The organism is Variovorax sp. EBFNA2, from assembly GCF_033802765.1.
Lineage (GTDB): Bacteria > Pseudomonadota > Gammaproteobacteria > Burkholderiales > Burkholderiaceae_C > Variovorax > Variovorax paradoxus_H.
Genome location: NZ_CP138496.1, coordinates 5,351,038 through 5,459,994, shown reverse-complemented (window position 1 = coordinate 5,459,994; position 108,957 = coordinate 5,351,038). Strand labels below are relative to the sequence as shown.

The following is a 108,957-nucleotide window of genomic DNA, read 5'->3' as shown; positions in this document are numbered from 1 at the left end:
TTGCGAGACCACGAGCCGCGCCGAAGCGGTCTTCGAATGGTCCTGCAGGCGGCTCGCGGTGTTGACCACTTCGCCGATGGCGGTGAAGGTGGTGGTCTCGAGGTAGCCGACCTCGCCGACGGCTGCGCGCCCGGCGTGCAGGCCCATGCCGAAGTCCAGCTGCTGGCCGAACTGGGCCTGGAAGTCGACGTTCCACGCCTCCATGCGCTCGCCGATGAGTTGGGTGGCGCGCAGTGCCTGCCGGCAGGCGGTGGGCAGGTCGCTCTCGAGGCCGAAGATGGCCATCACGCTGTCGCCGATGAACTGGTTGGGCACGCCGCCGCTTTCGCGCACGGCGGCACCCACGATGGCGAAGTAGCGGTCGAGCACGTAGGCGAGGTCGAAGGGCCACTGCCGTTCCGACAGGCCCGACCAGCGCCGCAGGTCGACGAACAAAATCGCCACGTCGCGCTCGTGCCCGAAGCGGCCGACCGGCGCGGGCCGGCCTTCGCGTGGCAGCGGTGCGAACAGCGGCGTCACCTCGATGCTGCCGCGCGGGCGCAGCTGGCAGGCCAGCCGCACGTCGTGTGGGGCGCGCACGCGTTCGAGCGTGCGCTGCTCGTCGCGGCCCGGCGTGCCGATGTGTTCGGGCGCGCCGCTCACACGCACGCGGCAGGTGGAGCAGCGCGCGCGCCCGCCGCAGATCGACACGTGCGCAATGCCGTGCGAGCGGCTGGCTTCGAGCACGCTCCAGCCGGGCGGCACATGCACGGTGCGGTCGGGGTAGCGCAGCGCGACGGTGGCACCGTTTGCCCGTCGGGCGAGCCGGCTGCGCGCCGCGTAGGCCGCGAGCAGTGCCAGCAGCGCCAATGCGTAGTAGAGCTTGAGGTTGGTTTCGGCAGTGTTGAGCGCGCGGCCCTGTTCGGGCGTCGGCAAGGTGACGGGCGGTACGCCGGTCCACTGGAACTCGCGACCCATGGAGACGAAGCCCATCGCGGCGGTCACCGGCAACAGCACGGCGATGGCGAGCAGCGGCGCGAACAGGCGCCGGTAGAGCGGGCGCACACGCAGCGCGAAGTGCAGGCCGAGGCAGCCGTGGGCCCAGGCGGCGAGCATCATGCCCAGCTGCGCGCCCGCACCGGCCAGGTCCCACAGGCCCCAGACCACGCGCACGTAGGAGCCCTCGATGCCGTAGGCCAGGTACGCACCGCGCATCGCGGTGAGGTGGGTGGCCAGCAGCAGCGGCAGCGCAAAACCCAGCAGCACGCGCAAGGCTTCGAGCGGCGGCATGCGCAGGGTGCGGCGCTCCCACAGCGCGGCCACGGCGAGAGCAAGGTGGGTGACGGCGGCGCCGTACAGCAGCAGCGTGCCGGGCAGGCTGTGCCAGAACTTCTGCACGCCGCGCAGCACGGTCTCGGCCGCGGTGAAGGAGACGATGCCCAGCGAATGGTTCAGCAGGTGCGCCGTGATGTAGGCCATCAGCACCAGCCCGCTCGCCCAGCGGAGGTTGCGCCGTGTCGGCGTCCTCAGTGAAAAAGCGGGAGGTGGGGAACGTCTGTCCATGAACGGGTTCGAAGCGGCACCCGAGCATAATGCGCGCGCCTCAATGACCACCGGCATGGCCCTCCCCGAACCCACCCCCCGCTCCAGCCTCGCGCTGCGCCGCATCGCGCTGCTCGAAGGCCTCTCAGACGACCGCTTCGACCAGCTGGCGCGCCAGTGCCTGTGGCACAGCGTGGCGGCCGGCAAGCCGCTGATGCTGCGCGCCGACCTGCAGGGCGAGGTGTTCCTGCTGGTGTCGGGCCGCGTGCGGGTGACGACCTACGCGGCCAACGGCCGGCAGGTGACCTTCCGCGATTCAGACGCCGGCGCGCATTTCGGTGACATCGCCGCTTTGGACGGCGGGCCGCGTTCGGCCGACGTGGTCACGCTCGAACCCTGCGTGGTCGCCAGCCTGGACCGCGCCGCCTTCCTGGCGCTGCTGCGCGAAGAGCCGCTGGTGGCCGAGCGCGTGATGCAGCGGCTGGCCGCGCTGGTGCGGCAGTTGTCGGAACGCGTGATCGACCTGAGCACGCTCGGCGTGCAGAACCGCCTGCATGCCGAGCTGTTGCGCCTAGCGCGCGAGGCGGGCATCGACGGCAACGAGGCCCGGCTGGAGCCCGCGCCCAAGCACGCGGCGCTGGCCAGCCAGATCAGCACCAACCGCGAGCAGGTGACCCGCGAACTCAACACGCTGGTGCGCAGCGGCGTGCTGCGCAAGGACGGCAAGGCGCTGGTGGTGGCCGATGCCGATCGCCTCGCGCAGATGGTGTCGCAGGTGCGCGGCGACTAGATCAGTTCCAGCGGCCGTTGGAGCCAGCGACGCTCAGGCGCCCGGCGCCCATCAGTGCCACGCTCAGCGCGCCGAACAGGTACAGGCCCTGAAGTTCCAGCGCCCAGCCGCCTTGCTTGGTCAGCGCGAACAGGTCGGCCATGTGCACAAGGCCGAGGGCCACGATCATGTTGATGACGACCACGGCGGCGGCGGCGCGCGTCCAGACGCCCGCGATCATCAGCAGCGGCGCGACGATTTCGCCCACGAACACGAGGTAGGCCAGCCCGCCTGGCAGGCCGGCCTTGGCCAGCATGCCGCTGATGAAGCCGACGCCGGCCGAGAGCTTGAAGATGCCGTGCAGCAGCATCAGCACGCCGACCGACACGCGCAGCACCAGCTTGCCTGCGTCGTCGCGGGCAGCCGGCGTGGCAAGGAACGAAGAAGACGCCGAAGCGGCGGAGGCGAGGGGAGCTGCCTGGGTGTTCATGGCGAATCCTTGAGTGAAAAGGAAGAAGGCCGCCACGGACTGCGGCGGTTGCCATGCCAGTGTGGCGACCCGGTCGCCGCGCGTCGGTGCGTTTACGCACACTTTTCGGCGGTTGGGTCGCCGTCCGGCCTCAGTCGCCCTTGTAGCCCGAGGCCTTGATCACCGGCAGCCAGCGTGCGGCCAGCGCATCGGTGTAGCGCACCACGTCTTCGCTCGACGCGCCGGGCAGCAGGTCGTAGCCCACGCGGCCGAGCTTTTCGCGCACATCGGGCATCGCCAGCACCTTGCGCACGGCCCGGTTCCACTGCGCCAGCGTGGCGGGCGCCGTGTTCGCGTGGGCGTAGAGCACGTAGCGCGACGAGGCCACCAGCGTCGGGTAGCCCGACTCGGCGAAGGTCGGCACGTCGGGCAGGCCGTCGGCGCGCTTGTCGCCGGCCACGGCCAGCACGCGCAGCTTGCCCGCGCGGTGGTACTCGGTGAGCGTGGTGGTGGCGTCCATGCCCGAGGCCACCTGGCCGCCGATCAGCTCGGTGACCATGGCCGCGCCGCCGCGGTAGGGCACCAGGGTGGCGCCGCTGCGCGACAGGGCCACGAAGTCCATCGCCAGGAAGTGCAGCAGCGAGCCCACGGTGGTGATGCCGATCGAGCCCTGGTCGGGGTTGGCCTTGGCGGCCTGGACGAACTGGGCCAGCGTCTTCACCGGCGAGGCGGCGCTCACGGCCAGGCCGAACTGGATGCCGCTCACGTCGGTCACGGGCTTGAAGTCGGTGGCCGGGTTGAAGCGCATGTTGGCGTAGATGGCGGGGCCGATGAACATCGGGTCGACCGGCGCCAGCAGCATGGTGGTGCCGTCGGCGGGCGCGTTCTTCAGCACCTCGGCGGCCAGGCGCGTGCCGGCGCCGGGACGGTTGTCGACCATGACGGGGCGGCCCAGCTCGTCCTTGAGCTTTTCAGACAGCAGCCGGCCCATGAAGTCGGCCGGGCCGCCGGCCGGGAAGGGCACGATGAGACGGTTGACCGCCGGCTGCGCGTTCGCGCCGTACGGCAGCAGGCCGCCCAGGCCCGTGGCCGCTGCCGCACGGATGAGGCCGCGCCGTGAGAGCGCCGGGCCGGTGGGGAAAGAGAAGGGGTTCATCGAAAGTCTCCGGGTGGTTGGAATCGTTGGAACAGAGAAAGCAAGCTCAGGACTGCGCGACCAGCGGCGTGAAGCGGGCGGCGTCTTCGAGCACCTGGCCGGCCTCCAGCAGCAGGTCTTCGCGGAAGCGCCAGGCGAGCAGCTGCACGCCGATGGGCGCGCCGCCGGCCATGCCGGTGGGCACCGCGAGGCCGGGCATGCCCAGCGCGGCGGTCGCGAGCAGCGGGCTCTGGGCGTCGATGAGGGCGCGGGCGCGTTCGAGGCTGGCGACGTCTTCGTCCTGCGGGCAGGGGCGCTGCCACGACACGGGCATCAGCACCAGCGGATGGGTCTGCATGAACACCGACCAGCTGCGCAGCAGCGCCTGGCGCCGCGCGAGTGCGTCCAGAAAACCGTCGCGGTCGGTCTCGGCCATGCCTTCGAGCATGTAGCGCTGGCTGCGCTGCATGATGTCGTCGCCATGCTGCTCGACGCCCGCAATGATGTTGCGGCGGCTGTCGTCCACGGTCAGCGTGCGCCACAGGGTGGCGGCCTCGTGGAAGAGCGGCAGCTCCGCTTCGTCGACCTCGTAGCCCGCCTGCTGCAACCAGCGCGCGGCGTCGTCCAGGGCCTGCGTGACGGCCGGGTCGACCGGAATGCCCGGCGTGCGCTTGAAGAGCGCCACGCGCAGCGGGCCGGCGGGGCGCAGCAGCTCGTGCGGCATCGGCACCCAGTTCGGGTCGCGCGCGTCGGGGCGCGCCATGGCCTCGTAGCCCAGGCGCAGGTCGGCGATGCTGCGCGCCAGCGGCCCTTGCACCGACATGAGCTGCGGCGTGATGCCGCGCTCGCTCGTCGCGCTCGGGTTGAAGGCCGGTACGCGGCCGGCCGTGGGACGCAGGCCGGCCACGCCGCAGGCGTACGCGGGGTAGCGGATCGAGCCGCCGATGTCGTTGCCGTGCGCCAGCGCGCCCATGCCGGCGGCCACCGCCGCGGCCGCACCGCCGCTGGAGCCGCCGGGCGTGACGGCCGCGTCCCACGGGTTCAGCGTGCGGCCGTGCACGCCGTTGTCGGTGAACCAGCGCGACGAGTAGGTCGCCGTGTTGCTGCGCCCCACGATGACGGCGCCCGCACTGCGCCAGTGCGCCACCACCGGCGCGTCTTCGCGGGCGATGTGGTCCTTCAGCGGGATCACGCCGTTGGTGGTGGCGTGGCCGGCCTGGTCCACGTTGACCTTGATGCTGACCGGCACGCCATGCAACGGGCCCAGCGCCTCGCCGCGCAAGGTGCGCGCGTCGGCGGCGTCGGCGCTGGCCAGGGCCTCGTCGGCCAGCACCTCGGCCAGCGCATTGAGGCGCGGGTTGAGCTCGGCGATGCGCGCGAGCACGCTGGCCGTCACTTCGCGGCAGGACACCTCGCGGCGGCGCACGGCGTCGGCGATGTGGGCGGCGCTGCGCTGCCAGAGGGCGGGGGATGAGGTCATGGGTGGTCTTTGGGAAAGTTCAGGCAAAGGAAACCCCGCACCCCGGCGTAACCGGGGTGAAGGCAAAAGAGAGCAGGGGGAGAAGCGGGCGGCGGCGGATCAGCGCGCGCCGCGCAGGCGTCAGCCGGTCGGTTTCTTCATGAGCAGGCTGCCGCGGTCGACGCGGGATTCGGCCTCCAGGGCCAGGGCTTCGGCGTGTTCCATGTGCACGCGCATGACCTCGCGCGCACGCACGGGGTCGCGGGCGCGCAGTGCGTCGAGCAGGTCGGTGTGGCTGTGCACCATTTCCTCGTCGAACTGGTCGAACTCCGTGAGCGCGTTGCGCACGATGATCACGCGGCGGATCACGTCGTTGAGCAGGCGGCAGACCAGCGCCAGAAAGGGGCTGCTGCAGGCTTCGGTGAGGCGGTCGTGAAAGAGCAGGTCGGCCTCGCGGCGCTCGTTCCAGTCTTCGCTGCCGCCGTGCGCCGGGTGGCTGTGGCCGATCAGCGCTTCCAGCGCGGCCAGGTCGGCCTCGCTCAGGCGCGTGGCCACGTTGGCGGCCAGCTCAGGCTCGACCACGCGCCGCAGCGCGTACAGCATCGTGATGTCGACCGGCTGGAAGTACAGGAAGTTCGACACCGCCTGCAGGCACTGCTCGTACGAGGCCTGCGTGAGCGTGGCGCCGCCGTTGGGGCCGGTGCTGATCGCGACCAGCCCCTGCACCTGCAGCGCGGCCAGCGCCTCGCGCACCGTGCCGCGCGACACGCCGAGCTGCTCGATCAGCTCTTTCTCCTGCGGCAGCTTGTTGCCGACCTGCTGCTGGGTCTGGACGACCCAGCGCTTGATGTTGTCGACCACCTGGTCGGAGCGCTTCACGCGCTTGTCGCGCGTGAGCGAAGGCTTGGGTTGGGAGGGGGGCATCTGCGTTTCGGGCATTTATGATCATAAATGTCATAAATATGGAAAACGCTGTCAAGCGGGTTGTCCCGTGAGGCGTGCGCCGGGCGGGCCGTCGGCAGGAAATGGGGCTTCCTGCTACGCTCCCGCACGGCCCGCCTGCCCCTGGCGGGCTTTTTTCTGCGCTGCATTTCCCCATGGTCTTTCCCGTCATCACCGACCCGTCGTTCTACGCGGTCGCCGTTCCCGCCGTGCTGCTGCTCGGCATCAGCAAGAGTGGCTTCGGCGCCGGATTCGGGTCGCTGGCCGTGCCGATGATGGCGCTGGCCGTCACCGTGCCACAGGCGGCGGCGATCCTGATGCCGCTGTTGCTGCTCATGGACCTGCTCGGCCTGGCCGCGTTCCGGCGCGACTTCGACCGCTCGCTGCTGGAGTTTTTGATTCCGTTCGGGCTGGTCGGCACGGTGATCGGCACGCTGCTGTTTCGCGTGCTCTCGGCCCACACGGTGGCGGGCATCGTGGGTGTGTTCACGCTGCTGTTCCTGGCGCAGCGCCTGGCGTTTCCGCCCAAGCCGAACGACCCATTGCCGTCGCGCGCGGTGGGTGCGGTGCTGACGGCGGTGTCGGGCTTCACCAGCTTCATCGCGCATGCAGGCGGGCCGCCGATCAATGCCTACGTGATCCCGCTGCGGCTCAAGCCGGTGGTGTTCACGGCGACGATGGCCTACTTCTTCTTCGTGGTGAATCTCAGCAAGTGGATTCCCTACGCGTGGCTCGGCCTGCTCGACTTTCGCACGCTGGCCACCTCGCTCGTGCTGATGCCGATCGCACCGCTGGGCGTGTGGATCGGCATCCGCATCGCACGCCGCATCGATGCGACGTGGTTCTATCGCTTCGTCTATCTGGGCATGCTGCTCACGGGCCTGAAGCTCGTCTACGACGGCTTCCTGGCCTGAGAGACTTCAAAGCTCGACGATCGACTTGAAGCCGCCGAAGATCATCCGCTTGCCGTCGAACGGCAGGGTCTTCGGGTCCATCCCGGCGATGCGCGGGTCGGCCATCACCTTGGCGTTGATCGTGTCGCGGTGCTTGCGCGACTTGTAGACGATCCACGAGAAGGCCACGGTCTCGTCGGCCTTGAGCTTCACGCTTTGCGGGAACGAGGTGAGCTTGCCGGGCTTCACGTCGTCGGCGATGCACTCCACGTACTCGAGCGCGCCATACTCCATCCAGACCTTGCCGGCCTTGCGTGCGAGCTTGCGGTAAGCCTCGACGTTCGCGGTGGGAATGGCAACGATGAATCCGTCTACATAGCGAGCCATGAGTGATCTCCTGAACAAGGGGTAGAAACGTTGAAAAAGAAAAAGCGGGGGCTGCATGGCGCCGTCGTCACGACGACGCCGTCTTGCCCGCCGCGCCCGAGGCCGACGCTGCTTCGTTGTTGTTCTGGGTGTGTCCCGGCGTAGCCGGGCGAAGCAGCAAGACCCCCATCAGACCCGCCGCCGCCGCGAACACGGCGCCGACAAGGAATGCCAGGTTGTAGCCACCATTGAGCGCCAGCGGCATCGCCGCGCCCGTGGTGGCCATGGCGGTGGTGCGTGCCGCCGCGGCGCTGGCCAGCACGGCCAGGCCCAGGGCGCCGCCCATCATGAAGGCGGTGTTGACCACGCCCGAGGCCAGGCCCGAATCGGACGGGTCGACCTCGCTCATGGCCGCCAACAGCACCGGGTTGAAGGCCATGCCCGCGCCCAGGCCCAGCAGCACCATGCCGGGCAGCACGTCGAGCACGAAGCTGCCGTTGACCGGCGCGCGTGCGAACAGCGCCAGCCCGATGGCTGCGAGCCACAGGCCCGCTGCCAGCGGCCTGCGGATGCCGAAGCGCATCACGATCTTGGCCGACAGGCCCAGCGAGAACACCGCCATGATCACGTTGGCCGGCAGGAAGGCCAGGCCGATCTGCATCGGCGTGTACTGCAGCACCAGCTGCATGTACAGCGCCGAGATGAAGAACCACGCGAACATGGCTGCGGCCCACAGCACGCCGACCACGTTGGCCACCGACACGCTGCGCAGCTTGAAGAGGCTCAGCGGCATCAGCGGATGCTTCACGCGCGCCTCGATGGCGATGAAGGCCGCCAGCAGCACCACGGCCGCGCCGAGCAGGCCGATCGTTTGCGTGGAGCCCCAGCCTGCCTCGTTGCCGTTGACCACGCCGTACACCGCGAGCATCAGCGACGCGGTGACGGTGATGGCGCCGGCCACGTCGAGCTTTTCGCCGTGCGCATGGCCGCGCGCGTTCGGCAGCAGCGCCACGCACAGCGCATACACCGCGACGCCGATCGGCAGGTTGACCAGGAAGATCCAGTGCCAGCTCAGCGTGCTCGTGAGCAGGCCGCCCAGCAGCACGCCGATGCTGCCGCCGCCCGCGCACACGAAGCCGTACACGCCCATCGCCTTGGCGCGGTCGGCCGGCTCGGTGAAGAGATTCATGATGAGCGAGAGCGACACGGCCGACACCACCGCGCCGCCCAGGCCCTGCACCGCGCGCGCCGCCACCAGCAGGCCCTGCGAGGTCGAGACCCCGCAGGCCAGCGAGGCCAGCGTGAACAGCACCAGGCCTGCAAGGAACACGCGGCGGTGGCCGTACAGGTCGCCCAGCCGACCGCCCAGCAGCAGGAAGCCACCGAAGGTCAGCATGTAGGCGTTCACCACCCAGACCAATGACGTCTCGGAAAAGCCGAGGTCGGTGCGGATCGAAGGCAGCGCCACGTTCACGATCGTGGTGTCGAGCACGATCATCAGCACGCCCAGGCACAGCACCATCAGGGCGAGCCAGCGCTTTCGGTTGTCGAGGGGTTCGGTCATGGAAGGTGATTCCTGCGAAGAAGAAAAAAGGAGGAGGGGCGGCTCCGCTCAGACCAGCGCCTTGCCGCCGTTGATGAGCCACGGCGTGCCGAAGCTGTCGGTCACCATGCCAAAGCCTTCGACCCAGAAGGTCTTCTCGAAGGGCATGCCGATCGAGCCGCCGTCGGCGAAGGCGTCGAAGATGCGCCGCGCCTCGGCCACGGTGTCGAGCGTGAGCGCCACGCCGAAGCCTTTCATGCCTTCGTAGGACTGGCCGGGCATGCTGTCGGAGGCCATGAGCAGGCCGTCGCCGTAGGCCAGCGACGCATGCATGATCCGCTTCCTGGCGTCGGCCGGCATCTGCTCGGTGCCGGGCGCTTCGCCGACGGTCATCATCATCTGCATCGTGCCGCGCAGCGTCTTCTCGTAGAAGCGCATGGCTTCGGCGGCGTTGCCGTCGAACGTGAGGTAAGCGTTGATAGGGGACATGAGAGTTCCTTGGATGTGAGAGGGTGAGTCAACAAAAAGCAGGCGCGCGCGTCACGCGACGGCCGGGTCTGCCACCAGCAGCCAGCCCACGCCGAAGCGGTCGCTGAGCATGCCGAAGCTGGTCGTGAAGAAGGTCGGCGTCAGCGGCTGGATCACCTGGCCGCCGTCGGCCAGTGCGTCAAACCACTTGCGGACGTCGGCGTCGTTGCCGGCGGACAGCGACAGCATGATTCCCTTGAACTCCGCGTGGCCCGAGCAGCTGCCATCGGACAGCATGAGTTCGGTTTGGCCGACGCGCAAGACCGAATGCATCACTTTGTCAGGGCCGGGCATGCCGCCGGCGCAACCGGCTTCCGCATGGCCCTCGGGGCCGCCGCTGGCCGGCGCCTCGCTGTAGCGCATCAGCTGCACGACTTCGGCGCCGAGCGCCTTTTTGTAGAAGGCAATCGCTTCGTCGCAACGACCTTCGAAGGACAGGTAAGACTGGACTTTCATGGCGTTTCCTTTTGGGTGGGTTACGGGCACAACGGGTCTGGGCGAAAACAATGGAATTACTTTGTGTACACCGTCCACAAAGAATAGCAGAGATAATGGACAGTGTCCACATGGAGTCGCGATGAAGCTCAACAACGTTCCCGAAAGCCTGCCGCCCGCGCGCAGCACCTACCGCCACGGCGATCTGCGCCGTGCGCTGCTGGATGCCGGCATCGAACTGGCGCGGGACGGCGGCCCCAGTGCCGTGGTGCTGCGCGAGGCGACGCGCCGCGTGGGCGTGGTGCCGAATGCGGCCTACCGCCACTTCGCGAGCCGGCACGATTTGCTGCTGGCGGTGCGCGCCGCGGCGCTGTCGGAGGCGGCCAAGGCGATGGAAGGCGAGCTCGCCGTGTTGCCCTGCGACCAGCCGCCCGCCGACTTCGCACGCGCCCAGGTGCGCGCCATCGGCACTGCCTACCTGCGCTTTGCGCAGGCCCAGCCGGGGCTGTTTCGCACGGCCTTCGTGGTGTCGGAAGACGCGCAGGGCGACGTCGGTCCCGACGGCGCGGGCGCCAGCGGCATGAACCCGTTCGAGTTGCTGGGCGCGGCCGTCGACCGGCTCGTGGACGCGGGCCTGCTCGCCCCGGAACGGCGTCCGGGCGCCGAATACCTCGCGTGGTCGGCGGTGCACGGGCTGGCGCTGCTGATCATCGACGGGCCGTTGCGCGGGGTCGACGCGGCGGCCACGCATGCGCTCGGGCAGCGCCTCATCGACATGGTGGAACGCGGCCTGTGATGGCCGCGCTCAGTTCTCAGAGATAGATCTTCTGCAGCAGCTTGATCAGCGTCTCGCGCTCGCGCGCGCTGAGGCGGCTGCTGGCTTCGGTCTCGAGCTGCACCACGGCCTGCTCGGCTTCGCGAATGAGCGTCTCGCCGGTCGGCGTGAGGTGCAGGCCGACGGCGCGGCCGTCGTGCGGATGCGGGCGGCGTTCGATGAGGCCGCGGCTGTCCAGCGCGGCCACTAGGCTCACGAGGTTGGGCGGCAGGATGTCCAGCGTGTTGCACAGCTGCCGCGAGGTGGCGCCCGGGTTGTGCGCCAGCAGCGAGAGCACCGAGAAGTCGATCTGCTTGAGGCCGTAGGGCGCCATGCGGTCGGCGAACACGGTGCTCACGATCAGCCAGGCGCGGCGGGCGTTGTAGCCGACCAGCCCTTCGAGCACGCGGGCATCGAGCCGGTCCGACCGGGGAGACGGCGCGGCGGCGGTATCGGTCCTGGCGGACGTTTTTTTCGCGGGGGAAGGAGGCATGCGGCGAGCGTAACCGCGGGTTGCTTTCTCGAACAACTAGCGCGAAGCCTCTTGTGCGGAATGCGCGAGTGCGACACCCTCGCAAGCCCGCTTGACGATGCCCAGCCGCATCTCGAACTCGGGCAGCACCCAGCGCCGGAAGGCCGCCGCGGCGCGAACGCGATCCGCATCAGCAGGCGCGGCCACGTCGATGCGGGCCCAGGCCCACGCCATCAGCGTGAGCATCACCACGCGCAGGAAGTCGTCCGCCACCTCGTACGGCAGCACCGGGTTGGCATGCGCCGCCATCGCCACCGTGGTGCCGAGGTAACGCAGCTGTGCCAGCCGGCGCTGCACGTCGGCATCGGCCTCGCGCGAGGCGTCGAGCGTGTCGCGCAATTCGAGCAGCACGGCCGACAGCGTCGCGCCGCCGTCGGGCAGCACCTTGCGCACCAGCAGGTCGATGGCCTGGATCTCGTTGGTGCCCTCGTAGATCATGGTCACGCGCGCGTCGCGCACCACCTGCTCGACGCCCCATTCGCGCACGTAGCCGTGGCCGCCGAACACCTGCAGGCATTCGCTCGCGCCGTGGAAGGCCTGGTGCGTGCAGGCCGCCTTAAGCACGGGCGTGACGAGCGAACACCAGCGCTGCGCGCGTTCGCGCGCCTTGGGGTCGGTGTCGTGCGTGGCGATGTCGAGCATCAGCGCACTGCGGTAGGCCAGCACGCGCGCGCCGTCGATCCAGGCGCGCTGGGTGTCGAGGATGCGGCGCACGACCGGGTGTGCGGCGATCAGGTCGGCCGCCTCGCTGCCGCGGCTGGCGGGCGCGGCGCCGGGCGCGCGCATCTGGCGGCGCTCGGCGGCATAGGCGTCGGCCTTCTGCCACGCGGCATCGAGCAGGCCGATGCCCTGCAACGCGACGTGCAGGCGCGCCGCATTCATCATCACGAACATCGCAGCCAGCCCGCGACCGGGCTCGCCGACCAGCCAACCGGTGGCGTCGTCGAATCGCATCGTGCAGGTCGGGCTGCCGTGCAGGCCCATCTTTTCCTCGATGCGTTCGCAGTGCACCGCGTTGCGCGCACCGTCGGGCAGCAGCTTCGGCACGAGGGCCAGCGACAGGCCCTTGGGGCCGGCGGGTGCGTCGGGCAAACGGCACAGCACGAGGTGCACGATGTTCGGCGTGAGGTCGTGCGCGCCGCCTGAAATGAAGATCTTGCTGCCGTTCACGCGCACGCTGCCGTCGGCCTGCGCCGTGGCGCGCGTGCGCACCTGGCCGAGGTCGCTGCCGGCGTGGGATTCCGTGAGGCACATGGTCGCGAGCCATTCACCGGTCGCGATCTTCTGCAGATAGCGGCGTTTCAGTTCCTCGCTGCCGTGGTGCTTGAGGCAGGCGTACGCGCCGTGCAGCAACCCCGGCGCCATGGTGAAGCCGTGGTTCGCGGCGCTGAGCCATTCGTAGAGGATGGCTTCGAGCACCGCCGGCAGGCCCTGGCCGCCGTCTTCGGTCGCGGCCGAGAGCGCAGGCCAGCCGCCGTCCACGAAGGCCTGGTAAGCCGCGCGGAAGCCCGGTGGCGTGACGACTTCGCCGTTGTCGAAACGACAGCCGACTTCATCGCCCTCGCGATTGATCGGTGCGACGACCTCGCCGACGAAGCGTGCGGCTTCTTCGAGTACCTGCGACTGCAGCGCCTCGTCGACCTCCGGGAAGGGCGCGAGTGTGCGCAGGCGCGTGGGCGCATCGAGCACCGCGTTCAAGAGAAAGCGGACGTCTTCGGGGCGGGGCTGGTAGTGCATCGGACTCAGGACTCGGCGGTGAAGCCGATCTTCTTGACCAGCGGGCCCCAGCGTTCGTACTCGGACTGCAGCGACTTCTTCATCTCCTCGGGCGAGGAGCCGTGCGCGATGAGGCCGACCGACAGCAGGCCGTCGGCCACGGCCTTGTCCTTCAGCGCGGCCTGGATCGCGGTGCTCGCGACAGCGATGGTCGCGGCCGGCGTCTTGGCGGGCGCGAAGAAACCGAACCACTCGTCGGCCACGATTTCAGGGAAGCCCTGCTCGGTGAAGGTCGGCACGTCGGGCAGGTAGGCCGGGCGCTGCGAACCCGAAGTGGCGAGCACGCGCAGCTTGCCGGCCTTGGCGAACGGCAGGCAGTCGCCGGCGGGTGTGAGGCAGGAGGCGATCTGGCCGCCCACCACGTCGTTGATGCCGGGCAGCGAGCCGCGATACGGCACATGGCGCAGGTCGGCGCCGGTGCTCAGGCCCAGCAGCGCGCCCAGGAAGTGCGGCGTGGAGCCCGCGCCCGGCGAGCCGTAGCTGGCCTGGCCGGGGTTGGCCTTGGCCCAGGCGATGTAGTCCTTCAGCGTCTTCACGCTGGCCGGCACCATCGGGCCGACGGCCAGGCCGTGCGTCATGACGGCGCCGATGGAGATGGTCGCGAAGTCGGAGATGCCGTAGCTGAGCTTGGTGTAGATGTGCGGATAGGTCGACAGCGCCGAGGCCTGCGCGAGACACAGCACCGAGCCGTCGGCCGGCGAGGTCTTCAGCGTGTCGAGCGCGATGCGCCCGCCCGCGCCGGGCTTGTTCTCGACCACCGGGTTGGTGGTGGTGAAGGGCGTGTTGCCCAGCTTGTCGGCCACGCGGCGGGCCACGCTGTCGCCCGCGCTGCCGGCCGGGAAGCCGTAATAGATCTTCACCTGCTGCTGCACCGCCTGGGCGAGTGCGGCAAGGGGATGCAATGCGGCGAGCGCGGCGGTGCCGCCGAGCGCCGTCATGAGTTGGCGTCGAGTGGTCATGGTCTTGTCTCCTGGTTGTCTGCGGGGGGCTGGGATCAGCGCGGCGCCATTCGGAGGGCGCCGTCGAGGCGAATCACTTCGCCGTTGAGATGTCCGTTCGTCACGATGTGGCAGGCCAGCTCGGCAAATTCCGAAGGCTTGCCCAGGCGCGGCGGGAACGGGATCGACGCGGCCAGCGAGTGCTGCACGGCCTCGGGCAGCTCCAGCAGCAGCGGCGTGGCAAAGAGGCCGGGCGCCACGGTGCATACGCGGATGGCGTGCTGCGCGAGGTCGCGCGCCATCGGCAGGGTCATGCCGACGAGGCCGCCCTTCGATGCGCTGTAGGCCTGCTGGCCCACCTGGCCGTCGAAGGCCGCGACGGAGGCGGTGAAGAGCATCACGCCTTTTTCACCGTTGTCGAGCGCGTCGAGCTTTGCGCAGCGCGCGGCGAACAGGCGCGCCATGTTGTAGCCGCCGATCAGGTTGATGTTGACCACGCGCACGAAGTCTTCGAGGGGCGCGGGGTTGCCGTCCTTGCCGACGATGCGCTTGGCGCTGCCGATGCCGGCGACGTTCATCAGGATGCGCGCAGGGCCGTGCGCCGCAGCCGCCTTGTCGAGTGCGGCGTTCACGCTGTCGGTGTCGGTGATGTCGCAGACGCAGGCGACGCCGCCGATTTCTGCCGCCACCTTTTCGGCCAGGGCAGCATTGCGGTCGAGCACGGCGACCTTGGCGCCCAGGCGCGCAAGTTCGCGTGCGGTGGCCTCGCCGAGGCCCGAGGCCCCGCCGGTGACGAGTGCGGCTTGTCCTTCGATCTTCATGGGTGTGTCTCCTGAATGGGGTTAGCGGGGCTTGAGCGTGAAAGGCAGCGTGTCGGCGTGCAGCGCATCGGCCAGCGCGGCGCGGTGCTTGAGCACGGCGCGCTGGTTGATGGAGCCCTTGTCGGTGACTTCGCCCTTGTCGATCGACGGCGGCTCGGCCATCAGATGCAGCCGTGCGATGCGGTTGGCGCTGCCGGTGCCCATGGCGGCCAGGTCGTTGGCCACCTGCTGGAAGTGCGCCTGCACCGGCGCGCTTTCGAGCACCTGCTGCATGGTCGCGTCGACGGACAGGCCGGCGAGCTGGCGCACCTTCTGCGTCGGGAAGATCAGCGCGCCGACTTCCTTCAGGTTGATGCCCGTGAGCACCGCGTCCTGCACATAGGGCGAGCCGGCCGCGATGATCTTCGCGCGCAGCGGGCCCACGCTCACGAAGGTGCCGGTGGCGAGTTTGAAGTCTTCGGCGATGCGGCCGTCGAAGCGCAGGCCGCGGTGGATGTCGTCGTCGGCGATCCACTTCACCGCGTCGCCGGTGGAGAAGAAGCCTTCCTCGTCGAAGGCCTCGGCGGTGGCCTCGGGCGCGCGCCAGTAGCCGGGCGTGATGTTGGGGCCGCGATAGCGCACCTCGGTCTTGCCGTCGACCTCGATCAGCTTGAGCTCGATGCCGGGCGCGGGCAGGCCCACGTCGCCCGACTTCACGTCGGGGCCGGTCACGTACAGCGCGAAGGGGCCCGACTCGGTCATGCCCAGGCCGGTGCCCATGACGATGCGCTCGCCGACTTCGGCCTCCTGCGTGCGGTGCAGGCTGTCCCACACGGGCTGCGCGAGCGCGGCGCCGGAATAGAAGAACATCTTCACGCGCGACAGCAGGTTGCGACGCAGCACCGCGTCGGTTTCCATCGCGTTCGCAATGGCCTCGAAGCCGGTCGGCACGTTGAAGTAGATGGTGGGCGCGATCTCGCGCAGGTTGCGCAGCGTCTCGGCCATGCCGGCGGGCGTGGGCTTGCCGTCGTCGATGTACAGCGTGCCGCCGTTGTCCAGCACGATGCCCACGTTGTGGTTGCCGCCGAAGGTGTGGTTCCAGGGCAGCCAGTCGACCAGCACCGGCGGCTCGTCGCCCAGCGCGGGAATCGACTGGCGCAGCTGCTGCTGGTTGGCGCACCACATGCGGTGCGTGTTGATCACCGCCTTGGGCATTTTGGTCGAGCCCGAGGTGAAGAGAAACTTGGTGATGGTGTCGGGGCCGGTGGCCTGCATCGCCGCATCGATGGCGGGCGTGGCCGGCGTGGAAGCGAGCACGTCGAAGCGCGTGGTGGCGCGGCCCGCGAGCGTGCCTTCGGCGAGCACGACCTCGGTGCCGGCCGGCACGGTGGCCTCGATGGCGCGGGCGAAACGCGCCGCGTCAGCAGCGAACACCAGGCCGGGCGTGAGCGTGTCGAACACGTGGCGCAGCTTGTCGAAGTCCTGGCTCACGATCGAATAGGGCGGCGACACCGGGCAGTAGGGCACGCCGGCGTAGAGGCAGCCCAGCGCCAGCAGCGCGTGCTCGATGCCGTTCTCGCTGAGGATCGCGACGGGGCGCTCGGCGCTCAGGCCGCGGTCGAGCAGGGCTTGTCCGATACCGCGCGCTTCTTCCAGCGCCTGCGCATAGCTCACGCGCAGCCAGTCGCCGGTGCGGCCGTCGGGCAGGCGCTCCCGGCGCGCGATGAAGGTGCGCTCGGGCGCCACCTGCGCCCAGTGCGCGAGCCGGTCGGTCATGCGCTCGCGGTAGGCCTGCAGCGGCGTCTCGGCCGTGAGGTAGCGCGTGCCCGGCGCGCCGTCGCGCAGCAGCGCGCGCGTCACGCCGAAGGCCAGCGGGCGGTATCGAACGGCGGTCATCCCTTGCTCACCTTGGCGCCGCGGCCTTCGAGGAAATCGCGCACGCGTTCCTTGGCCTCGGGCGCGGCCTGGACGATGCCCGACATCAGCGCCTCGGTGAAGAAGCCGTGGTCGGCCGACTGCTCGGCGATGCGCGGCAGCGCGTGCATCAGCGCGTAGTTGGTGAGCGGCGCGTTGGTGGCGATGCGCTTGGCGAGCTCGAAGGCCTTGTCGAAGGCGGTGCCTTCGTCGACCAGGTACTGCGCAAAGTTGGCGCGTTCGCCGTCTTCGGCGTTGTAGACGCGGCCGGTCATCATCATGTCGGTCATGCGCGCCACGCCGATCAGCTTGGGGATGCGCACCGAGCCGCCGCCGCCCACGAAGATGCCGCGCGAGCCTTCGGGCAGTGCGTAGAAGGTGGAGCGGTCGGCCACGCGGATGTGGCAGGCGGTCGCCAGTTCGAGCCCGCCGCCGACCACCGCGCCGTGCAGCGCCGCCACCACCGGCACCGGGCCGTGCTGGATCAGGTCGAGCGCGCTGTGCCACAGGCGCGAGTGCTGCATGCCCTGGCCGGCGTCGCGCTCCTTGAGCTCGCTCAGGTCCAGGCCGGCGCAGAAATGCGGGCCCTCGCCGTCGAGCACGGCCGCGCGCACGGTGGCGGGCAGCGTCTCGAAGGTGTTGCGCAGCGCGAGGATCAGGCCGTCGGACAGCGCGTTGCGCTTGGCGCCGCGCGTGAGGCGAACGATGGCGACGTCGTCGCGGATGTCGAGGTGGAGGTCTGGATGGGTCATGAGGGTGTCCGGGGTTGCGTTGGATTATGGTTATGAGAAATAATCAATTCAAGGCATTGGAGCCTCCCGAATCCTAGGGATTTACCCGAACCGGAGACAACGACATGGACCCACGGAACCTGATTGCGATCGACATCCACACCCACGCCGAAGTGAGTTGCTGGAACCCTTTCGACAACTACGGCGAGGAATACGACCGCGCCGCTGACAAGTACTTCGGCTCGAGCGGGCGCCCCACCATCGCCGAGAGCGTGGCGTACTACCGTGAAAGAAAGATCGGGCTGGTGATGTTCATGGTCGACGCGGAGTCGAACATGGGCCGCCGGCGCATTCCGAACGAAGAGATCGCCGAGGCCGCGGCGCAGAACAGCGACATCATGATTGCCTTCGGCAGCATCGATCCGCACAAGGGAAAGATGGGCGCGCGCGAGGCGCGGCGGCTCATCGAAGAGCACGGCGTGAAGGGCTTCAAGTTCCACCCGACCGTGCAGGGCTTTCACCCCTACGACCGCATGGCCTGGCCGATCTACGAGGTGATCGCCGAATACAAGCTGCCGGCCATCTTCCACACCGGCCACAGCGGCATCGGCTCGGGCATGCGCTGCGGCGGCGGCCTGCGGCTGGAGTACAGCAACCCGATGCACCTGGATGACGTGGCCATCGACTTCCCCGACATGCAGATCGTCATGGCCCACCCCAGCTTCCCCTGGCAGGACGAGGCGTTGAGCGTGGCCACGCACAAGCCCAACGTGTGGATCGACCTGTCGGGCTGGAGCCCCAAGTACTTTCCGAAGCAGCTGGTGCAGTACGCCAACACGCTGCTGAAAGACCGCATCCTGTTCGGCAGCGACTACCCGCTGATCACGCCCGACCGCTGGATGCGCGACTTCGAGGCGGCCGGCTTCAAGCCCGAGGTGATGCCCGGCATCCTGAAGGACAACGCGGTGCGTTTGCTGAAGCTCGAAACCCCCGCGGCCTGACGTTCAGGCGGCGCGGGGCGCCGCGTCGTTCCACTGCGGCTCCCACAGTGGCGCGCCGCGTTCGAACGCGACGGCCAGTTCCTTCTTGCGGCGTTGCGCCACCGCGGTGATCAACGCATTGCAGACCGACAGCGCCGCCGTGTACGAATCGAACGGCGACGCGCTGGAGGTGCGCACCAGCAGCAAATGATCGGCCGAGGCCGCTGCGGGCGCCGTCGGGCTGTCGGTGACCATGACGACCTTCGCGCCCCGTTCGCGAAAGTACGCGGCCGTGCGCGCAATCGCGAGCGAGTGGCGGCGGAAGGTGGGCGTGAGCAGCAGGTCGTGTTCGTCGATGCGCAGCAGCTGGTCTTCGAGCGGCAGCGGGCCCGCGCCGCCCAGCAGCCGCACGTCGGGCAGGCACAGGTTCAGGTGCAGCGCCAGGTGGCTGGCCAGCGGCACGCCATGCCGTTGCCCGAGCACATGCACGCGCACCTTGCGCTGCGTGAGCAGCTTCACCGCCGCCTCGAACGCGTTCACGTCGAGCGCCGCGAAGGTGGCGGCGAGGTTGTGCTGGTCGTGCAGCAGCGCGTTGTCCAGGCAGCTGCGCACGGAGGTGTCGTCGCCGATGACCGCGTCGGCGCGCGTGGCGGGCGAGGCGAGCAGGGCGGTGACTTCGGCGCGTGCTTCCATCTGCGCCTGCGCGTAGCTCGTGTAGCCCAGCTTGGCGAGCAGCCGCACCACCGTCGAGGCGCTGGTGCCCACTTTCCTTGCAAGGCTCGTTGCAGATTCGAGCAGCCCCTGCGGGTGGTGCGCCTGCAACTCCTCGATGAGGCGTTGTTCGCTCTTCGTGAGCTTCTTGCCGTAGCCCGAGATGCGCTGGTTCAGGCTGGGGGCGGCGGAGCTGTCTGCGTGCGGCATCGGAGAAACCTCATGTTTGCAACGAGTATTGCAAAAATAAGTCCATCTTGCAAAAATGAATGCACGATTTCGGCCGGACCCGTCCGCCCGATTGCCCGCTCCTTCTGCAGAAAGAAAGACATTGCCATGCGTTCCATCACCCCCGCTGTGCCCGCCCCCCGCCGGCGCGAGATCCTCGGCGCCGGCCTGACGGCGGCGCTGCTGCCGCTGTCGGCGCGTGCGCAGGCCTTTCCGTCCCGCCCGGTCACGCTGGTGGTGCCGTTCCCGGCCGGCGGCTCGGTCGACCTGATCGCGCGGCTGTACGCCGAGCCGCTGTCGAAGGCGCTGGGCACGCCGGTGGTCATCGACAACCGCGCCGGCGCCGGTGGTTCTATCGCCAGCGCGCAGGTGGCGCGTGCCAAGCCCGACGGCTACACGCTCGTGGTGTCGTCGCAGAGCTCGCACCTGGCCAACCCGCTCACGCAGGCCAACCCGGGCTACGACCCGATCAAGGATTTCCTGTCGATCAGCCAGCTCGCGCGCTCCATCAACGTGCTGCTGGTGAACCCAGCCGTGCCCGCCAAGACCTTCAAGGAGTTCGTGGCGCTGGTGAAGTCGCGCCCCGGTGAGCTCAACTTCTGCAGCGCCGGGCCGGGCAGCATGGGCCAGCTCAACGTCGAGTTGATGAAGTCGCAGCTTCAGCTCAACGCCACGCACGTGCCCTACCGCGGCGGCGGCCCGCTGGTGACCGCGCTGATCTCGAACGAAGTGCAGTTCGGCCTGGACAACCTCGCGCCCTTCCTCCCGCACATCCAGGCCGGCAAGTTGCGCGCACTGGCCGTGGCCTCGCCCACGCGCGTCGCGGCGCTGCCCGACGTGCCGACCTTCACCGAACTGGGCTACCCGGTGCTGAACACCACGTCGTGGATCGGCCTGGCCGCGCCCGCGAAGACGCCGCCCGAAGTCATCGCCGCGTTGCACAAGGCCGTGCGCACGGTGGCCGAGCAGCCGGCGATGGTCGAGGGGTTGGTGGCACGCGGCTCGCTCGCGCCCGAGGCGCAGTCGCCCGCGCAGTTCACGGCCATGATGTCGGAGCGGCTCGCGCTGTACGGCGAGATGGTCAAGCGCGCCGGCATCCGCGGCGAGTGAGCGGGCGGCTGGTTTCATGACGCAGACACTGCCGACCCTCACGCCCGACTTTGCACCAGACACCGCGCCGATCGAGGTGCTGCCGCGCGACCTCTCGGCCTACCGGCAGGGCAACACCGGCATCGACTACGTGCACCGCTTCGCGTCGGGCAAGCCCGGCCCGCATGTGCTCATCAACGCACTCACGCACGGCAACGAGATTTGCGGCATGGTCGCGGCCACGCACCTGCTCGACCGCGGCGTGCGCCCGAAGATCGGCACGCTCACCGTGAGCTTCGCGAACGTCGAGGCCTACGAGGCCTTCGACATCGCGCAGCCCTACGAGAACCGCCAGCTGGTGCACAACCTGAACCGCATCTGGTCGCCCGCGCTGCTCGACGGCACCGAGCACAGCCCCGAGCTGCGCCGCGCGCGCGAACTGCGGCCGGTGCTCGACGCGGCCGACTACGTGCTGGACATCCATTCCACGCGCGCGCCCGTGCAGCCCTTCTGGGTCTACCCGGAGTTCGAGCGCAATGCAGGCCTGGCGCAGGCGGTCGGCGGTCCGCCGGTGCACCTCGTGATGCCTGTCGGCGCCGCGCCGGGCACGGGCGTGACGGCGTACGGCCGCCATGGCGAGCCGGGCATCGACGGCGGTGCGGTGGTGGTCGAATGCGGCCAGCATTTCGCGCAGTCGGCCGCCGACCTGGCCACCGACGTGTCGCTGCGCTTCCTGGCGCACCTCGGGCTCATCGATCCGATGCCGCGCGTGGCGGTGGCCGCGCGCCGCTTCCGGCTGCTCGAGGTCCACATGGTGACCTCGGACGACTTCGCGTTCGTGCGGCCCGTGCTCGGCTTCGAGACCTTCGACCAGGGCGCGCTGATCGCGGTGCAGGCCGGGCGCGAGATCCGCTCGCCCTGCGACGGTTGTACGATCTTCATGCCGACCCGCGCGCCGGTGATCGGTCGCGAGGGCGTGTACCTGACCGTGCCGGTCTGACGCGGCCGGGAGGCTGGCCTCAGGGCGCCTTCGCGTCGCCCGGTTCGTCTTCCCCGAGCCGGTCCCAGTCCTGGCCTGAGCGCAGCTTGCGCTCTTCGCGCTCGCGGGCCATCTGTTCCTCGAACTGCTGGCGGCCGGCCTTGTTGGCGGCGATCAGCTTGGCGCGGTCCTTGTAGTGCGGGTAGATCTCGTCGCTGAGCTTGAGGTTTCGCTGACGGAAACGCATCGACGCCTCGCGCGCCTCGGCCGCCGGCCAGCCCAGCGCCTCCAGCGTCGAACGGCCGCTGCGCAGCGACGACTCGAACACCTCGCGCTCGATGTCCTGCACGCCGCGGTCGCGCAGCTGGAACAGGTGCGTCACGTTGCGCGCACGCGCCACGATGCGTGCCTGCGGGAAGTTCTCGCGCACCAGGTCGACGATGTCGAGCGACTGCTCGATGTCGTCCACCGCCACCACGATGGCGCGCGCCGTGCCCGCGCCCGCGGTGCGCAGCAGGTCGAGCCGCGTGGCGTCGCCGTAGAACACGCGAAAGCCGAACTGGCGCAGGCCCTCGACGGTGTCGGCGTCGTGGTCGAGCACCGTCACCTGCAGGCCTTGCGACATCAGCAGGCGACCGACGATCTGGCCGTAGCGGCCGAAGCCGCAGATCAGCACCTTGGCGTCCTGCTGCTCCGAGATTTCGTCCAGCTGCGGCCCGCCCGTGCGGCTGTAGCGCGGCAGCACGAACTTGTCGAGCAGCACCAGCAGCAGCGGCGACAGCAGCATCGACAGCGCCACCGCGCCGATCAGCAGCGAGGTGGTCTGCGGCGGCAGCACGTCGGGCCCGGCGGCCTGGAACACCACGAAGGCGAACTCGCCGCCCTGCGCCAGCAGCAGCGTGAACACCGGCCGCTCCTGGTAGGCCAGGCCCATGGCCTTGGCCAGCGCGTAGATCACGACCAGCTTGATGGCCAGGAAGCTCACCACCAGCATCGCCATGACCCAGGGGTTGGCCACCAGCACGCCGAAGTTGATCGACATGCCCACCGCGATGAAGAACAGGCCCAGCAGCAGGCCCTTGAAGGGCTCGATGTCGGTCTCGAGTTCCCGCCGGTACTCGCTCTCGGCCAGCAGCACGCCGGCCAGGAAGGCGCCCAGCGCCATCGACAGGCCGACGAACTGCATCAGCGCCGCGATGGCCACCACCAGCAGCAGCGCGGCGGCGGTGAAGATCTCGGGCGTGTCGCTGCGCGCGATCCAGCGCAGGATCGGGCGCAGCAGCAGCCGGCCGCCGAGGATGATGCCGGCGATCACGCCGACGATCTTCAGTGCTTCGAGTGCGCGGTCCAGGCCACTGATGGACTGCTCGGCCGCCGTGGCACTGGCCAGCAGCGGCAGCAGCGCAAGGATCGGGATCGCGGCCACGTCCTGGAACAGCAGGATCGAGAAGCCGGCCTGGCCGCTGGGCGTCTTCAGCAGGTTGCGTTCGCCGAACACCTGCAGCGCGATGGCGGTGGACGACAGCGCCAGCCCGAGCGCGGCCACCAGCGCCACGCGCCACGGCGCGCCCACGGCCCAGCCGACGGCGAACAGCACCGCCGCGCAGCTGAGCACCTGCGCCGAACCCCAGCCGAAGATCGGCCGGCGAAGGCTCCACAGGCGCTTGGGTTCGAGCTCGAGGCCCACGAGGAACAGCATCAGCACCACGCCGAATTCGGCGAAATGCAGCACCTCTTCGACGCTGGACACGAGGCCCAGGCCCCACGGGCCGATGGCGATGCCGGCCACGAGGTAGCCGATGATCGAACCCAGGCCCAGGGCTTTGGACAGCGGCACCACCAGCACGGCGGCGCTCAGATAGATCAGGCTGCTGGTCAGCCAGGCGGGTGCGTGTTCCATGCTCAGGCCGCCTTGTTGTTGGTGGTGCTGCCGTTGGCGACGGCCAGGCCGTGCGTCATCGCGCTGTGGAAGGCGCCGGCGACCACCTTGTTCACGTCGTCCGATTCGGCAGGGCGGTCGGTTTCGGGCACCGGGCAGGCGATGCAGGCATCGAGCTCGTCCATCTCCGGCCAGACCGGGTAGCTCTCCAGGCGCTGCACGAACACCTCGACGTGCGCGGCCACCTCGGCCTCGCTGACGCGGCGTGCGCCGTGCAGCATCAGCGGCGGAAGGAAGCGCATGCCGCACAGCGCGGCGGTCTGCTCGTAGGGCGGCAGGAAGGCGTCGAAGAAATAGCGGTTGTAGCTTTGCGGGTGATAGCTGGGCTCCGGGCCGCCGGTGGTGGCGACCAGCCAGCAGTCCTTGCCCTGCAGGGCGGTGCCGCCGGGGCCGTAGGCCCAGCCGTAGCCGAGCACGTCGTCGACCCAGAGCTTCTGCAGCGGCGGCATCGAGTACCACTGGATCGGGTGCAGCAGCACCACGAGGTCCGCGCGGGCCAGCCGCTCGCGTTCGACCTCGACGTCGATGGCGAAATCGGGGTAGGTGCCGTAGAGGTCGTTCGCGTCGACACCCGGCACGCGTTGTGCCGCGGCGAACAAGCGGCGGTTCACGCGCGAGTCGCGCCAGTGCGGGTGGGCCGCCAGCACGTAGATGCGGCCGGGGTTCTCCGGGGATGTTGTTGTCGTCATGGGGTGAACATAACGCAGACGGCCCGCCGCCGCCGACGCGCAACCCGGGGCGACTACCATCCAGCCCTGTCCCAGTTCTGGAGGAGATCCTCATGCCGGTGGTTCTGGTCGCCAATCCCAAGGGTGGCGTGGGCAAGTCGACGATTGCAACGAACATCGCGGGCTATTTCGCAAGCCGCGGCCATGCCGTGATGCTCGGCGACGTGGACCGCCAGCAGTCTTCCCGGATGTGGCTCGGCCTGCGCCCGCCGCAGGCCCGCGCCATCGCCACCTGGGAAGCCACCGGCGACAGCACCGTGGTGCGCCCGCCGCGCGGCACCACGCATGCGGTGCTCGACACGCCGGCCGGGCTGCACGGCTGGCGCTTCAAGGAGGTGCTGGCGCTGGCCGATCGCGTGATCGTGCCGCTGCAGCCGGGCATCTTCGACATCTACGCCACGCGCGATTTTCTCGACCGCCTGATGGAAAGCCGCCGCGCCGAAAAAACCCGCATCGGCCTCGTCGGCATGCGCGTGAATGCGCGCACGCTGGCGGCCGACCGGCTGCACGAGTTCATTGCCGGCCTGGGCGTGCCCGTGCTGGGCGAGTTGCGCGACACGCAGAACTACGTGCAGCTGGCCGCGCGCGGGCTCACGCTGTTCGACATCGCGCCGGGCCGCGTGCAGCGCGACCTGGAACAGTGGCAGCCGATCTGCGAATGGCTCGACGCCTGACCCCTGGATTTCCCCGATTCCCGGTTGTCGCAAGCCCGACAGCCACCCTTGAGCCCTTGGCACCAGAATGCCCCGCATGACCAAAAAGACATTCCAGACCCTTCAGGATCTCGCCGCCTGCGTCGGCCAGGAAGTCGCCGTGAGCGACTGGATCAGCGTGACGCAGCAGCAGGTGAACCAGTTCGCCGAGGCGACCGGCGACCACCAGTGGATCCACGTCGATGTGGAGCGGGCCAAGTCCGGCCCCTTCGGCGCGCCGATCGCGCACGGTTTTCTCACGCTGTCGCTGCTGCCGAAGTTCTTCGAGACGGCCATCGACGTGGTCGAGTCGCGCATGGGCGTGAACTACGGCCTCAACCGCGTGCGCTTCATGTCGCCGGTGCCGGTGGGCCAGCGCCTGCGCGCGCGCATGAAGCTGCTGAGCGCCGAGCCGATTCCCAACGACGGCCTGCAGATGACCTGGGAAACCACGATCGAACTTGAAGGCGCCGCCAAGCCGGCGTGCGTCGCCGAGTCGGTTGTGCGCCGTTTTCCCTGAGCGGTTTTTTCTTCTCTTCTTCTCTTTACATGCGGCGGTCGGTGACCTCGCCGTAGGTGGCGGCGCCCTGCCGGGTGATGCCGACGGCGCTCGCGCGCACCGCGGCGCGGTCGACATTGCCCGAGGTCGGGCGGGCCACGCCGGTGCCGCCGTTGCTGATCTGCAGCGGCTGCATGGCTTGCGCCTGGACCTCGGCGCGCGTCAGCGACGACTGGAAGGGCGCGGGCGGCAGCGGGTTCTGTTCGCCCTGGAAAGCATGGGCGCCGCCGCCGAAGGCGAGGGCGGCGAGCGTGACGAGGCGCAGGGTGGTGGTGTGCATGGCGGAACTCCTTGGCAGTCAACGTTGAGGGGACGGATGCCAGTGCGAATCACCGGCATGCCTTCTCATACGCTGCCCGGCGCCGATCGGATGTGCCCCTGCCGCGCGAAGGGAGAACGGCGTCAGCCGAACCCGTTCTGCCGCCAGGCCTCGAACACCGTGACCGCCACCGCGTTCGACAGATTCAGGCTGCGTTGGCCGGCGCGCATCGGCAATCGCAGCCGCTGCGGCTCGGCAAAGCCGTCGCGGATCGGCGGCGGCAGGCCGGCAGTTTCCGAGCCGAACACCAGCCAGTCGCCGGGCTGGAAGCGCACGTCATGCACGGCGCGGGTGCCGCGCGTGGTCAGCGCGAACATGCGGTCGGCCGCCGGTTGCTGCGTGGCCAGCAATGCGGCCCAGTCGGCGTGGCGCTTCACTTCGGCGTACTCGTGGTAGTCGAGCCCGGCGCGGCGCAGCAGGCGGTCGTCCATCGAAAAGCCGAGCGGCTCCACCAGGTGCAGCGTGCAGCCGGTGTTGGCCGCGAGCCGGATCACGTTGCCGGTGTTCGGCGGAATTTCGGGGTGGACCAGGACGATATGGAACATGCACCGATTGTCGCGGGCGCCGCCGGTGAGATCAGCGCGGCGGATCGGTCCGCGCCAGCACGACGCCGGTGATGTGGGCCGCGCCCGCGAGGCGCAGGGTGGCGGCCGCGGCGAACAGCGAGGCGCCGCTGGTCATCACGTCGTCCACCAGCACCACGCGCCGCCCCCGCAGGCTGTCGGCGCGCAGCGGCTCCACGGCGAAAGCCCCGCGCAGGTTGCGCAGCCGGTCGGCGCGCGGCAGGCCGCTCTGCGCGGGCGTGTCGCGCGTGCGCAGCAGCAGGGTGGCATCGGTCTTGGCCGGTGCCAGCCGGCGGGCAAGTTCGAGCGCCTGATTGAAGCCGCGCTCGCCCAGCCGGCCGGGCGCCAGCGGCATCGGCAGCACGAGGTCGCACTGCTCCAGCGCCGGCTCCACCCACGGCGCGCTGCGCAGCAGGGTGGCCAGCGGGCCGGCCCAGCCCGCCTCGCCGCGAAACTTGAACTGGGCGATGCAATCGGGCCACGGCCACGCATAGGTGCAGGCCGCCAGGCAGGCGTCGAGCGGCGGCGGGTGCCTGATGCATTCGCCGCAGCGGGCCACGCCCTCGGGCAGCGGCAGGGCGCAGCCGCCGCAGCGCGCGGTCGGCGGCGCAAAACGCGCCACGCAGGCGTCGCACACGCGCTGCGCGGGCCAGGCGCGGCAGACCTCGCACTGGCTGGGCAGCCGGGCAAGCAGCGAGGTGAAAGGCCTCAGGGCCCGGCGGTTGTGCATGCCTCAATATACTCACGGCCCCATGGCCACCGACCCCGCAAGAAGACCGCCGACCATCGATCCCACGGCGGCCGACCGCTGGCACCGGCTCGCGCCCGCCGAGGGCTCGCCCTGGCTGCACGAGGAAATCGGCCGCCGGATGGAAGACCGGCTGCAATGGATCAAGGCCCAGCCCCGCACCTGGGCCGACTGGTCGCCGCTGCGCGGCGGCCTCGAAGCCCACGCGCTGCTGGCCCGCCGCTACCGCGACGCCGAAGCCTTCGTCATCGAACCCGAGCCCGCGCTGGCCGAACGGACCGGCGAAGCGCTGACCGCGCCCTGGTGGAGCGCGCGCCGCTGGCAGGGCGGCAAGGCCCGCTTCGACGCCACGCCCGAAGACGGCGTCGACCTGCTCTGGGCCAACATGTCGCTGCACATGGCCGCCGACCCCGAGGCGCTCATCGCGCAGTGGCACCGGTTGGTCGCGACCAACGGCTTCCTGATGTTCTCCTGCCTGGGCCCGGACACCGTGCGCGAGCTGCGGGCGCTGCATGCCCGGCTCGGCTGGCCCGCCGCCGGCCATGAATACACCGACATGCACGACTGGGGCGACATGCTCGTGCACGCCGGCTTCGCCGAGCCGGTGATGGACATGGAGCGCATCGTGCTCACCTGGGCCACCCCCGAGGCCGCGCTGGCCGAGCTGCGCACCCTGGGGCGCAACCTGCACCCGGCGCGTTTCCCGGCACTGCGCGGCAAGGCCTGGCACCGGGCGCTCAAGCAGGCCCTGCCCGAGCTGGCACCGGCCGCGGAAGGCGAGGGCCGCATCGCGCTGACCTTCGAGGTCATCTACGGCCACGCCTTCAAGCCGACGCCGCGCGTCGCGCTGTCGCCCGAGAGCGCGGTGTCGTTGCGCGAGATGCGATCGATGCTCCAGCGCGGCCGCCCTGGCGCCTGAGCGACGCGCCGGCCCTCATTCGGTGCGCGAGGGGCGCGCTCTACCCGCTACAATCCGCCGTTGCGTGAAACTCGCGGGTATTGTCCCGTGATCGAGGGGTGTCGGATCCTGTTTGTACGAGGGGTTTGGCCACCATCGACGCACCGATTTGCTGAACTCGCCCGTGTCGAATTCCGTGTTTCGTTTTGCCACCGTCTCAGGCCAGAACATCCACTGGTTCCTGAAACGAAATTGCTCGGTGACGCCGAGCCAGCTGGCCTGGCTCTACGCCTCGCTGTGCGTGGTATCTCTGGGAACGGGCATGGTGTTCTGGCTGCACGGTGCGCCGCTGGTATTGCCATTCGCCTGGCTCGAACTGGCCGCGGTGGGCTTTGCGTTCATGATGTACGCGCGGCATGCCACCGATGGCGAACGGATCGCGCTGCAAGGCGGACGCCTCGTCGTGGAGCTCGAGAACGGTGGGCACTACGAGCGCACGGAATTTCTTCCGCACCAGGTGCGGATCGAACCGCAGACCGCCGATCGTTCACTGATCGAGGTCTCGGGGCAGGGTCGATCGGTCAGGGTGGGGCGCTATGTACGCCCGGAGTTGCGAGCCGCATTGGCGCGCGAGATTCGCATGGCGTTGCGTGGCGCCTGAGGGGGCTCGCGCGGTGCTGCACGGTTGGGTTTTCGAAAAATTGAAGAAACGTGAACACGATGAAGAGCATTTGGCGCAATAAGTACAGGCCGGCGAATCTGTTGCTGGCGGCCGGCGCGGCGTTCAGCAACGCGGCGCACGCAGTCAACGATCTGCCCGGCGGCCCTTCGGTGCGCCAGCTGAATCTTCCGGTCGGCGTGACCAAGATCGCGCAGGAGCAGCATCTGCTCCACACGATCATGATGATCATCTGCACGGTCATCTTCATCGCCGTGTTCGCGGTGATGTTCTATTCCATCTGGAAGCACCGCAAGTCGGTCGGCCACAAGGCCGCCAACTTCCATGAATCGGTGGTGGTCGAGGTCATCTGGACCATCGTTCCCTTCCTCATCGTGATCGTGATGGCGCTGCCCGCCACCAAGGTGCTGGTGGCCCAGAAGGACACCACCAACGCCGACCTCACGATCAAGACCACGGGCTACCAGTGGAAGTGGGGATACGACTACCTGAACGGCGAAGGCGAGGGCCTGGCCTTCATCTCGACGCTCGACAGCTCGCAGCGCGCCATGTCCGACGCCGGTGCCAAGGGTGTCATGCCCGACGACTACCTGTTCAAGGTCGACAACCCGATGGTCGTGCCGGTGCAGAAGAAGGTCCGCATCATCACCACCGCGAACGACGTGATCCACGCCTTCGCCGTGCCGCAGCTGGGCCTCAAGCAGGACGCCATTCCCGGGTTCGTGCGCGACACCTGGTTCCGCGCCGAAACCGTGGGCGACTACTACGGCCAATGCCAGGAACTGTGCGGCAAGGAACACGCCTACATGCCGATCCACGTGAAGGTGGTTTCGGCCGCCGACTACACGGCATGGGTCGACACCAAGCGCAAGGAAGCCGCCGCCAAGCTCGACGATCCGACCAAGGTCTGGACGCTGCCCGACATGCTGGCACGCGGCGAGAAGGTCTATGCCGCCAACTGCGCGGCCTGCCACCAGGCCAACGGCAAGGGCGCGGGCCCGATCAAGCCGCTCGACGGCGCAACCAAGGTGACCGATCCTGACCACAAGGTGCAGCTGCTGGTGCTGCTGAACGGCCAGAACAACGGTGCCATGCCTGCCTGGAAGCAGCTGAGCGACACCGACCTCGCGGCCGTGGCCACGTACACCAAGAACAGCTGGTCGAACAAGACGGGCCAGCTGGTGCAGCCGGCTGAAGTGCTGGCCCTGCGCGGCAAGTGATCCGACGGCGCCCCGCGAAGAAGAAATTGCAAGGAACAACGACATGAGCGCAGTCCTCGACCCCCACGGTCACGCCCCCGGCGGCCACGCACACGACGAGCATCACGACCACCACGCGCCCACCGGCTGGCGCCGCTGGGTGTTCGCGACCAACCACAAGGACATCGGCACGCTCTACCTGCTGTTCAGCTTCACGATGCTGATGATCGGCGGCGTGCTGGCCTTGCTGATCCGCGCCGAGCTGTTCCAGCCCGGCCTGCAGATGGTGAACCCCGAGCTGTTCAACCAGTTCACCACCATGCACGGCCTGATCATGGTGTTCGGCGCGATCATGCCGGCCTTCGTGGGCTTCGCGAACTGGATGATCCCGCTGCAGATCGGCGCATCCGACATGGCGTTCGCGCGCATGAACAACTTCAGCTTCTGGCTGCTGATCCCGGCGGCCATCATGCTGGCGGGTTCGTTCTTCATGCCCGGCGGCGCGCCCGCGGCCGGCTGGACGCTGTACGCACCGCTCACACTGCAGATGGGCCCCTCGATGGACGCCGGCATCTTCGCGATGCACATCATGGGCGCCTCGTCGATCATGGGTTCGATCAACATCATCGTGACCATCCTCAACATGCGCGCCCCCGGCATGACGCTGATGAAGATGCCGATGTTCTGCTGGACCTGGCTCATCACCGCGTACCTGCTGATCGCCGTGATGCCCGTGCTCGCCGGCGCCATCACGATGACGCTGACCGACCGCCACTTCGGCACCAGCTTCTTCAACCCCGCCGGCGGCGGCGACCCGGTGATGTACCAGCACATCTTCTGGTTCTTCGGCCACCCCGAGGTCTACATCATGATCTTGCCGGCCTTCGGCATCATCAGCCAGGTGGTACCGGCTTTCGCCCGCAAGCGCCTGTTCGGCTACGCCTCGATGGTGTACGCCACCTCGTCGATCGCCATCCTGTCGTTCATCGTGTGGGCCCACCACATGTTCACGACCGGCATGCCGCTCACGGGCCAGCTGTTCTTCATGTACGCGACGATGCTGATCGCCGTGCCCACGGCCGTGAAGATCTTCAACTGGATCGCCACGATGTGGCAGGGCTCGATGACCTTCGAGACGCCCATGCTGTTCGCGGTCGGCTTCATCTTCGTGTTCACGATGGGCGGCTTCACCGGCCTGATCCTCGCGGTCGCACCGATCGACACGCAGCTGCAGGACACCTATTACGTGGTGGCCCACTTCCACTACGTGCTGGTGGCCGGCTCGCTGTTCGCCATGTTCTCGGGCTTCTACTACTGGGCGCCCAAGTGGACCGGCGTGATGTACAACGAAACGCGCGGCAAGGTCCACTTCTGGTGGTCGCTGATCTCGTTCAACGTCACCTTCTTCCCGATGCACTTCCTGGGGCTGGCCGGCATGCCGCGTCGCTACGCCGACTACCCCATGCAGTTCGCCGACTTCAACGCCATCGCCTCGGTGGGCGCGTTCTTCTTCGGCTTCGCGCAGGTCTACTTCTTCCTGTTCATCGTGCTGCCTTCGATGCGCGGCAAGGGTGAAGCAGCGGCTCAGAAGCCCTGGGAAGCGGCCGAAGGCCTCGAGTGGGAAGTGCCGTCGCCGGCCCCGTTCCACACCTTCGAGAACCCGCCCAAGCTCGACGCGACCGCCACCAAGGTGATCGGCTGATCACCCGCGCAAGCCGGACAAGCACAGCGACTGCACGACGATGACAACGCCTGACCAAAGAAAGAACAACCGACGCATGGGGCTCACGCTGGCCTCCATCGCGGTGATCTTCTTCATCGGCTTCATCGTCCGCATGGTCTGGTTCAGCGGACGCTGACCGCGCCGCATCGCACGCCCTGAACGGAAGTAACAGCATGAGCCTCGGCCAACGCATCCGCCGCGCCAACGTCCGCATGGTCGGCAAGCTGGCCGTGGTGACCTGCGGCATGTTCGCCTTCGGTTATGCGTTGGTGCCGATGTACCGCGCGATCTGCGAAATGACCGGCATCAACATCCTCGCGCTCTCCGAACTGCAGGTGCCGGGCGGCGCGAGCGGCGCCAAGAACGTGCGCGTTCCGGACAACACGCAGGTCGACATGACCCGCACGATCAAGGTGGAGTTCGACTCCAACGTGCGCGGCGGCCTGTGGGACTTCAAGCCGGCCGAGCGCTTCATCGAAGTGCATCCGGGCCAGCTGAACACGGTGATGTACGAGTTCCAGAACACGCAGAACCGCCGCATGGCCGCGCAGGCCATCCCCAGCTATGCGCCACAGCAGGCCGCGGCGCATTTCAACAAGCTCGAGTGCTTCTGCTTCAACCAATACACGCTCGATGCGGGCGAGAAGAAGCAGTGGCCGGTCGCCTTCGTGATCGACCCCAAGATCTCGAAGGACGTCAAGACCATCACGCTGTCGTACACCTTCTTCGAGGTGGGCGGCAAGACGCCTCCGGCCCCGGTGGCCGCCGTTTCGCATGTTGTCGCCGATGAGCCGCGCTCGTGACCTCGCCCTCTCCATCGCCCGCGCCCGATGGCCCGCGCCGCAAGCCCACGCTGTGGGACACGATGAAGGCGGTGGGCTGGTCGTTCTTCGGAGTGCGCCGCAACAGCGCCTACAAGGAAGACCTGGGCAAGCTCAATCCGCTGCACGTCATCGTGGTGGCGTTTGCGGCAGTGATCGTCTTCGTGGTCGGGCTGGTGCTGCTGGTGCGGCATGTGGTCGCGTCCGCTTGAGCGCTGCCTGCTGAGCCGAAGATAAAAACCACGATCTCCAGAATCATTGAATCGAGAGAAGAAAGAAAGCCAGGAGCTGATATGAGTTCAACCACCCACGGCACCACGCCCTACTACTTCGTGCCCGGACCCTCGGCCTACCCGGTCGTGTCCGCGATCGGCTTGTTCTTCGTGATCCTCGGCGCGGGGCAATGGATCAACAGCCACCAGTGGGGCGCCTGGTCGCTGCTGCTGGGCATGGTGATCTGGCTCGGCACGCTCTTCGTGTGGTTCCGTGCCGCCGTCGGCGAGAGCGAGAGCGGCCAGTACGGCCACAAGATCGACCTCTCGTACCGCTGGAGCATGAGCTGGTTCATCTTCTCGGAAGTGATGTTCTTCGGCGCCTTCTTCACGGCGCTGTGGTGGGCCCGCACCCACGCGCTGCCGACGCTCGGCAGCCTGGACAACGCGATCCTCTGGCCCGACTTCAAGGCCGTGTGGCCCAGCGTCGCCGCCGGTGTCACCGGTTCGCCGGCCGGCATCATCGAGCCCTTCCAGACCGTCGGCCCGTTCTGGCTGCCGACCATCAACACCGCGCTGCTGCTGAGCTCGGGCGTGACGCTGACCATCGCCCACCACGCGCTGCGCGCCGACCACCGTGCACAGTGCATCCGCTTCATGTGGCTCACCGTGGTGCTGGGCGTGATCTTCCTGGGCGTGCAGGGCTACGAGTACTACCACCTGTACACCGAACTGAACCTCAAGCTCAGCTCGGGCACCTACGGTTCGACCTTCTTCATGCTGACCGGCTTCCACGGCCTGCACGTGTTCATCGGCATGCTGATGCTGCTGTTCATCACGCTGCGCTTGCAGAAGGGCCACTTCACGGCCGAGCGTCACTTCGGCTTCGAAGGCGCGGCCTGGTACTGGCACTTCGTGGACGTGGTCTGGCTGGGCCTGTACGTGCTGGTCTATTGGCTTTGAGCGACAAACCTCACGGCATTCCAGAAAAAAGGCGCCGTAAGGCGCCTTTTTCATGGTTCTCGTGGAACGAGCACCATCTGTTACTTCCCGAGCGGGAGCCCGGTGGGCTGGATGTAGCCGAGTTTCCAGGCCAGCAGCATGCACAGGAACAAAAAGACCGACAGGCCGATCCGAAAGGTGAGCGCGCGGGCCATGCCGCCGCGCTTGTTTTGCCCGTCGCGACCGTCCTTCAGCATGAAGTAGAGCGCGAAGGCGAGGCTCGCGAAGATGCCCAGAAAGATCAGGGCGACGAAGTATTTCATGACCCGCATTATCGGCCGCACGCCCCGTCCGCTCCAGTGACCCCCGCGCCTTCCGAGCCTCTCGTTTCCTCCTCGGCCACGCCGCGCGGCCGCGCAGGGCGGGGCCGTTTCCTGATCGTCACGCTGGCGGCTGTGCTGGCGCTGGGGGCGACGGTGTCGCTGGGCCGCTGGCAGCTCTCGCGCGCCGCGCAGAAAGAAGCGCTGCAGGCCCGCATCGACGCGCAGAAGCAGAAACCTCCGATGTCGCAGGCGGAGTTCCTCGCGCTGGGCGAAGCGGTCGGCGAGCTGCACCGCCCGGTGCAGCTGCGCGGCCTGTGGCTCACGGCGCAGACGGTCTACCTGGACAACCGCCAGATGCACGGCACGCCGGGCTTCTATGTGCTCACGCCCTTCGCGCTCGAAGGCAGCGAGCAGACCGTGATGGTCCAGCGCGGCTGGGTGCAGCGCAATTTTGTCGACCGCACACAGCTCGGCGTGGTCGAGACGCCGCCCGGCATCGTCGAACTCACGGCGCTGATCGAGCCGCCGCCGAGCCATCTGTTCGAACTCGGCGCCAAGGCCGCACCGGCGCCCGTTGCATCGGCCCCCGCGCCGGCCCCGGCGGCGCAGGCCACGTCCGGCCCCAGCGCTCCGGCACCGGGCATTCAGGGGTCTTCCCCCATCCGGCAAAATCTCGACCTGGAGGCATTCCGTGCCGAGACCCAGCTGCCGCTGCGCACCGACGTGTCGCTGCAGCAGAGCGGGCCGGCGTCCGAGGGCCTGCAGCGCGACTGGCCGGCCCCGGCGTTGGGCCTCGAGAGGCACTACGGTTACGCATTCCAGTGGTTCGGCCTGTCGGCCCTCGTTGTCATCCTCTATGTCTGGTTCCAATTCATCTCCCCCTTCCGGCGCGCGCGGCGCCGCGCACGCGATGGCCGCAGCCTCTGACGAGCCGCTGGGCCTGACGGTGCACTCGATGCCGTCGCCGGGCCAGGCGCTCGACGAAGCCGAGAACCGCCGCACGGTCCACGGGCGCTGGAAGATGATCGCCGTGCTGCTGATGTGCGCGGCACCCGTCATCGCCTCGTACTTCACCTACTACGTGATCCGGCCCGAGGGCCGCAGCGTGTACGGCGAGCTGATCGATCCGCAGCACGAGATGCCCCGCCTCACTGCGACCGACCGCAACGGCGCGCCGGTCGAACTGGCCACGCTCAAGGGCCAGTGGCTGCTGGTGGCTGTGGCCGACGCAGCTTGCGACGCGCTGTGCGAGCAGCAGCTGTACCTGCAGCGCCAGCTGCGCGAGAGCCTGGGCCGCGAAAAAGACCGCCTCGACCGCGTCTGGCTCGTGAGTGACGCCGCACCCGTGCCCGAGCGCCTGACCAACGGCCTGCACGGCGCGACCGTGCTGCGCGTGCCGGCCGACCAACTGGCTCGCTGGCTCGCGCCCGTGAAGGGCCACACGCTGCCCGAGCACCTCTACGTGGTCGATCCGATGGGCAACTGGATGATGCGTTTCCCGGCCCGCATGGACGCCGCCGGCGCGAGCCGCGCCAAGCGCGACATCGACCGCCTGCTGCGTGCCTCGTCCTCGTGGGACGAAGCGGGCCGCTGAGCCCCGCACGAACAATCGCCCGATGGACACGCGCTCCCTCTACGACCTCACGCCGATCGCCTGGATGATGGCCGCCGGCGTGCTGCTCGCGCTCGGCCCGCTGGTCTGGGTGTGGCGCCGCAATGCCGGCTCCGGCCCCGCGCGGCGCCTGCATGCGCTGACCGTGCTCACGCTGTTCCTCACCTTCGACCTCACGCTCTTCGGCGCCTTCACGCGGCTCACCGATTCGGGTCTGGGCTGCCCCGACTGGCCCGGCTGCTACGGCAACGCCAGCCCGGCCGGCGCGCGCCACGAGATCGCCATGGCGCAGGCGGCCCAGCCGACCGGCCCGGTGACGCACAGCAAGGCCTGGATCGAAATGGTCCACCGCTACCTCGCGACCGGCGTCGGGGTGCTGATCCTCACGCTGGCCGGCGCGACCTGGATCGTGCGCCGCCGCCAGCGGCGCCAGCCGGCGCCGCCGGTCGACAGCGCGCACCACCACGTCGTGCTCAGCGCCTGGTGGCCCGCGGCCACGCTGGTCTGGGTCTGCCTGCAGGGTGCCTTCGGTGCCATGACCGTCACCTGGAAGCTGTTCCCCGCCATCGTCACGATGCACCTGATGGGCGCCATCGTGCTGCTCGCGCTGCTGTGCATCCAGGCCGTGCGCTACCGCCAGGTGGCGGCGCAGCGCCTGCCCACGGCCGTGTCGCCGGCCCTGCGCAACGGGCTGATCGCCACGGCGGTGCTGCTGGTGCTGCAGATCGCGCTCGGCGGCTGGGTCAGCACCAACTACGCGGTGCTGGCCTGCACGCAGTTCCCGACCTGCCAGGACAGCTGGTGGCCGCCGATGAACTTCGCACAGGGCTTCGAGATCTGGCGGCACCTCGGCGTGACCGGCGACGGCCAGCCGCTCGACTTTTCCGCGCTCACCGCCATCCACTACGCGCACCGCCTCATGGCGTATGCCGTGTTCGTGGCGCTCGGCCTGCTGGCCTGGCGCCTGCGCCGCCTCGAGGCGCTGCGCGCACAGGCGCACTGGCTGGCCGGCCTGGCGCTGCTGCAGCTGGCCACGGGCCTGGGCAACGTGCTGCTCGGCTGGCCGCTGGCCGCGGCCGTGCTCCACACCGGCGGCGCCGCGGCGTTGGCGGTAGCCCTGACCTGGGCGCTGTGCGAAAGCCGCCGCGAAAGCGTTGTCGCTGGATCGGCTGCACCGATTCCTCGCGCCGTCGACAATGCGCGCGGCACCCCCCAACCGAAGAAAGCCACCGCGTGAGCACCCCGATTCCCGTTCAGCACACCAGCACCGCCAACGTGCTGCGCCAGTTCTACGCGCTCACCAAGCCGCGCGTGGTGCAGCTGATCGTGTTCTGCGCGCTCATCGGCATGGTGCTGGCCGTGCCCGGGCTGCCGTCGTGGGCCGACGTGCAACGCGGCGTGCTGGCTTGCATCGGCATCTGGCTCGTGGCCGGTGCGGCAGCGGCGTTCAACTGCCTGGTCGAGAAGGGCATCGACGCCAAGATGAAGCGCACCGCCTGGCGTCCCACGGCGCGCGGGCAGCTCAGCGACATGCAGGCGCTGGTGTTCTCGGCCCTGCTGTGCGCGGCCGGCTCGGCGCTGCTGTGGTTCACGGTCAACCCGCTGACCATGTGGCTCACCTTCGCCACCTTCGTCGGCTACGCGGTGATCTACACCGTCATCCTGAAGCCGCTGACGCCGCAGAACATCGTGATCGGCGGCGCCTCGGGCGCCATGCCGCCGGTGCTGGGCTGGTCGGCCATGACGGGCGACGTCGGTCCCGAGGCGCTGATCCTGTTCCTGATCATCTTCCTGTGGACCCCGCCGCACTTCTGGGCGCTGGCGCTGTACCGCGTCGAGGACTACCGTAAGGCCGGCCTGCCGATGCTGCCCGTGACGCACGGCAACGAGTTCACGCGGCTGCAGGTGCTGCTGTACACCTTCATCCTGTTCGCGGCCTGCCTGATGCCCTTCATCTACGGCATGAGCGGCTGGCTCTACCTCGCGGTGGCCATCGGCGTGAGCATCGGCTTCACCGGCTATGCCTTCGCGCTGTGGCGCAACTACTCCGACGCGTTGGCGCGCAAGACCTTCCGGTTTTCGCTCATCCACCTGAGCGTGCTGTTCGCGGCGCTGCTCATCGACCATTACCTCCGCTGACCGGACCGTCTGCCCATGAACAAGCGCAATGCCCTGAAATCGATCGCCGCCACCGCCGGCTGGGTGGCCGCCTCGGCCACTTTGGGCTTGGGCCTGTCGGCCTGCGGCGAGCAGCAACCGAAGCAGAGCTTCCAGGCGGTCGACATCACGGGCGCCGACTACGCCAAGGACTTTTCGCTCACCGACGCCGACGGCAAGGTGCGCACGCTGGCCGACTTCAAGGGCAAGGCGGTCGTGCTGTTCTTCGGCTATGTGCAGTGCCCCGACGTCTGCCCGACCACCATGACCGAGATGGCGCAGGTCAAGCAGCAGCTCGGCGCCGACGGCAGCAAGCTGCAGGTGTTGTTCGTCACCGTCGATCCGGCGCGCGACACGCCTGAGGTGCTCAAGGCCTACATGGGCGCGTTCGACCCGAGCTTCGTGGCCCTCATCCCCACGCCCGAGCAGCTCGTCGCCCTCGCGAAAGATTTCAAGGTCTACTACAAGAAGGTCGACGGCAAGACGCCGACCAGCTACGCCATGGACCACTCGGCCGCGAGCTACATCTACGACCCGCAAGGCCGCCTGCGGCTCTACGCGCGCTACGGCGCGGGCGTGCCGGCCATGGTGTCGGACCTGAAGACGCTGCTCGCCTCCTGAGCCGGGCGCCCACGCCATGGCATCGGTCGACCATCTGAAGTCGCGCAAGGGCGCGTTCCGCATCGCGCTCATTCCGCCCGAGGTGCTGGGCGCGCTGAACGGCGGGCTGCTTGAGACCGTCAACCTCAACGAATTTCTCGCACTCGAACTGCCGCTGCTCGCGCGCAGCGTGGCCGGCCATGTCGGCCTCGACGCGGCGCACGAACGGCTGGACGACACGCTCGCCATGCTGGCCGCCTTCAAGCCCATGCAGCGCCACAGCCACATCGCGCGGGCGCTGTACGACATGACGGCCGCACATGCCGAGCGCGATGCCGTGGCGCACCGGCTGGCCACGCACGCGAGCGACGTCGCGCGCTGCTGGGCCGTGCAGTGGATCACGCTGTCGGACCTGCCGCTCGCCGAGCAGTTCGTCGCCGTGCGCCGCTTCGCCGCCGACCCGCACTTCGGCGTCCGCGAGTTCGCATGGATGGCCGTGCGCGACAGCGTCATCGGCTCGCTCGACGAGGCGCTGGCGCTGTTGCAGCCCTGGGTGGCCGATGCCGATCCGAACGTGCGCCGCTTCGCCAGCGAACTCACGCGCCCGCGTGGCGTGTGGTGCGCGCAGATCGAAGCGCTGAAGGCCGAGCCCTGGCTGGCGCTGCCGCTGCTGGAGCCGCTGCGCGCCGACGGCCACCGCTACGTGCAGAACTCGGTGGCCAACTGGCTCAACGACGCGAGCAAGACGCAGCCCGAGTGGGTCGAGACGCTGTGCACGCGCTGGGTGGCCGAGTCGCCGGTTGCCGAGACCCGCTACATCGCGAAGCGGGCGCTGCGCACGTTGACCAAGTCGACGCCCTGAAGAGTTTTCGAACGAAAAAAAGCCCGGCATGACCGGGCTTCTTTTCGAGGGGAGGGCGGTCGCGTCGCTTACGCGTACTCGGCCAGCGCCTTCTTCATCTTCTTCATCGCCGCCACTTCGATCTGGCGAATGCGCTCGGCGCTCACGCCGTACACCGCGGCCAGGTCGTGCAGCGTCATGCCGCCCGAACCGTCGTCGTTCACCTTGAGCCAACGCTCTTCGACGATGCGGCGGCTGCGGTCGTCCAGCGCCTCGAGGGCGGTGGCGATGCCGTCGCTCGACAGGCGGTCGCGCTGCTGCGATTCGAGCAAGGCGGTCGGTTCCTGCGTGGCGTCGGCCAGGTAGGCGATCGGGCCGAAGCCTTCGTCGCCGTCATCGGACGGCCCCGGATCGAGCAGCACGTCGCCGCCCGACAGGCGGGTTTCCATCTCGAGCACTTCCTCGGGCTTCACGTTCAGGCGCGTGGCCATCTGCGAGACCTCGTCGGGGCTCAGCGTTTCCCGGTGCGTGCCGTTGTCGGCCGCGGCCGAGTCGGCCTTGAAACTCTGCTTCATCGAGCGCAGATTGAAGAACAGCTTGCGCTGGGCCTTGGTCGTCGCGACCTTGACCATGCGCCAGTTCTTCAGGATGTACTCGTGGATCTCGGCCTTGATCCAGTGCATGGCGTAGCTCACCAGCCGCACGCCCTGGTCGGGATCGAAACGCTTCACGGCCTTCATGAGACCGACGTTGCCTTCCTGGATCAGGTCGCCGTGCGGCAGCCCGTAGCCCAGGTACTGGCGGGAAATGGAGACGACCAGGCGCAGGTGCGACAGGATCAGCGCACCGGCGGCTTCGAGGTCGTTCTGGTCGCGCAACTTGCGTGCGAAGCCCTGCTCTTCTTCGAGCGTGAGCAGCGGCAGGCGGTTGGCGGCCGAAATGTAGGCATCCAGGTTACCCAGCGGGGGGACCATCGACCATGGGTTGGCGACGGCCAGCTGGTTGGCAGAGACTCCAGACAGCGTTGTCATCAGGGGAAACTCCTTTGTGTTGGCCATATTAGCACTCGGTTAGAGGGAGTGCTAAGCCAAGGGTTCCCTTGCATTTCTATCGTTGCGATAGCTTTTGTCGCGATTTGTTGGATATTTGTATGCTGTTTGGCGTTTTTCAAGTCTTGAACGCCTGCCCCAGCAGCCAATCCTGGAACGCCAGGATGCGCGGGTCACGGGCACTGCCTTCCGGGTAGACCAGGTGGTAGGCGTATCCCGCCGCCATAGGCACGCCGATGTCGAACAGCCGCACCAGCCGGCCCTGGGCGAGGTCGGCGGCGATCATGTCCAGGTCGGCCAGGCCGACCATGCCGCTCTCGGTGACGGCGCGCACCACGTCGCTCGAATCGGCGAAGCCGATGCAGCGGCTGTCGTCGAAGCCCTCGATGCCGGCGGCGGCCATCCACATCGGCCAGTTCGGCCAGACCATGCCGTCGGTCTTCCAGTCGACGTAGCACAGCGTGTGCTGGAACAGGTCGCGCGGCGTTGCGAGCGGGGGCCCGCTGGCGAGCAGTTTCGGGCTGCAGACCGGCACGATCACGGTGTCGAACAGGCGCTGCGAACGCGTGCCCGCGTCGTGCCCCTTGCCGAAACGGATCGCCACGTCGATGTCGTCGGCATCGAAGTCCCGCAGCGCGTCGGAGATGTCGAAACCCAGCTCCAGCCCCGGGTTCGCGGCCCGGAACTGCGGCAGCCGGGGCAGCAGCCAGTTGGTCGCGAAGCGGGCGCTGGTCGACACGCGCAGCGTCGCCGCCTCGCGCGCCATGCGCCGGGCGCGGCCGGCGGCGCGGCGCAGGGTGTCGAGCGCGTCGGCGGTGGCCTCGAACCACACGGCGCCGGCGGGCGTCAGGCGAATGCTGCGGCTGGTGCGCGTGAACAGCACCACGCCCAGCTGGTCTTCGATCTCCTTGATCTGGTGGCTCACGGCCGCTGGCGTCAGCCCGACTTCTTCGGCGGCCCGCGTGAAGTTCAGGTGCCGCCCGGCAGCCTCGAAGGTGCGCAGGGCGCGGGTGCCGGGGATCAGTTGGGGTTGCATCGATCTTCAAATGGTTTTTGATGATTTCTCAAAAACTATTCGTTTCTCAGAGGGAAGTCAACGCGGGATAGTTCAGGAACTTGATGATCCATCCGCAACGGTCCCCTCCAGGAGCAACGAAACCATGTCCGCCAGCGCCCCTTCTTCTCCCACTTTCGTCGTGCAACGCAACGGCCAGCCCGCACCCGCCGAGGCCCTGGCGTCGCTCGCCTTCGCCGGCCACGCCCATTTCACGGCCATGCAGGTGCGCGGCGGCCGGGCGCGGGGGCTCGACCTCCATCTGGCGCGGCTGCGCGTCGCCTCGCAGACCCTGTTCGGCCAGGCGCTGCCCGACGACACGATTCGCGCCCACCTGCGGGCCGCGCTCACGGTCGGCCCGGCGGACCTGTCGCTGGCGGCCACCGTCTACTCCCCGGCCGGCGAGTTCACCGTGGCCGACGCGGTGCCCGAGGTGCTGATCCGCACCGGCCCGCCTTCCAACGGTCCCGCCGGTCCGCTGACCCTGGCCGCGATCGCGCACGAGCGCTTCCTTCCGGCCGTGAAGCACGTCGGCGAAGGCGCCAAGACGCAGCTGCTGCGCCAGGCCGCCGCGCAGGGCTTCGACGACGTGGCCTTTCTCGACCGGCAGGGCCGGCTCGGCGAGGCGTCGATCTGGAACCTGGCTTTCTGGGACGGCAAGGCAGTGGTGTGGCCCGAGGCCGACATCCTCGTCGGCACCACGATGGGCATCGTGCGCCGGCAGCTCGATCGCCTCGGCGTTGCGCAGCGCAGCCAGGTGCTGCGGAGGGCCGACCTGCCCGCGCTGGCCGGCGCCGTGGTCATGAACTCGTGGACGCCGGGCGTGGCGGTGCACCGCATCGGCGACGTGGCGTTGCCGGCCGGGCCGGCTTTCGTGGAACTGCTGCACCGGGCCTATGAGGCCGAGCCGTCCGTGTCGCCTTGACTGGCCCCTTGTGCTCGCACGTTGCGCGCCACATCAGAGAACGTAGGGGCGCCATCCCTCTCAGAGGCCGCCGGCTACCAGCGGATGCCGAGCTTCAGGAACAGCTTCGACAGCACGAACAGCGGACCGACCCAGAGGTACTGGATGTCCTCGAAGAACGACGGCTTCTTGCCTTCGATCTTGTGGCCGACGAACTGGAAGATCCACGCCACCACGAAGATCGCTGCCGACACCGGCAGCACCGCGGCGCCCATCGCATGCACCGCTACCAGCGCCAGCACCGTGAGCGCGAGCATGGTGGCGAGGAAGGCCGGCGAGCGCAGCAGCGCGTAGTACACGAGGCTGGCCGCCACGAAGGCGTAGGCCACCCACGGATGGATCGCGAACAGCAGCCCGACGATGCTCAGCATGATCGCGGGAATGGCCACGTAGTGGATCAGCTCGTTGGTCGGATGGCGATGGCTCTCCTCGTAGTGGGCGAGCAGGCGGTCGATCTTGCGCTCGCTGGTGGCGAGCGGGGCGGCGGCGGTGTGGGTCATGGCGGGTCTCCGGGGCGCCGTGCGTTGCGGCAGGACTTCCATGGTGCCCACGGCGGGGCGCCATGGCAAGAGTGCGGTCCCGGCGCCATGACTAAGGGCACTGTCGCCCGGGACTTGCGCCGCTAAGATCAAATCCGTGGCCTCCTTCGACTCCCCCTCCGCACCCCCGCCGACCCCCACCGACACCGGTGCGCCTGCCGGCGTGTCCGGCGCGATCCTGGTGGTGGACGATCACGACCTGCTGCGCCTGGGCGTGAGCGCGCTGGTGCAGGCCCAGGCCGCCACCTCGGGCGCGCGCATCGCGGTGTTCGAGGCCGGCAACATCGCCGACGCGCTCGCGCTCTACGCGGCCCACGAGGCCGCCATCGGCCTCGTGCTGCTCGACCTCGCCCTGCCCGACACGCACGGGCTCAGCGGCCTGGCCGAGTTCCGCCTGCGCTTTCCGGCGGCGCGCGTCGTGGTGCTCTCGGGCACCGCCAACAGCACGCTCGCGCAGGGCGCGCTCGCGCTCGGTGCCAGCGCCTTCCTGCCGAAGTCCGCCGACCTGAAGGAGATGGTGGGTTTCATCCGCGCCTGCGGCCTGTTCGAGGCCGATGGCACGCCGCCGCAGCCGTTGCCGCCCGCGGCGCTGCCGAAGTCGCTCTCGGGCTATGCGGAGTTCGCGCATGCCAGCGCCTGGCAGGAACTCACGCCGCGCCAGATGCAGGTGCTGCAGTGGGTGCTCGAAGGCAAGGCGAACAAGGAGATCGCGCAACTGGCCAACCTGAGCGAGGGCACGGTGAAGAACCATGTCTCGACCATCCTCCTGCTGTTCGGCATGCGCTCGCGCGCCCAGCTGATCAGCATGCTGCGTTGAGCGGCGCCACGCTGGCGGGCCGCGGCGATGCCGCAGCCGGCCAGCTGCTGAGCCAGCGCGTGCTGCGCGAGCACGTCGGCTCGGTCTACGACACCTACGGCATTTCCACGCTGACCCACCTGGGCTTCGTGATCGTGTTCGGCTGCATCATCTATTCGCAGCTCAGCGATGCGCGCCTGCTGTTCTGGATGGCAGCGCTGGTGGCGGTCGACATCTACATCTTCTTCACGCCGCGCTGGACATCGGCCCGCCCGCCTTCGGAGAGCCCGTACTGGGCGCGCAAGATCTCGCGCATGGTCACGCTGGTCAGCATGATCACGGCGGTGGTGCCCTGGTTCATCGTGCCGCACGAGAACATGCCCATGACCTCGCTGCTGATGGCCGTGATCGTCGGCAGCTGCGCGCGCGCCGCGCAGTCGCTGTGGCCGCTCAAGCCCGCGCTGTTCGGCTACACGCTGCCCATGTCGCTGGGCATGATCATCGCGCTGGCCTGGCAGGGCGACGGCCTGCACCTGTTTCTGGCCGCGGCCGGCTCGGCCTATTTGATGCTCACGCTGCACGCCGGCGTGCGCCAGCACCGGCTGCTGACCGACTCGCTCATGCTGCGCTTCGAGAACGAGGCGCTGGCTGCGCGTCTGGGCGAGCAGATCGCCGCCACCGAACGCGCCAGCGAAGAAAAGACCCGCTTCCTCGGCGCCGCCAGCCACGACCTGCGCCAGCCGCTGCACGCCATCGCGCTGTTCGGCGCCGCGCTCGAGAACGAACTGCGCGGCCGTCCCGAGAGCCGCAACGCCGAGCGCCTGATGCGCGCCGTGAACGCGCTGGGTGCGTCGCTCGACACCATGCTCGATGTGTCCCGGCTCGACGCGGGCGTTATCACGCCGTCGCCGCAGCCGGTCGAGCTCGATGCGCTGTTCCTGCCGCTCAACCACACCTTCTCGGCGCAGGCGGAGCAGAAGGAGCTGCAGCTGCGCGTGCGCGCCAGCGGGCTGTGGGTGCGCAGCGATCCGCAGCTGCTGCACCGCATGCTGTCCAACCTGATGGACAACGCGCTGAAGTACACCGTGCAGGGTGGCGTGACCGTGACGGCGCGGGATCGCGGCGACACCGTGTGGATCGAGGTGCGCGACACCGGCATCGGCATCGCGCCCGAGCAGTCGCACCGCATCTTCGAAGAGTTCTATCAAATCGATAACCCGGGCCGCGACCGTGCGCGCGGCCTGGGCATCGGCCTGTCGATCGTGCGGCGTCTGTCGCGGCTCCTGGGCCATCCGGTGCAGATGCATTCGCGCCCGGGCCGGGGCACGCACTTCCGCGTCGTGCTGCCGACCGTGCCGCCGCAGGTCAGTGCGCTCGTGGGGCCGTTCCCGGCCGGCAGCGTCGAACTGGCCGCACGCCGACGCGCGGCCACGCTGCCCGGTCGCGTGCTGCTGATGGACGACGAACTCGAAATCCGCGAAGCCATGACCGGCCTGCTGCGTTCGCACGCGATCGACGCGTACGCCGTCGCCGACGAGGCCGCCGCGGCCGATGCGCTGCACCAGGCCCGCGCCGAGGGCCGGCCCTTCGGCCTGCTGATGTGCGACTACCGCCTGGCCGACGGCGTCGACGGCCTCGACGCCGGCCTGCGCCTGAGTCGGCACCTGGGCACCGAACTGCCGCTGCTGCTGATCACCGGCGAGACCTCGCCCGACCGCCTGCAGCGCGTGCGCGAATCGGGTGTACCGGTGCTGTTCAAGCCCGTGGCGCCCGACGCGCTGCTGCAGGCCATGGCCGAGCTCGCGCCGGCACCGTAGCGTCTGGCAGACAGCCTGCGGCTGAAAGTGAATACGTTGTAGTTCATTGCGTGCCGATCAAATCGGTTGGGCACACATGCAATGACTTTTGGCACTGCCGGGCCTTCGCCTCCCGTCGTAATTTCGGGTTTCAGGGAAGCGAAATCAGGGGGCGTTGCAGGCGTCGACCACCGGTGCCTACGCACACGAAGAGCGACGCCGCACAGGCCACACGCAGGGGGAATACAAGGGAGAAACAAGAAAGACAGGGAGCTGACGGCCTCCGGCGAAAGCCGGGGGCCGTTTTTTTATCCGAAGCGAAAAGCGAAAGCTTCTTCGCTCAGCCCAGCAGCGCCTGCGCAAACTCGCGGGCGTTGAAGGTCTCGAGGTCTTCGAGCTTTTCGCCCACGCCGATGAAGTACACCGGAATGGGCCGCTCGCGCGCGATGGCGCACAGCACGCCGCCCTTGGCGGTGCCGTCGAGCTTGGTCACGATGAGGCCCGTGAGACCCAGCGTTTCGTCGAAGGCCCTGACCTGCGCGAGCGCGTTCTGGCCGGTGTTGCCGTCGATCACCAGCAGCACCTCGTGCGGCGCGGTGGCGTCGGCCTTGGTGACGACGCGCTTGATCTTCTTCAACTCGTCCATCAGGTGCAGCTGCGTCGGCAGGCGGCCCGCCGTGTCGACCAGCACCACGTCCTTGCCGCGCGCCTTGCCGGCGTTCACGGCATCGAAGCTCACGGCCGACGGATCGCCGCCTTCGTTGCTCACGATCTCGACGGTGTTGCGGTCGGCCCAGACCAGCAGCTGCTCGCGCGCCGCCGCGCGGAAGGTGTCGGCGGCGGCCAGCAGCACGGAGGCGCCTTCGGTGGCCAGGTGCTTGGTGAGCTTGCCGATGGAGGTGGTCTTGCCCGCGCCGTTGACGCCGGCCACCATGATCACGGTGGGCGTGTACTCGCCGATGACCAACGGCTTCTCGAGCGGCTTGAGCAGGTCGGTGACGGCATCGGCCAGCAGCAGCTTGACCTGCGCGGCGTCGGTCGCCATCTGGCGCTTGACGCGCACCTTCAGGTCGTCGAGCAGGTACTCGGTGGCCTTGACGCCGGTGTCGGCCATCAAGAGCGCCGATTCGAGTTCTTCGTACAGCGCGTCGTCGATCTGCGCGTTGACGAACACGGCCTGGATGCCGGTGCCGGTCTTGCGCAGGCCGGTCTTGAGCTTGTCGAACCAGCCCTTGCGCTCGGTGGCGATAGCGGGCGGCTCGGCGACGGCGACAGGCGCGGGAGGCGGTGGGGGCACGGGCGCCGGCGGGGGCGGCGGTGCGATGACGGGAGCGGGTGCAGGTGCAGGAACGGGTGCAGGCGCAGCGATCGGCGCCGGTGCGGCGACTGGAACTGGTGCGGGCGTCGGCGCAGGCAGCGGCGCGGGCGCTGGTGCCACCACGGGCGCCGGAGCAACCACAGGCGTCGGCTCGGGAGCCGGGGCAGGCGCGGGCGGCGGCGCAGGAACGGGCGCAGGCGCTTCCACCGCAGGCTTCGACCCGAACCAGCTCGACGGCGAGAACACCGAGCGTGCCGGTGCGGGTTCCGCGGCCGGGGGCGGCGCGGGTTCGGTGGTCGGCGGCGGGGCCGGTGTCACCAGGGCATCGGCAGGTGGTTTTTTCTTGAAGAAACTGAACATCAGGAGCTTTTTACAATCCGACCCATTCTATGAAACACCTCTCGCCACGCCGCGCTGCGTCTGGTGCGGTGCTGGCCCTGGCGCTTTCTGCGCTGTGGACCGTGCCCGCGCTGGCCCAGTCCACCCCCGCTTCCGCTGCGTCGGCCTCCGCCGCCGCAGCCCCGGGTCCCCAGCAATTCACCCTCGCCAACGGCATGACCGTGATCGTGCAGCCCGACCGGCGCTCGCCGACCGCGGTGCAGATGGTGTGGGTGCGGGTCGGCTCCATGGACGAGGTCGATGGCACCACCGGCGTGGCGCACGTGCTGGAGCACATGCTGTTCAAGGGCACGAAGACTGTGCCGCCCGGCGAGTTCTCGCGCCGCGTGGCGGCGCTGGGCGGGCAGGAAAACGCCTTCACCATGCGCGACGCCACGGGCTACTACCAGCAGATTCCGGTCGGCAGCCTCGAGCAGGTGATGAAGCTCGAATCGGACCGCTTCGCCAACAACCAGTGGCCCGACGACGAGTTCAAGCGCGAGATCGAAGTGGTCAAGGAAGAGCGCCGCCTGCGCACCGAGGACCAGCCGCGCGCGCTGCTCGGCGAGCAGCAGAACGCAGCCGTCTTCACCTCGTCGCCCTACCGCCGCCCGGTGGTGGGCTGGATGAGCGACCTCGAGTCGATGACGCCCGCCGACGCGCGCGCCTTCTTCCAGCGCTGGTACGTGCCGGCCAACGCCGTGCTCGTGGTGGCCGGCGATGTCGACGTGGCGCGCGTGCGTGCGCTGGCCGAGAAGTACTACGGCAGCATCCCCGCGCGCGCCGTGCCGGAGCGCAAGCCGCGCACCGAGCCCGCGCAGCGCGGCATCCGCCGCCTCGAATTCAAGGCCCCGGCCGAGCAGGCGTACGTGTCGCTCGCGTTCCGCGTGCCGCAGCTCACCAACATCGACGACGCCAGCAGCGACGCCTGGGCGCTGGTGGTGCTCTCGGCCGTGCTCGACGGCTACGCCGGTGCACGGCTCGACCGCGCGCTCACGCAAGGCCCCGGCCGCGTGGCCGATTCGGCGGGCGCGTACGCGGGCTTCGTCGGTCGCGGTCCGCAGCTCTTCATGCTCGACGGCGTGCCGGCCGCCGGCAAGACGGCCGAGACGGTCGAGGCCGCACTGCGCGCCCAGGTGGCGCGCGTGGCGAAAGAGGGCGTCGGCGAGGCCGAGCTGGCCCGCGTCAAGACGCAGTGGGTGGCGAGCGAAACCTACAAGCGCGATTCGGTGATGGCGCAGGCGCGCGAACTCGGCAGCAACTGGATCCAGGGCCTGCCGCTGGACGCCAGCGAGCGCATCGTCGCCCGGCTGCAGGCCGTGACGGCGGCGCAGGTGCAGGCCGTGGCCGCCAAGTACTTCGGCGATGACCAGCTCACCGTCGCCACGCTGCGGCCCCTGCCGCCCGAACCCAAGCGCGGCCGCGGCTTCGCCGCCCCCGCTGGCGAGATGCGCTGAAAGGCACCGGATTCCCTCCATGAAGAACCTCCACAAATTTGCAAGCACCGCCCTCCTGGCGGGCATCACCGCGCTGTTCGGCATGGGCAGTGCGCAGGCCGCGCTGCCCATCGAGCACTGGACGCTGGCCAATGGCGCCAAGGTGTACCTGGTGTCGACCAACGCGCTGCCGATCGTCGACGTGCAGATCGACTTCGACGCTGGCAGCCGCCGCGATCCGGCGGCGCAGGCCGGGCTGGCCAGCACCAGTGCTGCGATGGTCGAGAAGGGCGTGCGCGCCGGCCGCAACGGCGAGCCCGCGCTCGACCAGAACGCGCTGGGCGAGGCCTGGGCCGATCTGGGCGCCAGCTTCGACGTGAGCGCCGGCACCGACCGCACCAGCTACACGCTGCGCACGCTGTCCGACCCGGCGCTGCTGACCAAGGCCGTGGCCTTGGCCGCGCGCGAGATCGGCGAGCCCTCGTTCCCCGACGACATCTGGCCGCGCGAGCGCGAGCGCATCAACGCCGCCATCAAGGAAGCCAACACCAAGCCTGCGACCGTGGTCGGCCGCGCCTTCGCGCAGGCCGTGTACGGCACGCATCCCTACGGCCAGGAAGTGACCGAAGAGACGCTGGCGCGCATCGACACCGCCGCCATGCGCCAGCGCTACGAGCAGCTGATCCTGCCGTGCCGCGCCAAGCTCAGCATCGTGGGCGCGGTCACGCGCGCCGAGGCCGAAGCGCTCGCGACCACGCTGCTGTCGCGCCTGCCCAGCCCCGCCGCCTGCGCACCGCTGCCGGCCGTCGCGCCGGTGGTGGCGCTCACGGCGCCGAAGGACGAGCGCATTGCGTTCGACTCGGCCCAGGCCCACGTCTTCATCGGCCAGCCCGGCTACCCGCGCCAGGACCCGGACCATTTCGCGCTCACGCTCGGCAACTACGTGCTCGGCGGCGGCGGCTTTGTCTCGCGGTTGACCGAAGAGGTGCGCGAGAAGCGCGGCCTGGCCTACAGCGTGTACAGCGGCTTTGCGCCGGGGCTCGACGCGGGCGCCTTCCGCATCGGCTTCCAGACCCGGCCCGACCAGGCCGACGCGGCGACCAAGGTCTCGCGCGAAGCGCTCGCGAAGTTCGTGGCCGAAGGCCCAACCGAGAAGGAGCTGAAGGCCGCGAAGGACAACCTGATCGGAGGCTTCCCGCTGCTGCTGGACAGCAACCGCAAGCTGATCGGCAACGTCGCCAACATCGCCTGGTACGGCCTGCCGCTGGACTACCTCGACACCTGGACCGCGCGCATGAACGCGGTCACGGCCGCCGACATCAAGGCCGCGTTCGGCCGCAAGCTGCAGCCGCAGCGCATGGTGACGGTGGTGGTGGGCGGCAAGCAGGCCGCGCCCTAAAAAAGCGATCAGGCCAGCGCGTGCGGCCCGCTGCGCGCGGCGGCGCGCACCGCGGCGCTGAGCTGCTCCAGCAAGCGGGGCGCCGCGCGCGCCTGCTGCCAGTACAGCGGCACCGGCAGCGTCTCGCCGGGCACCAACTCCACCAGCGTGCCGTCGCGCAAGGCGTCGGCCACCATGCTGGTCGGGTGCATGCCCCAGCCCATGCCGCGGCAGGCCGCCTCGACGAAGGCGGCGGGCGAGGGCACCCAGTGGCGCGGCGTTTCCACGTTGCGATGGCAGATGCGGCGCACCCAGCGCGCCTGCAGCCGGTCCTTGCGGTCGAACACCAGGTTCGGCGCGTCGGCCAGCGTGCGCGTTCCCACGCCCTTGGCGAAATACCGTTCCACGAATCCGGGGCTCGCGGCGGCCACGTAATGCACGGTGCCCAGTGCCTCGCTGTTGCAGCCCGTGACCGGCTGGGCCAGCGCGGTCACGGCCGCGAGCACGGCGCCGCTGCGCAGCCGCTCGGCCGTGTGGTCCTGGTCGTCGGCCGTGAGGTCGAGCAAGGCGTCGGGTGCCTGCACGGCAAAGGTCGCGGCCCCCGCCATGAACCAGGTCGCGAGGCTGTCGGCATTGACCGCCACGCGTACCGTGACCCGCTCGTGCGCCTCGCCGCTGCCCATGCCGAGCGCGGGCAGCGCCTCGCGCAGTTCGTGCTCCAGCATGCCCACGCGTTCGACGTGCCGGCACAGCTGCAGGCCGGCCTCGGTCGCCACGCAGGGCTGGCCGCGCACCAGCAGCGCGCCGCCGGTGCGCTCTTCGAGCAGCTTCACGCGCTGCGACACCGCCGAGGGCGTGACGTGCAGCGCGCGGGCGGCGCGCTCGAAACTGCCTTCGCGCACCACGGCGGCGAGGGCGTGCAGGGCGGCGTAGTCGAGCATGGTGGCGAATGAAGTAAAACTGAATTGAAGTTAGAAAGTTTAGTTTGATTGAATACGGTGAGGGCGGCAAGCTCGGACCATGACCGCCGTCCACATCTCCACCGCTTTCCTCAACGGGCTCTTCATGAGCCTGGTGCTCATCGTCGCCATCGGCGCCCAGAACGCGTACGTGCTGCGCCAGGGCTTGCGCCGGGAGCACGTGAGCGCGGTGGTGCTGTTCTGCGCCGCCTGCGACGCGGTGCTGGTCGCGGCGGGCGTGGCCGGCATGGCGCAGGCGCTGAAGGGGCGGCCGATGCTGGCGACGCTGCTCGCGGCCTTCGGCGCGGCCTTTCTTTGCGGCTACGGCCTGCGCGCGCTGTGGCGCTCGCGTCAGCCGGGCGCGCTGCAGACGGCGGCGCAGGGCGCCTCGCACTCGCGCGCCGCGGTGGTCGCGCAGGCCGCCGGCTTCACGCTGCTGAACCCGCACGTCTACCTGGACACCGTGTTGCTCGTGGGCAGCGCCGGGGCGCAGTACCCGGGTGCGCTCAAGCTCTGGTTCGTGGCGGGGTCGACGCTCGCCAGCGTGCTGTGGTTCACCGCGCTGGGCTTCGGCGCGCGGCTGCTGGCGCCGGTGTTCGCACGGCCGCGTGCCTGGCAGATGCTCGATGCGCTCATCGGCGGCACGATGCTCGTGCTGGCGGCCTTACTGGCCCGTCGCGCAGTACTGGGCTAACCCCCAGGCTTCGCGCACTTCGTGTCGCTTCGCCAACCCCCTTGCAGGGGGCAACACCGGTGGCCCGGCAAAGCCGGTTCCAGTGTTCCGCGAAGGGATGGCGGTGGATGGGCGCTCCGCGGATGGTGTGCTGCGGCGTTAAGCTCGCCGCATGCCCCAGAAGCCCTCGAAGAAGAAAGCCGCCGCGCCCGTCTCGCGCGCCCCCGCTGCCAAGCGTCCGTCGCGGCCCAGCGAGGTCCGCATCATCGGCGGCGAGTGGAAGCGCACCCGCCTCGCCGTCGCAGACAAGCCCGGCCTGCGCCCCACGCCCGATCGCGTGCGCGAAACGCTGTTCAACTGGCTCGCGAGCCTGGCCGGCGTGGGCGGCGGTGGGCTGCCGGGCTGGCACTGCATCGACGCCTTCGCGGGCACCGGCGCGCTTGGCCTCGAAGCCGCCTCGCGTGGTGCGGCCAACGTGCTGCTGTGTGAACAAGACGGCGCGCTGGTCGCCCAGCTGGAAGCCGCCAAGACCAAGCTCTCGGCCAAGGCCGTGCGCGTGGAACGCGGCAACGGTGTCACCGCGCTCGAACGTGCCGCGGCGGGCAGCCTGCAGGCGGTGTTTCTCGATCCGCCCTTCGAGACCGTCGCGCTCTATGAGCCGGCCCTGCGCGCCGCCGCGCGTGCGCTGCATGCCGACGGCGCGATCTACCTGGAGGCGCCGCGCCGCTGGGCCGCCGAAGAACTCGCCGCGCTCGGCCTCGTGGAATTCCGCTACCTGAAGGCCGGCGCCGTGCATGCCCATCTGCTGCGGCGCGCCGTGTCCGTGCCTGCATAATCCGCCGGACAAGCCGCACCGGCAGCATGAGGAAGAACCAACCATGGCCAGCAACGTGATCGCGGTTTATCCCGGCACTTTCGACCCCATCACCCTCGGTCACGAGGACGTGGTGCGGCGTGCAACCCAACTCTTCTCCAAGGTGATCGTCGCCGTCGCGGCGGGCCATCACAAGAAGGCGCTGTTCACGCTTTCCGAGCGCATGGACATGGCCCGCGAGGCGGTGAAGCCCTACAGCGACCAGGTCACGGTCGAGAGCTTCTCGGGCCTGCTGCGCGACTTCGTCGTCGCGCGCGGCGGCAAGGCCATGGTGCGCGGCCTGCGCGCCGTGACCGACTTCGACTACGAGTTCCAGCTCGCCGGCATGAACCGCTCGCTGATGCCCGACGTCGAGACTGTGTTCCTTACGCCAAGCGACAAGTACCAGTTCATCTCCAGCACCTTCGTGCGCGAGATCGCCATGCTCGGCGGCGAGGTCAACAAGTTCGTCTCGCCGAACGTCGAGCAGCAGCTGACCGCCAAGGTTCGCAGCCTGGGCAGAGAATGACCCGCGCCCAGGCTTCGCGCTGAGGTGAATAACGCCCCCTTGCCCCGCCTGCATCCGCTGGGCGATGCGGCGCTGGTGTGCGACCTGCCTGCGCCCGCCACGCTGGCGCAGCAGCAGCGCATCTGGGCGCTGGCCGCCGAGGTGCTGGCCTGGCCCGGCGTCGGCGAAGCCCTGCCGGGCATGAACAACCTCACGCTGACCTTCGATCCGACAGCTGTGGCGTTCGAGGAACTCGCGGCGCGCGTGCTCGAGGTCTGGCCCTCGCTCGCGGCCCATGCCGCCGAAGGGCGGCGCGTCGAGATTCCCGTGGCCTACGGTGGCGAGCACGGCCCTGATCTCGCCGACGTGGCGGCCCACACCGGGCTGTCGGCGGCCGAGGTGGTGCGTCGCCACAGCGGCGGTGACTACGTGGTCTACCTGCTCGGCTTCCTGCCGGGCTTTGCCTTCATGGGCGGAATGTCGCCCGAACTCGCGACGCCGCGCCGCGCCGAACCGCGCACCGCCGTGCCCGCGCGCTCCGTCGGCATCGGTGGCGAGCAGACCGGCATCTACCCGCTGGTGTCGCCGGGCGGCTGGCAGCTCATCGGCCGCACGCCGCTCGAGCTGTTCGATCCGTCGGCGGAGTCACCGACGCTGTTGCGTCCCGGCGACCGCGTGCGCTTCGTCGTCGAAAGCCTGCAGACATGATCCTCGTGCGCAAACCCGGCGTGCATGCCTCGGTGCAGGACCTCGGACGGCCCGGCCTGCGCCAGCTCGGCATCTGCCCGGGCGGCGCGCTCGACATGCTCGCGCTCACGCTGGCGAACCGGCTGGTCGGCAACGCCGACGCGGCGGCGGGCATCGAATTCACCCTGGGCGGCTGCGAGCTGCAGTTCGAGTCCGACACCCGCATCGCGCTCACCGGCGACGACTTCGGTGCCACGCTCGACGGCATGCCGCTGTGGCCCTGCTGGAGCGTGCCCGTGCGCGCCGGCCAGACGCTGCGGCTCGCCGGCGCCAACGCGCCCGGCACGCCGAAGGCCGGCCTGCGCAGCTGGCTCGCGGTGGCGGGCGGCATCGACGTGGCGCCCGTGCTCGGCTCGCGCAGCACCGACCTCAAGGCCGGCTTCGGCGGCCATGACGGCCGCGCACTGCGCAAGGGCGACCGGCTCGCGCTGGGCGCTTCGCGGCTCGATGCCGGCCAAAGTGTGCGCAGGCCTTTCGGCTTGCGCGCGCCCGACTGGGGCACGGCCGAGCCCGACGGCGCGCTCGCGCTGCGCGTGCTGCCCGGCCCCGAGTTCGACCTGTTCACACCCGACGCGCAGGCGCTGCTGTGGCACGAGCGCTGGCGCATCACGCCGCAGAGCAACCGCATGGGCAGCCGGCTCGCTGGCGCCGAACTGCAGCGCAAGGCGAGCGGCGACATGCTCTCGTCGGGCGTCATTCCCGGCACGATCCAGGTGCCGCCCTCGGGCCAGCCGATCATCCTCATGGGCGACGCGCAGACCACCGGCGGCTACCCGCGCATCGGCGTGGTGATCCGCGCCGACCTCTGGAAGCTCGCGCAGGCGCCGCTCGGCGGCCGGCTGCGGCTGGTGCGCACCGACCTGTCGCACGCGCTCGCGGCCTGGGCCGAGCAGCAGCGCTACCTGGCGCAGGTGGCGCAGGGGCTCGCCGCTGCGGGCTGGCCCGGCGCGGCTTAGGGCCTGCTCACGCTATTTCTGGCGTCGCGTTGGCCGGCAAAGGGGCTGGCTGCAAGGCGCGCGTGCGCAGCAAGGCTTCTGCCTTGCAAACGCGGGCAACGCCGCAGACGGCCCCTTTGCCGGCCAACCCGGAGGGAAGGTCTGCCACAGCGGGCCACTCGGCGTTGCGCTCCTTGCGTGTGCGCATGCACACGCGGCGTCACGCGCCTTGATTGGCCCGCTGTGGCAGACCTTCGCGACGCCAGAAATAGCATGAGCAGGCCCTAGACTGTCGGTTCGCGCAGGTCGTTTTCGCACCTGCCCCACGAGACGGAGAACCTCCCATGCAGATCGACCTGAACGCCGACCTCGGCGAAGGCGCCGGCAGCGACGAAGCGCTGCTCGGCCTCGTGAGTTCCGCCAACATCGCCTGCGGCTGGCACGCGGGCGACGCCAAGACGATGCAGCAGTGCGTGCGCTGGGCCATGGCGCACGGCGTGGCGATCGGCGCGCACCCGAGCTTTCCCGACCGCGAGAACTTCGGCCGCAGCACCATGCACCTGCCGCCCGACGAGATCGTGGCGAACGTGCTCTACCAGGTCGGCGCGCTGGCCGCGATCGTCAAGGCCGAGGGCGGCCGGCTCGCGCACGTGAAGCCGCACGGCCAGCTCTACAACCAGGCGGTGAAAGAGCCCGAGCTGGCCGAGGCGCTGTGCGAGGCGGTGCGCCGCTTCGATCCCTCGCTCAAGTTCTTCGGCCTGGCTGGCAGCAACATGATCGACGCGGCCCGCCGTGCCGGCCTGCAGCCCGTCGAAGAGGTGTTCGCCGACCGCGGCTACATGCCCGACGGCAGCCTCGTGCCGCGCAGCCAGCCCGGCGCGCTCATCGAGAGCGAGGAGCAGTCGCTGGCGCAGACGCTGTCGCTCGTGCGCGACCACCGCGTGGTCGCCATCGACGGCAGCACCGTGCCCGTCAACGCCCAGAGCGTGTGCCTGCATGGCGACGGCGCACATGCGCTGGCCTTCGCGCGGCGCATTCGCGAACGGTTGCAGCAGGAAGGCATCGCCGTCCGCGCGATGGCCTGAATGCGATGCCGGCGAAGCGCGTGTCTCCCACGGTCTTGCTGACGGGCTTCGAGCCCTTCGAGCAGGAGCTGCTCAATCCCTCATGGGAAGCGGTGCGCTCGCTCGACGGCTGGACCTGCGGTCGCGCCACCGTGCATGCGCGCCTCGTGCCCTGCGTCTTCGGCGAGGCGCTCGACGCGCTCGATCGCGCGATGGACGAGCTCCAGCCGACGCTGGTGATCTGCATCGGCCAGGCCGGTGGCCGCGCCGAGTTCACGCCGGAGCGCATCGCCATCAACGTCGACGACGCCCGCGTGCCCGACAACCTCGGCCGCCAGCCGATCGACGTGCCCGTGGTGCCCGGCGCGCCCGCGGCCTACTTCTCGAGCTTGCCCGTGAAGGCCATCGTGCGCGAACTGCGCGCGGGCGGCGTGCCGGCTTCGGTGTCGAACAGCGCGGGCACCTTCGTGTGCAACCACCTCTTCTACGGGCTGATGCACCGCATCGCGACGCACGCGGCGGCGAAGGGCGTGCGCGGCGGCTTCATCCACATTCCCTACCTGCCGGCGCAGGCGGCGCGCTTTCCGGGCGCGCCGAGCATGGCGCTCGAGACGCTGGTCGATGCCTTGCGCATCACCGTGAAGACAGCGCTCGCCGTGAAGCAGGACGTCGCGGAAACCGGCGGTCAGCTGCACTGACCGGGGCGCTCAAGCGTTGGGGAAGTGCTTGCCCAGCCAGGCGTTGAGCGCCGTGTTGACGAACGCAGGCTTTTCCATCGTCAGCATGTGGCCGCACTGCGGCACCCACACCACCTCGGCGCGCGGCAGCAGCGCCGCCATCTCGCGGGTGCATTCGGGCGGCGCGAGGCGGTCGTCGTCGCCGCACATCAGCAGCACCGGCGCGCGCAGCAGGGCCAGGTGCGTGCGCGCGTCGGGGCGGCGCATCACGGCGTGGTTCTGGCGGATGAGCTGGGCCGCGCCGGCGCCGAGCACGATGTCGAGGTAGCGCTGCACCAGCGTCGGGTTGGCGGCCTGCGCAGCATGGAAGGCGAAGGCGACGTTGGGCTCGATGATCTCGCGCACCTCGCCCCGCTCGAACCATTCGATGGCGCCTTCGCGCAGCGTGAACATGTCGGGCGTCTCGGGCCGCGCGCTGGTGCCCAGCAGCATCAGCCCGGCGATGCGCTCGGGCGCCTGGCGCGCCGCTTCCATCGCGACCATGCCGCCCATCGACGCGCCGCACAGCACCAGCGGGCCGTCGTGTTCGCGCAGCACAGCGCTGGCCATGCCTTCGATGGTGTCGTGGCGCGTCTGGACGTCGCTCACGCGGGCGCCGAAGGCGGCGGGAAGTGCGGGCAACTGGGCCTCCCAGAGGCGTTCGTCACAGGCAAGACCGGGCAGCAGGACAAGATGAGGCATGCGCTGATTCTGCGCGATCGGACGGCGTGTACGAGGTGGCAGTCGTGCAACAGCGGGTTGGCACGAAGCCAGCACGTCATGCACTCGGGGGACAATGCATGCAATGTCCACCAGCATCCCCGACTCCGCTCCCACCGACCTCATCCTGATCCGCCACGGCGAAACCGCCTGGAACCGCGAGCTGCGCTTCCAGGGCCATGCGGACGTCCCGCTCAACGACATCGGCCACGAGCAGGCGCGCCGCCTCGGCCTGCGTCTGGCGGGCGAGACGGCACAGCACCTCATCAGCAGCGACCTCATGCGCGCCCAGCAGACCGCGGCGCCCGCGGCGCAGCAACTGGCGCTGGAGGTGGTCACCTCGGCGGCACTGCGCGAGCAGCACTTCGGCGTGGTCGAGGGCATGCGGGCCGACGAGATCCAGAGCCAGCATCCGCGCGCCTGGGAAGAGTGGCTGGAGTTCCGCGAAGACCACGCCATGCCGCAGGGCGAGAGCGCGCGCGAGTTCCATGCGCGCGTGATCGGCGCGCTCGGCACCGTCGCCGCCGCGCACCGCGGCCAGCGCCTGATCGTCGTCACGCACGGCGGCGTGCTCGACATGGTGTGGCGCACCGCGCGCGGCCTGAGCCTCAGCGGCCCGCGCCAGAGCGAGATTCCGAACGCGGGCTTCAACCGCATCCGCATCGCCGACCCGGCCGCGCCGGACGCCATCGAGATCGTCGAGTGGGCCGACACGCGCCACCTGGTCGATATGCCGCCGCAGCCGACCTACGACCAGCGGCGGCACCTCAAGAAGGACTGATCTTCCTGATCAGGCCGGGCAACTCCCCGGCTTCGGCGTGCGCAGCAGCGGCACGCCGGCGCCCACACCCGTGGGCTGGCCGCCGTCCACTGCGAGGCGGCCGTTCACCAGCACCGTGACCACGCCTTCGGACAGCAGCGTGGGCTGCGTGTAGGTGGCCTTGGCCGCGAAGCGCTTCGGATCGAACACCACCACGTCGGCGTGGTAGCCGGGGCGCAGGTGGCCGCGCTGCACCAGCCCCAGCGTGTCGGCCGTGAGCGAGGTGCTGCTTCGGATGAACTGCGCCAGCGAGATCGCGCGTTCCTTCACCACGTACTGGTCGTACTTGCGCGCGAAGGTGCCGTAGGCGCGCGGATGGCCCAGCGACGAGTCGGACGAGGTCATGACCCAGGGCCGCTTCATGAAGGCGCGCACGTCGTCGTCGCTCATGTTGAACGAGGCGATCATGAGGTCGCCGTCGCGCAGCACGGCGATGGCGGCGTCGACCGGATCGGCGTTCGAGGCCTTGGCCACGTCGGCCAGCGTCTTGCCCACGTACGTCGTGCTGCCGGCCGAGAACAGGATAGCCTCGGGCCCGCCGCGCAGGCGCAGGTTCTCGCGCACGTCCTTGCGCAGGCGCTCCTGCTGCGACGCATCGTCGAAGCGCTGCAGCGTCGCGGCGCGGCCACCTTCGTTGGCCCAGGGCGGCAGCAGCGCGGCCGAGAAGCGCGTGCTCGACGCGGTCCAGGGGTAGTGGTCGGCCGTGATGTCCAGGCCCGCGGCGCGCTCCTTCTCGATGCGCCGGATGATGTCGCCGCTCTGGCCCTGCACGGCCACGCCGAGCGCCTTGATGTGCGCCACATGCACCGGCAGCTTGGCTTCGTGGCCGATGCGGATCACCTCGTCGATCGAGCCTTTGAGGCCCACGTTGTACATCGCCTCGTCGCGGATGTGGCTGTCGTACAGGCCGCCGTGCGCGGCCGCCACCTTCGCGAGTTCGATGACCTCCTCGGTCTTCGAGAAATTCTGCGGCGGGTAGAACAGGCCCGTCGACAGCCCGAGCGCGCCGTCGCACATCGCGCGGGCCAGGTGCTGCTTCATTGCGTCCATCTGCGCGGGCGTGGGTGCGCGGTTGGCCTCGCCGAGCTGGCTGATGCGCAGCGGCCCGAAGCCCGCGTACATCGCGACGTTGGTGCCGACCGGCACGGCGCGCAGCTTCTGCGTCTGCGCCGCGATGTCGTAGCCGCCGAAGCCGTCGTTGCCGATCACCGCGGTGGTCACGCCCTGCGTGAGGAACGGCGTGTTCAGGCGCTTGCGCGCGTCGTTCGAGAGCAGGTCGGCGTCGGCATGCGTGTGGGCGTCGATGAAGCCGGGCGCCACCACGAGGCCGGTGGCGTCGATGGTGCGGCGCGCGCGGAACTGCGCCGGCATGGCGCGGCCCGCGAACACGATGCGGTCGCCCGCGATGCCGACGTCGCCGACCACCGGCGTGTCGCTGTCGCCCGTGTAGACGGTGCCGCCGCGCAGCAGCAGGTCGAGCTCGACGGGGGTTTCAGCGGCTGTGGCGGTGGTGTGGAACGGCGAGGCGAGGGCCGCGAGAACGGCCAGCGTGACGAGGGAGCGCTGCATGGGCGAACAGGAGGAGAGGGGAGGAGCGGCCAGTTTAGGAGTCGCTCCCACGCGGCCGTTAATTCCTTTTGCGCCACGCCCCATGACCGGAAGGCATGGGTGGCGACGCGCTCACGCCCTGGTGAGTTGCCCGAGTCCCAGCCGCGCGTAGACCGCATTCGTCTGCCGCCGCAGCCGCAGCGATTCGGGCTGGCCGTTGAGTTGCTGCTGCAACAGGCCTTGCGCGCCTGCGAGTGCGGACTCGGTGCCGGTGCGCACCAGCGCGTCGAGGTACAGCTGCTCGAACAGGTCGCGCTGCGCATGGCTGCCGCCGATCTCGATCATGCGTGGCAGCGCGACACCCAGGCCCTCGACCGCGCTCGCCACATCGCCGCGCGCATGGGCCACGAGGCCGCGCGCGGCCGGCACGCACACGCGCTGCCACGCGGCGCGCGTGGAGGCCGGCGCGACGGGCGCGAAGGCCTCGATGTTGTGCAGCAGCACCTGCGCCTCGGGCCGGCCGGCACGCGCCAGGCCGTAGAGGTACTGCAGGTCGAGAAAGGGCAGCACGTGGTCGGCCTGGCGCTGCCGCAGGTGATCGGCCACGTCGTCCCAGCGCGCACCGACGTCGATGCCCGCGAGCTCGAGCCGCGCAAGCAACGACACGGCGCCGATCTGGTCCTGCGAGTAGTCCTTCACCACGCCCCAGGCGTGCTCGTCGTACACCGCGAGTGCTTCGGCGTCGCGGCCCAGGTCGATGAGGAACAGCGCCACGTGCCACCAGTTGTGCGTGACCATGAAGGAGTTGAGCCCGGTCCAGGTGTCGCTCACGCTGTGCATGAACGCCAGCCCCTCGGCCAGCCGGCCTTCGGTGAGCATCACGTGCGCCAGCGCATGGTGCGCCCAGGGCTCCTTGCGGCACAGGCCGATCGCACGGCGCGCGCTGGCTTCGGCCTCGCGCAGCAGGTGGCACTGCTCGTAGCCGAAGGCCGCCATGCCGTGCACGTAGGGCACCTCGGCCGTGGCCGGCAGCGCCGCAAGCGCGAGCCGCAGCATGCCGGGGCAGTCGCCGGTGTTGAAGCAGTGGTACTGGCCGAGCTTGACCGACACCAGGTCGCGTGGATGCTCGCGGGCCTGCTCGGCATGCAACGCAATGGAGCGTGCGATGTCGCCGTCGGCCCAGGCTTCGACCGCGGCGATGTAGCGCCGTTCGCGCGGCGTGGTGCGGTCGGCGCCGGCGCGCGCCTTGTCGAGGAAGGGCCGCGCATTGGCCGCAGCCTCGCGCGATTCGGCGAACAGGTGCAGCGTCGCGCAGTAGGCCTGCACGATCGGGCTGGCATCGCGCTCGGCCAGCGCCAGCAGGTTCACGGCGCGCGCCTCGGTCGAAATGAAGCCCATGACGAAGTCGTCGACCAGCGCAATGCTGGCGGCGTCGTCGAGTGTGAGCGGATTGCCGAGGCTGTCGGCGGCGGGCGGGGTTCCGTGGGAGGGCATGGCGGCATGGTGCCACGCCCCCTCGGCGTCTTTCAAGTCCTTGTCAGACGCCCTAGACGCCCTAGACACCTGCTTGCTGGTGGCGGTACTCCTGCGTCTTGCCGCCGTAGCCGTAGGCTGCGCCGCGCGCATCGATCACGTGGATGTACGAGACCTCGTGCAGGTTGGGCCGCAAGGCCGCCATGGCCGTGTACACCTCGCGCAGGTAGCGTGCCTTCTCGGCCTTGGTGTTGGTCTCGTCGGTCACGCTGATGTCCAGGTGGAAGGCCGATTGGCCGAGTTCGGCCAGCGACTGCCCGCCGATGAACCAGCTGTCGGCGGCGATGTACTGCACCGTGATGGCGATGACCGGCAGCGCCTTGCCGAGCACGCTCTGCGTGAGCTCGGCGACCGTGCCGACGGTCTTGCGGGTGAGGGCGGCGTCAGGCTGGCCGGAGAGGTGGACGACGATGTGGGGCATGGTGAACTCCTTTGGGGGGTGAAGAACGGGTGGTCGATGGGGTGATTGTGGGCATCGCCTTATCATCGGAAAAGCGGGAAGATATGATGGAATCCATCGGATCGACGAATGGATAGGCAGGCACCATGCAAGGCTTCGACCTCGAACAGTTGCGCACCCTGGTGGCGGTGGCCGACGCCGGCAGCCTCACGGCCGCGGCGCCGCGCGTGTACCTGTCGCAGTCCTCGGTGAGCGAACAGATCCGCAAGCTCGAGGAGCGCGCCGGCCAGTCGCTGCTGACCCGCAGCAAGGCCGGCGTCGCGCCCACCGAGGCCGGCATGCGGCTGCTGGGCCACGCACGGCGCCTCCTCGCGCTGAGCGACGAGGCCTTTCGCGACCTGCGCGGCGAAACCTTGCAGGGCGAGCTGCGGCTGGCCGTGACCGACTACTTCCGCCCCGGCGACCTCACCCGCCTGCTGGGCCGGCTCGGCGAACGCTATCCGCAGGTGCGGCTGCACGTGACCATCCTGAAGAGCGACGCGCTGCGCGCCGCGTATGCGCATGGCGATTTCGACGTGGGGCTGGCGATGAACATCGCGGGCGCCAAGGCCGCAGCGACCGGCAGCGGCGGCGTGCTGCGGCGCGAATCGCTGGCGTGGCTCGGCGCGGCCGGCTTGCGCGTGGTGCGTGGCGAGCCCGTGCGGTTGCTGGCGCTGCCCGACACCTGCTCGCTGCACCAGTTCACCGTCGCCCTGCTGCGCCGCCGCCGCGTGCCCTACGTGCTGGCGCACGTCGCGTCAGGCGTGGCGGGCCTTCAGTCGGCGCTGGCGGCGGGCCTGGGCGTGGCCTGCCTCAACGAATCGGCGATCGGCGACGGCATCGCGAGGCTGGCGCCGCCGCATGGGTTGCCGGCGCTGCCCCGCGTGGCGTTCCAGTGGTTGCCCGCGCGGCGGGGCGAGACCGCGTTCGTGACGCGGGCGCGGGAGATGCTGTCGTCGCAGCTGGCCTGAAGACCTTCAGGCCCCGCGCGCTCAGATCAGCGGCCAGGGCCGCTGCACTTCCCGGATCTGCTCGAACGCGCGCGCCACGCGCAGCACGCCGAGGTCGTCGAAGCGCTGTCCCGCAATCTGCAGCCCGATCGGCAGCCCGCCGGCCGAGTACCCGCAGTTCACCGATGCGGCCGGTTGCTCCGACATGTTGAACGGCACGGTGAAGCCGATGTGTTCCAGCGGCCGCAGCGGGTCGTTGGTGGGCGAGGGCGCCTCGGCCGCCGCGGGCATGTTGGGCGACACCGGCGAGATCACGTAGTCGAAGCGCGCGCAGGCGTTCACCGTCGTGACGCGCGTCGCGTGGAACTGGCTGAAGCTGCGGAACACATGCTCGCCGCTGAACTCGGCAGCGCTCTCGGCCCATTCGCGGATGTAGGGCAGCACCTTGGCGCGCTGGTCGGGGCGCAGGGCCTTCAGGTCCACGAGCGAGCGCATGCGCCACAGGTGGTCCATGCCGTCGAGCAGGGCCTGCGACATGAAGGGCTGCATCGGCTCGACGATGGCGCCGGCCTTTTCGAACAGGCGCGCGGCCAGCTCGACGGCCGCCTGGATCTCGGGTTCGACCGCGAGGCCGCAGCCGGCGTCGAGCAGCAGCCCGATGCGCAGGCCGCGCAGGTGGTCGGGCGCGACGTCGAACGCGGCCCAGTCGATGTCCTGCGCGGGCAGGCTCATGCTGTCGCGCGCGTCGGGCCGGGCCAGCGCCTGCATCATGAGCGCGGCGTCGCCGACGGTGCGCGTCATGGGGCCGGCGGCGCGGCCCATGTAGGGCGGATCGATCGGGATGCGTCCCAGGCTGGGCTTGAGCGTGAAGATGCCGCACCAGCTGGCGGGCAGCCGCAGCGAGCCGCCGATGTCGGTGCCCAGGTGCAGCGGGCCGTAGCCCGCGGCCGCGGCGGCACCGGCGCCGGCGCTGGAACCGCCCGGCGTGCGGCTCAGGTCCCAAGGGTTGCGTGCGAGCGTGTGAAAGCTCGACAGGCCCGACGACAACATGCCGTAGTCGGGCATGGTGGTCTTGCTGACGATGACGGCGCCGGCTTCCTTCAGGCGTGCAGCCGGCGGGGCGTCGGCGGCGGCGGGCATGAGGTCGACGGCAGCCGTGCCCGCGGGCAGCGGGTCACCGCGCGTGGCGATGTTTTCCTTGATGGTGGTCGGCACGCCGTCGAGCGGACCGCGCGCATCGCCGCGCTGCCAGCGTTGCTCCGAGGCACGCGCCTGTTCCAGCGCAGCCTCGGGCCGGAACAGCCACGTGGCCTGCAGACGGGGCTCGCAGTGCTCGATGCGCGCGATGACGGCGCGCGTTACCTCGACCGGCGACAGGCGCTTCTCGCGGTAGGCCGCGGACAGTTCCTGCGCCGACAGGTCGCTCAACGAAGGCAATGAAGGGTCAGACACTGCGGGGCTCATCCCCACGACAGCGCGGACAGGTCGTTCACGAAGATCGGGTTCTCTTTCCAGAGGCCTTTGACGTTCTTCTTGGCCACGGTCGGGAACTGCGGCTGGTAGAGGAAGCCGTTGGCCGCGTCGGTGGCCAGCAGCTTCTGCGCCTCGCCCAGCAGCTTGTTGCGCTCGGCCGCGTTGCCGGTGGACTTGATCTTGTCGAACAGCGTGTCGAAGGCCTTCGACTGGTAGCCCCAGTAGTAGTCGGGCTTGGCGTAGTTGCCGAGGTCGAAGGGCTCGACGTGCGAAATGATCGACAGGTCGTAGTCCTTGTTGCCGTAGGTGCCGCTGAGCCATTGCGCCCACTCGACGTTCTGGATCTTCACGTTGATGCCGATCTTGGCGAGCTGGGCCACGATGACTTCGCCGCCCTGGCGCGCATACGGCGGCGGGGGCAGGGTCATGCGCAGTTCGAGCGGGGTCTTCACGCCGGCTTCGGCGAGCAGCTTCTTGGCCTTCTCGATGTCGAAGGGGTTGATGCCCGTGGTGTCGACATAGCCCGCGGCGCCCGGCACGTAGTGGCTGCCGATCGGCACGCCCAGGCCGTCGGCCGCGCCCTCGATGAAGGCCTTGCGGTCGATGGCCGCGAGGATCGCGCGGCGCACGCGCACGTCGTCGAGCGGCTTCTTCTTGTTGTTGATCGAGAGGATGGTCTTGGCGCGCGAACCGGCCAGGATGGTCTGGAACTGCGGGTTGTTGCGGAACTGCGGCACGGCGCGCGTGCCGATGCGCGTGAACACATCGACGTCGCCCGAGAGCACGGCGGCGGCCTGCGCGGCGGTGTCCGAGATGAAGCGGAAGGTGACCTTGTTGATCTTCGCGACGGCGGGGGCGCGGAAGCCTTCCCACTTGCTCAGCGTGATCGACGAGCCCTTGGCCCAGCTGTCCAGCTTGTAGGGGCCGGTGCCGATCGGCTTGGTGGCGTTGGTGTCGACGCTCTTGGGCTCGACGATGGCGGCCGTGGCCTGGCCCAGCACGAAGGGCAGGTCGGGGTCGATCTCCTTGTTGATGACCACGACCGTGTGCTCGTCGACCACTTGCGTGGCGAGGTTGGCGAAGGTGCGCTTGTCCTTGTTGGTGCTCTTCTCGCCGCCGGCGCGGTCGAACGCGAACTTGACGGTGGAGGCGTTGAAGGGCTCGCCGTTCTGGAACTTGACGCCCTTGCGTAGCTTGAAGGTGTAGGTCTTGAGGTCGGGCGAGATTTCCCAGCTCTCGGCCAAGAGCGGCGTGACGCTGCCGTCGACGTTGATCTTGGTCAGCGTTTCCAGGATGTTGTATTGCACGACCTCGGCAATGGCGGCGGCGGCGCCGGTGGTCGGGTCCAGGCCCGGCGGCTCCAGGGCCATGCCGATCACGATGGCGTCCTTCCGGCCCTGCGCCATGCCGGCCAGCGGAGTGGCCAGGGCGACAGTGGCGCCGGCGGTGGTAAGGAGGGTGCGACGGTTCAACATACGGGGTGATCTCCGGAAAACGGTCAATGTCGAATGACTGCTTCGGCGCGCACCGTGCCCCAGGGGGAAGCGCAGCGCCACGAAAGAAAGACACACAGCACGAAAGATGCCACGTGCAGCGAATCATTCTCTCGCAGCAGGCCCTCCGGTGCGCGCCGGCGCGGGCGGTATTTCCTCGGGACGTTCCCGGATGGGCGAGCGATCTTGCGCGAAGCCTGGGCCTCGCGCCACCAGATGCTCATGACCGATGTGTCCGAGGCCGCGCCCCGAGACTTCAGGCCGCGCGCAGCGTGCCGCCGGGCGGCGTGTGCAGCACCGCCGACAGCAAGGTGCGGGTGTACGGGTGCTGTGCATGGTGGAACAGATCGGCCGGCGGTCCCTGCTCCACGATCTGGCCTTTGAACACCACGCACACGTCGTCGCACAGGTGGTTGACCACCGCGAGGTCGTGGCTGATGAGCAAATAGCTGATGCCGAACTGCTGCTGCAGGTCCTGCATGAGGTTGAGCACCTGGGCCTGCACGGACACGTCGAGCGCGCTCACGGGCTCGTCGGCCACGATGAGCTTGGGGCGCGTGATGAGCGCACGTGCGATGGCGATGCGCTGGCGTTGGCCGCCCGAGAACTCGTGCGGGTACTTGTCGAGGTCGGTGGTGCGCAGGCCGACGGCAGCGAGCGCTTCCGATGCGCGCTCGCGCTGTTCGGCACGGCTGGTTTGCGCGAGTGCTTCGAGCGGTTCGGCTACGATGCGTGCGACGGTCTGGCGCGGGTCGAGCGAGCCGTAGGGGTCTTGGAACACCATCTGGAAGTCGCGCCGCGCGGTGCGCAGGTCGGCCTTCGAGAGCGTGTGCAGGTTGCGGCCTTCGAGCGCGACGCTGCCCGAGGTGGGCGTGTCCAGCGCCATCACGAGGCGCGCGATGGTCGACTTGCCCGAACCCGATTCACCGACGATGCCCAGGCTCTTGCCGGCCTGCACCTCGAAGCTCACGCCGTTGAGCGCCTTCACGGTGGGCGGCGGGCCGAAGAGCTTTTCGCGCGGCAATGCGTAGTGCCGCACGAGGTCGGTCACCTGCAGCAGCGGGGGCGATGAATTCATGGCGCAACGGCTTGTTCGGCCGCAATTTCTTCGAGACGGATGCAGCGCACTGCGTGGTCCGGCGGCAGCACCGTGGCCGACGGCCGCGTGGCGTGGCAGGCATCCACTGTGTAGGCGCAGCGGCCCGCGAACGGGCAGCCCGGCGGCAGGTCGACCAGCTCGGGCACGCTGCCGCGGATGGTCGCCAGGCGCAGGCCGCGTGGTGCGCCGATGGCGGGGCGCGCGGCGAACAGGCCCTGGGTGTAGGGGTGGGCGCGCTTGGCGAACACGGCATCGGTCGGGCCGCTCTCGACCACGCTGCCGCCGTACATCACGAGCATCTTCGAGACTGTCTGCGAGATCACGCCGAGGTCGTGCGAGATGAGGATCAGCGCCATGCCGCGCTCGGCCACGAGGCCCTGGATGAGTTCGAGGATCTGCTTCTGGATCGTCACGTCGAGCGCGGTGGTGGGCTCATCGGCAATCAGCAGGTCGGGCCCGCAGGCCAGTGCCATCGCGATGCCGATGCGCTGGCGCTGCCCACCGGAGAACTGGTGCGGATACGCGTCGAGGCGCGAGGCGGCGTCGGGAATGCCGACACGGTCGAGCAGCGCGAGCACTTCCTTGCGCGCTTCGGCCTTCGACAGGCCGCGGTGCAGCCGCAGCGGCTCGCCGACCTGGCGCACGATGGTGTGCACGGGGTTCAGCGCCGTCATCGGCTCCTGGAAGATCATGCCGATGCGGTTGCCGCGGATCTGGCACATGTCTTTTTCGTCGCGCCCGACCAGCTCGGTGCCGTCGAAGCGAATGCTGCCCGTGACCTTGGCGGTCGAAGGCAGCAGGCCCATGAGCGACATCACGGTGATCGATTTGCCGCAGCCTGATTCACCGACGATGCCCAGCGTTTCGCCGCGCTCCAGCGAGAAGGAAATGCCGCGCACAGCTTCGGCCGGGCCGCGTTGCGTCTGCAGGCCGATGTGGAGGTCGTTGACTTCGAGAAGCGCCATGACGTGCTTGCTACCTTGCGCGCGCCAGGCGCGGATCGAGCAGGTCGCGCAGGCCGTCGCCCATCAGGTTCAGGCCGAGCACCGCAAGGGCGATGGCCATGCCGGGGAACACCGCGAGCAAAGGCTGCTGGAACATGAGGGTCTGGGCTTCGCTGAGCATGCGGCCCCACGAGGGCTGCGGCGGTTGCGTGCCGAGGCCGAGATACGACAGCGCCGCTTCGGCCAGGATCGCGATGGCGAAGCGGATCGTGATCTGCACGATCAGCACGGCCGAGATGTTGGGCAGCACGTGCTGCATCGTGATCGCGAAGCTGCCTTTGCCGCAGGCGCGTGCCGCGGCCACGTACTCGCGCGACCAGATCGCGTTGGCCGAAGCGCGCGTGATGCGCGCGAAGGTCGGGATGTTGTAGATGCCGATCGCGACGATCGCGTTGACGATGCCTGCACCGAACACGGCGGTCATCATGATGGCCGAGAGGATGGCGGGGAAGGCGAGCGTGAAGTCCGAGAGGCGCATCACCGCTTCTTCGATCCAGCCGCGCCTCGCAGCAGCGAGCAGGCCCAGCGCGGTCCCGACGACGAGGCCGATGCCGACGGCGATCACGCCCACCAGGATGGACGCGCGCGCACCCACCAGCAGCAGCGAGGCCACGTCGCGTCCGAACGCGTCGGTGCCGAGCCAGTGCGTGGCCGAGGGGCCCTGCATCTTGTTCGGCATGTCCATCGCGTAGGGCGACCAGGGCGTCCAGACCAGGGAAAGCACGGCAGCGATCAACAGCAGCAGGCTCAGCACGCCGCCGATGACGAAGCTGCGGTGGTGCAGGGCGCGGTGCCAGAAGCCCGGCACCTTGAGCGCGGCAGCGCTGGGAATGGTGGTCGTGCTCATACGTCGCTCGCCTTGATGCGCGGGTCGATCACGGCATACAGCACATCGACCACGAAGTTCACGATGACCACCATCGCCGCGAGCAGCATCACGCAGTTGCGCACCACGATCAGGTCGCGGTTGCTGATGGCCTGGAAGATCAGGCGGCCCAGGCCCGGCAGGTAGAACACGTTCTCCACCACGATGGTGCCGGCCAGCAGCTCCGAGAACTGCATGCCCATGACGGTGATGACGGGGATCATCGCGTTGCGCAGCACGTGGGTCCAGAGCACCATGCGTTGCGACACGCCCTTGGCGCGTGCGGTGCGAACGAAGTCTTCGCGCATCACCTCGAGCACGGCCGAGCGTGTGATGCGCGCGAGGATCGCCGCTTGCACCACGGCCAGCGACAAGGCCGGCAACAGCAGCGATTTCAATCCCGCGAAGATGCCTTCACCCCAACCCTCGAAGCCGCCGGCGGAGAACCACTGCAGCTGCACCGAGAACACGAGGATCAGCAGGATCGCGAACCAGAAGTTGGGAATGGCGATGCCGACCTGCGCCATGCCCATGAGGCCGACGTCGCCGAGCTTGTTGTGGCGGGCGGCGGCTGTGACGCCGACCAGTAATGCGATCACGACCGTCAGGCTCATCGCCATCACGGCCAGCGGCACGGTGAGGGCCAGGCGCTCCAGGATCAGGTCGATGACGGGCGAGCTGTAGGCGTAGCTGTCACCGAGGTTGCCGGTGAGCATGCCGGCGATCCAGTGCCAGTAGCGGGTCCACGCGGGCTGATCGAGGCCGAGCTTGGTGGCCAGGGCCGCGACGGCATCGGGCGAGGCGTCGGGGCCCATGAGCATCTGCGCGGCATTGCCGGGCAGGATCTCGAGGACCAGGAAAACGATGACCGAGGCGCCGATCAGGGTGCCGATCAGCGTGGCGATGCGCTTGAATAGAAACAGACTCATGGGGCGGGCCGCAGCATAACTGACTGGTGCAACAACCGTGCCTCGACTGTGAACTTTGTCGCTGCTCGCCGGACCGCCCTGACGCTGGCGGGGGCTCCGCAAGGCTCGCGGCCGGGCGTTCGCTCGGTCCGCCGATAATCGGGGGATGGCTCTCATGATCACCGACGAATGCATCAACTGCGATGTCTGCGAGCCCGAGTGCCCGAACGATGCGATCTACATGGGCGCCGAGTTCTACGAGATCGATCCGCACAAGTGCACCGAGTGCGTCGGCCACTTCGACGAGCCGCAGTGCGTGCAGATCTGCCCGGTGGCCTGCATCCCGGTGAACCCGGACCATGTGGAGACCCGCGAGACGCTGCTGCAGAAGTACGTGCGCCTCACGGCAGACAAGGCGGCACCGCCTGCGTCGGATGCCGCCTCGCCGTCGTCTGCCGGCGCGGTCTGAGCCGGACGGTTACTTCTTCTTTTTCTTCTTGCCTGCCGCCTTCGGGGCTTCGTCGCCGGTCGATGGGCTGTTGAAGCGCGCGCTCGTCGGACGGGGCTCGGTCGTGTGTTTGCGCTGGCGGGCCTGGGCAGTCTTTTCGGCGGGCGTGAGCGGTTGCGCGTTCGTGGTGAAGCGCCCCGCATCGAAGGTCGTGGCGCCGCCTTGACTGAGCGCCTCCCGCTCCATCGACTGGCGGCTGCGCGCCAGCCGGCCAGCGCTGCGTTCGTTGCGGCGCGCGGCGTCTTCCGACGCCTTGCGGTCCGCATCGTTGCGCCGGTCGTCCACCTTCACGGTCCGCCCGCCTTCGCAGGGCTGATCGGAGTAGCTATTGCCGCATCGCCAGGTCTGGGCTGAAGCGCCCATGGCGGCTGCGGACAGCGCGATCGCAAAGACAGCCATCACCCGGGTTGCTGCCGTCTTTGTTGCGGCTTCTTCCGTCTTCTTGTTCTTCGTCGTCGTTCTTCTTCTCATTTTTTAGTTCTCTCCCTCCCTGCACTCCTGTGGCCGGCTAGGTGGCGGCAGGCGTCGTGCCTCCGTCGCCGGGCTCCCGCCTCGGCGGCTTGGGCCGCGGCGGTTTGCTCGTGTGAATCATCAGCGTGGCTTTTTCCATCTCGCCGGCCATCAGGGCGGGGGCGGCATGCAAGGTGCGCACGATGGCGTCTTCAATGGCTTCGCGTTGCTCCTTGAGCGGCTTCTTGAGCACCCAGTTGACGACCTCCGACTTCACGCCGGGATGGCCGATGCCCAGGCGCAGGCGCCAGTAGTCGCCGGTGCCGAGCTGGGCGTGGATGTCGCGCAGGCCGTTGTGGCCCGCATGGCTGCCGCCGAACTTGAGCTTGGCCTGGCCGGGCACGACGTCGAGCTCGTCGTGCACCACGAGGATTTCTTCGGGTGCGATCTTGAAGAAGCGCGCCAGTGCGGCCACCGACTTGCCCGACAGGTTCATGAAGGTCTGCGGCTCCAGCAGCCAGATGCTCTGGCCGCCGATGTTCGCGCGCGCCGCGAGGCCGTGGTAGCCGCGCTCGGGCGCGAGGTTGAGCTTCCAGTCGCGCGCGAGCGCGTCGATCCACCAGAAGCCGGCGTTGTGGCGCGTGGCTTCGTACTCAGGGCCCGGGTTTCCGAGGCCGACAAACAGCTTGATCATGGCGGGAATTATCTCGCCGCCCCACAAAGCAAAAGGCCCGCACGAGGCGGGCCTTCTGTTCGCAGACGGAAAGAAAGAGGATTACTTCTTCTTGGCCGTCTTGGCGGCGGGCTTGCCAGCAGCGGCAGCGCCTTCGGCAGCAGCGCCTTCGGCGGCGGGTGCCGGCTCTTCCGAGACCAGTGGCGGCACGGCCGACACGATGACGGGGTTGGTCTTGCCGTGGCTCACGAACTTCACGCCCTTGGGCAGCTTGATGTCGTTGACGTGCAGCGTGGCGTTCTTCTTCAGGCCCGAGAGATCGATCTCGAGGAATTCAGGCAGATCGCTCGGCAGGCAGTTGATTTCCAGTTCGGTCATCACGTGGTTCACGAGGTTGTGATCCAGCTTGACGGCGTCGGACTCTTCTTCACCCTTGAAGTGAAGCGGCACCTTCATGTTCATGCGGGTCTTGGCATCGACGCGTTGGAAGTCGATGTGTTGCACCAGCTGGCGGAACGGGTGGTATTGCACGTCGCGCAGCAGCACCTTGGTGACGGCGCCGGCGAGGTCCATTTCGAGGATCGACGAGTGGAAGGCTTCCTTCTTCAGGGCGTGCCACAGCGCGTTGTGATCGATTTCGATCAGTTGCGGCTGGGTGTCACCACCGTAGACGATGCCCGGGGTCTTGCCCGTGATGCGGAGACGGCGGCTCGCACCCGTGCCCTGCTTTGCGCGCTCATAAGCGACGAATTTCATAACTAGCTCCTGTGAGAGTCCACCGCGACCAGTGCGACTCCGATTCAAAAAGGCCTCCGTAGGAGGCCCGCTTTTTCGCTCTCAGGTCAGAACAGGTTGTCCTGGTCCGAGAACAAACTCATCACCGACTCGCCCTTGGCAATGCGCTGGATCGTTTCGGCGATCAGCGGTGCCACGGAGAGTTGGCGGATCTTTCCGCACGCGACGGCCGCGTCGGAAAGAGGGATGGTGTTGGTGACGACCACTTCGTCCAGGGCGGTGCCCTTGGAGAGGCGCTCGATGGCCGGGCCCGAGAAGATCGGGTGCGTGCAGTAGGCGTACACGCTCTTGGCGCCGCGCTCCTTCAGCACTTCGGCCGCTTTGACCAGCGTGCCTGCCGTGTCGATCATGTCGTCCATGATCACGCAGTTGCGGCCGTCGATCTCGCCGATCACGTTCATGACTTCGCTGACGTTGGCCTTCGGGCGGCGCTTGTCGATGATGGCGAGGTCGCAGTTCAGTTGCTTGGCCAGCGCGCGGGCGCGGACCACGCCGCCGACGTCGGGCGAGACCACGATCAGGTCTTCGTAGTTCTTCTGGCGCAGGTCGCCCAGCAGCACGGGCGAGGCGTAGATGTTGTCGACCGGAATGTCGAAGAAGCCCTGGATCTGGTCGGCGTGCAGGTCCATCGTGAGCACGCGCTCGACGCCGACGGTTTCCAGCAGGTTGGCGACCACCTTGGCCGAGATCGGCACGCGGCTCGAGCGCGGGCGGCGGTCCTGGCGGGCGTAGCCGAAGTAGGGGATGACGGCGCTGATCCGCTCGGCCGAAGCGCGCTTGAGCGCGTCGACCATGATCAGCAGTTCCATCAAGTTTTCGTTGGTCGGTGCGCAGGTCGACTGCACCACGAACACGTCGCGGGCTCGGACGTTCTGGTTGATCTCGACAGTGACTTCACCGTCGGAGAAGCGACCGACGCGTGCGGCGCCCAGCGCAGTGCCGAGGTTGTGCGCGATTTCTGCAGCAAGGCCGGGATTGGCGTTGCCGGTGAAAACCAAGAAGTCAGGTTGATTGGCCTGCATGAGCGCGTCCGGGCAGTGCAAAGGGCTTGCGGGAAAGCCGCCAAAGGTTTCGAGTCGTGGCGGCCCGTGTGGGCTGCCGATTATTGCAGCCGGTGGACTGCAAAAGAAGCACTGCGGCCATCAGGCCGCAGTTTGAGAGATTTGGCAGGGGAGAAAGGATTCGAACCTTTGCATGCTGGAATCAAAATCCAGTGCCTTAACCAACTTGGCGACTCCCCTACACAGGTTGATGGTTTGCACCACCCACCGATATATGTCGCATCGAACCGCAGAGCGTTCCGATTATCTCTTCAGGCTGCCCATCCCCAGAGTGGATGAACGGCCAGATTGTCGCATTGGCGAACCTGCCATCCCCGGGGGGCTTCGAGCAGTTCCGCTTGCTGCGGCGATTGCGGCATTTTTGCGAACACCGAACTTCCGGAGCCGGTCATCCGGGCTTTTAATCCTTGCAGTCCGAGCCATTCGATGGCGTCGGTGACTGCGGGGCAAAGCCGTTGGGCAACCGGCTGCAGGTCGTTGTGACCGAAGTCGTAAACCCCGTTACCGAGGTTTGTGGCTTCTAGCTGTTCGCTATCTGCAGCAAAGCCTGAGATTATAGCAACAGGAGTTGCTCGTTCCAGATCATCCGCAGAAAAAATTAATCGGGTATCGAGTCCCTCGGGGGGCTTGGCCACCACGAAGCGCGCCGGTGGCAAGTTTACCGGTGTGATTTCTTCGCCGATGCCCTCGACCCATGCGTTGCGCCCACCGAGGAAAAAAGGGACGTCCGCACCGAGCTTCAACCCGATCTGCGCCAGGCGCGACAGCGGCAGGTTCAGCTTCCAGAGGCGGTTGAGCGCGAGCAGGCAGGTGGCCGCATCCGACGAGCCACCACCCATGCCCGCCTGCGCCGGCACGTGCTTGGCAATGCCGATGTGCGCGCCTTGGCCGGGCGCAGCGTGCGCCTGCAGCGCGCGGGCTGCGCGCAGCACGAGGTCGTCGGCCGGCAACGGTGTGGTGAGGTCTTCGCGGCTGAGCTGGCCGTCGTGTCGCAGCTCGACGTGCAGCGTGTCGCACCAGTCGATCAGCATGAAGACCGACTGCAGCAGGTGATAGCCGTCGTCGCGCCGCCCGGTGATGTGCAGGAACAGGTTCAGCTTGGCCGGTGCGGGCAGGTCGTAGATCGCCTTCATGCGCGTTCGAAGACGATGCGCAGGTCGGCCCGGGGCGCGGGGGATTCGCGCGTGGCCTGCAGGCGGCCGTTCGACAGCTGGCCCAGATCGGCGCGCCAGCCGGGCACGGGGTCGGCGCGGCCGTCGAGCCAGCCGAACAGCGCGCCGACCGGAATGGCGGCGCCCGTGGCGGCTTCGATCAGTGCATCGACGGAGTCGTAGCGGCGGGTGTCGCTGCCGTTCTTCAGCAGGGCTTCACCCGGCGCCCAGTGCAGTTGCGCGAGCGTGCTGCCGATGGGCGTGGTCAGTGTCAGGTCGCCGGTTTCGGCCGAGCCGCGCAGTTCGAACAGGGCGGCAAAAGTCTGGACCGGTTCGCTGTCGATGCGCAGCGACATGCGCCCGCTCCAGCTGGCCGATCGCCCGGGAGCGGCAGCGGAGCCGCCCGAGAGCTGGGCGCAGCCCGTCAGCCACAGCAGCAATGCGCCGCCGCCCGCGCCGAGCGCCGCGCGGCGGGTGAAGGCCTCGTCGCCCCGCGCGGGAGCCGTGTGCGTGATCGATGCCATTCAGGGTTTGACGCGCAGGCGCTTGAGGGTTTCCTGCAGCGTCTCGTTTTCGGCGTCCGTGAGCAGCGACTCTTTCCAGATCGCGACGGCGCGGTCCTTCTGGCCGACCGACCACAGCACTTCACCGAAATGCGCGCCGATCTCGGGGTCGGGCCGCGTCTTGTAGGCCGCCTCGAGGATGCGGATCGCCTCCGCCGTGTTGCCGAGCCGGAACTCGACCCAGCCCAGGCTGTCGGCGATGAACGGGTCTTCGGGCGCGAGCTGCACCGCCTTCTGGATGAGCGTGCGGGCCTCGTCGAGCCGGATCTTGCGCTCGGCGAACGAGTAGCCCAGCGCGTTGTAGGCGTTCTGGCTCTCGGGCTTGAGCGCCATCAGGCGGCGCAGCAGCCGCTCCATGTCGTCGAGGCGGTTGAGTTTCTCGGCCATCATGGCCTGGTCGTAGACGAGGTCGCCGTCGTCCGGCGCGGCGGCCGAGGCCTGGGCCAGCAGGTCGTAGGCAGCCTGGTATTGCTTGGCTTCGCGCAGCAACTGGGCTTCGGCGAGCAGTTTCTGCTTGCGCTCGTCCGCCGTGCGCTCGGGCAGTGCGCGCAGCAGCTCGCGGGCCTGGGGCAGCTTGCCTTGCTTGGCGAGCAGGCTGGCGCGACGGCCCTGGATGGCGCTCTGGTTGTCGGAACTGTCGATGCGCGAGACCCAGCGGTCGGCCGCCTGAAAATCCTTGCGCCGTTCGGCCAGCTGCGACAGCACGAGATACGCCTGTGTCAGCCCGCGCTTGCGGTCGGCGACGTCACCGGCGTCCTGGCTCTGGCCCGGCGCGGTCATCAGGTCGACGTAGCGCTTGAGCGAAGTTTCGGCCGCCGCTTCCTGGCGGGCCTGCATCTGCAGGCTGCCGAGCAGCAGCCAGGGCTCTGCCAGTTCGGGGCGCGAGGTGGTCAGGGTCTGGAGCTGTGCGGAGGCGTCGCTGAAGCGGCGGTTCTCGACCAGCGTGCGCGCATAGGCGACGCGCAGGTCGGGCGAGGCCTTGGGGTTGCTCGCGAGGTAGCGCGTGACGATCGGCTCGGCCAGCGGCTGGCCCGGATCGATGAGGTCGAGTGCCAGCGCCGAGGGCGCCTCGGACGACGGATCGATCGCCTGCCCCTTGCGCGCGGCATCCAGCGCCCCCGAGGGGTCGCCGGCGTTCAGGCGCAGCCGGCCCACGGTGGCCCAGGCCAGTCCGCCGGTCGTCGGGCTCTTGAGCTCGTCGACCAGCGCCTGTTCGACCACCGAGGCAGCCAGCTTCTTGTCGGCGGCGCGGCCGTAGGTGCGCGCGATCACCGCCATCAGCAGGGGGCGCTCGATCTGCGAGGTGGCCGCCACTTCGGCGCGCAGCGGCTCGACGGTTTCGCTGATGCGGTTCAGCGCGATCAGGATCTGCAGCTCGATGCGCCGGGCATCGCGCGAATTGGGCAGGGCTTCCTGCCAGGCGCGCGCCGCGGAGATGGCGGCATCGCCGGAGCGCGACTGCAGCGCAATTTCGACCGCGCGCTGGAACAGCTTGCCGTCGCGCAGGCGCCGGGCGGCGTCGAGCACCAGCGAATAGCCGGAGCCGGGGTCGCCGGAGCGGGCGGTGATCTCGCCCATGAGGATTTCGTAGAACAAGTCCGCCGTCAGCGCCGAGGGCTGCGCGGCATCGGCGGCCGGCTTGGCGGCTGTGGAGGCGGGCCGGGGTCGCACCGGCGGCTTCGGCGGCGCCGTGCGCTCGATGGCGGGAGCGGGGTTGCCGGCGGCGGTGGGTTCCAGAGACTGGGCCTGCGTTGCGTAGGCAAGCAACACGAAAGACGCGGCCGCCGCGAGGCGGTGACGGCGGGGCGATGGGTTCATCTGATCATAATAATCCAGCCATTTGAACGAGCGCCGCATGGGGCTTCGTCGCTGCCGGAGTTTTACTTTTCATGCCTGAACTACCCGAAGTCGAAGTCACCCGGCGCGGCTTTGCCGACCGCATTGCCGGCGCGCGCATCGAGTCCGTGCGCATCGGCAAGCCGCTGCGCTGGGCGCTGATGGTGCTGCCGCAGGCGCTGGTCGGGCGCCGCGTGCGCGAAGTGCGCCGCCGCGGCAAGTACCTGCTGATCGACCTGGACCGCGGGCTGCTGCTGCTGCACCTGGGCATGTCGGGCAGCCTGCGCTTCGACATCCACCTGCCGGAGCCCGGCGTGCACGACCACTTCGACCTCGTCACCGAACTCGGGACGCTGCGACTGAACGATCCGCGCCGCTTCGGCGCCGTGGTCTATGTCGACGACGAAGAGGCACCCTGGGCCCTCAAGCTGCTCGGCGGACTGGGCATGGAGCCGCTGGGCGATGCCTTCGACCTCGACGCCTTCCACGCAGGGCTGAAGAAGCGCCGCACGGCCATCAAGCAGGTGCTGCTTGCGGGCGACGTGGTCGTGGGCGTCGGCAACATCTACGCGTCGGAGGCGCTGTTCATGGCCGGCATTCGACCGACGCTGTTGGCGGCGCGCATCAGCCGGCCGCGTGCGGCGAAGCTGCATGCGGCGGTGCGCGAGATTCTGGCGCGGGCGGTGGAGAAAGGCGGCAGCACCTTGCGAGACTTCTCGAACGTGGACGGGCAGAACGGCTATTTCCAGCTTGAGGCGACCGTCTATGGCCGCGCGGGCGAGCCGTGCCGGGTGTGCAGCACGCCGATCCGGCTGTTGAAGCAGGGGCAGCGCTCTACTTATTACTGCCCGCATTGCCAGAAATCCTAGGGAAGGCTGACCCGTGGCGGTTGCTTGGGGGCAAACTCCTATAGGTACCCCGTTCGCCATTCGGCGATGTTATATTTGTAAATTCTTACTTACATCTTCCCCTTGAGCCGCTCTTTCAACCAACAGCTCGATCAGCACGGCGCCTGGCGGAGCAACTTCGCACGCCGCCTTCAGTGGCTGTCCCGTTGGCTGACCGACAACGAGCTGCTCGACCAGGCCGTGGCCGAACGGCTGCGCGCACTCGAAGACCAGATCCGCACCAGCAAGGTCGTGGTGGCCTTCGTGGCCGAGTTCTCGCGCGGCAAGTCGGAGCTGATCAACGCGATCTTCTTCGCCGGCTACGGACGGCGGATCATGCCGGCCAGCGCCGGGCGCACGACGATGTGCCCGACCGAACTGGGCTACGACGCCGCCTTGGCGCCCAAGCTGCGCCTGCTGCCCATCGAAACCCGTCTGGAACCGCACTCGCTCACCCACTGGCGCGAGCGCCCCACGCGCTGGACCGAACTGCCCATCGACGTGGAAGACGCGGAGCAACTGGCCCAGGCCATGGGCAAGGTGGCCGAAGTCCGCTGGGTGAGCAAGGACGAAGCCCGTGCGCTCGGTTTCTGGAACCCCGAAACGCCTGACGACAACCCGGTGCAGGACGCCGAAGGCCGTGTCGAAATTCCGCGCTGGCGCCATGCGGTGCTGAACATGCCGCACCCGCTGCTGGAGCAGGGGCTCGTGATCCTCGACACGCCCGGCCTGAACGCGATCGGTGCCGAGCCCGAGCTCACCGTGAGCCTGATCCCGCAGGCACATGCCGTCGTCTTCATCCTGGGCGCCGAAACCGGCGTGACCCGCTCCGACCTGTCGATCTGGCGCGAGCACCTGATCACCGGCGACGAGAGCCACGACACGCGCTTCGTGGTGCTCAACAAGATCGACACGCTGTGGGACACGCTGAGCACCCCGACGCAGATCGCGCAGCAGATCGAGCGCCAGCGCGAAGGCGCGGCCCGGCTCCTCGAGGTGCCGTTGGCGCAGGTGCTGCCGGTGTCGGCGCAGAAGGGCCTGCAGGCCAAGATTGGTCACGACGCGGCCTTGCTCGAAGCCAGCCGGCTGCCGGCGCTCGAGGCGCTGCTCGGCGAAGGCGTGCTCGGCAAGCGCGAGACCATGCTGCGGCTCGCGGTCGATGCCGGCATGACCGCGCTGCGCACCGAGGCTGAGCGCCTGCTGAAGGTGCGCCAGCGCGACCTGTCGGAGCAGGCACTGGAACTGCAGGGCCTGCGCGGCAAGAACGTGTCGGTGATCCGCCACATGCGTGCGCGCATCGACCAGGAACACGCCGAATTCGAAGGCAGCAACACGCGCATCCTGGCGCTGCGCTCGGTGCAGGGCAAGCTGCTGCGCGAGGTGTACGCGGTGCTTGGGCGCACGGCGCTCAAGGCTGACATGGTCAAGCTGGCCGCGGCGCTCAAGCGCCCCGGCGTCAAGTTCAACGTGCGCAAGGTGTACGGCGAAACCTTCGATGCGCTGCGCAACAACCTGCGCGAAGTGCAGGCGACCACGGCCGAGATCCAGTCGATGCTGCACGCCACCTTCCGCCAGCTCAACGCCGAGCAGGGCTTCACGCTGCAGGCGCCGGCCGAGCCCGACCTGAGCGGCTTCGAGCAGGAGCTGGGCCAGATCGAGCGCAGCCACATCCACTACCTGGGCGTGGGCAACCTGATCAAGCTCGCGCAGGCCGACTTCTGCGACAAGCTGGTGCGTGCGCTGGCCAGCCGGCTGCGGCTCGTCAACGAAGCCGCCATGACCGAGGTCGAGCGCTGGAGCAAGGGCGCGAGCGCGCAGATCGATGCGCAGCTCAAGGAGCGCCGCCGCAATTTCAGCAAGCGCATCGAGGCGATCGAACGCATCCAGAACGCCGCGGGCAGCCTCGACGACCGGTTGGCCGAAATCGCCGCGCAAGAGAGCCACCTGGCCGCGCTGCAGGAGCGGCTGCACGAGTTCACCTCGCTGATCGCGCAGCACGGCAGCCAGCCGCCTGCCGCGGCCGCTGCCATCGCGGGCGAGCAACTGCGTGCGGCCTGAGCGCGCCGCCGCGCGGGCGGCCGTCTCCCCATCTGTGTCACTGCCCCCTGATTTCGCCGCACAGATCGTGCGCTGGCAGCGCAGCCACGGACGCAGCGAACTGCCGTGGCAGAACACGCGCGACCCGTACCGCGTCTGGCTCTCGGAAGTGATGCTCCAGCAGACCCAGGTCACGACCGTGCTGGGCTACTTCGCGCGCTTTCTCGAACGCTTCCCGGATGTGGCGGCGCTGGCCGCCGGCACCGAGGACGAGGTGTTCGGCCTGTGGAGCGGGCTGGGCTACTACAGCCGCGCGCGCAACATGCACCGCTGCGCGCAAGAGGTGGTCGCGCGCTTCGGCGGCGCCTTCCCGCACACCGCCGCCGAACTGGTGACCTTGCCCGGCATCGGGCGCTCCACGGCTGCGGCGATTGCGGCTTTCTGTTTCGGCGAGCGCGTGGCCATCCTTGACGGCAACGTGAAGCGCGTGTTGACGCGCGTGCTCGGCTTCGACGGCGACATGTCGTCGTCGGCGCAGGAGCGTGCGCTGTGGGACCTCGCCACGCAGCTGCTGCCGCCAGAAGGTCAGCGCGAGGCGGTGGCGCACTACACGCAGGGCCTGATGGACCTGGGCGCCACGGTCTGCCTGCCGCGCAAGCCCAGCTGCATGATCTGCCCGGTGAACGCCATCTGCGTGGGCCTGCGCCAGGGCACGCCCGAGCGCTATCCGGTGAAGACGCGCAAGCTCAAGCGCAGCGCTCAGTCGCTGTGGGTGCTGCTGGCGCGCGATGCCCAAGGGCGCGTGTGGCTGGAGAAGCGGCCGGCCAAGGGCATCTGGGCGGGGCTGCATTGCCTGCCGGTGTTCGACAGCCACGAGGCGCTGCTCGCGGCCCTGCCGTCGGGCGCCGCGCATGACATGCAAGAGCTGCCGCCCTTCGTGCACGTGCTGACCCACAAGGATCTGCACCTGCATCCCGTGCTGCTGCAGGGCGTCCAGCCGCAAGGCGAGGGCGCGCGCTGGGTCGAGGCGCAGGAGTGGAGCCGGCTGGGGCTGCCCGCCCCGATGCGCAAGCTGCTGGAAGCCGCCGAGGCCTGAACAGCCCTCGCCGCCGCCGTCAGGCGTCGAGTTCGCGGTGGCGCTTGAGCGCGCCCCAGCGGGCACCGAAGGCGCGTGCCAGTTGCTCGACCAGGAACACCGACCGGTGCTGCCCGCCGGTGCAGCCGATGGCCACCGTCACGTAGCTGCGGTGGTCGCGTGCCAGCGCGTCGAGCCAGTGCGTCAGGAACTGCTCGATGTCGTCGAACATGCGCGCCACGTCGTCGTGCTCGCGCAGCCATTCGATCACCGGTTCATCGCGGCCCGTCAGCGCGCGCAGCGCAGGCACGTAGTGCGGGTTGGGCAGCATGCGCACGTCGAACACGTAGTCCGCATCGAGCGGCACGCCGCGCTTGAAGGCGAACGACTCGAACACCAGCGTCAGCGCGTTCTGCGGCGCGGAGATCAGCCCCTTGATGTAACTCTGCAGCTGCGCGGGGCGGATGAGGCTGGTGTCGATCACGTCAGCGCCGTCGCGCAGGTCGGCCAGCAACTCTCGTTCGAGTTCGATGGCCTGCACCAGCACGCGGTGCTGCTCGGGCACGTCGGTGCGGCTTTCCTGGCGCGAGAGCGGGTGGCGACGGCGCGTTTCTGAATAGCGGCGCAGCAGTGCGTCGGTGGTCGCGTCGATGAACAGCGAGCGCAGCGAGACGCCGTCGGCGCGCAGCGCTTCGAGCTGCTGCGGAACGATCGGCAGCGACACGCCGCTGCGCACGTCCATCGCGATCGCCACGCGCGTGGCCTGCTGTTCGTGCTGCAGCGCGATGAAGGCCGTGAGCAGTTCGGGCGGCAGGTTGTCGACGCAGTAGTAGCCGGCGTCTTCCAGCGCGTGCAGCGCCACCGACTTGCCGGAGCCCGACATGCCGGTGATGAGGACGAGGTCGAGGCTCATGCTCATGGAGCGGTCGCCGGTGTCTTGTGGCCGAGCATTTCGCGTGCGTGGGCCAGCGAGGTGGCCGAGACCTTTTCGCCGCCGAGCATGCGGGCGATTTCGCGGGCCCGGTCGTCGGCCGCGAGGCGCGACACGCCGCTTTCGGTGCGCGGGCCTTCCGTGCCGGTGGTTGTCGTCTGGCGCTTGGCGACCACGAGGTGGTGGTCGGCGCAGGCTGCCACTTGCGGAAGATGGGTCACGGCGAGCACCTGGCGGTCGCGGCCGAGCTGTTTCATGAGGCGGCCCACGGTTTCGGCGACAGCGCCGCCGACGCCGGCATCGACCTCGTCGAAGATCAGCGTCTGCGCGGCGCCCAGTTCGCTGGTCGTCACGGCAATGGCCAGTGCGATGCGCGAGAGCTCGCCGCCCGAGGCCACCTTGCCGATGGCGCGCGGCGTGGTGCCGGCGTGGCCGGCCACCAGGAACGAGATTTCTTCGAGGCCGGCGCGGCCGGGTTGGGCCAGCGGTTGCAGCTCGACGTCGAAGCGCCCGCCCTGCATGCCCAGGCCCTGCATCGCCTGCGTGACGGCTTGGGCGAGACGCGGCGCGGCCTGCTTGCGGATCTTGCCGAGGGCCTTGGCTTCCTTCATGTAGGCCTGCTGCGTGTTCTGCTCGGCGCGTTCCAGGCCTTCGAGGTCGCTTTGTGCGTCGAGTGCCTGCAGCTCCGCCTGCCAGCCCGCCAGCAGCGCGGGCAGTTCGGCCGGCGTGCGCTTGTAGCGGCGCGCGAGCGACATCCACCGCCCCATGCGTTCGTCGAGTTCGGCGAGGGTTTTCGGATCGGTGTCGGCGTCGCGCAGGTAGCCGTGCAGCGAGTGGGCCGCGTCCGAGGCCTGCGCCACGCAGGAGGCCAGCACCTCGCCCAGCGTGCGGAATTCGGGCTCGATGTGTTCGCAGTTCTGCAGCAGCGTCGCGGCACGCGTGAGGGCGGCGAGGGCGCCGTTGTCGTCGTCTTCGAGCGCCTGGCTTGCGCCCTGGGCCGCGTCGATGAGGGCTTGCGCGTTCGAGATGCGCGAATGGTGTGCCGAAAGCTCTTCCCACTCGTCGGCGCCCGGTGCGAGCTTCGCGACTTCGGAGATCTGCCATTGCAGCCGCTCGCGCTCGCGCTGCAGCGAGTCTTGCGCCGAGCGTGCGTGCTCGAGTGCCGAAAGCGCCTGCCGCCAGCTGTGCCAGGCGGCGTCGAGCGCGTCGGTGCGCGCGCCAGCGTAGGCGTCGAGCAGCCCGCGCACGGCCTCGGGGCGGGTCAGGCTCTGCCAGGCGTGCTGGCCGTGAATGTCGAGCAGGCGGTCGCCCAGTTCGCGCAGTTGCGTGGCGGTGGCGGGGCTGCCGTTGATCCAGCCGCGGCTGCGTCCCTGCAGGTCGACCGTGCGGCGCAGCAGCAGGCCGTCGCCGACCTCGAAGCCGCCTTCGTCGAGCCAGCCGGCCAGGGCCGGGTCGGCGTCGAACTCGGCGCTCACGTCGAGCCGCTCGGCGCCTTCGCGCACGGCGCCGGCGTCGGCGCGGTTGCCCAGCGCCAGTTGCAGCGCGTCGATCAGGATGGACTTGCCGGCGCCGGTTTCCCCGGTCAGCACCGTGAAGCCGGCCGACAGATCGAGTTCAAGGGACCGCACGATCACGAAGTCGCGCAGTGCGATGCGTCGCAAAGCCATCTCAGTTCGTCCTCAAGCGGGGGGCATGGTCCTTCATTCAGGAGCCCCCTTCGTTCCAATGGAGTTTTTTCCGCAGCGTGTCGAAGTAGCTCCAGCCGCGCGGGTGCAGAAAGCGCACCCGGAAGTCGGAGCGGCGCACCACCACGCGGTCGCCGATGGCGAGCGAGGCGAGCGACTGCATGTCGAAATTGGCGCTGGCGTCGCGCCCGCTCACCAGCTCGATCACGATCTCGTCGGCATCGGGCAGCAGCACGGGGCGGTTCGACAGCGTGTGCGGCGCGATCGGCACCATCACCCAACCCGGCACTGCCGGGTGCAGCAATGGCCCGCCGGCCGACAGCGCATAGGCCGTCGAGCCCGTGGGCGACGCGATGATCAGTCCGTCGGCGCGCTGGTTGGCCACGAAATGGCGGCCCACCGACACGCGCATCTCGACCATGCCCGAGGTGGCGCCGCGGTTGACCACCACGTCGTTCATCGCGAGCGCGTCGAACACCACGGCCTCGTCGCGGATCACCTGCGCGTGCATCAGGCTGCGGTGGTCTTCTTCGTATTCACCGGCCAGCATCGGGATCAGCGTGGCCTGGTAGTTGTCCAGCGGAATGTCGGTGATGAAGCCGAGCCGGCCGCGGTTGATGCCGATCAGTGGAATGCCGTAGCACGCGAGCTGCCGGCCGATGCCGAGCATGGTGCCGTCACCGCCGACCACGAGGCCGAGATCGCAGCGCTGGCCGATTTCTTCGACCGACAGCGCCTGGTAGCGCGGGTGCGGCGGCGCGTCGGTGTCCTCGCAGGACGAACGCTCCACGAACACCGTGCAACCCTGCGATTCGAGGAAGGCACCAATGCCTTCCATCACGCCGTCGCGCGCATCGGCTTGCGCCCGGGCGCCGGAAGCCTGGTATTTGCCGATCAGGGCGACGTGACGAAAGCGAGAGGTCATAGCTCACAAATTACAACACTAAAATCTTGCAATGCTGGACGACCGTGCCAAGTTGCTGTTGAAGACGCTGGTCGAGCGTTACATCGCCGATGGGCAACCCGTCGGATCACGCACGCTCTCGCGTTCGGCGGGGCTGGATCTCTCGCCCGCGACCATCCGCAACGTCATGTCCGACCTCGAGGCGCTGGGGCTCATTGCAAGTCCCCACACCTCGGCCGGACGCGTGCCGACGACGCGCGGGTACCGGCTCTTCGTCGACACCATGCTGACCGCACAACGCGAGCAGATGAGCGCACCGACCCTGGCGGCGGACCAGCCGCAGAAGGTGATCGCCAACGCCGCCCACCTGCTGTCGAACCTGTCGCAGTTCGTCGGTGTGGTGATGGCACCGCGGCGCGCCTCGGTGTTCAAGCAGATCGAATTCTTGCGCCTCTCGGAGCGGCGGCTGCTGGTGATCATCGTGTCGCCCGACGGCGACGTGCAGAACCGCGTGATCTTTCCGGAGTCCGATTACTCGCAGTCGCAGCTGGTCGAGGCCTCGAACTACATCAATGCGCACTTCGCGGGCCTGACGATCGAGCAGGTGCGCGACCGGCTGCAGTCCGAGGTCGAGAAGCTGCGCGGTGAAATCGCCGCGCTGATGCAGGCCGCGGTGCAGGTCAGCTCCGAAGTGCTCACCGATGCCCAGGCCGACGACGTCGTGATTTCCGGCGAGCGCAACCTGCTGTCGGTGACCGATTTCTCCAGCGACATGGGGCAACTGCGGCGCGCCTTCGACCTTTTCGAGGAGAAGGCGCAGCTGATGCGGCTGCTCGACGTGTCGAGCAAGGCCGAGGGCGTGCGCATCTTCATCGGCGGCGAAAGCCAGGTCGTGCCCTTCGAGGAGCTGTCGATCGTCAGCGCCAACTACGAGGTCGACGGGCAGGTGGTGGGCACGCTGGGTGTGATCGGCCCGACCCGCATGCCCTACGACCGCATGATCCAGATCGTCGACATCACGTCGCGGCTGGTGAGCAACGCGCTGAGCTATCGCAAGTAGCCGGCCGCGCGCGGCGCATAGAATCGTGCCCGCGTGGGCCGTTAGCTCAGTTGGTTAGAGCAGCGGACTCATAATCCGTTGGTCGAGTGTTCAAGCCACTCACGGCCTACCACCAGAAAAATGCCGTCACGGTGAAAGAGCTTGCTATCTATTGGATAGCAAGCTCTTTTTGCTTCTGGTGGCGCTCGACCCGGTCGGCCGGGTCGCCCTGCACGTCGATGCAGATGCCACGGCCCATCCCGTGCTGTCCTGGCGAGACCGGTGGTTTGCCTCGGCATCAAGGCTCTCCACTGCGTTGAAGCGCTGGGTCATGGCCGACGAATCCGGAAGGTGGCGTTGGCCCCCCAGGTTGCCACCGTCAGGCTGCCATCCGGCGCGCGTGCCAGACCCACGGGGCTGCTCAGGCCGTCGGCGATGACCTGGCGCACGCCGTTGCGGTCGATGCGGCTGACCGTGGTGCCGCCGTAGTCGACCACATAGGCGGCGTCCGCGCCTGCCGCAACGATGCCGGGGCCCGGGCTGCGCAAGTCGGTGTTGATCGCCTTGGCCTTCGTTCCGCCCGACACCAGGGAAATTCCGCCGGCGATATTGCTGACCAGCAGATCGCCATTGGGAAGTTCGACGGCGCCGACCGGTGTCTGCAAACCTTCCGCCGCGACGTCGATCGCTCCGTCCGGGCGCACGGCAAGGATCTGGTGGGTCCTGCGATTCGCGATCAGCAAGCGGCCGCGTGCATCGAAGGACAACCCCGCAGGGGTCGCCAGCCCGCGCACGAAGACGGCCTTGTCGCCGCGCGGTGTGAAGCGCCACACCAGGTCTTCGTTGTAGGAGGCGACATAGACGTCGCCCTTGGACGAGATGGCCAGCCCCGAGGGGCCGCTGAGCCCGCTGGCGAAGACCGTCCGCTCGCCGGAAGGGGCGAACCGCACCACGTTGCCGGCGGACCAGTTCGCGACGTAGAGGTTGCCGCTCGCGTCGTAGGCCATGCCGACCGGCGAGCCGAGGCCTTCGTGGGTGGCCGTGCGGTCCAGCGTCCAGGTGCCGGTCGGTCGGGGTTGGGCCAGGGCGGACTGGCCCGGCAAGATCGCCATGAGAAGAACCAGCCATGCAGCGCGGAGAAACGGCTTCATGCCGGCACCTCCTGGGAGAAGACGTCCTTGGCCGCAAACAGGCCGTTGAGCGCCGCAGGAAAACCGGCATAGACGGCCATCTGCATGATGACTTCGACGATCTCTTGCCGCGTGCAGCCCACGTTGCGGGCACCGTGGATGTGCACCTTGAGTTGCGGCAAGGCGTTGCCCATGGCCGTGAGCGCCGCCACCACGGACAGCTCGCGCACCTTGAGGTCGAGCCCCGGCCTCGAATAGATGTCGCCGAACGGAAATTCGATGAGCAGGCGGGCGAAGTCGGGGGCGATGTCCTTGAGGCTGTCGATGACGTTCTCGCCCGCCTGGCCATCGACTTCCTTGAGCTTGGCCCAACCGCGCGCATACCGTTCATCGGCCATCGGATTGCTTTCGTGTGTGTTCATGGATGCAATTTACGAAGGCGGCGCACCCGCATCCAATACCTTTTGTGTGATACCTTTTTGGTATGAATGGAGCGATCGACCTGCGGCAGTTCCGGTACTTCCTCGCGGTCAGCGAGGCGCTGCATGTTGGGCGCGCGGCTGCCCGCCTGCACATTTCCCAGCCCCCGCTGAGCCGGCAGATTCGTCAGCTGGAAGAACAGCTCGGCGTGGCGCTGTTCGTGCGCACCAAGGTCGGCATGACGCTGACGCGGGCAGGGGCGGCCCTGGTGCCGGAAGCCCGATTGACGCTGGCGCAGGCGGACAAGGCGGTGGCGGCCGCGAGGGCCGCCAGCGGTGCCAAGGGTGGCCAGTTCGTCGTGGGCTACACGACGGTCTTCGACCGCAGTGCCATTCCCGACGTGTTCGAGCCCTTGCAGAAGCGCTTTCCGGACTGGCGCATCGTCAGCAAGGGCAAGCATTCCATCCACCTCGTGCGCGACATCAAGAGCGGGGCCATGGACGTGGCCTTCATCGGCTTGCACACGGAGGCACGCGGGCTCGAGGTGCGAACACTGCGCGAGGAGCCCGTCATCGCGGCGCTGCCGGCGAACCATCCGCTGGCGCGCAAACGCCGGCTCGGCTTCGACGACCTGCGCGGCGAATCGATCTTCCGGTTCGAGCGCCGGCTGAATCCCGGCTTCTACGACCATTGCCAGGCCTTCTTCGAGCGGATCGGTTTCCAGCCGCGCACGGTGGCCGAGCCCGACGACCACCACATCCTGCTGGGGCTCATCGCGGAGGGACGGGGCATCGCGTTCATCTCCGCGTCGCTGCAGAACGTCAAGCGCAAAGGCGTGGTCTTCCGGCCGCTCAAGGAAGAAGCACGCGGCCTGACCAGCGGCATCGCGGTCGCTTATGCCAAAGACAATCCGTCGCCGCTGCTGGCCCGGTTTCTCGAATTCGTCGGCCTCGAGACACAACGCAAGGTGAAGCCCAGGTCCGCGCGGTGAGGCCAGGGCGTCGGCAAGTGCCCGACTAAGATGCCCCGGCCGCAACATCCCACATCGAAGGGGGCGCATGTCACATCCCGTTTACCTGTCCAGTTCTTCCTTGCCCAGGATGCCGGAAGGCAGCCGCGACGAATGGCGTGGTTTCTTCGGCGATGGCGCCGAGTTGGAAGCCAACGCGTTCTTTCCGCTGTTCTGGCGGGCGCTCTTCAGCGCAGGCGACATCCGGCATGCACGCTTCATCGACGCGTACGACATCAGCGACGAAGCCTCGGCGGTCGACCGCGAGGAATGCCTGGCGGACTTCGGCGCCGAGGCGACGTTTCCCTACCTTGTCGTCGACAAGGCCACGGCGGTTGCCCGGCTGACGCAGCGGCGCGAAGCCGTCATCGGTGCCGTCGGCGAACGCTATCGTCCAATCTACGAATCCTTTGAAGCGCTGATTGCGCAGCACTTCGCAGACCACATCCTGCTGCGCACCGACGGCCTGCCGGACGCCGCCGATGCCGAGCCATGGCTGCGCGCTGACCTCGACGGCGTCGACCACCTGCACGACAGCCAGGCGCTCGCAAGCCTCATGGCGGATCTGGCGAGGTACGACACCGATCCGATCTGGACCTTGGCCGGCCTTTCCTCATCGAGCGACGGCGCCTGGCCCCCGGCCCAATTGCGAGAGCGCTTCCCCGACCCGCGGCAGAGGAAGACCCGCCAACCTCTGCCCAGGCAGCAGGCCGAAACATCCGATCGCGCGTTCGCCAACCCCAAGCCGCAGGTGGCGAGGAACTGGCTCGACCCCGCCCTGGAATGGCTGGGCGCCTTCGTGGCCGCGGGCGCGGCGTTGGGCGCTTATTACTTCACCAGCTCTGCCTGGCTGGCCGTGCTGGCGTTCTTGTGCGTGGCCGTGGCACTGGGTTTCAGCATCGCGAAGTTGCGCGGTCGTTGATCCTGGCGCGGGGCTCGCGTCCGGAGCCGCTTTCACCTACAGCGAACACAGGATTCCTTCAGGTTGCACCGCAGCATCGAAGGCAGAATGCATCATTTTGGTGCAGATGTAACCAGCCGGGCGATCTCCCGTGCGCGTCGTACCGCACCGTGATTGCCGATGGCCATGACCCCGCTATTCAAGCTTCTGCTTCCGATGTCCCTGCTCGCGCTCGCTGCATGCGGCGCCAAGCAGGCCTCCACCACCGATGATCCGCCGCCCGAAGTCGGCGTGGTCGCGCTGCACGCCGGCGACGTGGCCGTGCACACCGAGCTCTCGGGCCGCACGGCCGCCTACCGCGTCTCCGAGGTGCGGCCGCAGGTCAACGGCATCGTGCGCAAGCGGCTGTTCGAAGAAGGCGGCATGGTTCGCGCAGGCCAGGTGCTGTACGAGATCGAGCCCGGTCCGTTCGAGGCCGCGCACGAGCAGGCGCAGGCTGCGCTGGCCACCTCGCAAGCCACCATCGCGAGCCTGCGTGGCAAGGCCGAGCGCTTCGGCGAACTGGTCAAGGCGAACGCCGTCAGCAGGCAGGAACACGAAGAGGCGCAGGCCGCGCTGGTGCAGGCACAGGCCGGCGTGAAGGCCGCGCAGGCGGCTGTGAAGGCGGCGCGCATCAACCTCGAATTCACGCGCATCACCGCGCCCATCGCGGGACGCATCGGCCGCTCGGGCGTGACCGAAGGCGCGCTCGTGGCGCCCGGCCAGGCGATGGCGCTGGCCACGATCCAGCGGCTCGACCCGATCTACGTCGACGTCGTGCAGTCGAGCCTGGAGTTGACGAAGCTCAAGCGGCGCTTCATCTCGGGCGACATGGCGCCGGCCAGCACCAAGGTCGGCCTGCGCATGGAAGACGGCCTGCCCTATCCGCATGCCGGCACGCTGAAGTTCTCCGAAGTGGGCGTCGATGCAGCCACCGGCTCGGTCACGCTGCGCGCGGAATTCCCGAACCCGCACGGGCTGCTGCTGCCCGGCATGTACGTGCGTGCGCAGGTCGAGTCCGGCGTGGAGCGCCAGGCCATCCTGGCGCCGCAGCGCGGCGTGGCGCGCAACGAAAAGGGCGAACCCACCGCGCTGGTGGTGGGCGCCGACAACAAGGTCGAACTGCGCGCGCTCGAAGTGCGCAGCGCCGAGGGCGAGCACTGGGTCGTGACCCAGGGCTTGCGCGACGGCGACCGCCTCGTGGTCGACGGCTTGCAGCGCGCGCGCCCCGGCGAAAAAGTGAAGCCGGTGCCGGTGTCCACGGCGGGCGCATCGCCCGCCGACTAAGAAACGACAAGAACCTCCCGTGATCGCCAATTTCTTCATCCAGCGGCCCGTCTTCGCCTGGGTCATTGCCATCCTCATCATGCTGGCCGGCGGCGTGGCCATTCGCACGCTGCCGGTGTCGCAGTACCCGGACATCGCGCCGCCCACCGTGGTCGTGTCCGCCAATTACCCCGGCGCCTCGGCGCAGGCGGTGGAAAACAGCGTGACGCAGGTGCTCGAGCAGCAGCTCAAGGGCATCGACGGCCTGATGTATTTCAAGTCGACGAGCAGCTCGGCCGGCTGGGCCGAGATCAACGTCACCTTCCGCCAGGGCATCGACCCCGACACCGCGCAGGTGCAGGTGCAGAACAAGGTCAGCCAGGCTACCAGCCGCCTGCCGCAGGCGGTGCAGCAGCAGGGCGTGACGGTCGCCAAGTCGCAGAACAACTTCCTGCTGATCGTGGCGCTCTACGACGAGACCGGCCAGCGCACCGACACCGACATCGCCGACTGGATGGCCAGCAACCTGCGCGACCCGATCAGCCGTGTCGACGGCGTGGGCTCGGTGCAGGCCTTCGGGGCGGCGTACGCCATGCGCATCTGGCTCGATCCGCACCGGCTCGCCAGCTATCAATTGATGCCGTCCGACGTCACGGCCGCGATTGCCGCGCAGAACACGCAGGTGTCGGTGGGCGAGATCGGCGCGCGGCCGTCGGCGCCGACGCAGCACCTGAACGCCACCGTCACCGCGCTCTCGCGGCTGCAGACGCCCGACCAGTTCAAGGGCATCGTGCTCAAGACGCAGGCCGATGGTGCGGTGGTGCGGCTGGGCGACGTGGCGCGCGTGGAAATCGGCAGCGAGTCGTACGCCGAGACCACGCGTCTGAACGGCCACCCGGCCGCGGGCTCGGCCGTGATGCTGGCGCCCGGTGCCAACGCGCTGACCACGGCCCGTGCGGTGAAGGCGCGCATCGCCGAACTGGAGCGCTCGCTGCCCGCGGGCCTGCGCGTGGCTTACGCGGAAGACACGACGCGCTTCGTCAGGATCTCGATCCAGTCGGTCATCCGGACACTGCTGGAGGCCATCGCGCTGGTGGTGGTCGTGATGTTCCTCTTCCTGCAGAACTGGCGCGCCACGGTGATCCCGGCCATCACCGTGCCGGTGGTGCTGCTGGGCACCTTCGGCGTGCTCGCGGCCTTCGGCTATTCGATCAACGTGCTCACGCTGTTCGGCATGGTGCTGGCCATCGGCCTGCTGGTGGATGACGCCATCGTGGTGGTGGAGAACGTCGAGCGCGTCATGCATGAAGAGGGGCTCGATGCGAAGGCGGCCACGATCCAGTCGATGAAGGAAATCACCGGCGCGCTGGTCGGCATCGCGGTGGTGGTGTCGGCGGTTTTCCTGCCGATGGCCTTCTTCGGCGGCTCGGTTGGCGTGATCTACCGACAGTTCTCGGTGACCATCATCGCGTCGATGGTGCTGTCGGTGGTGGTGGCCATCGTGCTCATTCCGGCGCTGTGCGCGCGCTTCCTGAAGCCCGGCGTGCCGCCGCGCACGCGTGGCTTCCTGGGCGCGTTCAATCGCCGCTTCGATGCTGCGCAAGGCGGCTACGTCAGCGTGCTGGGCCGCATCCTGCGCAAGCCGCTGCGCTTCACGGCCGTGTACGTCGCCATCGTGGCCGGCATGGGCCTGCTGTACCTGAGCCTGCCCGGTGGCTTCCTGCCCGAAGAGGACCAGGGCAGCGTGATGGTGATCGCGACGCTGCCGGCTGGTGCCACGGCGGGTCGCACCGACGAAGTGAACCGCGCCATCGAAAAGCACTTTCTCGAAACCGAGAAGGACACGACCGACACCATCTTCACGCTCACCGGCTGGAGCTACAGCGGCTCGGGGCAGAACATGGGCATGGCGTTTGTCTCGTTGAAGGACTGGTCCGAGCGCGCCAGTGCGGACAAGCGCGCGCAGGCCATCGTCGAGCGTGCGGGCAAGGCGCTGGCCAGGCAGCAGCGCGACGCCGAAGTCTTCGGCATGGTGCCGCCGCCCATCGAAGGGCTGGGCGAATCGAACGGCTTCGAGTTCTGGCTGCAGGACATCTCGGGCATGGGTGCCGAGCGGCTCTTGCAGGCGCGCGAGACGCTGGTGCGCGAGGCCAACAAGGACAAGCGCCTGCAGTCGGTGCGCGCGAACAGCGTGGCCGGCACGCCGCAGCTGCAGGTCGACATCGACCAGCTGAAGGCCTCGGCCCTGCGGCTGTCGCTGGACGACGTGAACATCACGCTGGGCATCGCCTGGGGCGGCAGCTACGTCAACGACTTCATCGACCGCGGCCGCGTGAAGCGCGTGTACGTGCAGGCCGATGCGCCGTACCGTTCGGCGCCGGACGACATCAGCCAGTGGTTCGTGCGCGGCAGCACGGGTGCGATGACGCCGTTCTCGGCGTTTGCGACCACGCGCTGGTCGCAGGGCGCGTCGCAACTGGAGCGCTACAACGGCGTGCCCGCGGTGCAGATCCAGGGCGCGGCCGCGCAGGGCATCAGCTCGGGCACGGCCATGGCGGCCATCGAGAGCCTCGCGAAGCAGCAGAGCGGCACGGGACAGGCCTGGAGCGGCCTCTCGTACCAGGAACGGCTGTCGGGCGGGCAGGCGCCGCTGCTGTTCGCGCTGTCGATCCTCGTGGTGTTCCTGTGTCTGGCGGCGCTGTACGAGAGCTGGTCGGTGCCGGTCTCGGTGATGCTGGTGATTCCGCTGGGCGTGCTCGGCGCGGTGATCGCGGCGGCGCTGCGCGGGCTGTCGAACGACATCTACTTCCAGGTCGGCCTGCTCGCGACCATCGGCCTGTCGGCCAAGAACGCGATCCTGATCATCGAGTTTGCGGAGGCTGCGCTGCGGCGTGGCGTGCCGCTGCTCGAAGCGGTGGCCGAAGGCGCGCGCCTGCGGTTGCGGCCGATCCTGATGACATCGCTGGCGTTCCTGGCGGGCGTGATCCCGCTGGCGCTTGCCACCGGCGCGGGCTCGGGCAGCCAGACCGCGATCGGCACCGGTGTGTTCGGCGGCGTGCTTGCAGCAACGGCGCTGGGCATCTTCTTCGTGCCGCTGTTCTACCTGCTGGTGAAGCGCCTGGCCGGGAGGCTGATGGGGCGCAAGGCGGGCGCTGAGCAAGTGGCCTGAGGCCATCGCTGCGAAAGGCCATGAAGCTTTTTTGACGGCCTCGCCGGAACAGCGCTTTCGGCAGGGTAGAATTCAAGGCTGCGCGGCTGTAGCTCAGTTGGATAGAGTACTTGGCTACGAACCAAGGGGTCGTGGGTTCAATTCCTGCCAGCCGCACCATCTCTCGAATAGCCTGGAAGGGTTTCTCTTCCAGGCTATTTTCGTTTGAGGCCCTCGCAGAGAGGGTTTCGCTGCCCGCATTCGCTGCGCGGCACGTGCCCACAAAAAAACCGCCCGAAGGCGGCTTCTTGACGTCGATACAGACACCTGCCAGGCCAAGCCTGCGCAGCCGTCGTCGCACCGCAAGTCTTACTTCTTCTTGGCGACAGCCTTCTTGGCGGGAGCCTTGGCGACGACTGCCTTGGTGACAGCTGCCTTCGTAACAGCAGCCTTCTTGGGAGCGGCGGCCTTCTTGGCAGCGGGTGCAGCAGCGGCCTTTTCAGCCTTGCGCTTGGCAGCCTTGGGATCGATGGCGGCCTTGAAGGCAGCGCCGGCGACGAACTTCGGCACCTTGGTGGCGGCGATCTTGATCTTGGTGCCGGCTTGGGGGTTGAAGCCCGAGCGTGCAGCGCGTGCGACTTGCTTGAAAGTACCGAAGCCGACCAGCTGGACCGAGTCGCCCTTCTTCACGGCAGCGACGACGCTGCTGGTGATCGTTTCGAGCACGCGTGCGGCCTCGGCCTTGCTCAGGTTGTGGGTGGTGGCGATCTTCTCGACCAGTTCGATGCGGTTCATTCAGTATTCCTTGGATGGTATGGCGCCGTGTTGCCTACGGCGGCCCAGGCTATTCCGGGCGGGGCGGAGTGTACCGGGTCGGATGGGCCTCTTTGGCGCAGCGTGGACGAGATGCGTCACAACAGGCTTCATTGAAGGTTGCTTTCGTTGGCATTTTCAGCTTTCGATCACAAAGGTTTGGAGGCGAGAAAAAACACGCTATAATCGAAAGCTGTGCGGCTGTAGCTCAGTTGGATAGAGTACTTGGCTACGAACCAAGGGGTCGTGGGTTCAATTCCTGCCAGCCGCACCACTCTTCAAGGGTTAGCTCGTTTTTCGAGCTAACCCTTTTTCTTTGGCCGGTCATTGCGCCGTGCCCGCATCAGGGACGCGCCGGTCGCGCGTCCTTCCAGAGGCCGGCCCGCTTGGCCTTCGCTTCTTCCTCCGCGAATTCGTACTGCCCGCGCTCCTGGGGCGACAGGCGCTGCGCCTGCGCGGGCTGCCAGCGCGCCAATCCGACAGTCAGCAATGCCAGGCCTGCGTCGAGCGTCCTCGGGCCGCTGGGCGCCGAGTCCGGCGTCACCATCACGCGGCAGATGCGTTCGCGAGCGTGGGATGTGGGATCGTCGCAGTCGACGTCCGCCGGCTTCAGGCGGACCATGTCGTGCATCTTCTGTCGGGCCTTGTCTGCAAAGGGTTGCCCGGGCTTCGGTGCCTCGATGCCCTGCAGGCGCACGCGGCGCCAAGCGTTGGCACTGGCCACGTCGCCGCAGCGGGCGGTCACGGTGTCGCCGCTGTGGATGCTGACGACGAAGCAGGTCTGCGTTCTGGCGTAGGTGCCGAAGGGGAGGGCGAACAGCACGCCGGCAAGGGCCGCGAGAACGCCAAAATGAAGCCTCGCCGAGGTGCTGCAGCGGCGTGAGAAGTGTCTGTTGGCGATCACGGGGGCTTCTGTCTCCTGGGCATTGCGGTTGCGGCAAACTCACCGGCTTGTAGGGCGCGGCAAGGGCGCCCAGTATTTCCGATTTGAAGGGCTCTGCATTGAACAAGGCATTCACCAAGGAGTCGGACGCCGATGCGGACGACGACGATGACGGCGCAGGCGGCGCGATGCCCCCGCTGCCGGCAGGCAGCAAGAACTACATCACGCCCGAAGGCTACGCGCGCCTGCGAAACGAACTGCTGCAGCTGATGGACGAGGAGCGCCCCAAGGTCGTCGAGGCCGTGCACTGGGCTGCGAAGAACGGCGACCGCTCCGAGAACGGCGACTACCTCTACGGCAAGAAGCGCCTGCGCGAGATCGACCGGCGCATCCGCTTCCTCGGCAAGCGGCTCGAGATCGCCGAGATCACCGACCCGTCGGTGCACCACGGGCGCGACCAGGTCTTCTTCGGTGCCACGGTCCGCTATGCCGACGAGACCGGCGACGAGCGCAGCGTCACGATCCTCGGCATCGACGAGGCCGAGAGTGCCAAGTCGGAGGTCAGCTGGATTTCCCCGATCGCACGAGCGTTGCTGAAAGCGCGTGAAGGCGACGTGGTGAAGCTCATCACGCCCGGCGGGGCGCACGAAGTGGAGATCCTGTCGGTGAGCTACCCGGCGCCGCGCACGCCAGCGAACTGACGAAGAAGGTCAGGGCGCAGGAATCGTCCGCGCCGCGGTCAGCACCGACGCGGTCCGGCGCGCGGCACGCAGCACGGCATCGAGGTGCGAACGGTCGCGCACCGCGATCACGAAGCGAAGGTCGGTCGAGTCCTGCGGGGTCTCGTCGGCCATTTCCACGTGGGTGATGTCGGCTTCGGCGTCGGCCAGGGTGGCCGCCACGCGGGCCAGCACGCCCTTGTCGTTGCGGACGGTGATGACCACGCCGGTCTCGAAGGCACGTGTGGGCTCGTCGGCCCATTCGACCGCGAAGAAGCGTTCGCTGTCCTTGTTGCGCAAGCGCTGGCCGACGCCGCAGTCGTCGGTGTGCACCACCAGCCCTTCGCCGTGCCCGAGGTAGCCGACGATCTGGTCGCCGGGAATGGGGCGGCAGCACTGTGCGAAGCGCACCGAAGAGTTCTCGCTGCCGTCGAGCGTCACCGCGCCTTGCGACACGGCCTCGTGCGAGGTGAAGCGCTCGCGGCTCAGGAGAAGGGCGTCGGGGCGTTCGCCGATCTCGGCCATCAGTGCCATGAGCCGCTTGGCGACGATGCTCGCGATGCGCTTGCCCAGGCCGATGTCGGTCAGCAGTTCGGCGCGGGTGCGGTTGCCGGTGAAGCGCAGCAGCTTCTCCCACAGCGCCTGGTGTTCTCCGTCTTCCTCGGGCAGCTTGCCGAGGCCTTCGGCGCGCAGCGCCTGCGCCAGGAGCTTTTCGCCCAGGCCTTCGGACTCGGCATGCGCCAGGGTCTTCAGGTAGTGGCGGATCTTGGAGCGCGCCCGGCCAGTGCGCACGAAGCCCAGCCATGCGGGGTTGGGCGTCGACACCGGTGCCGTGATCACTTCGACCACGTCGCCGTTCTTCAGCTCGGTGCGCAGCGGGACCTGGTCGCCGTTGATGCGCGCGGCCGAGGTGTGGTCGCCGATGTTGCTGTGGATGGCGTACGCGAAGTCGACCACCGTCGCGCCGCGCGGCAGCGCCATGATCTGGCTCTTGGGCGTGAAGACGTAGACGGCGTCGGGGAACAGGTCGACCTTGACGTGGTCCCAGAACTCGGCGGCGTCGCGTGTCTCGTCCTGGATGTCGAGCAGCGACTGCAGCCACTTGGTGCCCAGCCGGTCGTTGCTCGCGGCATTGGGCTCTGCGGCCTTGTAGAGCCAGTGCGCGGCCACGCCCGATTCGGCCACGACGTGCATGGCCTCGGTGCGCAGCTGGAACTCCACGCTCACGCCGGCCGGCCCCACCAGCGTGGTGTGCAGCGACTGGTAGCCGTTGAGCTTGGCGATCGCGATGTGGTCCTTGAACTTGCCGGGCAGCGGCTTGTACATCTGGTGCAGGATGCCCAGGCCCGTGTAGCAGGCGATCACGTTCGGCACGATGAGCCGGAAGCCGTAGATGTCGGTGACCTGCGCAAAGCTCAGGTGCTTTTCTTCCATCTTGCGGTAGATGGAATAGAGCGTTTTCTCGCGCCCCGCGATGCGCAGCGTCATGCTGGCGGCGGAGAAGGCCGTCTCGACCTCTTTCTGCACCTTCTGGATCAGGTCGCGTCGTCGTCCACGGGCCTTGGCGACGGCCTTGGCCAGCGTGGCGTAGCGCCAGGGCTTGAGGTGACGGAACGACAGGTCCTGCAGCTCGCGGTAGGTCTGGTTCAGGCCCAGCCGGTGCGCGATGGGGGCGTAGATCTCGAGCGTTTCGCGCGAAATGCGGGCCCACTTTTCGCGCGGCGCATCGGCCAGCGTGCGCATGTTGTGCGTGCGATCGGCCAGCTTGACCAGGATGACGCGCACATCGCGCGCCATGGCCAGCAGCATCTTGCGGAAGGACTCGGCCTGGTTTTCTTCGCGCGTGTTGAACTGCAGCTTGTCGAGCTTGGTGAGCCCGTCGACCAGCTCGGCAACCGGGGCGCCGAAGCGCTCGATGAGTTCCGGCTTGGTGACGCCGCAGTCTTCGATCGCGTCGTGCAGCAGCGCGGCCATGAGCGCCTGGGCGTCGAGCTTCCACTCGGCGCATTGCGCCGCCACGGCGATGGGATGGGTGATGTACGGCTCGCCGCTGTTGCGCAGCTGCCCGAGGTGGGCCTCGTCGGCGAAGCGGTAGGCCCGGCGCACCAGCTCGGTGTCTTCGGGGCTCAGGTAGTCGAGGCGGGCCGTCAATGCGGCAAAACTCGCGGCGGCCGCGTTCAACGCCGCCGGACTCGGTTTCGGCGTGGGGGACGGGGGTTTGGCGACCGCGCTCATGGCTATCACTTTAGCGTGACCGCTCTATGGACGCGTCCAGACGTAAAAAAAGCACCGCAATGCGGTGCCTTTTCGTTGCAGGGCTGCGTCAGATCAGCCCGGCACTTTCTTGAGCATCTCGATGCCGATCTTGCCTTCGGCGATTTCGCGCAGGGCCGTGACGGCGGGCTTGTTCTTGCTCTCGATCTTGGGCGCGTGGCCTTGGCTCAGCATGCGCGCGCGGTAGGTCGCGGCGAGAACGAGCTGGAAGCGGTTCGGAATCTGAACGAGACAATCTTCGACGGTGATGCGGGCCATGATGAATTCTTTCGGTCGGTGAGCGGGGATTTCAAGGGATGTTCAGTGCGGCGAACGTATCGGCACGTGCTCTGCGCTGTGCGGAATACCGGAGCCGCTGCGCGTGGACGATCGCCTTGAGATCGAAAAGTGCGCGCTCAAATAACTCGTTGATTATAACGAAATCGAATTTTCCGGCCTGGGCCATCTCTTCGGCCGCGTTCTTCAGGCGCAGTTCGATGACCGCCGCGCTGTCTTCGCCGCGCCGCTCGAGGCGAGAACGCAGCTCTTCCCAGCTGGGTGGGAGGATGAAGATCATGACCGCGTTGGCAAAGGTCTTGCGGATCTGCAGCGCGCCCTGGAAGTCGATTTCGAGGATCACGTCGGTGCCCAGGGCCACCCGCTCCTCGACCGCCTTCTTCGACGTGCCGTAGCGGTGGCCGTGCACGTGGGCCCATTCCACGAAGCCGTCGGCCGCAATCAGGGCGTCGAACTCGGTCGGGGAGGCGAAAAAGTACTCCCGGCCGTGCTTTTCCTGCCCGCGCGGCGGGCGCGTGGTGTGGGAGACCGAGGGTTGAACGGCCGAGTCGAGCTCCATGAGCGCCTTGACCAGGCTCGATTTGCCGGCGCCGCTGGGCGCGGCGACCACGAAGATATTGCCGGGGTAGTCCATGGGGGGGCTCGTCGTCGTCATTCGATGTTCTGCACCTGCTCGCGCATCTGCTCGATGAGGACCTTCATGTCCACGCCGATGCGCGTGAGTTCCAGGGCGGCCGATTTGGAGCCCAGGGTGTTGGCTTCGCGGTGCAGTTCCTGGATCAGGAAATCCAGCCGCTTGCCGATGTCGCCGCCCTTCTTGAGCAGCCGCTCGATCTCGTCGAGGTGTGAATTCAGCCGCGTGAGCTCTTCCGCCACGTCGATGCGGATCGCGAAGGCCGTGGCTTCGGTCAGGGCGCGGTCCTGGGCGGCTTCGGGCAGCGTGCCGCCCGTGCCGGTGGTCAGGCCCATGGCCTCCTGCCAGCGCTCCAGGAAGCGGTTGCGCTGCTGTTCGACCAGCTGCGGCACCAGCGGGCCGGCCTGCTGCACCAGGGTGCGCAGCTGGGCCAGGTGGTCTTCGAGCATCTTGGCCAGCCGGGCGCCTTCGCGCTGGCGGGCTGACATCAGCGCCTCGAGCGCCTTGCCTGCCACGTCTAGCAGGTCGGGGCCCCAGTCGCCGCGCGTGGCACCGTCGCCGCCGGCCAGCCGCAGCACGTCGGCCACGCTGAGCTCGCGGGCGCCGGGCAGCCAGGCACGGATGCCGTCCTGCACGCCGTTCAGCCGCTGAAGCAGCTTGACGGAGGGCTCGACCACGCCCGCCTGGGACGTGTTCTCGATGGCCGCGCGCACCTCGACCTTGCCGCGCTTGAGCTTCGCCGTGAGCAGCTCTCGCAGCGCGGTCTCATGCTGGCGCAGCTCCTCGGGGAGCTTGAAGGTGAGGTCGAGAAAGCGGCTGTTGACCGAGCGGATTTCGACCCCGAGTCGGCCCGCGGCGGGGGGCCGTGCATCGGCTTCGGAGTGGCTGCCTGCGGGGCCGTTCTGGCCGCTGGCATAGCCGGTCATGCTGTAAACTGGCATTGCGCCTCACTGTGGTTTTGCTTGCTAGCACCGAGGCGTCGGTACAGCGTTCGCTTGCCGCACCATCGCCTTCGGGCGAAACTCCCGGATTATGTCAAAGGTCAAGCCTACGCCCCTGTTGCCCGATACGGTCATTGGCGGATATCGCGTTGTTCGCCGGCTTTCCGCGGGTGGTTTCGGCGTGGTCTACCTCGCGATCGACCCGAACGGCCAGCAGGTGGCCGTCAAGGAATACCTGCCTTCGTCGCTCGCCACGCGGGGCCCCGGCGAGCTCGCGCCGCAGGTGCCGCCCGAGAAGCTGTCGCTGTATCGCCTGGGGCTCAAGAGCTTCTTCGAAGAAGGCCGCTCGCTCGCGCAAATCTCGCATGCGTCGGTGGTCAGCGTGCTCAATTTCTTTCGCGAGAACGAAACCGTCTACATGGTCATGAACTACCTGGAGGGCGCGACCCTGCAGGATTTCGTGGTCACGGCGCGCGACCTGAAGCGGCAAAAGGTGTTCCGCGAGTCGACCATCCGTTCGCTGTTCGACGAAATCCTGCGCGGCCTGCGCATCGTCCACCAGTACAAGATGCTGCACCTGGACATCAAGCCCGCCAACATCTTCGTCACCGACGACGACCGCGCCGTGCTGATCGACTTCGGCGCCGCGCGCGAAGTGCTCAGCAAAGAGGGCATCTTCATCCGCCCCATGTACACGCCGGGCTTTGCCGCCCCTGAGATGTACCGGCGCGATTCGTCGATGGGCCCCTGGACCGACATCTACGCCATCGGCGCCTGCATCTACGCCTGCATGCAGGGTTACCCGCCCAACGATGCGCCGCGGCGCATCGAAAAAGACCGCCTGAGCCTGTCGCTCTCGCGGCTGCGCGGCGTGTACTCCGACAACCTCATCGAGGTGGTCGAGTGGTGCATGTCGCTCGACCCGCTCTCGCGCCCGCAGTCGGTCTTTGCGCTGCAAAAAGAACTTAGCCGCGAAGGCGAGCGCCGCTACACCAAGCTCACGGTCGGCGAAAAGGTGCGCCTGTCGCTCGACAACATCCGCTCCTTCGACAAGAAGAGCCTGCCGCGCGCCGCCGCGCCCACCACCCGTCCGGCCTGATCGACATGAAGTTCTCCGTGTTCCAGGTCAGCCGCAAGGGCGGCCGCGTCAAGAACGAAGACCGCATGGGCTACTGCTACACGCGGGAGTCGGGTCTGTTCGTGCTCGCCGACGGCATGGGCGGCCACCCTGAGGGCGAAGTGGCGGCCCAGCTGGCGCTGCAGACCATCGCCGCGCTGTACCAGCGCGAGGCCCGCCCCACCGTCAAGGACGTAAAGGCCTTCCTGGCCGAATCGGCCATGTCGGCGCACCAGCAGATCATGCGGTACGCGAGCCACAAGGCGATGCTCGACACGCCCCGCACCACCGTCGTCGCGGCCGTGCTGCAAAACGCCACCGCCACCTGGCTGCACTGCGGCGACTCGCGCCTGTACGTCGTGCGCGACGGCCGCCTGCTGACCCGCACGCGCGACCACTCGCACGCCGAGCGCCCCAAGCCCCACGGCGCCACCGACGCGCCGGTCAACCGCAACCTGCTGCTGACCTGCCTCGGCTCGCCCACCACGCCGCTGTTCGACGTGTCGGCGCCGCTGCCGCTGCAGCGCGGCGACCGCCTCATGCTGTGCTCCGACGGCGTCTGGGGCGTGCTCGACGACGCCGTCATCGTGCACACCCTGTCGTCGGGCAAGCCCGTGTCCGACGCCGCGCCCGACCTCGCCGAAATGGCGCTGCGCAAGGGCGGCGCCCACAGCGACAACGTGACGCTCATCGCGCTCGAGTGGGAAATGCCCGAGACGCCCGGCGACGACCGCGGTGTGTCCACCGAAACCATCGACGACGGCGTGTTCGCCTCGACCATCCAGGCCGGCATGCCGTCCGACAGCGAGATCGACGACCTCGACGAAGACGCCATCGAGCGCTCCATCGCCGAGATCAACGAAGCCATCCGCCGCTCCGCTGCGCGCAAGACCTGATCGCGCAGTTTTCCCTTTTCTTCTTTCGGTTTTCTCTTTCAAAAAATGACTGCTTTCACACGAAGCGGCGGCCGCGCCGCCGACCAGCTGCGCCCCGTGCGCATCACCCGCGGCTTCACCATCCACGCCGAAGGCTCCGTGCTCATCGAGTTCGGCCAGACCCGCGTGCTGTGCACCGCCTCGGTCGAGGAAAAAGTACCGCCGCACAAGAAGGGCAGCGGCGAAGGCTGGGTGACCGCCGAATACGGCATGCTGCCGCGCGCCACCCACACCCGCAGCAGCCGCGAAGCCGCCAAGGGCAAGCAAACCGGCCGCACGCAGGAAATCCAGCGCCTCATCGGCCGCTCGATGCGCGCCGTGTTCGATCTCGCCGTGCTCGGCGAACGCACCATCCACCTCGACTGCGACGTGCTGCAGGCCGACGGCGGCACGCGCACCGCGGCCATCACCGGCGCCTTCGTGGCCGCACAGGACGCCGTCGACAAGCTGCTGGCCTCCGGCGCGATCAAGACCTCGCCCATCAAGGGCCACGTGGCCGCCATCTCGGTGGGCATCGTCGGCGGCACGCCGCTGCTCGACCTCGAATACACCGAAGACTCGGCCTGCGACACCGACATGAACGTCGTCATGACCGGCGCCGGCCACTTCGTCGAAGTGCAGGGCACGGCCGAAGGCGTGGCCTTCACGCGCGAAGAAATGAACCTCCTGCTCGGCCTGGCCGAGAAGGGCATCGGCGAACTCGTGAGCCTGCAGCAGCAAGCCCTGCTTTCGAACTGACCGACCGACGACCACAACCACCAGCTACTGGCGCCCGCCCTCCATCGGGCGCCACAGCCATCTTTGACTTTCCATGAAACTGGTTCTGGCTTCCAACAACGCGGGCAAGCTCGCCGAACTCCAGCAGCTGTTTGCCGAGCTGTCCGTCACCCTGGTGCCGCAGTCGGCGCTGGGTGTGGGCGAGGCTGAAGAACCCTTCCGCACCTTCGTCGAGAACGCGCTCACCAAGGCGCGCCACGCCAGCGCTGCCACCGGCCTGCCGGCCATTGCCGACGACGCCGGCCTGTGCGTCGACGCCTTCGGCGGCCTGCCGGGTGTCGACACCGCCTACTACGCCACGCAGTTCGGCTACGCCAAGGGCGACGCCAACAACGTGAAGGCGCTGCTCGAACAGCTCGACGGCGTGGTCAACCGCCGCGCCGCGCTCGTGAGCACGCTGGTCGCGCTGCGCCGCCACGACGACCCCGAGCCGCTCATTGCCGTCGGCCGCGTGGTCGGCGAGATCGCGCCCGCGCCCATCGGCGACAACGGCTTCGGCTTCGACCCCGTCATGTACCTGCCGACCTTCGGCAAGACCTTCGCCCAGCTGCCGCCCGACGTGAAGAACGCCCACAGCCATCGCGGCCGCGCCGCGCAAGCCATGCTCGCCCTGATGCGCGAGCGCTGGTTCTGACCCATGGCCACCGTCTTCCCGATCCAGCCCGCCCAACCCGGCGGCGCCCCCCAGGCCAATGACGTGCTGCACTGGATGCGCCCCGGCCCGCTGCAACTCACCGCGCTGCCGCCGCTGTCGCTGTACATCCACCTGCCGTGGTGCCTGCGCAAGTGCCCGTATTGCGACTTCAACTCGCACGAGTGGCGCGCCACGAGCGAGGCCGACATCGACGGCCTTCCCGAAGCCGCCTACATCGACGCGCTGATCGCCGACCTCGACGCCGCGCTGCCGTTGATCTGGGGCCGCACCGTCCACACCATCTTCATCGGCGGCGGCACGCCCAGCCTGTTCTCGCCGCAGGCCATCGACCGGCTGCTCGGCGACGTGCGCGCGCGCCTCAAGCTCGCGCCCGAGTGCGAGATCACGCTCGAGGCCAACCCCGGCACCTTCGAGCGCAACCGCTTCCGTGCGTACCGCTCGGCCGGCGTCACGCGCCTGTCCGTGGGCGTGCAGAGCTTCAACGACGAGCACCTGACGGCGCTGGGCCGCGTGCACGACCGTGCCCAGGCCATCGCCGCGGTCGAAGAAGCCGCAAGCGCCTTCGACACCTTCAACCTCGATCTGATGTACGCCCTGCCCGGCCAGACCATGGAAGGCCTCGACGCCGACCTGACCCAGGCTTTGGCCCTTGCGCCGCCGCACATCTCGATCTATCACCTCACCATCGAGCCCAACACCTGGTTCGCCAAGTTCCCGCCCACGCTGCCCGAGGACGACATCGCCTACGCCATGCTCGACCGCATCACCGAGCGCACGGGCGCGAGCGGCATGTCGCGCTACGAAGTCTCGGCCTATGCGCGCGACGGGCACCAATGTGCGCACAACCTCAACTACTGGCAGTTCGGCGACTACCTCGGCATCGGTGCCGGCGCGCACAGCAAGCTGAGCTTTGCGCACCGCATCGTGCGGCAGGTGCGCTATCGCGAACCGCGCCTGTACATGGAGAACGCGCGCGCCGGTGCCGCCGTGTCGCAGAGCGACGAAGTGGCGCTGGCCGACCTGCCGTTCGAGTTCATGCTCAACGCGCTGCGGCTGAAGCAGGGCTTCACGCTGCCCCAGTTCAGCGAGCGCACCGGCCTGGCGATGACGTCGATCCAGCGCGGCATGGAAGAGGCGGAGCGCACGGGGCTCGTCGCCCGCGACCTGTTCCGCGTGTGGCCCACCGAGCGCGGACTCGACTTCCTGAGCGACCTGCAGACGCTGTTCCTGCCCGATGACGAGTAAGGCCGCGCGGTCAGCTTAAAATCGACGGTTCCGGAGAGTTGGGTGAGTGGTTTAAACCAGCAGTCTTGAAAACTGCCGACGTGAAAGCGTCCGTGAGTTCGAATCTCACACTCTCCGCCAGAATCAATCTGAGCAAGTTTCAAGAAGTCCCGCGCAGTTCATGCGACGGGACTTTTTCATTGGGGAATGCATCCTTTTTGGTCTAACGGAGGCTGTCGCAGGCTACCTCCAGCCAAACTCGAAACGTGGCATCAGTCATGGTATTTTCTAGCCGATACCATGACCCTCACCGTTAAAGCTGTTGACGCCGCCAAACCGCGCGAAAAGGCCTATAAGCTGGCCGATGCGCACGGCCTATATCTATTCGTTTCGCCCACCGGCGCAAAGAGTTGGCGTGCCAACTACACCGCCGGCGGAAAGCAGAAGACCAAGACCTATGGCCTCTACCCTGGGGTGAGTCTGGCTGAAGCGCGGAAAGAGCACGCAGCGACGCGTGAGAGGGCGCCGGCCGCAGCAGCGGCGCCGACCTTTGAGACGGTGGCGCGCGACTGGCTCAAGGCGAAGCTGCCTACCCTCTCGAACGGCAAACATCAAATTCAGGTGCAGAACACGCTAGAGCGGTACGCGTTCCCACTGCTCGGCTCGCGGCCTATCGATGCCATTCCGCGATCGGAGTTAGTCGCGGCGGTGCGGGCTTCGCAGGCCGGCGGAAAAATTGAAACTGGGCATCGCGTTGCGAGCCGCATCTCGGCTGTCTTCGACTTCGCGCAGGACACGGGCCTGCTGCAGCAGCACGGTGCGGCCGGACTGACGCGTGTGCTCATTGCTCGCAAGACCAAGAAGCCGATGGCGAGCATTCCGCCTGAAGAGGCTGGCGAGCTGATGCGGGCCATTGATGGCTACGAGGATTCCGTGACGCGACTCGGCCTGCAGTTGATGGCGCACACATTTGTACGCGTTGGTGAGCTGCGCGGCATGCGATGGGGCGAGTTGAAGGAGAAGGGGAGGTGTGGGTCGTGCCCGAAGAGCGCATGAAGATGCGCATCCCACACGTTGTGCCACTGTCGCGGCAAGCTCGGGCGATCCTGGCAACCCTGCGCAAGATGAGCGGTGACGGGGTGCTCGTGCTCGATTCGCCAATCCATCCGGGACATCCGCTGTCGGAGAACACGTTTCTCTTTGCCTTGTATCGGCTGGGTTACCGTGGCCGCATGACGGCGCACGGTTTCCGGGCTCTTGCATCGACGGTCCTCAATGAGGGTTCTGGCTTTCCTCATGACGTGATCGAGCGGCAGCTCGCGCATAAGGAGACGGACGCGGTGCGCGCGGCATACAACCGGGCGGAATACCTCATGCAGCGGCGTGAGCTGATGCAGTGGTGGTCCGATTGGCTCGATGTGGCCCAATCGTCGAACTCCACCAGACCCTGAATTCCGATCACCGACAACGATGGCCGCCACGGAGGGCGTGTGCGGCGAGTCTGTCCTTCTCCCGATCCGTAGCGGTCATTCTGCGCAAGCTGGCAAATGTCTTCTTCAAATTGCCAGCGTTCGACTTGGGTTTACGGCGGACTGTTGAACTCGGGCATCTGCTCCTTTCGCTGTGGGCGACAGGTCGACTCAGACAACGGGACGTTCTGAAGGAGGTAAGGGGTTTGCCCGAGTGGACATTTAGCCGATGATGAAGGACACCCTGCTGGGTAGTCGGAAAATTCACTAGTGCGGCTGGAGGCTAATATCCAGCGCGGAGGCGACTGGCCCTCTGGGGCCAAGATCACCCTCCCTCCTCCTAGCAGTCCGGCTCACGCGCTCGACTATGCTCACGGCATGGAGAGCCCGCCGTGAATGAAGCTGACACGTGTCGAAAGTTCGTCGTCCCGCTGCTGCAGGCCGCCGGGTGGGATGACGAGCCGCATTCCATCGCGGAGCAGCGTAGCATTACCGACGGCCGCATCGTGCCGGTGGGCCGTGGTTTCGTGCGCAAGCCGCCCAAGCGCGTGGACTACCTGTTGCGGGCGACGCGCGATCTGCCTCTAGCGGTGGTGGAAGCGAAGGCCGGTTGGCGAAATGCTAGTGACGGCATCCAACAGGCGCGCGAGTACGCAGAGATGATGGGCCTGAAATTCGCCTTCGCGACCAACGGCCACGAGATCATCGAGATCGACTACTTCACCGGTGCCGAGACGGTCTGCAAGGACTTTCCCACGCCAGACAAATTGCTTCAACGCTATTGCGCCGGCAGCGGCGTGACGAGCGAATCAGACGCCCAACGCTTGCTGGAGCCCTACAACCTTGTTGCCGGTAAACCGCCGCGCTACTACCAGCGCATTGCCATCGACCGCGTAGTCGAGGCCGTTCTTGGCGGCCGCACCCGCCTATTGCTGACGTTGGCCACCGGTACCGGTAAAACCAGCGTCGCCTTCCAGATCTGCTGGAAACTGTGGACCACGCGCTGGAATCGCAGTGGTGAACCGCGCCGGCCGAAGATCCTGTTCCTGGCCGACCGCAACTTTCTGGTCGATGACCCCATGGCTAAGGACTTCGCGCCTTTCGGCGACGCCCGCCACAAGATCGAGTCGGGTGAGGTAGTGCAGGGTCGTGACATGTACTTTGCCATCTATCAAGCCATGGCCGAGGACGAGCGCCGCGAAGGCCTGTTCCGCAAGTACCCGCGCGATTTCTTCGACCTCATCGTAGTAGACGAATGCCACCGCGGCAGCGCACGCGCTGACAGTGCCTGGCGAGACATCCTCAACCACTTCGAGCCAGCCGCGCAACTGGGCATGACCGCTACGCCATTGCGTGAAGACAGCCGCGACACGTACCTGTACTTCGGCAACCCGCTGTACACCTACACCTTGCAGCAGGGCATCGCTGACGGCTTCCTGGCGCCCTACCGCGTACACCGTGTCATCTCCGAATGGGACGCCGCCGGCTGGCGCCCCAATTTGGGCGAAGTCGACCGCTACGGTCGCACCATCCCCGACGACGAATACCAGACAAACGATTTCGAACGCGCCGTCGCGCTGAAGGCCCGTACGAACGCTATTGCGCGCCACCTCACCGACTTCCTGCGCAAGACTGATCGCTACGCCAAGACCATCGTCTTCTGCGTCGACCAGGAACATGCCGCCGAGATGCGCGCTGCGCTCGTTGCCCTGAACCAGGACTTGATCGCGCAACATTCCGACTACGTATGCCGCGTCACCGCTGACGAAGGCGATGTTGGCGCCGGCCACCGCGGACGTTTTCAGGACCCTGAGAACCGAACACCGGTCATCTTGACGTCGTCGCAACTGCTTACTACCGGCCTGGATGCGCCCACTTGTAAGAACGTGGTGCTAGCGCGTGTGGTCGGCTCGATGAGCGAGTTCAAACAAATCATCGGCCGCGGGACGCGCGTTAAGGATGACTACGGCAAGCTCTGGTTCAACATCATCGACTACACCGGCTCGGCCACGCGTCTGTTCGCCGACCCGGCTTTCGACGGCGAACCCGCGCGGGTGACGCAGGAAGAGATCGATGCTGTCGGCCTGGCGGTGCAGCCAGCTCGGGTCATTGCTGCCGAAGCCGAGCCGGCGGACTACTTGGCCGGCATCGGTAGCGTGATTCAGCCCGACGACGCTGAGCCTCGTCGGAAGTTCTACTTTGATGGTGGTCATGTCGAGATCGCCGCTCATTTGGTCTATGAACTCGACAGCAATGGGTCTCAACTGCGCGTGGTGCGCTACGCCGACTATGCGGCCGAGAGTGTGCGCTTGATCGTGCCCTCTGCCCCCGAGTTGCGCCGTCGCTGGGCCGAGCCCGTACAGCGCACTGAGATCATCGAGGCGCTGAACCAGCGCGGCATCGACTTCACCGAATTGTCCGAGTCCACCGGCCAACCCGAGGCTGACCCCTTTGACCTGCTGTGTCACCTGGCCTTTAATGCCCCGCTGCGCACACGCCGCGAGCGTGCGCTCGCACTCAAGCGCGAACGCCCCGACTTCTGGCAACGCTTCAGCCCAGAAGCACGGAACTTACTGGAAGAACTGCTCGAGAAGTACGCCGAACACGGCGACGCCCAATTCGTGTTGCCCGACGTATTGCGTGTGCCGCCGATCAGCGGCCACGGCCAGCCGGCAGAGATAATTCGCCTCTTTGGTAGCGCCGAACAATTGCGCGCCGCCGTCACCGACCTGCAGAACCTGCTGTACGCCTCCTGAACCTCCTGCCGATGCCCACCCGCAAGAAGACTGACACTGCTCCGCTCACTACCGCCCAAAGCCTCTCCAGCCTGCTCAAGTCCGCTCGCGACATCATGCGCAAGGACAAGGGATTGAACGGCGACCTCGACCGCCTGCCGCTGCTGACGTGGGTGATGTTCCTCAAATTCCTGGACGATCTGGAACGTCAGCACGAAGACGAGGCGGTGCTGGCCGGCACGCGCTTTCGGCCGGCGATCGAAGCTCCCTATCGCTGGCGCGACTGGGCCGCATCGAAGACTGGCCTGACTGGCGACGACCTGCTTGCGTTCGTTAACAACGAGTTCGCTTCGCGACCTGACGGTAGCCATGGCCCCGGCCTCTTCGCCACCCTGCGCAAGCTGACGGCCAGCAATGGTGACAAGCGACGGGATGTCATTGCCACTGTCTTCCGCGGCATCGACAACCGAATGAAAAGCGGGTACCTGCTACGCGACGTGGTGGACAAGGTGGACGCCATTCATTTCACCGCCAGCGACGAACTGCACACGCTGGGCTCGCTTTACGAGAACCTGTTGCGAGAGATGCGCGACGCAGCGGGCGACGCCGGAGAGTTCTACACGCCACGCGCATTGGTGCGACTGATGGTGAAGCTGCTAGATCCGCAATTGGGAGAGAAGGTGCTGGACCCGGCCAGCGGCACCGGTGGCTTTCTGGTGGAGGCATATTCGCACCTCGCCGAGCAGGTGAACACCGTGGCCAAGCGCAAGATGCTGCAGCGCGGCAGCATCTTCGGCTGCGAGCCCAAATCGCTGCCCTACCTGCTTTGCCAGATGAACCTGCTGCTGCACGGCCTGGATGCTCCTGATATCGAT

At 68.3% G+C, this 108,957-nt stretch carries 110 protein-coding genes and 5 tRNA genes (2 of these 115 cut by a window edge); 59 read left to right on the top strand and 56 right to left on the bottom strand.

Annotated features, from left to right (window positions below):
* Nucleotides 1–1,542 carry the 5' portion of an adenylate/guanylate cyclase domain-containing protein gene (locus RZE79_RS25715; protein ID WP_319357384.1) on the bottom strand. It extends 117 nt beyond the left edge of the window, so only the first 1,542 of its 1,659 coding nucleotides appear in the window; the start codon lies at nt 1,540–1,542; the stop codon falls past the left edge of the window.
* A 55-nt stretch (nt 1,543–1,597) separates the two neighbouring features.
* Between RZE79_RS25715 and RZE79_RS25710 the strand changes: the two genes are divergently transcribed.
* Complete coding sequence (locus RZE79_RS25710; RefSeq protein ID WP_319357383.1) at nt 1,598–2,311, top strand: Crp/Fnr family transcriptional regulator; 714 nt, start codon at nt 1,598–1,600, stop codon at nt 2,309–2,311.
* A 1-nt stretch (nt 2,312) separates the two neighbouring features.
* Here RZE79_RS25710 and RZE79_RS25705 read toward each other — a convergent pair whose 3' ends face one another.
* The 4 genes from RZE79_RS25705 to RZE79_RS25690 form a co-directional block, all read right to left on the bottom strand.
* A complete protein-coding gene (locus tag RZE79_RS25705; RefSeq protein ID WP_319357382.1) occupies nt 2,313–2,780 on the bottom strand; it encodes a DoxX family protein in 468 nt (155 codons plus the stop codon).
* A gap of 130 nt (nt 2,781–2,910) precedes the next feature.
* Nucleotides 2,911–3,915 carry a Bug family tripartite tricarboxylate transporter substrate binding protein gene (locus RZE79_RS25700; RefSeq protein ID WP_319357381.1) on the bottom strand — a complete coding sequence of 335 codons (1,005 nt, stop codon included), beginning with the start codon at nt 3,913–3,915 and terminating at the stop codon, nt 2,911–2,913.
* A 46-nt stretch (nt 3,916–3,961) separates the two neighbouring features.
* Nucleotides 3,962–5,374, bottom strand: coding sequence for an amidase family protein (locus RZE79_RS25695; RefSeq protein ID WP_319357380.1), 1,413 nt, complete (start codon nt 5,372–5,374; stop codon nt 3,962–3,964).
* A gap of 120 nt (nt 5,375–5,494) precedes the next feature.
* Nucleotides 5,495–6,277: a FadR/GntR family transcriptional regulator gene (locus tag RZE79_RS25690; RefSeq protein ID WP_319357379.1), complete on the bottom strand. Its 783-nt coding sequence runs from the start codon at nt 6,275–6,277 to the stop codon at nt 5,495–5,497.
* Between the two features lie 173 nt (nt 6,278–6,450).
* On the opposite strand from RZE79_RS25690, the gene RZE79_RS25685 reads away from it, so the two are divergent.
* Nucleotides 6,451–7,209: a sulfite exporter TauE/SafE family protein gene (locus tag RZE79_RS25685; RefSeq protein WP_319357378.1), complete on the top strand. Its 759-nt coding sequence runs from the start codon at nt 6,451–6,453 to the stop codon at nt 7,207–7,209.
* Nucleotides 7,210–7,215: 6 nt separating this feature from the next.
* Here RZE79_RS25685 and RZE79_RS25680 read toward each other — a convergent pair whose 3' ends face one another.
* The 4 genes from RZE79_RS25680 to RZE79_RS25665 form a co-directional block, all read right to left on the bottom strand.
* On the bottom strand, nt 7,216–7,575 hold the full coding sequence (locus RZE79_RS25680; RefSeq protein ID WP_319357377.1) for a DUF1428 domain-containing protein: 360 nt from the start codon (nt 7,573–7,575) through the stop codon (nt 7,216–7,218).
* A gap of 67 nt (nt 7,576–7,642) precedes the next feature.
* Nucleotides 7,643–9,118 (bottom strand): DHA2 family efflux MFS transporter permease subunit, encoded by a 1,476-nt coding sequence (locus RZE79_RS25675; RefSeq protein WP_319357376.1) that lies wholly within the window; start codon nt 9,116–9,118, stop codon nt 7,643–7,645.
* Nucleotides 9,119–9,166: 48 nt separating this feature from the next.
* Nucleotides 9,167–9,586, bottom strand: coding sequence for a VOC family protein (locus tag RZE79_RS25670; RefSeq protein WP_319357375.1), 420 nt, complete (start codon nt 9,584–9,586; stop codon nt 9,167–9,169).
* A gap of 51 nt (nt 9,587–9,637) precedes the next feature.
* Complete coding sequence (locus RZE79_RS25665; RefSeq protein ID WP_319357374.1) at nt 9,638–10,081, bottom strand: VOC family protein; 444 nt, start codon at nt 10,079–10,081, stop codon at nt 9,638–9,640.
* A 121-nt stretch (nt 10,082–10,202) separates the two neighbouring features.
* Between RZE79_RS25665 and RZE79_RS25660 the strand changes: the two genes are divergently transcribed.
* Nucleotides 10,203–10,856: a TetR/AcrR family transcriptional regulator gene (locus RZE79_RS25660; RefSeq protein ID WP_319357373.1), complete on the top strand. Its 654-nt coding sequence runs from the start codon at nt 10,203–10,205 to the stop codon at nt 10,854–10,856.
* A 16-nt stretch (nt 10,857–10,872) separates the two neighbouring features.
* Here the strand turns inward: RZE79_RS25660 and RZE79_RS25655 are convergent, their stop codons facing one another.
* The 6 genes from RZE79_RS25655 to RZE79_RS25630 are packed head-to-tail and all read right to left on the bottom strand — an operon-like array spanning nt 10,873 to nt 17,586.
* Nucleotides 10,873–11,367, bottom strand: coding sequence for a MarR family winged helix-turn-helix transcriptional regulator (locus RZE79_RS25655; protein WP_319357372.1), 495 nt, complete (start codon nt 11,365–11,367; stop codon nt 10,873–10,875).
* Between the two features lie 36 nt (nt 11,368–11,403).
* On the bottom strand, nt 11,404–13,143 hold the full coding sequence (locus RZE79_RS25650) for an acyl-CoA dehydrogenase family protein (RefSeq protein ID WP_319357371.1): 1,740 nt from the start codon (nt 13,141–13,143) through the stop codon (nt 11,404–11,406).
* A gap of 5 nt (nt 13,144–13,148) precedes the next feature.
* Complete coding sequence (locus tag RZE79_RS25645) at nt 13,149–14,141, bottom strand: Bug family tripartite tricarboxylate transporter substrate binding protein (protein WP_319357370.1); 993 nt, start codon at nt 14,139–14,141, stop codon at nt 13,149–13,151.
* A 35-nt stretch (nt 14,142–14,176) separates the two neighbouring features.
* Nucleotides 14,177–14,941: an SDR family NAD(P)-dependent oxidoreductase gene (locus tag RZE79_RS25640; RefSeq protein WP_153282169.1), complete on the bottom strand. Its 765-nt coding sequence runs from the start codon at nt 14,939–14,941 to the stop codon at nt 14,177–14,179.
* A 21-nt stretch (nt 14,942–14,962) separates the two neighbouring features.
* Nucleotides 14,963–16,816, bottom strand: coding sequence for a feruloyl-CoA synthase (locus RZE79_RS25635; RefSeq protein WP_319357369.1), 1,854 nt, complete (start codon nt 16,814–16,816; stop codon nt 14,963–14,965).
* Nucleotides 16,813–17,586 carry a crotonase/enoyl-CoA hydratase family protein gene (locus tag RZE79_RS25630; protein ID WP_099792730.1) on the bottom strand — a complete coding sequence of 258 codons (774 nt, stop codon included), beginning with the start codon at nt 17,584–17,586 and terminating at the stop codon, nt 16,813–16,815. Before RZE79_RS25630 ends, RZE79_RS25635 begins: the two co-directional genes overlap by 4 nt.
* 104 nt (nt 17,587–17,690) lie before the next feature.
* Here RZE79_RS25630 and RZE79_RS25625 point away from each other — a divergent pair, with 104 nt between their 5' ends.
* Nucleotides 17,691–18,566: an amidohydrolase family protein gene (locus RZE79_RS25625; RefSeq protein ID WP_192193577.1), complete on the top strand. Its 876-nt coding sequence runs from the start codon at nt 17,691–17,693 to the stop codon at nt 18,564–18,566.
* 3 nt (nt 18,567–18,569) lie between these two features.
* Here RZE79_RS25625 and RZE79_RS25620 read toward each other — a convergent pair whose 3' ends face one another.
* On the bottom strand, nt 18,570–19,466 hold the full coding sequence (locus tag RZE79_RS25620) for a MurR/RpiR family transcriptional regulator (RefSeq protein WP_319357368.1): 897 nt from the start codon (nt 19,464–19,466) through the stop codon (nt 18,570–18,572).
* A 126-nt stretch (nt 19,467–19,592) separates the two neighbouring features.
* Between RZE79_RS25620 and RZE79_RS25615 the strand changes: the two genes are divergently transcribed.
* Together RZE79_RS25615 and RZE79_RS25610 are read left to right on the top strand one after the other, a co-directional pair.
* Nucleotides 19,593–20,594, top strand: coding sequence for a tripartite tricarboxylate transporter substrate binding protein (locus RZE79_RS25615; RefSeq protein WP_319357367.1), 1,002 nt, complete (start codon nt 19,593–19,595; stop codon nt 20,592–20,594).
* 16 nt (nt 20,595–20,610) lie between these two features.
* Nucleotides 20,611–21,573 carry a succinylglutamate desuccinylase/aspartoacylase family protein gene (locus RZE79_RS25610; protein WP_319357366.1) on the top strand — a complete coding sequence of 321 codons (963 nt, stop codon included), beginning with the start codon at nt 20,611–20,613 and terminating at the stop codon, nt 21,571–21,573.
* A gap of 19 nt (nt 21,574–21,592) precedes the next feature.
* Here the strand turns inward: RZE79_RS25610 and kefC are convergent, their stop codons facing one another.
* Complete coding sequence (kefC, locus tag RZE79_RS25605; protein ID WP_319357365.1) at nt 21,593–23,452, bottom strand: glutathione-regulated potassium-efflux system protein KefC; 1,860 nt, start codon at nt 23,450–23,452, stop codon at nt 21,593–21,595.
* A 2-nt stretch (nt 23,453–23,454) separates the two neighbouring features.
* Nucleotides 23,455–24,180: an NAD(P)H-dependent oxidoreductase gene (locus tag RZE79_RS25600; RefSeq protein WP_319357364.1), complete on the bottom strand. Its 726-nt coding sequence runs from the start codon at nt 24,178–24,180 to the stop codon at nt 23,455–23,457.
* Between the two features lie 92 nt (nt 24,181–24,272).
* On the opposite strand from RZE79_RS25600, the gene RZE79_RS25595 reads away from it, so the two are divergent.
* Together RZE79_RS25595 and RZE79_RS25590 are read left to right on the top strand one after the other, a co-directional pair.
* Nucleotides 24,273–24,893: a ParA family protein gene (locus RZE79_RS25595; RefSeq protein WP_319357363.1), complete on the top strand. Its 621-nt coding sequence runs from the start codon at nt 24,273–24,275 to the stop codon at nt 24,891–24,893.
* Between the two features lie 67 nt (nt 24,894–24,960).
* A complete protein-coding gene (locus RZE79_RS25590; protein WP_099792714.1) occupies nt 24,961–25,431 on the top strand; it encodes a MaoC family dehydratase in 471 nt (156 codons plus the stop codon).
* A 25-nt stretch (nt 25,432–25,456) separates the two neighbouring features.
* Here the strand turns inward: RZE79_RS25590 and RZE79_RS25585 are convergent, their stop codons facing one another.
* The 3 genes from RZE79_RS25585 to RZE79_RS25575 form a co-directional block, all read right to left on the bottom strand.
* Nucleotides 25,457–25,750, bottom strand: a complete 294-nt coding sequence (locus tag RZE79_RS25585; RefSeq protein ID WP_153282178.1) for a DUF4148 domain-containing protein — start codon at nt 25,748–25,750, stop codon at nt 25,457–25,459.
* 122 nt (nt 25,751–25,872) lie between these two features.
* On the bottom strand, nt 25,873–26,334 hold the full coding sequence (gene trmL / locus RZE79_RS25580) for a tRNA (uridine(34)/cytosine(34)/5-carboxymethylaminomethyluridine(34)-2'-O)-methyltransferase TrmL (protein ID WP_319357362.1): 462 nt from the start codon (nt 26,332–26,334) through the stop codon (nt 25,873–25,875).
* A gap of 31 nt (nt 26,335–26,365) precedes the next feature.
* Entirely contained in the window at nt 26,366–27,082 is a 717-nt protein-coding gene (locus RZE79_RS25575; RefSeq protein WP_319357361.1) for a ComF family protein, read from the bottom strand.
* Nucleotides 27,083–27,104: 22 nt separating this feature from the next.
* Here RZE79_RS25575 and RZE79_RS25570 point away from each other — a divergent pair, with 22 nt between their 5' ends.
* The 8 genes from RZE79_RS25570 to RZE79_RS25535 all read left to right on the top strand — a co-directional run bounded on the left by RZE79_RS25570 (nt 27,105) and on the right by RZE79_RS25535 (nt 33,595).
* Nucleotides 27,105–28,019, top strand: a complete 915-nt coding sequence (locus tag RZE79_RS25570; RefSeq protein ID WP_319357360.1) for a biotin synthase — start codon at nt 27,105–27,107, stop codon at nt 28,017–28,019.
* A 163-nt stretch (nt 28,020–28,182) separates the two neighbouring features.
* A complete protein-coding gene (locus RZE79_RS25565) occupies nt 28,183–28,659 on the top strand; it encodes a DUF2244 domain-containing protein (protein ID WP_319361295.1) in 477 nt (158 codons plus the stop codon).
* Nucleotides 28,660–28,718: 59 nt separating this feature from the next.
* On the top strand, nt 28,719–29,897 hold the full coding sequence (coxB, locus tag RZE79_RS25560) for a cytochrome c oxidase subunit II (RefSeq protein ID WP_319357359.1): 1,179 nt from the start codon (nt 28,719–28,721) through the stop codon (nt 29,895–29,897).
* 43 nt (nt 29,898–29,940) lie between these two features.
* Nucleotides 29,941–31,578 (top strand): cytochrome c oxidase subunit I, encoded by a 1,638-nt coding sequence (gene ctaD / locus RZE79_RS25555; RefSeq protein ID WP_153282183.1) that lies wholly within the window; start codon nt 29,941–29,943, stop codon nt 31,576–31,578.
* Nucleotides 31,579–31,618: 40 nt separating this feature from the next.
* Nucleotides 31,619–31,735 (top strand): cytochrome oxidase small assembly protein, encoded by a 117-nt coding sequence (locus RZE79_RS25550; RefSeq protein ID WP_228121980.1) that lies wholly within the window; start codon nt 31,619–31,621, stop codon nt 31,733–31,735.
* Nucleotides 31,736–31,772: 37 nt separating this feature from the next.
* Nucleotides 31,773–32,402 (top strand): cytochrome c oxidase assembly protein, encoded by a 630-nt coding sequence (locus RZE79_RS25545; RefSeq protein ID WP_095950886.1) that lies wholly within the window; start codon nt 31,773–31,775, stop codon nt 32,400–32,402.
* The gene (locus tag RZE79_RS25540; protein WP_373696508.1) at nt 32,399–32,632 is read left to right on the top strand and encodes a DUF2970 domain-containing protein; all 234 of its coding nucleotides are present in this window, start codon (nt 32,399–32,401) and stop codon (nt 32,630–32,632) included. The genes RZE79_RS25545 and RZE79_RS25540 overlap by 4 nt, the downstream gene beginning before the upstream one ends.
* 81 nt (nt 32,633–32,713) lie before the next feature.
* A complete protein-coding gene (locus tag RZE79_RS25535; protein ID WP_153282184.1) occupies nt 32,714–33,595 on the top strand; it encodes a cytochrome c oxidase subunit 3 in 882 nt (293 codons plus the stop codon).
* 80 nt (nt 33,596–33,675) lie between these two features.
* Here the strand turns inward: RZE79_RS25535 and RZE79_RS25530 are convergent, their stop codons facing one another.
* The gene (locus RZE79_RS25530) at nt 33,676–33,906 is read right to left on the bottom strand and encodes a twin transmembrane helix small protein (RefSeq protein WP_062481367.1); all 231 of its coding nucleotides are present in this window, start codon (nt 33,904–33,906) and stop codon (nt 33,676–33,678) included.
* Between the two features lie 27 nt (nt 33,907–33,933).
* On the opposite strand from RZE79_RS25530, the gene RZE79_RS25525 reads away from it, so the two are divergent.
* Genes RZE79_RS25525 through RZE79_RS25500 form a run of 6 tightly spaced genes read left to right on the top strand, consistent with a single transcriptional unit; the run spans nt 33,934 to nt 39,128 of the window.
* Nucleotides 33,934–34,824, top strand: coding sequence for an SURF1 family protein (locus RZE79_RS25525; RefSeq protein WP_373696507.1), 891 nt, complete (start codon nt 33,934–33,936; stop codon nt 34,822–34,824).
* Nucleotides 34,808–35,491 (top strand): hypothetical protein, encoded by a 684-nt coding sequence (locus RZE79_RS25520; RefSeq protein WP_153282185.1) that lies wholly within the window; start codon nt 34,808–34,810, stop codon nt 35,489–35,491. The genes RZE79_RS25525 and RZE79_RS25520 overlap by 17 nt, the downstream gene beginning before the upstream one ends.
* Nucleotides 35,492–35,513: 22 nt before the next feature.
* On the top strand, nt 35,514–36,746 hold the full coding sequence (locus RZE79_RS25515) for a COX15/CtaA family protein (protein WP_319357358.1): 1,233 nt from the start codon (nt 35,514–35,516) through the stop codon (nt 36,744–36,746).
* The gene (cyoE, locus tag RZE79_RS25510; protein ID WP_319357357.1) at nt 36,743–37,648 is read left to right on the top strand and encodes a heme o synthase; all 906 of its coding nucleotides are present in this window, start codon (nt 36,743–36,745) and stop codon (nt 37,646–37,648) included. The genes RZE79_RS25515 and cyoE overlap by 4 nt, the downstream gene beginning before the upstream one ends.
* Nucleotides 37,649–37,663: 15 nt before the next feature.
* Entirely contained in the window at nt 37,664–38,287 is a 624-nt protein-coding gene (locus tag RZE79_RS25505) for an SCO family protein (protein WP_153282188.1), read from the top strand.
* 16 nt (nt 38,288–38,303) lie between these two features.
* The gene (locus tag RZE79_RS25500; RefSeq protein WP_319357356.1) at nt 38,304–39,128 is read left to right on the top strand and encodes a DNA alkylation repair protein; all 825 of its coding nucleotides are present in this window, start codon (nt 38,304–38,306) and stop codon (nt 39,126–39,128) included.
* A 68-nt stretch (nt 39,129–39,196) separates the two neighbouring features.
* Here the strand turns inward: RZE79_RS25500 and rpoH are convergent, their stop codons facing one another.
* Together rpoH and RZE79_RS25490 are read right to left on the bottom strand one after the other, a co-directional pair.
* Nucleotides 39,197–40,138, bottom strand: a complete 942-nt coding sequence (gene rpoH, locus RZE79_RS25495; protein ID WP_099792678.1) for an RNA polymerase sigma factor RpoH — start codon at nt 40,136–40,138, stop codon at nt 39,197–39,199.
* Between the two features lie 136 nt (nt 40,139–40,274).
* A complete protein-coding gene (locus tag RZE79_RS25490) occupies nt 40,275–41,192 on the bottom strand; it encodes a LysR substrate-binding domain-containing protein (protein ID WP_319357355.1) in 918 nt (305 codons plus the stop codon).
* A 124-nt stretch (nt 41,193–41,316) separates the two neighbouring features.
* Between RZE79_RS25490 and RZE79_RS25485 the strand changes: the two genes are divergently transcribed.
* Entirely contained in the window at nt 41,317–42,135 is an 819-nt protein-coding gene (locus RZE79_RS25485; protein ID WP_319357354.1) for an aminotransferase class IV family protein, read from the top strand.
* A 74-nt stretch (nt 42,136–42,209) separates the two neighbouring features.
* On the opposite strand, the gene RZE79_RS25480 is transcribed toward RZE79_RS25485, so the two are convergent.
* On the bottom strand, nt 42,210–42,674 hold the full coding sequence (locus RZE79_RS25480; RefSeq protein ID WP_319357353.1) for an Mpo1-like protein: 465 nt from the start codon (nt 42,672–42,674) through the stop codon (nt 42,210–42,212).
* Between the two features lie 136 nt (nt 42,675–42,810).
* On the opposite strand from RZE79_RS25480, the gene RZE79_RS25475 reads away from it, so the two are divergent.
* Together RZE79_RS25475 and RZE79_RS25470 are read left to right on the top strand one after the other, a co-directional pair.
* Entirely contained in the window at nt 42,811–43,530 is a 720-nt protein-coding gene (locus tag RZE79_RS25475; protein WP_319357352.1) for a response regulator transcription factor, read from the top strand.
* Entirely contained in the window at nt 43,527–45,326 is a 1,800-nt protein-coding gene (locus tag RZE79_RS25470) for an ATP-binding protein (protein ID WP_319357351.1), read from the top strand. Before RZE79_RS25475 ends, RZE79_RS25470 begins: the two co-directional genes overlap by 4 nt.
* 319 nt (nt 45,327–45,645) lie before the next feature.
* On the opposite strand, the gene ftsY is transcribed toward RZE79_RS25470, so the two are convergent.
* The gene (gene ftsY, locus RZE79_RS25465) at nt 45,646–46,983 is read right to left on the bottom strand and encodes a signal recognition particle-docking protein FtsY (protein WP_319357350.1); all 1,338 of its coding nucleotides are present in this window, start codon (nt 46,981–46,983) and stop codon (nt 45,646–45,648) included.
* Nucleotides 46,984–47,012: 29 nt separating this feature from the next.
* Between ftsY and RZE79_RS25460 the strand changes: the two genes are divergently transcribed.
* The gene (locus RZE79_RS25460; protein ID WP_153282192.1) at nt 47,013–48,458 is read left to right on the top strand and encodes a pitrilysin family protein; all 1,446 of its coding nucleotides are present in this window, start codon (nt 47,013–47,015) and stop codon (nt 48,456–48,458) included.
* Nucleotides 48,459–48,477: 19 nt separating this feature from the next.
* Nucleotides 48,478–49,836 (top strand): pitrilysin family protein, encoded by a 1,359-nt coding sequence (locus RZE79_RS25455; RefSeq protein WP_319357349.1) that lies wholly within the window; start codon nt 48,478–48,480, stop codon nt 49,834–49,836.
* 8 nt (nt 49,837–49,844) lie between these two features.
* On the opposite strand, the gene RZE79_RS25450 is transcribed toward RZE79_RS25455, so the two are convergent.
* On the bottom strand, nt 49,845–50,756 hold the full coding sequence (locus RZE79_RS25450) for a LysR family transcriptional regulator ArgP (RefSeq protein WP_319357348.1): 912 nt from the start codon (nt 50,754–50,756) through the stop codon (nt 49,845–49,847).
* 79 nt (nt 50,757–50,835) lie between these two features.
* On the opposite strand from RZE79_RS25450, the gene RZE79_RS25445 reads away from it, so the two are divergent.
* From RZE79_RS25445 to pcp, 7 genes are all read left to right on the top strand, one after another.
* Nucleotides 50,836–51,468: a LysE/ArgO family amino acid transporter gene (locus RZE79_RS25445; protein WP_319357347.1), complete on the top strand. Its 633-nt coding sequence runs from the start codon at nt 50,836–50,838 to the stop codon at nt 51,466–51,468.
* A 151-nt stretch (nt 51,469–51,619) separates the two neighbouring features.
* The gene (locus RZE79_RS25440; RefSeq protein ID WP_319357346.1) at nt 51,620–52,282 is read left to right on the top strand and encodes an RsmD family RNA methyltransferase; all 663 of its coding nucleotides are present in this window, start codon (nt 51,620–51,622) and stop codon (nt 52,280–52,282) included.
* A gap of 43 nt (nt 52,283–52,325) precedes the next feature.
* Complete coding sequence (coaD, locus tag RZE79_RS25435; protein ID WP_062481439.1) at nt 52,326–52,829, top strand: pantetheine-phosphate adenylyltransferase; 504 nt, start codon at nt 52,326–52,328, stop codon at nt 52,827–52,829.
* Nucleotides 52,830–52,868: 39 nt separating this feature from the next.
* Complete coding sequence (gene pxpB / locus RZE79_RS25430; RefSeq protein WP_319361291.1) at nt 52,869–53,516, top strand: 5-oxoprolinase subunit PxpB; 648 nt, start codon at nt 52,869–52,871, stop codon at nt 53,514–53,516.
* The gene (locus RZE79_RS25425) at nt 53,513–54,511 is read left to right on the top strand and encodes a biotin-dependent carboxyltransferase family protein (RefSeq protein ID WP_319357345.1); all 999 of its coding nucleotides are present in this window, start codon (nt 53,513–53,515) and stop codon (nt 54,509–54,511) included. Before pxpB ends, RZE79_RS25425 begins: the two co-directional genes overlap by 4 nt.
* Nucleotides 54,512–54,834: 323 nt before the next feature.
* Nucleotides 54,835–55,575, top strand: coding sequence for a 5-oxoprolinase subunit PxpA (gene pxpA / locus RZE79_RS25420; protein WP_319357344.1), 741 nt, complete (start codon nt 54,835–54,837; stop codon nt 55,573–55,575).
* 5 nt (nt 55,576–55,580) lie between these two features.
* Entirely contained in the window at nt 55,581–56,252 is a 672-nt protein-coding gene (pcp, locus tag RZE79_RS25415) for a pyroglutamyl-peptidase I (protein WP_319357343.1), read from the top strand.
* A 9-nt stretch (nt 56,253–56,261) separates the two neighbouring features.
* On the opposite strand, the gene RZE79_RS25410 is transcribed toward pcp, so the two are convergent.
* Entirely contained in the window at nt 56,262–56,972 is a 711-nt protein-coding gene (locus RZE79_RS25410; RefSeq protein ID WP_319357342.1) for an alpha/beta fold hydrolase, read from the bottom strand.
* A gap of 103 nt (nt 56,973–57,075) precedes the next feature.
* Here RZE79_RS25410 and RZE79_RS25405 point away from each other — a divergent pair, with 103 nt between their 5' ends.
* A complete protein-coding gene (locus RZE79_RS25405; protein ID WP_319357341.1) occupies nt 57,076–57,771 on the top strand; it encodes a histidine phosphatase family protein in 696 nt (231 codons plus the stop codon).
* Nucleotides 57,772–57,780: 9 nt separating this feature from the next.
* Here RZE79_RS25405 and RZE79_RS25400 read toward each other — a convergent pair whose 3' ends face one another.
* The 3 genes from RZE79_RS25400 to RZE79_RS25390 all read right to left on the bottom strand — a co-directional run bounded on the left by RZE79_RS25400 (nt 57,781) and on the right by RZE79_RS25390 (nt 61,312).
* On the bottom strand, nt 57,781–59,379 hold the full coding sequence (locus RZE79_RS25400) for an amidohydrolase family protein (RefSeq protein ID WP_319357340.1): 1,599 nt from the start codon (nt 59,377–59,379) through the stop codon (nt 57,781–57,783).
* 111 nt (nt 59,380–59,490) lie between these two features.
* Nucleotides 59,491–60,852 (bottom strand): tetratricopeptide repeat protein, encoded by a 1,362-nt coding sequence (locus RZE79_RS25395; protein ID WP_319357339.1) that lies wholly within the window; start codon nt 60,850–60,852, stop codon nt 59,491–59,493.
* Nucleotides 60,853–60,913: 61 nt separating this feature from the next.
* A complete protein-coding gene (locus tag RZE79_RS25390; protein ID WP_319357338.1) occupies nt 60,914–61,312 on the bottom strand; it encodes a 4-oxalocrotonate tautomerase in 399 nt (132 codons plus the stop codon).
* Nucleotides 61,313–61,437: 125 nt separating this feature from the next.
* Here RZE79_RS25390 and RZE79_RS25385 point away from each other — a divergent pair, with 125 nt between their 5' ends.
* Nucleotides 61,438–62,301: a LysR substrate-binding domain-containing protein gene (locus RZE79_RS25385; RefSeq protein ID WP_319357337.1), complete on the top strand. Its 864-nt coding sequence runs from the start codon at nt 61,438–61,440 to the stop codon at nt 62,299–62,301.
* A gap of 21 nt (nt 62,302–62,322) precedes the next feature.
* On the opposite strand, the gene RZE79_RS25380 is transcribed toward RZE79_RS25385, so the two are convergent.
* From RZE79_RS25380 to RZE79_RS25355, 6 genes are all read right to left on the bottom strand, one after another.
* Entirely contained in the window at nt 62,323–63,744 is a 1,422-nt protein-coding gene (locus RZE79_RS25380) for an amidase (RefSeq protein ID WP_373696506.1), read from the bottom strand.
* Nucleotides 63,741–65,228, bottom strand: coding sequence for an ABC transporter substrate-binding protein (locus RZE79_RS25375; RefSeq protein ID WP_319357335.1), 1,488 nt, complete (start codon nt 65,226–65,228; stop codon nt 63,741–63,743). The genes RZE79_RS25380 and RZE79_RS25375 overlap by 4 nt, the downstream gene beginning before the upstream one ends.
* Nucleotides 65,229–65,502: 274 nt before the next feature.
* Nucleotides 65,503–66,324, bottom strand: coding sequence for an ATP-binding cassette domain-containing protein (locus RZE79_RS25370; protein WP_319357334.1), 822 nt, complete (start codon nt 66,322–66,324; stop codon nt 65,503–65,505).
* Nucleotides 66,321–67,310, bottom strand: coding sequence for an ABC transporter ATP-binding protein (locus RZE79_RS25365; RefSeq protein ID WP_319357333.1), 990 nt, complete (start codon nt 67,308–67,310; stop codon nt 66,321–66,323). Before RZE79_RS25365 ends, RZE79_RS25370 begins: the two co-directional genes overlap by 4 nt.
* 10 nt (nt 67,311–67,320) lie before the next feature.
* The gene (locus RZE79_RS25360) at nt 67,321–68,196 is read right to left on the bottom strand and encodes an ABC transporter permease (RefSeq protein ID WP_319357332.1); all 876 of its coding nucleotides are present in this window, start codon (nt 68,194–68,196) and stop codon (nt 67,321–67,323) included.
* Nucleotides 68,193–69,143 carry an ABC transporter permease gene (locus tag RZE79_RS25355; protein ID WP_192193539.1) on the bottom strand — a complete coding sequence of 317 codons (951 nt, stop codon included), beginning with the start codon at nt 69,141–69,143 and terminating at the stop codon, nt 68,193–68,195. The genes RZE79_RS25360 and RZE79_RS25355 overlap by 4 nt, the downstream gene beginning before the upstream one ends.
* 145 nt (nt 69,144–69,288) lie before the next feature.
* On the opposite strand from RZE79_RS25355, the gene RZE79_RS25350 reads away from it, so the two are divergent.
* Nucleotides 69,289–69,591, top strand: coding sequence for a YfhL family 4Fe-4S dicluster ferredoxin (locus tag RZE79_RS25350; protein ID WP_099792625.1), 303 nt, complete (start codon nt 69,289–69,291; stop codon nt 69,589–69,591).
* A 9-nt stretch (nt 69,592–69,600) separates the two neighbouring features.
* Here the strand turns inward: RZE79_RS25350 and RZE79_RS25345 are convergent, their stop codons facing one another.
* The 8 genes from RZE79_RS25345 to RZE79_RS25310 form a co-directional block, all read right to left on the bottom strand.
* The gene (locus tag RZE79_RS25345) at nt 69,601–70,029 is read right to left on the bottom strand and encodes a hypothetical protein (protein ID WP_319357331.1); all 429 of its coding nucleotides are present in this window, start codon (nt 70,027–70,029) and stop codon (nt 69,601–69,603) included.
* 109 nt (nt 70,030–70,138) lie between these two features.
* Nucleotides 70,139–70,774 (bottom strand): aminoacyl-tRNA hydrolase, encoded by a 636-nt coding sequence (gene pth, locus RZE79_RS25340; RefSeq protein WP_319357330.1) that lies wholly within the window; start codon nt 70,772–70,774, stop codon nt 70,139–70,141.
* An 81-nt stretch (nt 70,775–70,855) separates the two neighbouring features.
* Nucleotides 70,856–71,509, bottom strand: a complete 654-nt coding sequence (locus RZE79_RS25335) for a 50S ribosomal protein L25/general stress protein Ctc (protein WP_153282216.1) — start codon at nt 71,507–71,509, stop codon at nt 70,856–70,858.
* Nucleotides 71,510–71,595: 86 nt separating this feature from the next.
* Nucleotides 71,596–72,570 (bottom strand): ribose-phosphate pyrophosphokinase, encoded by a 975-nt coding sequence (locus RZE79_RS25330; RefSeq protein ID WP_319357329.1) that lies wholly within the window; start codon nt 72,568–72,570, stop codon nt 71,596–71,598.
* Between the two features lie 142 nt (nt 72,571–72,712).
* Nucleotides 72,713–72,789 (bottom strand) — tRNA-Gln (locus tag RZE79_RS25325).
* Between the two features lie 71 nt (nt 72,790–72,860).
* Nucleotides 72,861–73,742 (bottom strand): 4-(cytidine 5'-diphospho)-2-C-methyl-D-erythritol kinase, encoded by an 882-nt coding sequence (ispE, locus tag RZE79_RS25320; protein WP_319357328.1) that lies wholly within the window; start codon nt 73,740–73,742, stop codon nt 72,861–72,863.
* Complete coding sequence (locus tag RZE79_RS25315; RefSeq protein ID WP_319357327.1) at nt 73,739–74,284, bottom strand: lipoprotein insertase outer membrane protein LolB; 546 nt, start codon at nt 74,282–74,284, stop codon at nt 73,739–73,741. The genes ispE and RZE79_RS25315 overlap by 4 nt, the downstream gene beginning before the upstream one ends.
* Complete coding sequence (locus RZE79_RS25310) at nt 74,285–76,141, bottom strand: tetratricopeptide repeat protein (protein WP_319357326.1); 1,857 nt, start codon at nt 76,139–76,141, stop codon at nt 74,285–74,287.
* Between the two features lie 71 nt (nt 76,142–76,212).
* On the opposite strand from RZE79_RS25310, the gene mutM reads away from it, so the two are divergent.
* The 3 genes from mutM (at nt 76,213) to mutY (ending at nt 80,179) form a co-directional block, all read left to right on the top strand.
* A complete protein-coding gene (gene mutM, locus RZE79_RS25305) occupies nt 76,213–77,028 on the top strand; it encodes a bifunctional DNA-formamidopyrimidine glycosylase/DNA-(apurinic or apyrimidinic site) lyase (protein ID WP_319357325.1) in 816 nt (271 codons plus the stop codon).
* A gap of 102 nt (nt 77,029–77,130) precedes the next feature.
* Nucleotides 77,131–79,104 (top strand): dynamin family protein, encoded by a 1,974-nt coding sequence (locus tag RZE79_RS25300; protein ID WP_319357324.1) that lies wholly within the window; start codon nt 77,131–77,133, stop codon nt 79,102–79,104.
* A 40-nt stretch (nt 79,105–79,144) separates the two neighbouring features.
* On the top strand, nt 79,145–80,179 hold the full coding sequence (gene mutY / locus RZE79_RS25295; protein WP_319361290.1) for an A/G-specific adenine glycosylase: 1,035 nt from the start codon (nt 79,145–79,147) through the stop codon (nt 80,177–80,179).
* A 19-nt stretch (nt 80,180–80,198) separates the two neighbouring features.
* Here the strand turns inward: mutY and rapZ are convergent, their stop codons facing one another.
* The 3 genes from rapZ to RZE79_RS25280 are packed head-to-tail and all read right to left on the bottom strand — an operon-like array spanning nt 80,199 to nt 83,699.
* On the bottom strand, nt 80,199–81,071 hold the full coding sequence (gene rapZ, locus RZE79_RS25290) for an RNase adapter RapZ (protein WP_319361288.1): 873 nt from the start codon (nt 81,069–81,071) through the stop codon (nt 80,199–80,201).
* Nucleotides 81,072–81,073: 2 nt separating this feature from the next.
* Nucleotides 81,074–82,756: a DNA repair protein RecN gene (gene recN / locus RZE79_RS25285; protein WP_319357323.1), complete on the bottom strand. Its 1,683-nt coding sequence runs from the start codon at nt 82,754–82,756 to the stop codon at nt 81,074–81,076.
* 37 nt (nt 82,757–82,793) lie between these two features.
* The gene (locus tag RZE79_RS25280; protein WP_056573377.1) at nt 82,794–83,699 is read right to left on the bottom strand and encodes an NAD kinase; all 906 of its coding nucleotides are present in this window, start codon (nt 83,697–83,699) and stop codon (nt 82,794–82,796) included.
* Between the two features lie 31 nt (nt 83,700–83,730).
* Here RZE79_RS25280 and hrcA point away from each other — a divergent pair, with 31 nt between their 5' ends.
* Nucleotides 83,731–84,738 (top strand): heat-inducible transcriptional repressor HrcA, encoded by a 1,008-nt coding sequence (gene hrcA / locus RZE79_RS25275; protein WP_319357322.1) that lies wholly within the window; start codon nt 83,731–83,733, stop codon nt 84,736–84,738.
* Between the two features lie 35 nt (nt 84,739–84,773).
* A tRNA-Ile gene (locus tag RZE79_RS25270) sits at nt 84,774–84,850 on the top strand.
* Between the two features lie 196 nt (nt 84,851–85,046).
* Here the strand turns inward: RZE79_RS25270 and RZE79_RS25265 are convergent.
* Nucleotides 85,047–85,868 carry an NHL repeat-containing protein gene (locus RZE79_RS25265; RefSeq protein WP_319357321.1) on the bottom strand — a complete coding sequence of 274 codons (822 nt, stop codon included), beginning with the start codon at nt 85,866–85,868 and terminating at the stop codon, nt 85,047–85,049.
* On the bottom strand, nt 85,865–86,269 hold the full coding sequence (locus RZE79_RS25260; protein WP_319357320.1) for a carboxymuconolactone decarboxylase family protein: 405 nt from the start codon (nt 86,267–86,269) through the stop codon (nt 85,865–85,867). Before RZE79_RS25260 ends, RZE79_RS25265 begins: the two co-directional genes overlap by 4 nt.
* A gap of 62 nt (nt 86,270–86,331) precedes the next feature.
* Here RZE79_RS25260 and RZE79_RS25255 point away from each other — a divergent pair, with 62 nt between their 5' ends.
* From RZE79_RS25255 to RZE79_RS25235, 5 genes are all read left to right on the top strand, one after another.
* Nucleotides 86,332–87,258, top strand: a complete 927-nt coding sequence (locus tag RZE79_RS25255) for a LysR family transcriptional regulator (protein WP_319357319.1) — start codon at nt 86,332–86,334, stop codon at nt 87,256–87,258.
* A 109-nt stretch (nt 87,259–87,367) separates the two neighbouring features.
* The gene (locus RZE79_RS25250; RefSeq protein ID WP_319357318.1) at nt 87,368–88,198 is read left to right on the top strand and encodes a hypothetical protein; all 831 of its coding nucleotides are present in this window, start codon (nt 87,368–87,370) and stop codon (nt 88,196–88,198) included.
* A 195-nt stretch (nt 88,199–88,393) separates the two neighbouring features.
* Nucleotides 88,394–89,503 carry an efflux RND transporter periplasmic adaptor subunit gene (locus RZE79_RS25245; RefSeq protein WP_319357317.1) on the top strand — a complete coding sequence of 370 codons (1,110 nt, stop codon included), beginning with the start codon at nt 88,394–88,396 and terminating at the stop codon, nt 89,501–89,503.
* Nucleotides 89,504–89,522: 19 nt separating this feature from the next.
* On the top strand, nt 89,523–92,651 hold the full coding sequence (locus RZE79_RS25240) for an efflux RND transporter permease subunit (RefSeq protein ID WP_319357316.1): 3,129 nt from the start codon (nt 89,523–89,525) through the stop codon (nt 92,649–92,651).
* A gap of 82 nt (nt 92,652–92,733) precedes the next feature.
* Nucleotides 92,734–92,810 (top strand) — tRNA-Arg (locus RZE79_RS25235).
* Nucleotides 92,811–92,999: 189 nt separating this feature from the next.
* Here RZE79_RS25235 and RZE79_RS25230 read toward each other — a convergent pair.
* Entirely contained in the window at nt 93,000–93,425 is a 426-nt protein-coding gene (locus tag RZE79_RS25230) for an HU family DNA-binding protein (protein ID WP_062476298.1), read from the bottom strand.
* Between the two features lie 215 nt (nt 93,426–93,640).
* On the opposite strand from RZE79_RS25230, the gene RZE79_RS25225 reads away from it, so the two are divergent.
* A tRNA-Arg gene (locus RZE79_RS25225) sits at nt 93,641–93,717 on the top strand.
* A 69-nt stretch (nt 93,718–93,786) separates the two neighbouring features.
* Here RZE79_RS25225 and RZE79_RS25220 read toward each other — a convergent pair.
* Nucleotides 93,787–94,266: a thermonuclease family protein gene (locus RZE79_RS25220; RefSeq protein ID WP_319357315.1), complete on the bottom strand. Its 480-nt coding sequence runs from the start codon at nt 94,264–94,266 to the stop codon at nt 93,787–93,789.
* Nucleotides 94,267–94,445: 179 nt separating this feature from the next.
* Here RZE79_RS25220 and greB point away from each other — a divergent pair, with 179 nt between their 5' ends.
* Nucleotides 94,446–95,027 (top strand): transcription elongation factor GreB, encoded by a 582-nt coding sequence (greB, locus tag RZE79_RS25215; protein WP_319357314.1) that lies wholly within the window; start codon nt 94,446–94,448, stop codon nt 95,025–95,027.
* A 9-nt stretch (nt 95,028–95,036) separates the two neighbouring features.
* Here the strand turns inward: greB and RZE79_RS25210 are convergent, their stop codons facing one another.
* From RZE79_RS25210 to RZE79_RS25195, 4 genes are all read right to left on the bottom strand, one after another.
* Complete coding sequence (locus tag RZE79_RS25210) at nt 95,037–97,280, bottom strand: bifunctional (p)ppGpp synthetase/guanosine-3',5'-bis(diphosphate) 3'-pyrophosphohydrolase (RefSeq protein ID WP_319357313.1); 2,244 nt, start codon at nt 97,278–97,280, stop codon at nt 95,037–95,039.
* Between the two features lie 93 nt (nt 97,281–97,373).
* A complete protein-coding gene (rpoZ, locus tag RZE79_RS25205; protein WP_013543330.1) occupies nt 97,374–97,577 on the bottom strand; it encodes a DNA-directed RNA polymerase subunit omega in 204 nt (67 codons plus the stop codon).
* A 31-nt stretch (nt 97,578–97,608) separates the two neighbouring features.
* Nucleotides 97,609–98,229: a guanylate kinase gene (gene gmk, locus RZE79_RS25200; protein WP_056573336.1), complete on the bottom strand. Its 621-nt coding sequence runs from the start codon at nt 98,227–98,229 to the stop codon at nt 97,609–97,611.
* Nucleotides 98,230–98,246: 17 nt separating this feature from the next.
* Nucleotides 98,247–99,170, bottom strand: coding sequence for a YicC/YloC family endoribonuclease (locus RZE79_RS25195; RefSeq protein WP_319357312.1), 924 nt, complete (start codon nt 99,168–99,170; stop codon nt 98,247–98,249).
* A gap of 91 nt (nt 99,171–99,261) precedes the next feature.
* On the opposite strand from RZE79_RS25195, the gene RZE79_RS25190 reads away from it, so the two are divergent.
* The 10 genes from RZE79_RS25190 to RZE79_RS25145 form a co-directional block, all read left to right on the top strand.
* Entirely contained in the window at nt 99,262–100,269 is a 1,008-nt protein-coding gene (locus tag RZE79_RS25190; RefSeq protein ID WP_101488825.1) for a serine/threonine-protein kinase, read from the top strand.
* Nucleotides 100,270–100,274: 5 nt separating this feature from the next.
* Nucleotides 100,275–101,183, top strand: a complete 909-nt coding sequence (locus tag RZE79_RS25185; protein ID WP_099792600.1) for a PP2C family serine/threonine-protein phosphatase — start codon at nt 100,275–100,277, stop codon at nt 101,181–101,183.
* 45 nt (nt 101,184–101,228) lie between these two features.
* Entirely contained in the window at nt 101,229–101,960 is a 732-nt protein-coding gene (rph, locus tag RZE79_RS25180) for a ribonuclease PH (protein ID WP_192193526.1), read from the top strand.
* Between the two features lie 73 nt (nt 101,961–102,033).
* Nucleotides 102,034–102,633: a non-canonical purine NTP pyrophosphatase gene (locus RZE79_RS25175; RefSeq protein WP_153282271.1), complete on the top strand. Its 600-nt coding sequence runs from the start codon at nt 102,034–102,036 to the stop codon at nt 102,631–102,633.
* A gap of 3 nt (nt 102,634–102,636) precedes the next feature.
* Nucleotides 102,637–103,899: a radical SAM family heme chaperone HemW gene (hemW, locus tag RZE79_RS25170; RefSeq protein WP_319357311.1), complete on the top strand. Its 1,263-nt coding sequence runs from the start codon at nt 102,637–102,639 to the stop codon at nt 103,897–103,899.
* A 32-nt stretch (nt 103,900–103,931) separates the two neighbouring features.
* A tRNA-Ser gene (locus RZE79_RS25165) sits at nt 103,932–104,019 on the top strand.
* Nucleotides 104,020–104,178: 159 nt separating this feature from the next.
* Nucleotides 104,179–104,934 (top strand): integrase arm-type DNA-binding domain-containing protein, encoded by a 756-nt coding sequence (locus tag RZE79_RS25160; protein ID WP_319357310.1) that lies wholly within the window; start codon nt 104,179–104,181, stop codon nt 104,932–104,934.
* On the top strand, nt 104,931–105,329 hold the full coding sequence (locus tag RZE79_RS25155; RefSeq protein WP_319357309.1) for a site-specific integrase: 399 nt from the start codon (nt 104,931–104,933) through the stop codon (nt 105,327–105,329). The genes RZE79_RS25160 and RZE79_RS25155 overlap by 4 nt, the downstream gene beginning before the upstream one ends.
* A 410-nt stretch (nt 105,330–105,739) precedes the next feature.
* Complete coding sequence (gene hsdR, locus RZE79_RS25150) at nt 105,740–108,103, top strand: EcoAI/FtnUII family type I restriction enzme subunit R (RefSeq protein ID WP_319357308.1); 2,364 nt, start codon at nt 105,740–105,742, stop codon at nt 108,101–108,103.
* An 11-nt stretch (nt 108,104–108,114) separates the two neighbouring features.
* Nucleotides 108,115–108,957, top strand: partial view of a class I SAM-dependent DNA methyltransferase gene (locus RZE79_RS25145; RefSeq protein WP_319357307.1) — the 5' portion only. 711 nt of this gene lie beyond the right edge of the window; 843 of the gene's 1,554 nt are visible here — the first part of the coding sequence; it begins with the start codon at nt 108,115–108,117; the stop codon falls past the right edge of the window.

What these genes read in the sequence shown, in the direction of transcription:
- RZE79_RS25710 (WP_319357383.1), top strand. Translation starts at nt 1,598, where the DNA reads ATGGCCCTCCCCGAACCCACCCCCCGCTCCAGCCTCGCGCTGCGCCGC.
- RZE79_RS25705 (WP_319357382.1), bottom strand. Translation starts at nt 2,780, where the DNA reads ATGAACACCCAGGCAGCTCCCCTCGCCTCCGCCGCTTCGGCGTCTTCT.
- RZE79_RS25700 (WP_319357381.1), bottom strand. Translation starts at nt 3,915, where the DNA reads ATGAACCCCTTCTCTTTCCCCACCGGCCCGGCGCTCTCACGGCGCGGC.
- RZE79_RS25695 (WP_319357380.1), bottom strand. Translation starts at nt 5,374, where the DNA reads ATGACCTCATCCCCCGCCCTCTGGCAGCGCAGCGCCGCCCACATCGCC.
- RZE79_RS25690 (WP_319357379.1), bottom strand. Translation starts at nt 6,277, where the DNA reads ATGCCCCCCTCCCAACCCAAGCCTTCGCTCACGCGCGACAAGCGCGTG.
- RZE79_RS25685 (WP_319357378.1), top strand. Translation starts at nt 6,451, where the DNA reads ATGGTCTTTCCCGTCATCACCGACCCGTCGTTCTACGCGGTCGCCGTT.
- RZE79_RS25680 (WP_319357377.1), bottom strand. Translation starts at nt 7,575, where the DNA reads ATGGCTCGCTATGTAGACGGATTCATCGTTGCCATTCCCACCGCGAAC.
- RZE79_RS25675 (WP_319357376.1), bottom strand. Translation starts at nt 9,118, where the DNA reads ATGACCGAACCCCTCGACAACCGAAAGCGCTGGCTCGCCCTGATGGTG.
- RZE79_RS25670 (WP_319357375.1), bottom strand. Translation starts at nt 9,586, where the DNA reads ATGTCCCCTATCAACGCTTACCTCACGTTCGACGGCAACGCCGCCGAA.
- RZE79_RS25665 (WP_319357374.1), bottom strand. Translation starts at nt 10,081, where the DNA reads ATGAAAGTCCAGTCTTACCTGTCCTTCGAAGGTCGTTGCGACGAAGCG.
- RZE79_RS25660 (WP_319357373.1), top strand. Translation starts at nt 10,203, where the DNA reads ATGAAGCTCAACAACGTTCCCGAAAGCCTGCCGCCCGCGCGCAGCACC.
- RZE79_RS25655 (WP_319357372.1), bottom strand. Translation starts at nt 11,367, where the DNA reads ATGCCTCCTTCCCCCGCGAAAAAAACGTCCGCCAGGACCGATACCGCC.
- RZE79_RS25650 (WP_319357371.1), bottom strand. Translation starts at nt 13,143, where the DNA reads ATGCACTACCAGCCCCGCCCCGAAGACGTCCGCTTTCTCTTGAACGCG.
- RZE79_RS25645 (WP_319357370.1), bottom strand. Translation starts at nt 14,141, where the DNA reads ATGACCACTCGACGCCAACTCATGACGGCGCTCGGCGGCACCGCCGCG.
- RZE79_RS25640 (WP_153282169.1), bottom strand. Translation starts at nt 14,941, where the DNA reads ATGAAGATCGAAGGACAAGCCGCACTCGTCACCGGCGGGGCCTCGGGC.
- RZE79_RS25635 (WP_319357369.1), bottom strand. Translation starts at nt 16,816, where the DNA reads ATGACCGCCGTTCGATACCGCCCGCTGGCCTTCGGCGTGACGCGCGCG.
- RZE79_RS25630 (WP_099792730.1), bottom strand. Translation starts at nt 17,586, where the DNA reads ATGACCCATCCAGACCTCCACCTCGACATCCGCGACGACGTCGCCATC.
- RZE79_RS25625 (WP_192193577.1), top strand. Translation starts at nt 17,691, where the DNA reads ATGGACCCACGGAACCTGATTGCGATCGACATCCACACCCACGCCGAA.
- RZE79_RS25620 (WP_319357368.1), bottom strand. Translation starts at nt 19,466, where the DNA reads ATGCCGCACGCAGACAGCTCCGCCGCCCCCAGCCTGAACCAGCGCATC.
- RZE79_RS25615 (WP_319357367.1), top strand. Translation starts at nt 19,593, where the DNA reads ATGCGTTCCATCACCCCCGCTGTGCCCGCCCCCCGCCGGCGCGAGATC.
- RZE79_RS25610 (WP_319357366.1), top strand. Translation starts at nt 20,611, where the DNA reads ATGACGCAGACACTGCCGACCCTCACGCCCGACTTTGCACCAGACACC.
- kefC (WP_319357365.1), bottom strand. Translation starts at nt 23,452, where the DNA reads ATGGAACACGCACCCGCCTGGCTGACCAGCAGCCTGATCTATCTGAGC.
- RZE79_RS25600 (WP_319357364.1), bottom strand. Translation starts at nt 24,180, where the DNA reads ATGACGACAACAACATCCCCGGAGAACCCCGGCCGCATCTACGTGCTG.
- RZE79_RS25595 (WP_319357363.1), top strand. Translation starts at nt 24,273, where the DNA reads ATGCCGGTGGTTCTGGTCGCCAATCCCAAGGGTGGCGTGGGCAAGTCG.
- RZE79_RS25590 (WP_099792714.1), top strand. Translation starts at nt 24,961, where the DNA reads ATGCCCCGCATGACCAAAAAGACATTCCAGACCCTTCAGGATCTCGCC.
- RZE79_RS25585 (WP_153282178.1), bottom strand. Translation starts at nt 25,750, where the DNA reads ATGCACACCACCACCCTGCGCCTCGTCACGCTCGCCGCCCTCGCCTTC.
- trmL (WP_319357362.1), bottom strand. Translation starts at nt 26,334, where the DNA reads ATGTTCCATATCGTCCTGGTCCACCCCGAAATTCCGCCGAACACCGGC.
- RZE79_RS25575 (WP_319357361.1), bottom strand. Translation starts at nt 27,082, where the DNA reads ATGCACAACCGCCGGGCCCTGAGGCCTTTCACCTCGCTGCTTGCCCGG.
- RZE79_RS25570 (WP_319357360.1), top strand. Translation starts at nt 27,105, where the DNA reads ATGGCCACCGACCCCGCAAGAAGACCGCCGACCATCGATCCCACGGCG.
- coxB (WP_319357359.1), top strand. Translation starts at nt 28,719, where the DNA reads ATGAAGAGCATTTGGCGCAATAAGTACAGGCCGGCGAATCTGTTGCTG.
- ctaD (WP_153282183.1), top strand. Translation starts at nt 29,941, where the DNA reads ATGAGCGCAGTCCTCGACCCCCACGGTCACGCCCCCGGCGGCCACGCA.
- RZE79_RS25550 (WP_228121980.1), top strand. Translation starts at nt 31,619, where the DNA reads ATGACAACGCCTGACCAAAGAAAGAACAACCGACGCATGGGGCTCACG.
- RZE79_RS25545 (WP_095950886.1), top strand. Translation starts at nt 31,773, where the DNA reads ATGAGCCTCGGCCAACGCATCCGCCGCGCCAACGTCCGCATGGTCGGC.
- RZE79_RS25535 (WP_153282184.1), top strand. Translation starts at nt 32,714, where the DNA reads ATGAGTTCAACCACCCACGGCACCACGCCCTACTACTTCGTGCCCGGA.
- RZE79_RS25530 (WP_062481367.1), bottom strand. Translation starts at nt 33,906, where the DNA reads ATGCGGGTCATGAAATACTTCGTCGCCCTGATCTTTCTGGGCATCTTC.
- RZE79_RS25520 (WP_153282185.1), top strand. Translation starts at nt 34,808, where the DNA reads ATGGCCGCAGCCTCTGACGAGCCGCTGGGCCTGACGGTGCACTCGATG.
- RZE79_RS25515 (WP_319357358.1), top strand. Translation starts at nt 35,514, where the DNA reads ATGGACACGCGCTCCCTCTACGACCTCACGCCGATCGCCTGGATGATG.
- RZE79_RS25505 (WP_153282188.1), top strand. Translation starts at nt 37,664, where the DNA reads ATGAACAAGCGCAATGCCCTGAAATCGATCGCCGCCACCGCCGGCTGG.
- RZE79_RS25500 (WP_319357356.1), top strand. Translation starts at nt 38,304, where the DNA reads ATGGCATCGGTCGACCATCTGAAGTCGCGCAAGGGCGCGTTCCGCATC.
- rpoH (WP_099792678.1), bottom strand. Translation starts at nt 40,138, where the DNA reads ATGACAACGCTGTCTGGAGTCTCTGCCAACCAGCTGGCCGTCGCCAAC.
- RZE79_RS25490 (WP_319357355.1), bottom strand. Translation starts at nt 41,192, where the DNA reads ATGCAACCCCAACTGATCCCCGGCACCCGCGCCCTGCGCACCTTCGAG.
- RZE79_RS25485 (WP_319357354.1), top strand. Translation starts at nt 41,317, where the DNA reads ATGTCCGCCAGCGCCCCTTCTTCTCCCACTTTCGTCGTGCAACGCAAC.
- RZE79_RS25480 (WP_319357353.1), bottom strand. Translation starts at nt 42,674, where the DNA reads ATGACCCACACCGCCGCCGCCCCGCTCGCCACCAGCGAGCGCAAGATC.
- ftsY (WP_319357350.1), bottom strand. Translation starts at nt 46,983, where the DNA reads ATGTTCAGTTTCTTCAAGAAAAAACCACCTGCCGATGCCCTGGTGACA.
- RZE79_RS25460 (WP_153282192.1), top strand. Translation starts at nt 47,013, where the DNA reads ATGAAACACCTCTCGCCACGCCGCGCTGCGTCTGGTGCGGTGCTGGCC.
- RZE79_RS25455 (WP_319357349.1), top strand. Translation starts at nt 48,478, where the DNA reads ATGAAGAACCTCCACAAATTTGCAAGCACCGCCCTCCTGGCGGGCATC.
- RZE79_RS25450 (WP_319357348.1), bottom strand. Translation starts at nt 50,756, where the DNA reads ATGCTCGACTACGCCGCCCTGCACGCCCTCGCCGCCGTGGTGCGCGAA.
- RZE79_RS25445 (WP_319357347.1), top strand. Translation starts at nt 50,836, where the DNA reads ATGACCGCCGTCCACATCTCCACCGCTTTCCTCAACGGGCTCTTCATG.
- RZE79_RS25440 (WP_319357346.1), top strand. Translation starts at nt 51,620, where the DNA reads ATGCCCCAGAAGCCCTCGAAGAAGAAAGCCGCCGCGCCCGTCTCGCGC.
- coaD (WP_062481439.1), top strand. Translation starts at nt 52,326, where the DNA reads ATGGCCAGCAACGTGATCGCGGTTTATCCCGGCACTTTCGACCCCATC.
- RZE79_RS25425 (WP_319357345.1), top strand. Translation starts at nt 53,513, where the DNA reads ATGATCCTCGTGCGCAAACCCGGCGTGCATGCCTCGGTGCAGGACCTC.
- pxpA (WP_319357344.1), top strand. Translation starts at nt 54,835, where the DNA reads ATGCAGATCGACCTGAACGCCGACCTCGGCGAAGGCGCCGGCAGCGAC.
- pcp (WP_319357343.1), top strand. Translation starts at nt 55,581, where the DNA reads ATGCCGGCGAAGCGCGTGTCTCCCACGGTCTTGCTGACGGGCTTCGAG.
- RZE79_RS25410 (WP_319357342.1), bottom strand. Translation starts at nt 56,972, where the DNA reads ATGCCTCATCTTGTCCTGCTGCCCGGTCTTGCCTGTGACGAACGCCTC.
- RZE79_RS25405 (WP_319357341.1), top strand. Translation starts at nt 57,076, where the DNA reads ATGTCCACCAGCATCCCCGACTCCGCTCCCACCGACCTCATCCTGATC.
- RZE79_RS25400 (WP_319357340.1), bottom strand. Translation starts at nt 59,379, where the DNA reads ATGCAGCGCTCCCTCGTCACGCTGGCCGTTCTCGCGGCCCTCGCCTCG.
- RZE79_RS25395 (WP_319357339.1), bottom strand. Translation starts at nt 60,852, where the DNA reads ATGCCCTCCCACGGAACCCCGCCCGCCGCCGACAGCCTCGGCAATCCG.
- RZE79_RS25390 (WP_319357338.1), bottom strand. Translation starts at nt 61,312, where the DNA reads ATGCCCCACATCGTCGTCCACCTCTCCGGCCAGCCTGACGCCGCCCTC.
- RZE79_RS25385 (WP_319357337.1), top strand. Translation starts at nt 61,438, where the DNA reads ATGCAAGGCTTCGACCTCGAACAGTTGCGCACCCTGGTGGCGGTGGCC.
- RZE79_RS25380 (WP_373696506.1), bottom strand. Translation starts at nt 63,744, where the DNA reads ATGAGCCCCGCAGTGTCTGACCCTTCATTGCCTTCGTTGAGCGACCTG.
- RZE79_RS25375 (WP_319357335.1), bottom strand. Translation starts at nt 65,228, where the DNA reads ATGTTGAACCGTCGCACCCTCCTTACCACCGCCGGCGCCACTGTCGCC.
- RZE79_RS25370 (WP_319357334.1), bottom strand. Translation starts at nt 66,324, where the DNA reads ATGAATTCATCGCCCCCGCTGCTGCAGGTGACCGACCTCGTGCGGCAC.
- RZE79_RS25365 (WP_319357333.1), bottom strand. Translation starts at nt 67,310, where the DNA reads ATGGCGCTTCTCGAAGTCAACGACCTCCACATCGGCCTGCAGACGCAA.
- RZE79_RS25360 (WP_319357332.1), bottom strand. Translation starts at nt 68,196, where the DNA reads ATGAGCACGACCACCATTCCCAGCGCTGCCGCGCTCAAGGTGCCGGGC.
- RZE79_RS25355 (WP_192193539.1), bottom strand. Translation starts at nt 69,143, where the DNA reads ATGAGTCTGTTTCTATTCAAGCGCATCGCCACGCTGATCGGCACCCTG.
- RZE79_RS25350 (WP_099792625.1), top strand. Translation starts at nt 69,289, where the DNA reads ATGGCTCTCATGATCACCGACGAATGCATCAACTGCGATGTCTGCGAG.
- RZE79_RS25345 (WP_319357331.1), bottom strand. Translation starts at nt 70,029, where the DNA reads ATGGCTGTCTTTGCGATCGCGCTGTCCGCAGCCGCCATGGGCGCTTCA.
- pth (WP_319357330.1), bottom strand. Translation starts at nt 70,774, where the DNA reads ATGATCAAGCTGTTTGTCGGCCTCGGAAACCCGGGCCCTGAGTACGAA.
- RZE79_RS25335 (WP_153282216.1), bottom strand. Translation starts at nt 71,509, where the DNA reads ATGAAATTCGTCGCTTATGAGCGCGCAAAGCAGGGCACGGGTGCGAGC.
- RZE79_RS25330 (WP_319357329.1), bottom strand. Translation starts at nt 72,570, where the DNA reads ATGCAGGCCAATCAACCTGACTTCTTGGTTTTCACCGGCAACGCCAAT.
- ispE (WP_319357328.1), bottom strand. Translation starts at nt 73,742, where the DNA reads ATGAAGGCGATCTACGACCTGCCCGCACCGGCCAAGCTGAACCTGTTC.
- RZE79_RS25315 (WP_319357327.1), bottom strand. Translation starts at nt 74,284, where the DNA reads ATGGCATCGATCACGCACACGGCTCCCGCGCGGGGCGACGAGGCCTTC.
- RZE79_RS25310 (WP_319357326.1), bottom strand. Translation starts at nt 76,141, where the DNA reads ATGAACCCATCGCCCCGCCGTCACCGCCTCGCGGCGGCCGCGTCTTTC.
- mutM (WP_319357325.1), top strand. Translation starts at nt 76,213, where the DNA reads ATGCCTGAACTACCCGAAGTCGAAGTCACCCGGCGCGGCTTTGCCGAC.
- rapZ (WP_319361288.1), bottom strand. Translation starts at nt 81,071, where the DNA reads ATGAGCCTCGACCTCGTCCTCATCACCGGCATGTCGGGCTCCGGCAAG.
- recN (WP_319357323.1), bottom strand. Translation starts at nt 82,756, where the DNA reads ATGGCTTTGCGACGCATCGCACTGCGCGACTTCGTGATCGTGCGGTCC.
- RZE79_RS25280 (WP_056573377.1), bottom strand. Translation starts at nt 83,699, where the DNA reads ATGACCTCTCGCTTTCGTCACGTCGCCCTGATCGGCAAATACCAGGCT.
- hrcA (WP_319357322.1), top strand. Translation starts at nt 83,731, where the DNA reads ATGCTGGACGACCGTGCCAAGTTGCTGTTGAAGACGCTGGTCGAGCGT.
- RZE79_RS25265 (WP_319357321.1), bottom strand. Translation starts at nt 85,868, where the DNA reads ATGAAGCCGTTTCTCCGCGCTGCATGGCTGGTTCTTCTCATGGCGATC.
- RZE79_RS25260 (WP_319357320.1), bottom strand. Translation starts at nt 86,269, where the DNA reads ATGAACACACACGAAAGCAATCCGATGGCCGATGAACGGTATGCGCGC.
- RZE79_RS25255 (WP_319357319.1), top strand. Translation starts at nt 86,332, where the DNA reads ATGAATGGAGCGATCGACCTGCGGCAGTTCCGGTACTTCCTCGCGGTC.
- RZE79_RS25250 (WP_319357318.1), top strand. Translation starts at nt 87,368, where the DNA reads ATGCCGGAAGGCAGCCGCGACGAATGGCGTGGTTTCTTCGGCGATGGC.
- RZE79_RS25245 (WP_319357317.1), top strand. Translation starts at nt 88,394, where the DNA reads ATGTCCCTGCTCGCGCTCGCTGCATGCGGCGCCAAGCAGGCCTCCACC.
- RZE79_RS25230 (WP_062476298.1), bottom strand. Translation starts at nt 93,425, where the DNA reads ATGAACCGCATCGAACTGGTCGAGAAGATCGCCACCACCCACAACCTG.
- RZE79_RS25210 (WP_319357313.1), bottom strand. Translation starts at nt 97,280, where the DNA reads ATGAGCGCGGTCGCCAAACCCCCGTCCCCCACGCCGAAACCGAGTCCG.
- rpoZ (WP_013543330.1), bottom strand. Translation starts at nt 97,577, where the DNA reads ATGGCCCGCATCACCGTCGAAGATTGTCTCGTTCAGATTCCGAACCGC.
- gmk (WP_056573336.1), bottom strand. Translation starts at nt 98,229, where the DNA reads ATGGACTACCCCGGCAATATCTTCGTGGTCGCCGCGCCCAGCGGCGCC.
- RZE79_RS25195 (WP_319357312.1), bottom strand. Translation starts at nt 99,170, where the DNA reads ATGCCAGTTTACAGCATGACCGGCTATGCCAGCGGCCAGAACGGCCCC.
- RZE79_RS25190 (WP_101488825.1), top strand. Translation starts at nt 99,262, where the DNA reads ATGTCAAAGGTCAAGCCTACGCCCCTGTTGCCCGATACGGTCATTGGC.
- RZE79_RS25185 (WP_099792600.1), top strand. Translation starts at nt 100,275, where the DNA reads ATGAAGTTCTCCGTGTTCCAGGTCAGCCGCAAGGGCGGCCGCGTCAAG.
- rph (WP_192193526.1), top strand. Translation starts at nt 101,229, where the DNA reads ATGACTGCTTTCACACGAAGCGGCGGCCGCGCCGCCGACCAGCTGCGC.
- RZE79_RS25175 (WP_153282271.1), top strand. Translation starts at nt 102,034, where the DNA reads ATGAAACTGGTTCTGGCTTCCAACAACGCGGGCAAGCTCGCCGAACTC.
- hemW (WP_319357311.1), top strand. Translation starts at nt 102,637, where the DNA reads ATGGCCACCGTCTTCCCGATCCAGCCCGCCCAACCCGGCGGCGCCCCC.
- RZE79_RS25160 (WP_319357310.1), top strand. Translation starts at nt 104,179, where the DNA reads ATGACCCTCACCGTTAAAGCTGTTGACGCCGCCAAACCGCGCGAAAAG.
- RZE79_RS25155 (WP_319357309.1), top strand. Translation starts at nt 104,931, where the DNA reads ATGAAGATGCGCATCCCACACGTTGTGCCACTGTCGCGGCAAGCTCGG.